Source organism: Pantoea sp. S-LA4 (assembly GCF_054482835.1).
This window is the reverse complement of sequence record NZ_JBTLRC010000002.1, coordinates 633739-747884: the sequence shown is the minus strand read 5'-3', so window position 1 is coordinate 747884 and position 114146 is coordinate 633739. Positions and strand designations below refer to the sequence as shown.

112 protein-coding genes and 1 other RNA gene (2 of these 113 only partly in view) are annotated in these 114146 nt (G+C 56.5%); 46 read left to right on the top strand and 67 right to left on the bottom strand.

Translation table 11 applies throughout. The features are described from left to right. The 3 genes from ACX3P5_RS04295 to ykgO form a co-directional block, all read left to right on the top strand. Window positions 1-2777 carry the 3' portion of an efflux RND transporter permease subunit gene (locus ACX3P5_RS04295; RefSeq protein ID WP_233985095.1) on the top strand. The gene continues 379 nt to the left of window position 1, outside the view, so only the last 2777 of its 3156 coding nucleotides appear in the window; its start codon lies beyond the left edge, outside the window; it ends in the stop codon at window positions 2775-2777. Window positions 2778-3053: 276 nt separating this feature from the next. Next, window positions 3054-3308, top strand: coding sequence for a type B 50S ribosomal protein L31 (locus ACX3P5_RS04290; protein ID WP_233985096.1), 255 nt, complete (start codon window positions 3054-3056; stop codon window positions 3306-3308). Window positions 3309-3319: 11 nt separating this feature from the next. Further along, on the top strand, window positions 3320-3460 hold the full coding sequence (gene ykgO / locus ACX3P5_RS04285; protein ID WP_233985097.1) for a type B 50S ribosomal protein L36: 141 nt from the start codon (window positions 3320-3322) through the stop codon (window positions 3458-3460). A 44-nt stretch (window positions 3461-3504) separates the two neighbouring features. Here the strand turns inward: ykgO and ACX3P5_RS04280 are convergent, their stop codons facing one another. Genes ACX3P5_RS04280 through ACX3P5_RS04270 form a run of 3 tightly spaced genes read right to left on the bottom strand, consistent with a single transcriptional unit; the run spans window position 3505 to window position 5904 of the window. After that, window positions 3505-4383: a metal ABC transporter substrate-binding protein gene (locus tag ACX3P5_RS04280; RefSeq protein WP_458968331.1), complete on the bottom strand. Its 879-nt coding sequence runs from the start codon at window positions 4381-4383 to the stop codon at window positions 3505-3507. Window positions 4384-4399: 16 nt separating this feature from the next. Then, window positions 4400-5239 (bottom strand): metal ABC transporter permease, encoded by an 840-nt coding sequence (locus tag ACX3P5_RS04275; RefSeq protein WP_233985099.1) that lies wholly within the window; start codon window positions 5237-5239, stop codon window positions 4400-4402. Beyond that, window positions 5236-5904, bottom strand: a complete 669-nt coding sequence (locus ACX3P5_RS04270; protein WP_233985100.1) for a metal ABC transporter ATP-binding protein — start codon at window positions 5902-5904, stop codon at window positions 5236-5238. Before ACX3P5_RS04270 ends, ACX3P5_RS04275 begins: the two co-directional genes overlap by 4 nt. Before the next feature lie 350 nt (window positions 5905-6254). Here ACX3P5_RS04270 and ACX3P5_RS04265 point away from each other — a divergent pair, with 350 nt between their 5' ends. The 3 genes from ACX3P5_RS04265 (at window position 6255) to ACX3P5_RS04255 (ending at window position 7374) form a co-directional block, all read left to right on the top strand. Then, complete coding sequence (locus tag ACX3P5_RS04265) at window positions 6255-6608, top strand: hypothetical protein (protein ID WP_233988214.1); 354 nt, start codon at window positions 6255-6257, stop codon at window positions 6606-6608. 147 nt (window positions 6609-6755) lie between these two features. Further along, window positions 6756-7133, top strand: coding sequence for an Hha toxicity modulator TomB (gene tomB / locus ACX3P5_RS04260; RefSeq protein WP_031374658.1), 378 nt, complete (start codon window positions 6756-6758; stop codon window positions 7131-7133). A 25-nt stretch (window positions 7134-7158) separates the two neighbouring features. Continuing rightward, window positions 7159-7374 (top strand): HHA domain-containing protein, encoded by a 216-nt coding sequence (locus ACX3P5_RS04255; RefSeq protein ID WP_031374659.1) that lies wholly within the window; start codon window positions 7159-7161, stop codon window positions 7372-7374. A 141-nt stretch (window positions 7375-7515) separates the two neighbouring features. Here ACX3P5_RS04255 and ffs read toward each other — a convergent pair. After that, window positions 7516-7612: signal recognition particle sRNA small type (ffs, locus tag ACX3P5_RS04250), an RNA gene on the bottom strand. Between the two features lie 175 nt (window positions 7613-7787). Between ffs and ACX3P5_RS04245 the strand changes: the two genes are divergently transcribed. Then, complete coding sequence (locus ACX3P5_RS04245; RefSeq protein WP_458968330.1) at window positions 7788-8099, top strand: MGMT family protein; 312 nt, start codon at window positions 7788-7790, stop codon at window positions 8097-8099. A 36-nt stretch (window positions 8100-8135) separates the two neighbouring features. Here ACX3P5_RS04245 and ACX3P5_RS04240 read toward each other — a convergent pair whose 3' ends face one another. After that, window positions 8136-8693, bottom strand: coding sequence for a YbaY family lipoprotein (locus ACX3P5_RS04240; RefSeq protein ID WP_233985102.1), 558 nt, complete (start codon window positions 8691-8693; stop codon window positions 8136-8138). Window positions 8694-8883: 190 nt separating this feature from the next. On the opposite strand from ACX3P5_RS04240, the gene tesB reads away from it, so the two are divergent. Next, window positions 8884-9747, top strand: coding sequence for an acyl-CoA thioesterase II (gene tesB, locus ACX3P5_RS04235; protein ID WP_233985103.1), 864 nt, complete (start codon window positions 8884-8886; stop codon window positions 9745-9747). A 47-nt stretch (window positions 9748-9794) separates the two neighbouring features. Here the strand turns inward: tesB and amtB are convergent, their stop codons facing one another. From amtB to ACX3P5_RS04210, 5 genes are all read right to left on the bottom strand, one after another. Beyond that, window positions 9795-11081 (bottom strand): ammonium transporter AmtB, encoded by a 1287-nt coding sequence (amtB, locus tag ACX3P5_RS04230; protein ID WP_069727946.1) that lies wholly within the window; start codon window positions 11079-11081, stop codon window positions 9795-9797. A 33-nt stretch (window positions 11082-11114) separates the two neighbouring features. After that, on the bottom strand, window positions 11115-11453 hold the full coding sequence (gene glnK, locus ACX3P5_RS04225; protein WP_003850469.1) for a P-II family nitrogen regulator: 339 nt from the start codon (window positions 11451-11453) through the stop codon (window positions 11115-11117). 257 nt (window positions 11454-11710) lie between these two features. Continuing rightward, complete coding sequence (locus ACX3P5_RS04220; RefSeq protein ID WP_458968329.1) at window positions 11711-13486, bottom strand: SmdB family multidrug efflux ABC transporter permease/ATP-binding protein; 1776 nt, start codon at window positions 13484-13486, stop codon at window positions 11711-11713. After that, a complete protein-coding gene (locus ACX3P5_RS04215; RefSeq protein ID WP_458968328.1) occupies window positions 13479-15248 on the bottom strand; it encodes a SmdA family multidrug ABC transporter permease/ATP-binding protein in 1770 nt (589 codons plus the stop codon). The genes ACX3P5_RS04220 and ACX3P5_RS04215 overlap by 8 nt, the downstream gene beginning before the upstream one ends. A gap of 24 nt (window positions 15249-15272) precedes the next feature. Continuing rightward, complete coding sequence (locus ACX3P5_RS04210) at window positions 15273-15734, bottom strand: Lrp/AsnC family transcriptional regulator (RefSeq protein WP_458968327.1); 462 nt, start codon at window positions 15732-15734, stop codon at window positions 15273-15275. A 116-nt stretch (window positions 15735-15850) separates the two neighbouring features. On the opposite strand from ACX3P5_RS04210, the gene ACX3P5_RS04205 reads away from it, so the two are divergent. Then, the gene (locus ACX3P5_RS04205) at window positions 15851-16885 is read left to right on the top strand and encodes a PLP-dependent cysteine synthase family protein (RefSeq protein ID WP_458968326.1); all 1035 of its coding nucleotides are present in this window, start codon (window positions 15851-15853) and stop codon (window positions 16883-16885) included. 34 nt (window positions 16886-16919) lie between these two features. On the opposite strand, the gene cof is transcribed toward ACX3P5_RS04205, so the two are convergent. Beyond that, on the bottom strand, window positions 16920-17741 hold the full coding sequence (gene cof, locus ACX3P5_RS04200; protein WP_233985108.1) for an HMP-PP phosphatase: 822 nt from the start codon (window positions 17739-17741) through the stop codon (window positions 16920-16922). A 93-nt stretch (window positions 17742-17834) separates the two neighbouring features. On the opposite strand from cof, the gene ACX3P5_RS04195 reads away from it, so the two are divergent. Beyond that, entirely contained in the window at window positions 17835-19553 is a 1719-nt protein-coding gene (locus ACX3P5_RS04195; protein ID WP_336754803.1) for an SgrR family transcriptional regulator, read from the top strand. A 41-nt stretch (window positions 19554-19594) separates the two neighbouring features. Continuing rightward, window positions 19595-20290 (top strand): 7-cyano-7-deazaguanine synthase QueC, encoded by a 696-nt coding sequence (queC, locus tag ACX3P5_RS04190; protein ID WP_233985109.1) that lies wholly within the window; start codon window positions 19595-19597, stop codon window positions 20288-20290. A gap of 44 nt (window positions 20291-20334) precedes the next feature. Here the strand turns inward: queC and ACX3P5_RS04185 are convergent, their stop codons facing one another. The 9 genes from ACX3P5_RS04185 to bolA all read right to left on the bottom strand — a co-directional run bounded on the left by ACX3P5_RS04185 (window position 20335) and on the right by bolA (window position 30750). Then, window positions 20335-20736 (bottom strand): acyl-CoA thioesterase, encoded by a 402-nt coding sequence (locus ACX3P5_RS04185; RefSeq protein ID WP_233985110.1) that lies wholly within the window; start codon window positions 20734-20736, stop codon window positions 20335-20337. A 100-nt stretch (window positions 20737-20836) separates the two neighbouring features. Next, window positions 20837-21190, bottom strand: a complete 354-nt coding sequence (locus ACX3P5_RS04180; RefSeq protein WP_233985111.1) for a helix-hairpin-helix domain-containing protein — start codon at window positions 21188-21190, stop codon at window positions 20837-20839. 139 nt (window positions 21191-21329) lie between these two features. Then, complete coding sequence (ppiD, locus tag ACX3P5_RS04175) at window positions 21330-23198, bottom strand: peptidylprolyl isomerase (RefSeq protein ID WP_233985112.1); 1869 nt, start codon at window positions 23196-23198, stop codon at window positions 21330-21332. Between the two features lie 247 nt (window positions 23199-23445). Beyond that, window positions 23446-23718, bottom strand: a complete 273-nt coding sequence (gene hupB / locus ACX3P5_RS04170; RefSeq protein ID WP_014606441.1) for a nucleoid-associated protein HU-beta — start codon at window positions 23716-23718, stop codon at window positions 23446-23448. Window positions 23719-23933: 215 nt separating this feature from the next. Continuing rightward, window positions 23934-26288, bottom strand: a complete 2355-nt coding sequence (gene lon, locus ACX3P5_RS04165; RefSeq protein ID WP_094120192.1) for an endopeptidase La — start codon at window positions 26286-26288, stop codon at window positions 23934-23936. 186 nt (window positions 26289-26474) lie between these two features. After that, window positions 26475-27746, bottom strand: coding sequence for an ATP-dependent protease ATP-binding subunit ClpX (gene clpX, locus ACX3P5_RS04160; RefSeq protein WP_233985113.1), 1272 nt, complete (start codon window positions 27744-27746; stop codon window positions 26475-26477). 133 nt (window positions 27747-27879) lie between these two features. Further along, complete coding sequence (gene clpP / locus ACX3P5_RS04155) at window positions 27880-28503, bottom strand: ATP-dependent Clp endopeptidase proteolytic subunit ClpP (protein ID WP_094120191.1); 624 nt, start codon at window positions 28501-28503, stop codon at window positions 27880-27882. 334 nt (window positions 28504-28837) lie between these two features. Next, complete coding sequence (gene tig / locus ACX3P5_RS04150; protein ID WP_233985114.1) at window positions 28838-30142, bottom strand: trigger factor; 1305 nt, start codon at window positions 30140-30142, stop codon at window positions 28838-28840. Window positions 30143-30435: 293 nt separating this feature from the next. Next, window positions 30436-30750, bottom strand: coding sequence for a transcriptional regulator BolA (gene bolA, locus ACX3P5_RS04145; protein WP_094120189.1), 315 nt, complete (start codon window positions 30748-30750; stop codon window positions 30436-30438). Between the two features lie 286 nt (window positions 30751-31036). Between bolA and ACX3P5_RS04140 the strand changes: the two genes are divergently transcribed. The 8 genes from ACX3P5_RS04140 to ACX3P5_RS04105 all read left to right on the top strand — a co-directional run bounded on the left by ACX3P5_RS04140 (window position 31037) and on the right by ACX3P5_RS04105 (window position 39863). Further along, window positions 31037-31615: a lipoprotein gene (locus ACX3P5_RS04140; RefSeq protein WP_233985115.1), complete on the top strand. Its 579-nt coding sequence runs from the start codon at window positions 31037-31039 to the stop codon at window positions 31613-31615. Window positions 31616-31672: 57 nt separating this feature from the next. Beyond that, complete coding sequence (gene ampG, locus ACX3P5_RS04135) at window positions 31673-33163, top strand: muropeptide MFS transporter AmpG (protein WP_233985116.1); 1491 nt, start codon at window positions 31673-31675, stop codon at window positions 33161-33163. A 442-nt stretch (window positions 33164-33605) separates the two neighbouring features. Continuing rightward, on the top strand, window positions 33606-34532 hold the full coding sequence (cyoA, locus tag ACX3P5_RS04130; RefSeq protein ID WP_233985117.1) for a cytochrome o ubiquinol oxidase subunit II: 927 nt from the start codon (window positions 33606-33608) through the stop codon (window positions 34530-34532). Between the two features lie 4 nt (window positions 34533-34536). Continuing rightward, entirely contained in the window at window positions 34537-36519 is a 1983-nt protein-coding gene (gene cyoB, locus ACX3P5_RS04125) for a cytochrome o ubiquinol oxidase subunit I (RefSeq protein WP_233985118.1), read from the top strand. Continuing rightward, on the top strand, window positions 36519-37136 hold the full coding sequence (locus tag ACX3P5_RS04120; RefSeq protein ID WP_013356987.1) for a cytochrome o ubiquinol oxidase subunit III: 618 nt from the start codon (window positions 36519-36521) through the stop codon (window positions 37134-37136). The genes cyoB and ACX3P5_RS04120 overlap by 1 nt, the downstream gene beginning before the upstream one ends. Continuing rightward, complete coding sequence (locus tag ACX3P5_RS04115) at window positions 37136-37465, top strand: cytochrome o ubiquinol oxidase subunit IV (protein ID WP_008924889.1); 330 nt, start codon at window positions 37136-37138, stop codon at window positions 37463-37465. Before ACX3P5_RS04120 ends, ACX3P5_RS04115 begins: the two co-directional genes overlap by 1 nt. Window positions 37466-37478: 13 nt before the next feature. Further along, window positions 37479-38366 carry a heme o synthase gene (gene cyoE, locus ACX3P5_RS04110; RefSeq protein WP_094120184.1) on the top strand — a complete coding sequence of 296 codons (888 nt, stop codon included), beginning with the start codon at window positions 37479-37481 and terminating at the stop codon, window positions 38364-38366. A 132-nt stretch (window positions 38367-38498) separates the two neighbouring features. Further along, window positions 38499-39863, top strand: coding sequence for an MFS transporter (locus tag ACX3P5_RS04105; RefSeq protein WP_233985119.1), 1365 nt, complete (start codon window positions 38499-38501; stop codon window positions 39861-39863). A gap of 298 nt (window positions 39864-40161) precedes the next feature. Here ACX3P5_RS04105 and ACX3P5_RS04100 read toward each other — a convergent pair whose 3' ends face one another. After that, window positions 40162-40653, bottom strand: a complete 492-nt coding sequence (locus ACX3P5_RS04100) for a YajQ family cyclic di-GMP-binding protein (protein WP_003852530.1) — start codon at window positions 40651-40653, stop codon at window positions 40162-40164. A 135-nt stretch (window positions 40654-40788) separates the two neighbouring features. Here ACX3P5_RS04100 and panE point away from each other — a divergent pair, with 135 nt between their 5' ends. Beyond that, window positions 40789-41709, top strand: a complete 921-nt coding sequence (gene panE, locus ACX3P5_RS04095) for a 2-dehydropantoate 2-reductase (protein ID WP_233985120.1) — start codon at window positions 40789-40791, stop codon at window positions 41707-41709. Beyond that, window positions 41663-42259, top strand: a complete 597-nt coding sequence (gene yajL, locus ACX3P5_RS04090; protein ID WP_458968325.1) for a protein deglycase YajL — start codon at window positions 41663-41665, stop codon at window positions 42257-42259. The genes panE and yajL overlap by 47 nt, the downstream gene beginning before the upstream one ends. Window positions 42260-42325: 66 nt before the next feature. On the opposite strand, the gene thiI is transcribed toward yajL, so the two are convergent. Further along, on the bottom strand, window positions 42326-43774 hold the full coding sequence (gene thiI / locus ACX3P5_RS04085; RefSeq protein ID WP_233985122.1) for a tRNA uracil 4-sulfurtransferase ThiI: 1449 nt from the start codon (window positions 43772-43774) through the stop codon (window positions 42326-42328). 232 nt (window positions 43775-44006) lie between these two features. On the opposite strand from thiI, the gene xseB reads away from it, so the two are divergent. From xseB to ACX3P5_RS04065, 4 genes are all read left to right on the top strand, one after another. Next, window positions 44007-44249, top strand: a complete 243-nt coding sequence (gene xseB, locus ACX3P5_RS04080; RefSeq protein WP_094120180.1) for an exodeoxyribonuclease VII small subunit — start codon at window positions 44007-44009, stop codon at window positions 44247-44249. Then, window positions 44249-45148, top strand: a complete 900-nt coding sequence (gene ispA / locus ACX3P5_RS04075) for a (2E,6E)-farnesyl diphosphate synthase (protein WP_458968324.1) — start codon at window positions 44249-44251, stop codon at window positions 45146-45148. Before xseB ends, ispA begins: the two co-directional genes overlap by 1 nt. A 19-nt stretch (window positions 45149-45167) precedes the next feature. Next, on the top strand, window positions 45168-47033 hold the full coding sequence (gene dxs / locus ACX3P5_RS04070) for a 1-deoxy-D-xylulose-5-phosphate synthase (RefSeq protein ID WP_233985124.1): 1866 nt from the start codon (window positions 45168-45170) through the stop codon (window positions 47031-47033). Between the two features lie 88 nt (window positions 47034-47121). Continuing rightward, window positions 47122-48096: an aldo/keto reductase gene (locus tag ACX3P5_RS04065; protein WP_458968323.1), complete on the top strand. Its 975-nt coding sequence runs from the start codon at window positions 47122-47124 to the stop codon at window positions 48094-48096. A gap of 79 nt (window positions 48097-48175) precedes the next feature. Here ACX3P5_RS04065 and pgpA read toward each other — a convergent pair whose 3' ends face one another. The 6 genes from pgpA to nrdR all read right to left on the bottom strand — a co-directional run bounded on the left by pgpA (window position 48176) and on the right by nrdR (window position 52250). Then, window positions 48176-48670 (bottom strand): phosphatidylglycerophosphatase A, encoded by a 495-nt coding sequence (gene pgpA, locus ACX3P5_RS04060; RefSeq protein ID WP_233985126.1) that lies wholly within the window; start codon window positions 48668-48670, stop codon window positions 48176-48178. Then, window positions 48660-49637, bottom strand: coding sequence for a thiamine-phosphate kinase (thiL, locus tag ACX3P5_RS04055; RefSeq protein WP_293001099.1), 978 nt, complete (start codon window positions 49635-49637; stop codon window positions 48660-48662). The genes pgpA and thiL overlap by 11 nt, the downstream gene beginning before the upstream one ends. A gap of 55 nt (window positions 49638-49692) precedes the next feature. Then, window positions 49693-50112 carry a transcription antitermination factor NusB gene (gene nusB / locus ACX3P5_RS04050; protein WP_094120174.1) on the bottom strand — a complete coding sequence of 140 codons (420 nt, stop codon included), beginning with the start codon at window positions 50110-50112 and terminating at the stop codon, window positions 49693-49695. Window positions 50113-50131: 19 nt separating this feature from the next. After that, window positions 50132-50602, bottom strand: a complete 471-nt coding sequence (gene ribH, locus ACX3P5_RS04045) for a 6,7-dimethyl-8-ribityllumazine synthase (protein ID WP_094120173.1) — start codon at window positions 50600-50602, stop codon at window positions 50132-50134. 91 nt (window positions 50603-50693) lie between these two features. Continuing rightward, complete coding sequence (ribD, locus tag ACX3P5_RS04040) at window positions 50694-51797, bottom strand: bifunctional diaminohydroxyphosphoribosylaminopyrimidine deaminase/5-amino-6-(5-phosphoribosylamino)uracil reductase RibD (protein WP_233985128.1); 1104 nt, start codon at window positions 51795-51797, stop codon at window positions 50694-50696. Window positions 51798-51800: 3 nt separating this feature from the next. Further along, window positions 51801-52250: a transcriptional regulator NrdR gene (nrdR, locus tag ACX3P5_RS04035; RefSeq protein WP_009091750.1), complete on the bottom strand. Its 450-nt coding sequence runs from the start codon at window positions 52248-52250 to the stop codon at window positions 51801-51803. 186 nt (window positions 52251-52436) lie between these two features. Here nrdR and lysM point away from each other — a divergent pair, with 186 nt between their 5' ends. Both lysM and ACX3P5_RS04025 read left to right on the top strand, forming a co-directional pair. Next, window positions 52437-52874 (top strand): peptidoglycan-binding protein LysM, encoded by a 438-nt coding sequence (lysM, locus tag ACX3P5_RS04030; RefSeq protein ID WP_233985129.1) that lies wholly within the window; start codon window positions 52437-52439, stop codon window positions 52872-52874. Window positions 52875-52890: 16 nt separating this feature from the next. Continuing rightward, window positions 52891-53460: a SadB/YajI family lipoprotein gene (locus tag ACX3P5_RS04025; protein WP_458968322.1), complete on the top strand. Its 570-nt coding sequence runs from the start codon at window positions 52891-52893 to the stop codon at window positions 53458-53460. Between the two features lie 61 nt (window positions 53461-53521). Here the strand turns inward: ACX3P5_RS04025 and secF are convergent, their stop codons facing one another. The 4 genes from secF to tgt are packed head-to-tail and all read right to left on the bottom strand — an operon-like array spanning window position 53522 to window position 57854. Next, complete coding sequence (gene secF / locus ACX3P5_RS04020) at window positions 53522-54490, bottom strand: protein translocase subunit SecF (protein WP_233985131.1); 969 nt, start codon at window positions 54488-54490, stop codon at window positions 53522-53524. Between the two features lie 10 nt (window positions 54491-54500). Next, window positions 54501-56348: a protein translocase subunit SecD gene (gene secD, locus ACX3P5_RS04015; protein WP_233985132.1), complete on the bottom strand. Its 1848-nt coding sequence runs from the start codon at window positions 56346-56348 to the stop codon at window positions 54501-54503. Window positions 56349-56373: 25 nt separating this feature from the next. Next, window positions 56374-56706, bottom strand: a complete 333-nt coding sequence (gene yajC, locus ACX3P5_RS04010) for a preprotein translocase subunit YajC (RefSeq protein WP_031374695.1) — start codon at window positions 56704-56706, stop codon at window positions 56374-56376. Beyond that, a complete protein-coding gene (gene tgt / locus ACX3P5_RS04005; protein WP_031374696.1) occupies window positions 56706-57854 on the bottom strand; it encodes a tRNA guanosine(34) transglycosylase Tgt in 1149 nt (382 codons plus the stop codon). The genes yajC and tgt overlap by 1 nt, the downstream gene beginning before the upstream one ends. A 283-nt stretch (window positions 57855-58137) precedes the next feature. Between tgt and ACX3P5_RS04000 the strand changes: the two genes are divergently transcribed. Genes ACX3P5_RS04000 through ACX3P5_RS03990 form a run of 3 tightly spaced genes read left to right on the top strand, consistent with a single transcriptional unit; the run spans window position 58138 to window position 60933 of the window. Beyond that, entirely contained in the window at window positions 58138-58497 is a 360-nt protein-coding gene (locus tag ACX3P5_RS04000; RefSeq protein ID WP_233985134.1) for a GtrA family protein, read from the top strand. Then, window positions 58494-59417, top strand: a complete 924-nt coding sequence (locus ACX3P5_RS03995; protein ID WP_458968321.1) for a glycosyltransferase family 2 protein — start codon at window positions 58494-58496, stop codon at window positions 59415-59417. The genes ACX3P5_RS04000 and ACX3P5_RS03995 overlap by 4 nt, the downstream gene beginning before the upstream one ends. 28 nt (window positions 59418-59445) lie before the next feature. Continuing rightward, window positions 59446-60933, top strand: coding sequence for a hypothetical protein (locus ACX3P5_RS03990; RefSeq protein WP_458968320.1), 1488 nt, complete (start codon window positions 59446-59448; stop codon window positions 60931-60933). A 579-nt stretch (window positions 60934-61512) separates the two neighbouring features. On the opposite strand, the gene queA is transcribed toward ACX3P5_RS03990, so the two are convergent. Continuing rightward, a complete protein-coding gene (gene queA, locus ACX3P5_RS03985; protein ID WP_458968319.1) occupies window positions 61513-62583 on the bottom strand; it encodes a tRNA preQ1(34) S-adenosylmethionine ribosyltransferase-isomerase QueA in 1071 nt (356 codons plus the stop codon). A gap of 103 nt (window positions 62584-62686) precedes the next feature. On the opposite strand from queA, the gene ACX3P5_RS03980 reads away from it, so the two are divergent. The 3 genes from ACX3P5_RS03980 to ACX3P5_RS03970 all read left to right on the top strand — a co-directional run bounded on the left by ACX3P5_RS03980 (window position 62687) and on the right by ACX3P5_RS03970 (window position 65553). Further along, window positions 62687-63268, top strand: coding sequence for an acyl carrier protein phosphodiesterase (locus ACX3P5_RS03980; RefSeq protein ID WP_336754788.1), 582 nt, complete (start codon window positions 62687-62689; stop codon window positions 63266-63268). A 206-nt stretch (window positions 63269-63474) separates the two neighbouring features. Beyond that, complete coding sequence (locus tag ACX3P5_RS03975) at window positions 63475-64287, top strand: inositol monophosphatase family protein (RefSeq protein ID WP_233985139.1); 813 nt, start codon at window positions 63475-63477, stop codon at window positions 64285-64287. Continuing rightward, entirely contained in the window at window positions 64288-65553 is a 1266-nt protein-coding gene (locus tag ACX3P5_RS03970) for a histidine-type phosphatase (protein ID WP_458968318.1), read from the top strand. A 482-nt stretch (window positions 65554-66035) separates the two neighbouring features. Here the strand turns inward: ACX3P5_RS03970 and proY are convergent, their stop codons facing one another. The 6 genes from proY to phoB form a co-directional block, all read right to left on the bottom strand. After that, window positions 66036-67388, bottom strand: coding sequence for a proline-specific permease ProY (gene proY, locus ACX3P5_RS03965; protein WP_233985140.1), 1353 nt, complete (start codon window positions 67386-67388; stop codon window positions 66036-66038). A gap of 70 nt (window positions 67389-67458) precedes the next feature. Next, complete coding sequence (gene brnQ / locus ACX3P5_RS03960) at window positions 67459-68778, bottom strand: branched-chain amino acid transporter carrier protein BrnQ (RefSeq protein WP_233985141.1); 1320 nt, start codon at window positions 68776-68778, stop codon at window positions 67459-67461. A gap of 391 nt (window positions 68779-69169) precedes the next feature. Further along, window positions 69170-70273, bottom strand: a complete 1104-nt coding sequence (locus ACX3P5_RS03955; RefSeq protein WP_233985142.1) for a cobalamin-independent methionine synthase II family protein — start codon at window positions 70271-70273, stop codon at window positions 69170-69172. Window positions 70274-70466: 193 nt separating this feature from the next. Next, window positions 70467-71387, bottom strand: a complete 921-nt coding sequence (locus tag ACX3P5_RS03950) for a PstS family phosphate ABC transporter substrate-binding protein (RefSeq protein WP_233985143.1) — start codon at window positions 71385-71387, stop codon at window positions 70467-70469. Window positions 71388-71406: 19 nt separating this feature from the next. Beyond that, window positions 71407-72720 (bottom strand): phosphate regulon sensor histidine kinase PhoR, encoded by a 1314-nt coding sequence (phoR, locus tag ACX3P5_RS03945; protein WP_233985144.1) that lies wholly within the window; start codon window positions 72718-72720, stop codon window positions 71407-71409. 14 nt (window positions 72721-72734) lie between these two features. Next, window positions 72735-73424 (bottom strand): phosphate response regulator transcription factor PhoB, encoded by a 690-nt coding sequence (gene phoB / locus ACX3P5_RS03940; RefSeq protein WP_003852491.1) that lies wholly within the window; start codon window positions 73422-73424, stop codon window positions 72735-72737. 195 nt (window positions 73425-73619) lie between these two features. Here phoB and sbcD point away from each other — a divergent pair, with 195 nt between their 5' ends. Next, complete coding sequence (gene sbcD / locus ACX3P5_RS03935; RefSeq protein WP_458968317.1) at window positions 73620-74819, top strand: exonuclease subunit SbcD; 1200 nt, start codon at window positions 73620-73622, stop codon at window positions 74817-74819. Then, window positions 74816-78490, top strand: coding sequence for an AAA family ATPase (locus ACX3P5_RS03930; protein ID WP_458968316.1), 3675 nt, complete (start codon window positions 74816-74818; stop codon window positions 78488-78490). Before sbcD ends, ACX3P5_RS03930 begins: the two co-directional genes overlap by 4 nt. 30 nt (window positions 78491-78520) lie before the next feature. On the opposite strand, the gene ACX3P5_RS03925 is transcribed toward ACX3P5_RS03930, so the two are convergent. Genes ACX3P5_RS03925 through ACX3P5_RS03915 form a run of 3 tightly spaced genes read right to left on the bottom strand, consistent with a single transcriptional unit; the run spans window position 78521 to window position 80222 of the window. Beyond that, window positions 78521-79177 carry a DUF799 domain-containing protein gene (locus ACX3P5_RS03925; RefSeq protein ID WP_336754783.1) on the bottom strand — a complete coding sequence of 219 codons (657 nt, stop codon included), beginning with the start codon at window positions 79175-79177 and terminating at the stop codon, window positions 78521-78523. Further along, complete coding sequence (locus ACX3P5_RS03920; RefSeq protein ID WP_458968315.1) at window positions 79174-79533, bottom strand: DUF4810 domain-containing protein; 360 nt, start codon at window positions 79531-79533, stop codon at window positions 79174-79176. Before ACX3P5_RS03920 ends, ACX3P5_RS03925 begins: the two co-directional genes overlap by 4 nt. Before the next feature lie 11 nt (window positions 79534-79544). Further along, complete coding sequence (locus ACX3P5_RS03915; protein WP_233985149.1) at window positions 79545-80222, bottom strand: CsgG/HfaB family protein; 678 nt, start codon at window positions 80220-80222, stop codon at window positions 79545-79547. 152 nt (window positions 80223-80374) lie between these two features. Between ACX3P5_RS03915 and ACX3P5_RS03910 the strand changes: the two genes are divergently transcribed. Continuing rightward, window positions 80375-80803, top strand: coding sequence for a cell envelope integrity TolA C-terminal domain-containing protein (locus ACX3P5_RS03910; RefSeq protein WP_336754781.1), 429 nt, complete (start codon window positions 80375-80377; stop codon window positions 80801-80803). Here ACX3P5_RS03910 and qhpR read toward each other — a convergent pair. Then, window positions 80763-81833: an AraC-like transcriptional regulator QhpR gene (gene qhpR / locus ACX3P5_RS03905; RefSeq protein ID WP_233985151.1), complete on the bottom strand. Its 1071-nt coding sequence runs from the start codon at window positions 81831-81833 to the stop codon at window positions 80763-80765. The genes ACX3P5_RS03910 and qhpR overlap by 41 nt on opposite strands. Before the next feature lie 147 nt (window positions 81834-81980). Continuing rightward, complete coding sequence (locus ACX3P5_RS03900; protein ID WP_233988216.1) at window positions 81981-82985, bottom strand: phosphotransferase enzyme family protein; 1005 nt, start codon at window positions 82983-82985, stop codon at window positions 81981-81983. Between the two features lie 256 nt (window positions 82986-83241). Between ACX3P5_RS03900 and eat the strand changes: the two genes are divergently transcribed. Then, entirely contained in the window at window positions 83242-84606 is a 1365-nt protein-coding gene (eat, locus tag ACX3P5_RS03895) for an ethanolamine permease (RefSeq protein WP_233985152.1), read from the top strand. Window positions 84607-84649: 43 nt separating this feature from the next. Here eat and mak read toward each other — a convergent pair whose 3' ends face one another. Beyond that, the gene (mak, locus tag ACX3P5_RS03890) at window positions 84650-85561 is read right to left on the bottom strand and encodes a fructokinase (RefSeq protein ID WP_458968314.1); all 912 of its coding nucleotides are present in this window, start codon (window positions 85559-85561) and stop codon (window positions 84650-84652) included. A gap of 146 nt (window positions 85562-85707) precedes the next feature. Here mak and rdgC point away from each other — a divergent pair, with 146 nt between their 5' ends. After that, on the top strand, window positions 85708-86619 hold the full coding sequence (gene rdgC / locus ACX3P5_RS03885) for a recombination-associated protein RdgC (RefSeq protein WP_094120152.1): 912 nt from the start codon (window positions 85708-85710) through the stop codon (window positions 86617-86619). 45 nt (window positions 86620-86664) lie between these two features. Here the strand turns inward: rdgC and ppnP are convergent, their stop codons facing one another. The 7 genes from ppnP to aroL all read right to left on the bottom strand — a co-directional run bounded on the left by ppnP (window position 86665) and on the right by aroL (window position 92344). Beyond that, complete coding sequence (ppnP, locus tag ACX3P5_RS03880) at window positions 86665-86955, bottom strand: pyrimidine/purine nucleoside phosphorylase (RefSeq protein WP_094121675.1); 291 nt, start codon at window positions 86953-86955, stop codon at window positions 86665-86667. Between the two features lie 94 nt (window positions 86956-87049). Continuing rightward, window positions 87050-87727: an AroM family protein gene (locus tag ACX3P5_RS03875; protein ID WP_458968313.1), complete on the bottom strand. Its 678-nt coding sequence runs from the start codon at window positions 87725-87727 to the stop codon at window positions 87050-87052. 1 nt (window position 87728) lies between these two features. Next, window positions 87729-88661 (bottom strand): DUF1177 domain-containing protein, encoded by a 933-nt coding sequence (locus ACX3P5_RS03870; RefSeq protein ID WP_458968312.1) that lies wholly within the window; start codon window positions 88659-88661, stop codon window positions 87729-87731. Window positions 88662-88674: 13 nt separating this feature from the next. Further along, window positions 88675-90234 carry an OPT/YSL family transporter gene (locus ACX3P5_RS03865; RefSeq protein WP_458968311.1) on the bottom strand — a complete coding sequence of 520 codons (1560 nt, stop codon included), beginning with the start codon at window positions 90232-90234 and terminating at the stop codon, window positions 88675-88677. 271 nt (window positions 90235-90505) lie between these two features. Next, the gene (locus ACX3P5_RS03860) at window positions 90506-91258 is read right to left on the bottom strand and encodes an IclR family transcriptional regulator (protein ID WP_458968310.1); all 753 of its coding nucleotides are present in this window, start codon (window positions 91256-91258) and stop codon (window positions 90506-90508) included. 258 nt (window positions 91259-91516) lie between these two features. Next, entirely contained in the window at window positions 91517-91708 is a 192-nt protein-coding gene (locus ACX3P5_RS03855; RefSeq protein ID WP_031377596.1) for a YaiA family protein, read from the bottom strand. Between the two features lie 111 nt (window positions 91709-91819). Beyond that, entirely contained in the window at window positions 91820-92344 is a 525-nt protein-coding gene (aroL, locus tag ACX3P5_RS03850) for a shikimate kinase AroL (RefSeq protein WP_336754778.1), read from the bottom strand. 282 nt (window positions 92345-92626) lie between these two features. On the opposite strand from aroL, the gene ACX3P5_RS03845 reads away from it, so the two are divergent. Next, complete coding sequence (locus tag ACX3P5_RS03845; RefSeq protein ID WP_233985159.1) at window positions 92627-93313, top strand: DUF2076 domain-containing protein; 687 nt, start codon at window positions 92627-92629, stop codon at window positions 93311-93313. Window positions 93314-93315: 2 nt separating this feature from the next. On the opposite strand, the gene ACX3P5_RS03840 is transcribed toward ACX3P5_RS03845, so the two are convergent. Next, window positions 93316-93765, bottom strand: a complete 450-nt coding sequence (locus tag ACX3P5_RS03840; RefSeq protein WP_031377593.1) for a YaiI/YqxD family protein — start codon at window positions 93763-93765, stop codon at window positions 93316-93318. A 167-nt stretch (window positions 93766-93932) separates the two neighbouring features. On the opposite strand from ACX3P5_RS03840, the gene proC reads away from it, so the two are divergent. Further along, on the top strand, window positions 93933-94745 hold the full coding sequence (proC, locus tag ACX3P5_RS03835; RefSeq protein WP_233985160.1) for a pyrroline-5-carboxylate reductase: 813 nt from the start codon (window positions 93933-93935) through the stop codon (window positions 94743-94745). 59 nt (window positions 94746-94804) lie between these two features. On the opposite strand, the gene ACX3P5_RS03830 is transcribed toward proC, so the two are convergent. From ACX3P5_RS03830 to ACX3P5_RS03815, 4 genes are all read right to left on the bottom strand, one after another. Continuing rightward, entirely contained in the window at window positions 94805-96331 is a 1527-nt protein-coding gene (locus tag ACX3P5_RS03830) for an FAD-dependent oxidoreductase (RefSeq protein WP_458968309.1), read from the bottom strand. A gap of 204 nt (window positions 96332-96535) precedes the next feature. Beyond that, the gene (locus ACX3P5_RS03825) at window positions 96536-96838 is read right to left on the bottom strand and encodes a PsiF family protein (protein ID WP_336754776.1); all 303 of its coding nucleotides are present in this window, start codon (window positions 96836-96838) and stop codon (window positions 96536-96538) included. Window positions 96839-96961: 123 nt separating this feature from the next. Beyond that, window positions 96962-97213, bottom strand: a complete 252-nt coding sequence (gene iraP / locus ACX3P5_RS03820; RefSeq protein ID WP_233985163.1) for an anti-adapter protein IraP — start codon at window positions 97211-97213, stop codon at window positions 96962-96964. Between the two features lie 206 nt (window positions 97214-97419). After that, window positions 97420-97566: a hypothetical protein gene (locus ACX3P5_RS03815; protein WP_458968308.1), complete on the bottom strand. Its 147-nt coding sequence runs from the start codon at window positions 97564-97566 to the stop codon at window positions 97420-97422. A gap of 262 nt (window positions 97567-97828) precedes the next feature. On the opposite strand from ACX3P5_RS03815, the gene ACX3P5_RS03810 reads away from it, so the two are divergent. Then, entirely contained in the window at window positions 97829-100960 is a 3132-nt protein-coding gene (locus ACX3P5_RS03810) for a beta-galactosidase (RefSeq protein ID WP_458968307.1), read from the top strand. Here the strand turns inward: ACX3P5_RS03810 and ACX3P5_RS03805 are convergent. Beyond that, a complete protein-coding gene (locus ACX3P5_RS03805; RefSeq protein WP_458968306.1) occupies window positions 100842-102116 on the bottom strand; it encodes a multidrug efflux MFS transporter in 1275 nt (424 codons plus the stop codon). The genes ACX3P5_RS03810 and ACX3P5_RS03805 overlap by 119 nt on opposite strands. Before the next feature lie 422 nt (window positions 102117-102538). Between ACX3P5_RS03805 and ACX3P5_RS03800 the strand changes: the two genes are divergently transcribed. Beyond that, window positions 102539-102790 carry a biofilm development regulator YmgB/AriR family protein gene (locus ACX3P5_RS03800; RefSeq protein ID WP_233985166.1) on the top strand — a complete coding sequence of 84 codons (252 nt, stop codon included), beginning with the start codon at window positions 102539-102541 and terminating at the stop codon, window positions 102788-102790. Between the two features lie 4 nt (window positions 102791-102794). Here the strand turns inward: ACX3P5_RS03800 and ACX3P5_RS03795 are convergent, their stop codons facing one another. The 3 genes from ACX3P5_RS03795 to ACX3P5_RS03785 form a co-directional block, all read right to left on the bottom strand. Then, the gene (locus ACX3P5_RS03795) at window positions 102795-103115 is read right to left on the bottom strand and encodes a hypothetical protein (RefSeq protein ID WP_233985167.1); all 321 of its coding nucleotides are present in this window, start codon (window positions 103113-103115) and stop codon (window positions 102795-102797) included. Window positions 103116-103279: 164 nt separating this feature from the next. Continuing rightward, entirely contained in the window at window positions 103280-103576 is a 297-nt protein-coding gene (locus tag ACX3P5_RS03790; protein WP_233985168.1) for an I78 family peptidase inhibitor, read from the bottom strand. A 279-nt stretch (window positions 103577-103855) separates the two neighbouring features. Continuing rightward, window positions 103856-106459 (bottom strand): bifunctional diguanylate cyclase/phosphodiesterase, encoded by a 2604-nt coding sequence (locus ACX3P5_RS03785; protein WP_336754773.1) that lies wholly within the window; start codon window positions 106457-106459, stop codon window positions 103856-103858. 218 nt (window positions 106460-106677) lie between these two features. On the opposite strand from ACX3P5_RS03785, the gene ACX3P5_RS03780 reads away from it, so the two are divergent. The 3 genes from ACX3P5_RS03780 to ACX3P5_RS03770 all read left to right on the top strand — a co-directional run bounded on the left by ACX3P5_RS03780 (window position 106678) and on the right by ACX3P5_RS03770 (window position 107968). Then, window positions 106678-107328: a CPBP family intramembrane glutamic endopeptidase gene (locus ACX3P5_RS03780; protein ID WP_233985170.1), complete on the top strand. Its 651-nt coding sequence runs from the start codon at window positions 106678-106680 to the stop codon at window positions 107326-107328. 140 nt (window positions 107329-107468) lie between these two features. Continuing rightward, window positions 107469-107639 carry a hypothetical protein gene (locus ACX3P5_RS03775; RefSeq protein ID WP_089562355.1) on the top strand — a complete coding sequence of 57 codons (171 nt, stop codon included), beginning with the start codon at window positions 107469-107471 and terminating at the stop codon, window positions 107637-107639. A 98-nt stretch (window positions 107640-107737) separates the two neighbouring features. Continuing rightward, window positions 107738-107968, top strand: coding sequence for a hypothetical protein (locus ACX3P5_RS03770; RefSeq protein ID WP_233985171.1), 231 nt, complete (start codon window positions 107738-107740; stop codon window positions 107966-107968). Window positions 107969-108083: 115 nt separating this feature from the next. Here the strand turns inward: ACX3P5_RS03770 and yniD are convergent, their stop codons facing one another. The 6 genes from yniD to ACX3P5_RS03740 all read right to left on the bottom strand — a co-directional run bounded on the left by yniD (window position 108084) and on the right by ACX3P5_RS03740 (window position 113798). Beyond that, window positions 108084-108191: a small membrane protein YniD gene (gene yniD, locus ACX3P5_RS03765; RefSeq protein ID WP_233985172.1), complete on the bottom strand. Its 108-nt coding sequence runs from the start codon at window positions 108189-108191 to the stop codon at window positions 108084-108086. A 122-nt stretch (window positions 108192-108313) separates the two neighbouring features. Further along, entirely contained in the window at window positions 108314-108742 is a 429-nt protein-coding gene (locus ACX3P5_RS03760; RefSeq protein WP_233985173.1) for an OsmC family protein, read from the bottom strand. Between the two features lie 57 nt (window positions 108743-108799). Then, window positions 108800-109987 carry an FMN-dependent L-lactate dehydrogenase LldD gene (lldD, locus tag ACX3P5_RS03755; protein ID WP_293001143.1) on the bottom strand — a complete coding sequence of 396 codons (1188 nt, stop codon included), beginning with the start codon at window positions 109985-109987 and terminating at the stop codon, window positions 108800-108802. After that, on the bottom strand, window positions 109987-110760 hold the full coding sequence (gene lldR, locus ACX3P5_RS03750) for a transcriptional regulator LldR (protein ID WP_458968305.1): 774 nt from the start codon (window positions 110758-110760) through the stop codon (window positions 109987-109989). The genes lldD and lldR overlap by 1 nt, the downstream gene beginning before the upstream one ends. Continuing rightward, window positions 110757-112412, bottom strand: coding sequence for an L-lactate permease (gene lldP / locus ACX3P5_RS03745; protein ID WP_458968304.1), 1656 nt, complete (start codon window positions 112410-112412; stop codon window positions 110757-110759). Before lldP ends, lldR begins: the two co-directional genes overlap by 4 nt. 216 nt (window positions 112413-112628) lie before the next feature. Further along, complete coding sequence (locus tag ACX3P5_RS03740; RefSeq protein WP_458968303.1) at window positions 112629-113798, bottom strand: cyanate transporter; 1170 nt, start codon at window positions 113796-113798, stop codon at window positions 112629-112631. A gap of 87 nt (window positions 113799-113885) precedes the next feature. On the opposite strand from ACX3P5_RS03740, the gene ACX3P5_RS03735 reads away from it, so the two are divergent. Continuing rightward, window positions 113886-114146: the start of a LysR family transcriptional regulator gene (locus ACX3P5_RS03735; RefSeq protein ID WP_233985178.1), read on the top strand. 600 nt of this gene lie beyond the right edge of the window; the window shows 261 of its 861 coding nt (coding positions 1-261); the start codon lies at window positions 113886-113888; its stop codon lies beyond the right edge, outside the window.

Sequence of the window (114146 nt, the reverse complement as noted above, 5' to 3'; positions counted from 1 at the left end):
TTCAGGTTAAAAAATCTTCCAGCAGCTTCCTGATGGTGGCCGGTTTCATCAGTGATGATGACAATATGACGCAGAATGATATTTCTGACTATATTGCCTCTACCATCAAAGATCCGCTTAGCCGTACCAAGGGCGTGGGTGACACTCAGGTGTTTGGTGCCCAGTACGCAATGCGTATCTGGATGGACCCGCACAAGCTGAACAACTACAACCTGACGCCGGTTGATGTGATCAGTGCGCTGAATACTCAGAATACCCAGGTAGCAGCCGGTCAGCTCGGTGGTACACCACCGGTGCCAGGCCAGCAGCTGAACGCCTCTATCATTGCGCAAACCCGTCTGACCTCTACCGATGAGTTCGGCAAAATTCTGCTCAAGGTGAATGAGGATGGCTCGCAGGTGCGTCTGCGTGACGTGGCGAAGATTGAACTCGGCGCTGAAAACTACGATATCGTAGCCCGTTATAACGGCAAACCGGCTTCCGGTATCGGTATCAAACTGGCGACCGGCGCCAATGCGCTCGATACCGCTAACGCGGTGAAAGCTGAACTGGCCCGGATGCAGTCTACGTTCCCGGCCGGTATGAAGGTTGTTTATCCTTACGACACCACCCCATTTGTGAAGATCTCCATCTTCGAAGTGGTGAAAACGCTGTTAGAAGCGATTGTGCTGGTGTTCCTGGTAATGTACCTGTTCCTGCAGAACTTCCGCGCCACGCTGATCCCGACGATCGCCGTGCCGGTGGTGCTGTTAGGTACCTTCGCCGTTATCAGCGCCTTTGGCTATTCAATAAACACCCTGACAATGTTCGCGATGGTGCTGGCTATCGGCCTGCTGGTGGATGACGCCATCGTGGTGGTCGAGAACGTTGAGCGCGTCATGGCGGAAGAGGGACTGCCGCCAAAAGAAGCGACCAAACGGTCAATGGAGCAGATTCAGGGCGCACTGGTCGGTATCGCCCTGGTGCTGGCAGCCGTATTTATCCCGATGGCCTTCTTTGGGGGTTCAACCGGGGTTATCTACCGCCAGTTCTCTATTACTATCGTTTCGGCGATGGCCCTGTCGGTGCTGGTTGCGTTCATTCTGACGCCAGCGCTGTGTGCCACCATGCTGAAGCCGGTTAAAAAAGGCGAACACGGCCAGACCACCGGTTTCTTCGGCTGGTTTAACCGTATGTTCGATAAGAGCACTAACCACTATGTGGATAGCGTAGGCCATATCGTTCGCAGCACCGGCCGCTATATGCTGATCTATCTGGTGATTGTGGTGGGCATGGCGTTTCTGTTCCTGCGCTTACCGACCTCATTCCTGCCGGAAGAGGACCAGGGCTTGCTGCTGGCACAGGCGCAGTTGCCTGCTGGCGCAACCCAGGAACGTACCCAGAAAGTACTGGACCAGGTGACCGATTACTTCCTGACGAAAGAGAAGGATTCGGTGAAGTCGGTGTTTACCGTTAACGGCTTTGGTTTTGCCGGCCGTGGACAGAATACCGGTATCGCCTTCGTCAGCCTGAAGCCGTGGGATGAGCGTGGCAGCAGCGATCTGAAAGTGCCGGCGATTGCGGGCCGTGCCATGCAGGCGCTGGGCGCGATCAAAGATGCGATGGTCATTCCATTCAACCTGCCCGCGATTATCGAACTGGGTAATGCTACCGGCTTCGACTTTGAGCTGATTGACCAGAATAACCTGGGTCACGAAAAGCTCACCGAAGCACGTAATCAGCTGTTCGGTATGATCGCTCAGCATCCGGATACGCTGGTCGGCGTACGTCCTAACGGCATGGAAGATACACCGCAGTACAAGCTGATTATCGATCAGGAGAAAGCGCAGGCACTGGGCGTTTCCCTGAGTGATATCAACACTACGCTGGCGGCCTCGTGGGGCGGCTCTTACGTCAATGACTTCATCGACCGCGGTCGCGTGAAGAAAGTGTACGTAATGGGACGTGCGGATTCCCGTATGCTGCCGGACGACATTGGTAAGTGGTATGTGCGCAACAGCAGCGGAACCATGGTGCCCTTCTCTGCCTTCTCGTCAGCAAAATGGCAATATGGTTCACCGCGTCTTGAGCGTTACAACGGTCTGCCAGCGATGGAGATCCTCGGACAGGCTGCGCCAGGTAAGAGCTCCGGTACGGCAATGGATCTGATGGAAGAGCTGGCCTCGAAGCTGCCTGCCGGTATCGGTTATGACTGGACCGGAATGTCCTATCAGGAACGGCTGTCAGGCAACCAGGCGCCGGCGTTGTATGCCATCTCGCTGATTGTGGTCTTCCTCTGTCTTGCGGCGTTGTACGAGAGCTGGTCGATTCCGTTCTCCGTTATGCTGGTGGTGCCACTCGGGGTCATCGGTGCACTGATCTTCACTACGCTGCGTGGATTAAGTAATGACGTCTACTTTGTGGTGGGGTTACTGACAACCATTGGCCTCTCGACGAAGAACGCCATCCTGATCGTCGAATTTGCTAAAGATCTGATGGATAAAGAGGGCAAAGGATTGGTTGAGTCGACGCTGGAAGCCTGTCGTATGCGTCTGCGTCCTATCCTGATGACCTCGCTGGCGTTTATTCTCGGCGTACTGCCACTGGCGATCAGTACCGGTGCCGGTTCAGGTTCGCAGAACGCCGTCGGTACCGGCGTGGTCGGTGGTATGGTTACCGCGACCTTACTGGTTATCTTCTTCGTTCCGGTGTTCTTCGTGGTGGTCCGTCGCCGCTTTAATAAGAACAAATCGGAAATCGAAAAAGGTCACCCGGTTGAACACAACCCGACTCACTAATGCTTACTGAGTAGTGAAAAGGTAAAAGGCCGCGCAAGCGGCCTTTTTTATTTCTGTTTGCCGGACGGCGGCTGTCTGGTTTTCCCTTTTGCTGCGCTGACGCTTTTGCCCCGACCTTTGCCTGTACCTGGCCTTTCCTGCTCCGCTCCTCTTTTTCTGCGCCAACATTACTACGCCGTTGCCTGCCCTTGCGGCTTCCGATCCTGCCGACGGTTGCAATCCCGGTAAACCCGGCGCATAATATTGTTATATTATAACATTACATAGGTGAGTATTATGAAAGCGAATATCCATCCCGACTATCGCCATGTGGTTTTCCATGACACCTCGGCGGACGTCTGGTTCAAAATCGGTTCGACCATCCGCACTGACCGCACCGTGGAATTTGAAGGCGAAACCCTGCCTTACGTCACGCTTGATGTGTCGTCAGCCTCGCATGTGTTCTATACCGGTAAGCAGAAAGATTTTGCCAAAGAGGGCAGTACCGCACGCTTTAACCAGCGTTTTGGTCGCTTTCTGGGCCGTAAGTAAGGGAGAGGATCATGCAGGTATTAAGCTCGCTGCGCTCAGCAAAAAGTCGCCACCGGGATTGCAAAGTGGTGCGCCGTAAAGGCCGTATTTACGTCATTTGTAAATCAAATCCGCGCTTCAAGGCGGTGCAGGGAAGAAAGAAAAAACGCTAGTTTATGTCGTGATGAGTGGCCGGGGATACCCGGCCTTTTTATCACTATTGCATACTCTTCAGCATCGCATTTACGTTGTGTCTGAATGCCGCTTCATAGGTTGGTGCCGGACCGGTCGCCGGTGACAACGCCTCGGGATAGAGCTCGCCGCCTGGCTGGGCACCGGTCGCGCTGGCAATCTGCTTCACCAGTCGCGGATCGGTCTGGTTCTCAATAAAGTAACGCTGGATATGCTGCTGTTTCAGCTGTGAGATCAGGCTGCCAACTTCACTGGCACTGGCCTCTGACTCGGTGGAGAAACCGACCGGCGCCAGGAAGGTGACGCCATATCGCTGACCAAAATAGCCAAACGCATCGTGGCTGGTCAGCACTTTACGTCGTCCGGCGGGCACCCGGTCAAACGCCGTTTTCGCCCAGAGGTCCAGCGCCTGCAGCTGCTGAATGTAGTTTTCACCACGCTGACGAATCTGCGCGGCATCCTCCGGGTCAGCCATGACCAGCGCATTCATCACGTTGGTGGCGTAAATTACGCCGTTCTGCATACTGTTCCAGGCGTGGGGATCGGTGATGGTTTTCCCCTCTTCCTCCATGCTGCGCGTGGTGATGCCGGTTGAGGCCACCACCGGCTGCCCGCGATAGCCCGACGCGCTGACCAGCCGGTCCATCCACCCTTCCAGCCCTAAACCGCTGACAAACACCAGATCGGCTTTCGCCAATGCCTGACTGTCCTGTGGCGTCGGTTCGAAGGTGTGCGGGTCGCCATCCGGCCCGACCAGGCTTTTAACCCTGACATGATCACCACCAACCTGTTTTACGATATCTGCCAGCACGGTAAAACTGGCTACCGCATCCACCGTTTTTGCCATGGCTAATGGCGCGGCAAAAAGCGCGGCGAGCGCCAGACTAACCGGTAATTTCTTCATAGCTACCCCTTACGTTTTAATGGCGGCGCAAAATGCCACCGCACGGCCCTGTCAGAATCGAAAGAAAAAACAGCATGGCGGCGCTCAGCACCACGGCGGGTCCGGCCGGCAGCGAAAAGTGCCAGGAGAGCATCAGCCCCGCCAGTGCCGAGATCACCGCCATCAGAATGGCAATCGCCAGCATCGCGGCGAGATGGCGGCTCCAGAACCGGGCGCTGGCGGCGGGCAGCATCATTAATCCCACCGACATCAGCGTGCCGAGCACCTGAAAACCCGCCACCAGATTCAGCACCACCAGCATCAGAAACAGACCATGCACCAGCGGCGCGCTCCATCTGCCCTGCGCGCGCAGGAAGTCACTGTCAAAAGCGTCAATCACCAGCGGGCGATAGAGTATTGCCAGCAGGATCAGGGTAAAGGCGGCGATACCGCCGACCAGCAGCAGCGCACCGTTATCCACCGCCAGCAGCGACCCGAACAGCACATGCAGCAGATCCACGCTTGAACCGCGCAGTGAGACCAGCGTGACGCCAAGCGCCAGCGAACCCAGATAAAAACCGGCGAAGCTGGCATCTTCTTTCAGCGGCGTATAACGACTGACCGCCCCGGAGAGCAGCGCCACCGCCAGCCCGGCAATCAGGCCGCCAATGCCCATCGCCACCAGCGAAAGGCCGGAGATCAGGTAACCGATAGCGGCACCCGGTAACACCGCATGGGACAGCGCATCGCCAATCAGGCTCATGCGACGTAACGAAAGGAACACACCCAGCGGAGTCGCGCTGACCGCCAGTGCGATACAGGCCACCAGCGCACGTCGCATAAAACCAAATTCGATAAAGGGCTGAATCAGCGTCACGGTGCCACCTTCTGCATTGCTGAACCGGCGACTGGCGTCTGGCTGAAGGTGCCGTCATCCATCGACAGCACCTCGCTGAAGTAGCGCGCGACCAGAGGACGGTCGTGCAGCACCACCAGCAAGGTAGTGCCCGCCTGCTGCTGTTGCTCCAGGATCGACATCAGTAATGTCACGGTCTGGCTGTCAATGCCGTTAAAGGGTTCATCCAGCAACCACAGCCGGCTACGCTGCAGCATCAGTCGGGCAAACAGCACGCGTTGCAGCTGCCCACCGGATAAGGTAACCGGCTGCGCATCGGCGTACTCTGCCATCTGCACCGCCTCCAGCGCCTGCCAGATCTCCCGACGTAATGCCCGATGAATGCCGCCAAACCAGCCGCAGCGCGGCCAGCAACCGATCGAAACCAGTTCATATACCGTCAGCGGAAAACGGGTTTCCAGTTCACTACGCTGAGGCAGCCAGCCGGTATCACGGCGGGTGACCTGCAGCTGGCACCGCCCTTTTACGGGCGGTAGCAGCCCGGCAATGGTCTTTAGCAGCGTTGACTTGCCGCTGCCGTTAGCGCCGACCAGCGCGGTCATGCTACCCGGCACGATCTGACCGTTTATTTCCGGTGTCACCTGCTGTCCCTGGTAACCCGCCTGTAGCCCGTGAAACACAATCATCCGCTGATTCCCCACCACATGGCTGCCGTCAGTAGGGCGATGAAGAGCATCGCCACGGCCAGTCGTCCACCCAGTGACATTAACAGTCCACTCTGCCGCATCTTTTCACCATTATGTTATAACATAACAAACTATACTATCTGATGTTGCTGCCCGGCAACCTGCCCAATGTGTATCAAAAAATATATTTAATCCGGCGGCGAGTCGCTCCCGATGCAGGCAGCATGGCGATGACGTCAGGTTTATCGTGGGGAAAATGCCCGAAATCGACAATTTCATTCGCGGCTGGCTTGCAAAGCGGTTGCAGAAAACCAATGATAGGTTTATCAACTGTTATTAACGGATCCGTTATGCTGTCACGAATTGAATGCGATATTGCACAGGACGAATCGGACTGCGCAAAAATAGCAGCGATTGTTCAGCGGAATATTCTCAAAATATCGGATGGGCTGGTAGGCGATTTACACTGGTATTCACAAGATGCCCGATTAGTTCCAGGCAGCCTGAAAATTATTTCTGTGGAAAAGCAGGGGCCCAATAGTTTTAAGTTACTTTACGATTTTGCCTGGAATTTATTTAGTCCCTGCCTGGATCTAAATGAAACCGTTAGCCAGTCAGAACGGGTTTCCTTTCATATTGAGCCCGGTGCGCTTGTGTTTGATGTGATCGGCAACCAGCGGCCTTCGCCCGCCGACGAATTGTAATATTTAGTAATGGAGGTGAGCAGAACTAATGGTTTTACACTATATTTGACGAATCCCGTTTAATAACTTCCTGATAAATCGCTTCCTGGCCGCTTTACCCTATATCGCCGCCGCGCGGCAACTGTGCTAGCTATGGAGGGGAAAAAGATGGACGAATACTCACCGAAACGGCATGATATTGCCCAGCTTAAATACCTGTGTGAGAGTCTGTTTGACGAGAGCATGGCAACATTAACGGATAGCCATCACGGCTGGGTTAATGATCCCACTTCTGAAAGCAATTTACAGCTCAACGATTTGATCGAGCATATCGCCTCTTTCACCATGAATTACAAAATTAAGCACGTTGAAGATGAAGCGCTGATTTCGCAAATCGATGAATATCTTGATGATACCTTTATGTTGTTCAGCAACTATGGTGTCAATACTCAGGATCTGCAACGGTGGCAACGTTCAGCTAAACGCTTATTTAACCTGTTCACTGAAGAGTGCGCTTTTCTCCAGCAACCGAGCCATTCATTATAAGTACTGACGTGAGAACGGTTTATTTATGAACAAAAACCTGACTAAAACGGATTATTTGATGCGACTGCGTCGTTGTCGCTCAATCGATACCCTTGAAAGGGTCATTGAAAAAAACAAGTATGAATTACCTGAAGATGAGTTAGCGGTATTTTACTCAGCGGCCGATCATCGCCTGGCTGAACTGACGATGAACAAGCTTTACGATAAAGTACCAGGTTCGGTGTGGAAATTTGTGCGTTAATTTGCACAACCCTTTCGTTCGATTGCCTCATCCTAAGCATTTAATACTCTCGCCTGCCGGCAATGGATCGGCCTCAGGCGAGTTTCGCCTGTCTGGAATCTGATAAGGGATAGGTTGTGCGGGAGATAAAAATGGTGGGGGCCCTGCCAGCTACATCCCGGCACACGCGTCACCTGCTGCGGCTGCTTCCTTCCGGACCTGACCGAGTTCACAAGCTAGCATTGCGGGAGAACCAACAGGGCCCCCATTGACAAGCCCTCATTTCGAGAGCGCAGGCATTATCGGGGAAGGCCCTGGCAATTGCAAGCGCAGTCGGGACGACCGTTGGTTTCTTGAACAACCCACAGTTTGCCGCGTATCACATGGGTTTGACGTGGTAAAGTTGACGCCCTTTTTCCAGACGGGATAAGCAGATGGATCAGCCTGACAGTTTTCAGCAACACATCTGGCAAATTGTTGCCGCGATTCCTGCGGGCCGGGTCGCGACCTACGGCGATGTCGCGCTGCTGGCGGGCTCTCCACGCGCCGCCCGTCAGGTCGGCGGTGTACTGAGTCGCCTGCCGCAGGGCAGCACCCTGCCCTGGCATCGGGTGGTTAACCGGCATGGGGCGATCTCGCTTCAGGGGGACGGACTGTTTCGTCAGCGCGATGCGCTGGAGGCGGAAGGTGTAGTGGTGAGTGATGATGGCCGCATCGACCTTGAGGCCTACCGCTGGCGCTTTTAAGCCCGAAAAGGGGCGACAGAGTCGCCCCACAGTAAGTTACATGCTGGTCGGGGCTGGCACAGAAGCGGACGGCGTCACCTGAGTCGGTGATGTCGACGGCACGGTGGTCGCGGCACCCGGCTGGGTTGGCATCGCCATTGACGGTACCGGCACCAGCAGCAGCTCAGCTTTGGTGCCACCCTGGTTAATCACTGGCTTCACGCCTTCGGTAATAAAGGCCAGTTTGCCATCAATCGAGATAGCGGCGCTCAGCAGAATACGCGCGTTCGGCTGAATGTCGGCTGGGTTAAACGGCAGCACGAACTGGAACGGTGCCTGTTTACCTTCGGTGCGTACCACGCGCTGTGACAACACTTTCGATGGCGCATCGGCCACAGAGGCGTCAGAGAGCGTCACGGTGAGCACCGCATCCGGCGGCAGCGCAATACGCTGTCGGATATAGACCGAACCGCTGACGTTAGGCTGCGCAATCGCCGCCTGCTGTCCCGCCACGGCCGAGCCCAACGTTGGAGTTGGTACCGGTTTACCTTTGTCGGCGCATCCTGCAACAGCCACCGCCATAACTACCCCACTGAACACATGCCAGAGTTTCATTGATGTCGTCTCCTTTTGATCAAAATGATTTTCGGCAGCGAATCCTGCGTACAGCGCTTCACTCGCCGTATGTGCTTAATTCTGGCACAAAATCGGGAGTTTGCCTGGCGACGGCAAAGAGGAAAGTCTGATTGACGTGAACTGGTCGGATCTTTCACACTGAGCGGGTCACTATATTGAGGAATGCGCCATGAGCCAGGCACTGCAAAATCTGCTGAATTTATTAAATCTGGAAAAGCTGGAAGAAGGTTTGTATCGCGGTCAGAGTGAAGATCTGGGACTGCGTCAGGTGTTTGGCGGTCAGGTAGTCGGACAGGCGCTGTATGCAGCCAAGCAGACGGTCGCGGAAGATCGCATCATCCACTCCTTTCACAGCTATTTCCTGCGGCCCGGCGATAGCCAGAAAGCGATTATTTATGATGTTGAAACCCTGCGTGACGGCAAGAGCTTCAGCGCCCGACGCGTCAGTGCGATACAGAATGGCCAGCCGATTTTTTATATGACCGCCTCATTCCAGGCACCGGAAAGCGGCTTTGAACATCAGAATGCGATGCCCGAGGTGGCCGGTCCTGAGAATCTGCTCTCCGAGCAGGTGATGGCGCAGAAAATGGCGCATATGCTGCCGGAAAAACTGCGAGAGAAATTTATCGCAGAACGGCCACTGGAGATTCGCCCGGTGCAGCTGCACAATCCACTCAAGGGCCACGTTGATAAACCTGAACGTCAGGTCTGGATCCGTGCCAACGGCGTGTTACCGGACGATCTGCGTATCCATCAATATCTGCTGGGCTATGCCTCTGACCTCAATTTTCTGCCGGTCGCGCTGCAGCCGCACGGCAAGGGCTTTCTGGAAGCCGATATGCAGGTGGCGACCATCGATCACTCGATGTGGTTTCACCGTCCGTTCGACTTCAGCGAATGGCTGCTCTATAGCGTAGTCAGCACCTCGGCCTCGGGGGCGCGCGGTTTTGTGCGAGGCGAGTTTTATAATCAGCAAGGCGTGCTGGTAGCCTCGACGGTGCAGGAAGGGGTGATGCGCCAGCGCAGCGAATAAAAAAAGGGGCGATTGCTCGCCCCTGATTTGCTATTTAATAGTGAAGGTTACTGGTTATAGGCATTTTCGCCGTGGCTGTTGACGTCCAGACCTTCACGCTCATGCTCTTCCGGCACGCGCAGTCCCACAATCATATCCGCCAGCTTGAAGCCAATGAAGGCGACGACGCCAGACCAGACGATGGTCAGGCCGACGCTGAACAGCTGCACCCATACCTGATGGCCCATGGTCACGCCTTCTGCATAGCCGACACCGCCCAGCGAAGAAGAAGCAAAGACGCCAGTCAGGATACAGCCCACGATGCCGCAGACGCCATGCACGCCAAACACATCGCAAGGATCGTCGACCCGCAGCCATTTTTTCAGGGTGGTGACGCCCCACAGACCGGCCAGTCCACCGACCAGGCCAATGATTAACGCCCCGCCGACACCCACGTAACCACAGGCTGGGGTGATGGCGACCAGGCCCGCGATGAAGCCGGAACAGGCACCCAGCAGTGAAGGTTTACCGCGTACGGCCCACTCACCAAAGGTCCATGACAGTACCGCGCCCGCCGTGGCGACCACGGTGTTCAGGAAGGCCAGTGCTGCAATTTCGTTAGCCGCCGAGGCAGAACCGGCGTTAAAACCAAACCAGCCGACATAGAGGATGGCCGTACCGGTGAAGACCATTGGCAGGTTATGCGGTTTAAACGCTTCTTTGCCGAAGCCAGCACGTTTACCCACCAGGTAAGCGCCGACCAGTCCCGCCACGGCGGCATTGATATGCACCACGGTGCCGCCAGCAAAGTCCAGTGCGCCATCCTGCGCCAGGAAGCCGCCCGCCCACACCATGTGTGCGATAGGCAGGTAGGCCAGGGTCAGCCAGACGCCGACAAAAATCAGCACCGCAGAGAAACGGATACGTTCAGCGATAGCACCGACAATCAGGCCGACGGTAATACAGGCAAATGATGCCTGGAAGGCAACGTGGATATACTGGTAGAAGCTTCCCATCACCGCGGTCAGCTGAATATTTTTCAGCATCGCCCAGCCAAAGCCACCAAAGAAGGCGTTACCTTCGCTGAAGGCCAGTGAATAGCCATAAACCATCCATAATACGCACACCAGCGAGAAGGTCACCGCCACCTGAGTCAGCATCGACAGGACGTTCTTGCCGCGAATCAAACCGCCGTAAAACAGCGCAATCCCTGGAATCGACATAAACAGCACCAGCGCGGTGCAAATCATCATAAATGCGTTATCAGCCTTGTCCGCAACGGCAGGTGCAGCCATCGCGAGCGATGGTAACAGTGCCAGGCTGGTGAGGCCCAACTTAGCGAAAACTTTATTCATTTTTATCCATCCCATCACAGTACTGAGTCTTAATTACAGAGCGGCTTCGTCGGTCTCGCCGGTACGAATACGGATGACGCGCTGCAGTTCAGCCACGAAAATTTTACCGTCGCCAATTTTGCCGGTGTAAGCCGCTTTACTGATGACATCCACCACTTCGTCTAACTGGTCGTCGGCAATCGCGATATCGATTTTGACCTTAGGCAGGAAGTTCACGCTGTACTCTGCGCCACGGTAAAGCTCCGCATGGCCTTTCTGGCGACCAAATCCTTTTACTTCGGAGACGGTCAGCCCCTGAATGCCGATAGAGGATAAGGCTTCACGCACATCCTCCAGCTTGAATGGCTTAATTACGACGGTAACCAGCTTCATTGGATCCCCTCCAGCGATTAAATGAGTGAGTCTCACAGACACGCAGAGAGTTAAGCAAAGCCTGTGCCACAAATAAAAAAACAGCGGAATCAATCTCTGAGGCGAGACGGGGCAAGGCGTGTTTTAGCCGGGATCGGTGAGGAGAGGAAGGAATAGCCGCGCGTCAGCACAGCCAATGCACTCCTTTGGTGCGCCAGGCGTCAAAGGAGTGCATTTAACCAGATTATTCTGATAAAACCGCGCAAAAAAGGTGCAACTTACGCTTCAGTTGTTAAGGGGATGCCCGTCGCCAGATCATCGCCTACCTGCTGCAATTGGTACATCTGCCAGTAACGCCCCTGCAGCGCCAGTAATTGCGCGTGATTACCCTGTTCGACCACCCGTCCACGATGCAGCACCAGAATGTTATCGGCTTCGGTAATGGTTGAAAGCCGGTGCGCAATCACCACCAGCGTGCTGTGCTGGCGCAGAGTTCGCAGCGTCTGCTGAATCGCCTGCTCGGTACCCGAGTCGATATTGGCGGTCGCTTCATCAAGGATCATCACCTGCGGCAGGTCGACCAGCACCCGCGCCAGCGCCAGCAACTGCTTCTGCCCGACCGACAGATTATTGCCCTGCTCACCCAGCCGGGTGTGGATGCCGTCAGGCAATGCGCGCGCCAGAGGAGCCAGCTGTACCTGCTCCAGTACCGTCCAGACCACCTCTTCGCTGATATCACGGCCGAGCCGGACGTTGGCCAGCAACGTATCCGCCAGCACCACCGGGTCCTGCTGAACCATCGCGATACCCCGCCGCAGCACTGCATGACTGAGTTCACCAATCGGACGGTCATCAATGCGAATCTCGCCGCGGGTAATCGGGTAGTAGCCCATCAGCAGGTTCGCCAGCGTGCTTTTGCCGCTGCCGGTATGTCCGACCAGCGCCACAAAACTGCGTGACGGCACCTCAAGATTGATATCGCTGAGCACGTCACGATCTTCACGGTAGCCAAAACTCAGATTCTTCAGAGTCAGACGACCTGACGCCAGCGGCTGAGAATCGGGTCCATAGTGCTGCTGCGCTGCATCCATCAGTTCGAAGATACGCTCACCGGAGACCACCGCCTGCTGCAGCATCGACTGCTGCGTGGTGAGCTCAATCAGAGGCTCATTCAGCCGGCCCAGATAGGTAATAAAGGCGTACAGCACCCCGACTTCAAACACGCCAGGAACGGAGAAACTGAACAGCATCAGCAATCCGCACAGCACCATCGCCGAAAACAGGCTTAACAGCGGGCGCAGCAGAAAACCATCCAGCCGCAGCGTTTCCATCCGCGCCAGATAGTGAGAACGACTCGCCTCCCCCATCCGCTCGCCAAAGCGCGCCTGCTGACGAAACTGCTGGATGACGCTCATGCCGCTGATCACTTCGTTAAAGCCATTATTGATGTCAGCCAGATAGCTGCGGACCCGACGGGCAATCGGCGTGCTGTAACGCTGATATATCAGCATGACCACCAGCACCAGCGGAAAGATCATCATCGCCACCAGCGCCATGCGCCAGTCAAGGCTGAACATCGCCACCATCATGGCACCCACCAGCGCCGCGCTGCGCAGTACCGTCGCCACCACCGTGACATAGAGATCGCGGATCACCTCGGTGTCATTGGTCACGCGTGAAATAATCTGTCCGACCGGCTGGGTATCAAAGGCGCTGAGCGGCTGACACAGCGCAGCATTCATCACGTCGCAGCGCAACTGCTGCACCACGCCGATGGCGGCGCGATTAAACAGCAGTGCCTGCCAGTAATGCAGCGCTGCTGCCAGCAGTTGCAGCAAGATAAAGCTTACCGTCAGCCCGGCGACCAGCCCCCAGGGCATCTGATGTTTCGCCACCAGATTGTCGATAAAGTAGCTGACCAGCACCGGTCCGGTCACCTCGGCAGCGGCGGCAATCCATAACATCCCCACCGCCAGCGACAGGGATTTCCGCCACGGCTTGCCGTAACTGAGTAAACGTTTCAGGGTCGGCCACAAGCGTGCAGACTTAGCCATGCGGCACTCCTTTCTCATTCTCATCGTCATCCAGCGCGGCTTCCAGCTGCTGATAACGGTACATGTCGCGATACCAGCCGGGACGATCTGCCAGCGCATCATGATCGCCACGCTGGGCGATAGTGCCGTGCTGGAGCACCAGAATTTCACTGGCTTCCGTCAGCGCCGATAAGCGGTGCGCACTGATGATCAACGTCCGGCCCCGTCCCCACTGACGCAGGTTATGCAGAATTTCATGCTCGGTACGGCCATCCACCGCCGACAGCGCATCATCCAGCACCAGGATCTCGGCGTTCAGCAGCAGCGCGCGCGCTATAGAAATGCGCTGCTTCTGCCCGCCCGACAGCATGACGCCACGTTCCCCGACTTCGGTTTCATAGCCCTGCGGCAGCCGCAGAATATCGTCGTGGACGCAGGCCAGCGTGGCAGCCTGCTCAATCTCCTGCTGAGTTGCGCCCGGTTTCCCCAGCGCGATGTTGCTGGCGACGCTGTCGGAAAAGAGAAACGGCGTCTGACTCACCACCGCCAGCCGGCTACGCCAGCTATCCAGCCGCAACTGCGGCAGCGGAATCTGGTGATAGCGGATATCGCCCTGCTGAATGTCAAAATGGCGCTGGATCAGGCTGAGCAGCGTGCTCTTGCCGCTGCCGGTCGGGCCGCACAGCCCCAGCATCTCGCCGGGCTTCAGTTCAAAGCTGACATTACTCAGCACCGGCTCGGCACTGGCCGGATAGTGAAACGCCCGGATCGCCACCTGAAGGGGACCGGCTTCCGGCGGCAGGATTTTATCCCCATCTTCCACTGCCGGTGCTTCCGCCAGCAGCGCGCGGATGCGGCTCCAGGCGGCGCTGCCGCGCTCGACGATGTTGAACATCCACGCCAGCGCCAGCATCGGCCAGATCATCAAACCGAGGTACATCACAAAACTGGTAAGCTGACCCAGCGTCATCTGATCGTGCCAGACCATCCAGCTACCACCGCCGATCGCCAGCAGATTTGAGAAGCCGATGGCGATATAGATGGTGGGATCGAAACGGGCATCGACCCGTGCCACCCGCAGGTTTTTTTCGCCGGTATCGCGGGCGATGTCAGAGAACTGCTGCGACTGATGCTGTTCCAGACCAAAGGATTTGATCATCCGAATACTGGTCAGGCTCTCCTGTGTCTGGTCGTTGAGGCTGGAGAACGCGGCCTGCGCCACCTTAAAGCGGTGATGCAACTGATTGCCGTAACGATGAATCACGATCGCCATGATCGGCATCGGCACCAGCGAAAGCAGCGTCAGCTGCCAGCTGATCTGGGTGCTCATCACCAGCAGCACGACGCAGCCCATCACCAGCGAATCGACCAGCGTCAGTACCCCTTCCCCGGCGGCAAACACCACCCGATCGACATCATTGGTGGCACGCGCAATCAGGTCGCCGGTACGGTGCCGCAGATAGAAGGCCGGTTGCTGGCGGCTGAGCTGGCGATAGAAATCTTCGCGCAGCTCAACCGCCAGCTGGTAAGAGGCACCAAACAGCAGCACGCGCCAGACGTAGCGCAGCAGATACACCACCACCGCGGTCGCCAGCATCACGCCGATCCACAGCATGATTTGACGCAGGCTCATGCTGTTTTGCGTCACGCCATCCACAATGACCCCGACCACATGCGGCGGCAGGAGTTGCAGAATGGCAATAATGATCAGTAAGGTGACCGCGCCCAGATAGCGCCGCCACTCACGCAGAAAATACCAACTTAGTTGACTGAATAATCGCACAACGCTGTTCTCAATCTCATGCCTTTATGGGGCGACGGGTAAAGCCGTGGTGTATTTAATCTCTTCCATGGCAAAGCTGGAGGTCACATCAATCAGGCCAGGGACGCCATTGACTAACCGCTTGTAAAAAGCATCATAACTTTTCATATCAGAGACCTGAATACGCAGCAGATAGTCATACTCACCGGCCATCCGGTAAAAGGCCATCACTTCCGGCATGCTGTTGACCACCGAGACAAACGCCTGATACCAGTCGCTGCTGTGCTGCTGGGTTTTCACAAACATAAACGCCGTCAGTGACAATCCGATTTTTTCACCATCCAGTAACGCCACCCGCGCGCGAATAATGCCATCATCTTCGAGCTTTTTCAGGCGCTTCCAGCAGGGTGTGGTGGTGAGGTTGACCGCCTCGGCTAAAGCCTGCAGCGACAGGGTGCAATCGTGCTGCAGTAACGACAGCAGTTTCAGGTCAGTTTTATCTAACATTCGCCACTCCGAGAGAATGATTTTCTCCATTAGCGCTATTTTAGCGTCAATATTGCAATCTCTTTTTCCTGCCCGTGCCTTAAAATAGCCGCAACTCTCACTGCCGGACGCTCAGAATGCACACCTGCTGGATTCGCCACGCTATCAACGAAATTAACGCCGATTTTCACCGATCGGCTGAGACCCATTTGATCCGTTTCGATCTGGCGGACTTTCCTGGCATCTGGTTTTACCTGAAAGATGAGAGTACCCATCCGAGTGGCAGCCTCAAGCACCGGCTGGCGCGCTCACTGTTTCTGTATGGCCTGGCGAATGGCTGGATTAAACAGGATACGCCAATAATTGAAGCCTCGTCAGGCAGCACTGCGGTTTCTGAGGCGTACTTCGCACGGCTGCTGGGCCTGCCGTTTATCGCGGTGATGCCCGCCAGCACGGCGAAACGTAAAATTGAGCAGATCACCTTTTATGGTGGGCAGTGCCATTTCGTTGAAGATCCCTGCCAGCTCTACGTGGAGTCGGAACGGCTGGCGCGCGAGCTGAACGGCCACTTTATGGATCAGTTTACCTATGCTGAGCGGGCAACCGACTGGCGCGGTAATAACAACATTGCCGAAAGCATTTTTCGCCAGATGCAGCACGAGCCTTACCCGGTTCCGCATACGCTGATCATGAGCGCCGGCACCGGCGGCACCTCCGCCACGCTGGGACGTTATATTCGCTATCAGGGCTTCGCTACCCAACTGCTGGTGGTCGATCCGCAGCACTCGGTGTTTTTTGATTACTGGCATCAGCGCGATGCCAGCCTGACCAGCACACGTGGCAGCCTGATTGAAGGCATTGGTCGTCCACGGGTAGAACCTTCATTTATGCCAGACGTGATTGATGAAATGATGAAAGTGCCCGATGGGGCGACGCTGGCCGCCATGCTGAAACTGGAAAAGATTCTGGGACGTAAACCCGGTGCCTCTACCGGCACCAACTTCTGGGGCATGATGCAGGTCGCGAAACGCTTACGGGCCGCCAATCAGCAAGGCGCACTGGTGACGCTGCTGTGTGACAGCGGCGAGCGCTATCCGGATAGCTATTACCAGCCGGAATGGGTGGCGAAGCACATTGGCGATATCACGCCGTGGCAGCGCGAGCTGGAATAAAAAACCGGACATCCTGTCCGGTACACGGCAATCCTCAGCATTCGGGGGAATACGCGAGGCAGGGTGTGGCCAGCCAGTGATTTAAATAGTGAGACACCGCCTGTGTCTCGCAATGCCCCAATACCGGTAAATGCGGTAACGCCGCCTTTAACTGCGCCATCGCATTTCCCATGATGAAACCGTGGCCCGCCTGCGCCAGCATCTCCCGATCGTTCATCGCATCGCCGAACGCCATGCACTCCGCCAGCGTCAGTGAAAGATGATCGCATAACCGCGCCAGTGCGCTGCCTTTGTTGCAGTTTTTCGGCAACACCTCCAGGCAATCCAGCGCAGAGAAGCAGATATTGGCCTGCTCGCCCAGCGCGGCATCCAGCTGGGTTTTCAGCTGGCAGAGCGACGAGTGATGATCAACAAAACAGATTTTGGTGACCTGATGAGCCGGCATTGTTTTCAGATCACGCAGCTGATAGTGGAATCCGCTCATCTGATGGGCGGCCAGCAGCGCTGGCTGCGGACGATCGGTGAACCAGCCGCTATCGTTAAAGACATGCAGGCTGGCGTGGGTTTCCCAGTGGCTGTGGATCACCTCTTCCGCCACCTGAGGCGGCAGGTCGTGCGCATACAGCAGGTTACCCTGTTGATCGTGTATCCGGGTGCCATTACCGGTGATTAGCCAGGCCGGCAGGGTCATCTTTTGCCGCAGGATCTGCATCTCCAGAAGATGACGGCCGGTAGCCAGCGTCAGATGGATATCGCGCTGATGCAGCGCGTGCAGGCTCGCCAGCGTTTGCTGGCCCAACTGATGGTCAGGCAGTAATAACGTGCCATCCATATCAAAGGCGGCTAAGCGCACCATAATCATTCCTCTGCTGTCACAATGAGCACTACTATTGCCTGTTAATTACGGAACTAATAGTGAATACTTTGAAAAAACTGTTCCGGGTTTATGATGCGCCAGCTCAACCGTCTTAATCAGTTTCAGCGCCTGTGGCAGCAAAGCCAGGGCGCGGCTCAGCAAACCTGCGTCGCCGACATGGCGCGGCACTGCATCTGTAGTGAACGTCATCTGCGTACTCTGCTTTCTCAGTGGCAACATGCGGGCTGGTTGCAGTGGCACGGTGAGCCGGGGCGTGGCAAACAGGGCCAGCTCCGGTTTCTGCGCTCGCCTGAAGAGCTGCGTCAGCAGTTACTGCAACGCCAGCTCGATGCCGGAGATACCGCCGATGCGTTGCAGTTGCTGGATGTGCCGCCGGAACGGCTGATTAACATGCTGCGGCCACTGATGGGCGGACAGTGGCAGAACGATTCACCGGTGCTGCGCATTCCCTACTATCGTCCGCTGGAGAGTACCGAGCCGCGGCAGATCACGGGCCGCGCCGAGCAGCATCTGGTGCGGCAGCTCTATTCGGGGCTGACCCGCTTTGAACAGGATGAGCCGGTCGGGGATCTGGCCCATCACTGGCAACAGGATGCGTCAGCCTGTAGCTGGTTATTCTGGTTACGACCGCAGCTGGTGTGGCATAACGAGGAGCCGATACGGGCCGCTCAGCTGGTCGCGCAGTTCCGACAGCTGTTGCAGGAGCCGCGCGTCAGCACGCTGCTGGCTGATGTGGTCAGCGTTGATGCGCCTCATCCGCTGGCCGTGCGGTTTACCCTGAGACGCAGCGACTTCTGGCTGCCCCATCGACTCGCTCATCTGCTGTGCCTGCTACCGCATCCCGACGATAACCGCATCGGCAGCGGTCCGTGGAAGCTCATGCACTTCACCCCTGAACTGGTGAGAATCGAAAGCCATGCCCGCTGGCATCTGCGTCTGCCGTTGCTGCAGGCGGTGGAGTACTGGATCACCCCACAGCTGTTTGATCCGATGCTGGGCAGTAGCTGTCGTCATCCGGTACAGATTGCGATAGGCGATGCCGGTGATCTGAAATCCCTGCAACCGGTGAGCAGCAGTATCAGCCTGGGTTTTTGCTATCTGGCCTGTCGGCCCCGCGCGGGCTTCTCCCCGGATCAGGCGCGACGGCTGTTTCAGCTGATCCAGCAAAGCGGCATTATTGGTCGCTTACCGCTTGATGAGGGATTGATTACCCCCAGCCAGGAGTTGCTGCCAGGCTGGCCGGTGCCAGCTATTGATGCCGATCCGCTGCCGCTGCCCGCCAGCCTGACGCTGCATTATCAGCTGCCGGTGGAACTGCACCAGACGGCAGAGGCGCTGCGCCAGCTGTTGCAACAGCACGGTTGCCGGCTCAGCGTGGTGTTTCATCCGGTAAAGAGCTGGCACGGTATCCGGCAGCTGGATGAGGCCGATATCGTCATGGGTGACCGACTGATTGGCGATGCCCCGGTTTTCACCCTGGCGAACTGGTTACAGATCGATCGGCTGTGGCATCCCTTCTGGCCGACGCCGCAGGGCATCGCAGTTCAAACCCGTCTGCTGGCGATTCAGCAGGTTGCAGAGAGTGAGGCCCGCCGCCAGGCGCTGCACCAGCTCTATCAACAGCTGATGGCAACGGGCATCCTGCTGCCGCTGTTTAACTATCGCTATCAGATTTACGCCCCGCCCGGCGTTGAAGGAATCGAACTGAACACCCTGGGCTGGTTCGATTTTAGTCGCGCCTGGATCCCGCCACCGATTGAGCCGCCAAGCAGCTGTTCAGCGGCGGAATGAGGCATTACCATAAGCAGATAATTAACGATCAGGAAAAAAGCATGAAACGCGCCGTTGTAGTTTTTAGTGGTGGACAAGATTCCACTACCTGCCTTATTCAGGCTTTGCAGCAATATGATGAAGTTCATTGTGTCACTTTCGATTACGGTCAGCGCCATCGCGAAGAGATCGATGTCGCACGCGATCTGGCCATCCGGTTAGGCGCTCGCGCCCATAAAGTGCTGGATGTCACGATGCTGAACGATCTCGCCGTCAGCAGCCTGACGCGGGATAATATTCCGGTGCCGACCTGGGACCCCAACGCCAGCGGTTTGCCGAGCACCTTCGTGCCGGGCCGCAATATCCTGTTTCTGACGCTGGCATCGGTTTATGCTTATCAGGTCGAAGCGGAAGCGGTGATCACCGGCGTGTGCGAAACGGATTTTTCCGGCTATCCCGACTGCCGCGACGAGTTTGTTAAAGCGCTGAATCATGCGGTCAGCCTGGGGATGGCGCGCGAAGTCCGTTTTGAAACACCGCTGATGTGGCTGAACAAAGCGGAAACCTGGGCGCTGGCTGATTACTGGCAGCAGTTGCCGCTGGTACGCGAGCAGACCCTGACCTGCTATAACGGCATCAAGGGAGACGGCTGCGGTGAGTGTGCCGCCTGCCACTTACGCGCCAACGGTCTGCAGGGCTACCTTAACGATCGTAGCGGCGTGATGGCGGCGCTCAAGGCCAAAAGCGGCCTGAAATAACCGGCTTCGGGCGGCAATCAATCCCGGTTGCCGCTTCTGCTCTGTCAGGATGCAATCAGGCGTGTCAGCCGCTCACGTAACTCGCCCTCCAGCGGCACCGCTTTCTGACTGCGCAGATCGATGCAGACAAAGGTCAGCGCGGCATCGGCGACAACCGTTTCTCCTCCCGCCAGCAACACCCGCTGCGCAATAATGCCGCTTTTACCGTTCAGTTGAGTTATCTCGCTGTCGATAGCCAGCACGTCGCCCAGCACTGCCGGGCGACGATAGTTGATGTTGATGTTTACCACCACAAACGCCAGTTTTTGCTCAAGCAACCAGTGAAACGCCTCAACCTCTTCCAGCCATTGCCAGCGCGCCTCCTCAAGAAATTCCAGATAGCGCGCGTTGTTAACGTGCTGATAGACATCGAGATGGTAGCCGCGCACTTTAATTGTGGTCTGCATGTTTATGCTCTCCTGCTGCTGCGAGTTAACTGGTTGGACCTGTTCACTTTAGCAGAGTGGTTTCCCTACAGCAGAGAAAGCATCAGAGATGCGCGGCGCTTCACAATTTCAGTCGGGCCGCATTTCGCTCCACCAGGGCGTTACCGATACCCGGCACCTCATTTAATTGCTGAATCGCGCTGAACGGACCGTACTGTTCGCGATAGCTGACAATCGCTTGCGCTTTCTTCAGCCCGACCCCGTTCATCGCCGCCGAGAGCTGTTCTGCGGTCGCCTCATTGATGCTGACCTGCTCCTGCTGCGGTACGGCTGCAGATGGCGTTGAGGATAGGTCAGTTTTCGCGGCTGCGCGGCTGTCCGAAGCGGGCGCGGGTGCGGCAGAAAGTGAGGTCTGATAAAGCGCGCCGCCCAGCGCAAGTGAAAGGTAAAGGGCGAATAAAGTAGATTTAGCCATGCTGTATTTCTCCTTGTGGTTAACAGCCATCACAGAGTGTCACCAAAGAAGAGAGGCTTCAAAACAGCGATCTCAGATATGGAAAAGGCCGCGAATGCGGCCTTTGATTATTTCAGTTGTTACGCAGTTTTTGCGAGGCTTACTGCATTTGTGCGGCAGCGCCGTACTTAATTTTGGCCTCTTTACGCAGATTCTGCAGCAGCGCTTCGAAGGTCAGCTGGGCATTATTCTGCGTCACGCCTTTGACCATTTCATCAATCTGCGCCTGCGGCATGCTGCCGGTCGTCACTTTATCTACCGCCACCAGCACCACATTGCCCTGCATATCTTCGCTCACGCCCCAGGATGGCTTATTCTCTGCCGGCTGTGGCAGATTAAAGGCCGCCTGTGCTACCGGGTCCTGCGCGTTGCGATCAACCGTTTTGCTGGCGCTCAGAGTCAGGCCCGCAGCGGTTAACGCATCCTGTTTACCGGCTTTCAGATCGGCCAGCAGCTTGTCCGCCTGTGATTTCGCCTGCTGTGTGGCTTTATCGTGTTTCAGGGTGTCCGCAATCTGGGTTTTAACCTGATCCAGCGGCTTGACCGCTTCCGGCTTGTGCTCGCTGATACGCAGTACAAAGGCCCGGTCGCCGTCAACGCTGATGATGTCAGAGTTATTGCCAGGCGCACCGTTCTGACCAACCAGACCTCCGTTAAAGATCGCCTGTTTCACCGCGTCGAAGTCGAGCTCTTTCGGCAGCGCATCCTGACTGAACCAGCCGGTTTCTTTGGCTTTCAGACCGGAAGCCTGCTCGGCACCCGCCAGCGATTCATTATCGTTGCTGGCCGCTTCGCTGACTTTCTGCTGCAGTTTATAGAAGGCATCCACGCCCTTCTCCTGCTTCACTTTCGCGGCGATGGCATCACGCACTTCATCCAGCGGCTTAACCTGCTCTGGCTGAATATCGTCGAGACGCACAATCAGGAAACCTACAGAGGATTTAATCACCCCGGACATCTGGCCTTTTTCAGTCAGACCCGCATTTTTCAGCTCATCTGGCGTGGTCGCAGGTTCCAGCCAGCCCATATCACCGCCTTTACGTGCGGAAATCGGGTCGATGGATTTGGTTTTTGCCAGATCAGCAAAGCTGGCACCGTCTTTCAGCTGGGCCAGCAACGCCGTGGCATCCGCTTCGGTTTTGGTCTGAATCACGCTGTAGCGATTACGCTGCGGCTGGGTATAGTCTGCTTTATGCTGGTCGTACCAGGCCTGAATGTCGGCCTCGCTGGCAGCCTGCTGCATGCTGGCCGCATCCATCAGAATGTAGCTGACACGGAACTGTTCCGGCGCCATGAAATTCGCTTTATGCTGCTGATAATACTGATTGATTTCATCATCAGTCACGGTCTGCTTTGCCGCCAGCGCGTTAACATCCAGCGTCGCCTGACGAATAGCGCGCTGCTGTGAAACCAGCTCCACCAGTTTGCTGGTTTCGCCCTTGAGCATAAAGTCCGTGTTCGCGACCGCGTTAATCAGCTGCTGATTAGAAAGTTGCTTACGCAGCGCTTCAGCATACTGGTCAGCACTGAAGCCCATGCTGCCGATCATGCCCAGATACTTCGCGTTATCAAATTTGCCGTTGGTCTGGAAAGCCTGCTGATTAAAAATCGCCTGCTTGACCTGATCGTCACTGATGCTGAGATGCAGATCTTTGATGTAGCTGGCGAGCAGGGCCTGATCGACTAACTGCGACAGCGCCTGCTGGCGGATCTGCTGCATGTAACCGTCATTACTGGCCAGCTGAGAGAACTGATCGCCCAGCATCTGCTGCTGACGGCTGCGCTCACTGTTGAACGCCTGCTCCAGCTGCGCCCGGCTGATTTCCTGACCGTTAACTTTGGCTGCATAGTCATTGTTGCCGCCAATCAGATAGTTGCCAACGCCCGTCAGCACAAAGGAGAGGATAATCAACCCCAAAATAATCTTGAGCACGACATGGTTCGACGCCGCGCGTAAATTGTCCATCATGGTATGACAACACTCCGCTGTAGTGTGAATGTAAAGCTCGGGCGCAATACGCCGTTTCCTGACGCATTACGCAGCTGCAGACTACGCTGTCAGCCTCAGTCCGGTTCAGGTCCCTGTTACGGTCTGATTATCGCCGGTTAAAACAAAAAAGGCACATCTGATTGATGTGCCCGTATGTTACATGAGAACGCGTTAACCGTCCTCTGATCCACTGAAGAAAATACGTCAATGAACGTTTTCGTTGTTATTAATTGACTGCGTCTTTCAATGCTTTACCAGCACGAAAACCCGGTACTTTACCGGCCGGAATAGTGATCTCTTTACCGGTTTGTGGGTTACGACCAGTACGTGCAGCACGCTCGCGCACAGAGAAAGTACCGAAACCAACCAGCGCCACTTCATCGCCGCCTTTCAGCGCGTCAGAAACAGAACCCATAAATGCATCTAAAACACGTCCCGCTGCTGCTTTAGAAATATCAGCATCCGCAGCAATTTTGTCGATCAACTGTGACTTATTCACTCTATTCATCCCCTCTTTTATTATTTCACATCGTCCCCGCGCTTCCCGCCGGATCCGAACGCGCAGCAAGTTATATCAAGCCTGTGGAGCCGAAACAACGTAATTTCTCCGAGAACACCGCTTCGGCAGCCACCTAAATTAGCGGCACAAAAAAAAGCTGGCAAGCACCATTTGCCCTGCCAGCTTCGCTTTTTAACGGTTTATGCCGTTAATCACTATTTTGCTGTCGCGACCTGCATACCGTAAGGCGCATTTTCCAGTGCCAGATTCAGCACTTCTTCAATGCGTTTCACCGGATGGATGTCGAGATCGGCAATCACGTTCTGTGGAATTTCTTCCAGATCGCGTTTGTTGTCATCCGGGATCAGGACCGTTTTAATCCCACCACGGTGGGCTGCCAGCAGCTTCTCTTTCAATCCGCCAATCGGCAGTACCTGACCACGCAGGGTGATTTCACCGGTCATCGCCACGTCGGCGCGAACCGGATTCCCGGTCAGACAGGACACCAGTGCGGTACACATGGCAATACCGGCACTTGGACCATCTTTTGGCGTCGCGCCTTCCGGAACGTGAACGTGGATATCACGTTTTTCGTAGAAGTCGCCATTGATGCCCAGTTTCTCTGCGCGGGCGCGGACCACGGTTAAGGCGGCCTGAATTGACTCCTGCATCACCTCACCCAGGGAACCGGTATAGGTCAGCTTGCCTTTACCCGGCACGCAGGCGGTTTCGATGGTCAGCAGATCGCCGCCCACTTCAGTCCACGCCAGACCGGTAACCTGACCCACGCGGTTTTCACTGTCAGCACGACCGTAGTCAAAGCGCTGCACCCCAAGGAAATCCTTCAGGTTTTCACCGTTGATGGTGATGTGCTTTTGCGTTTTGTCCATCAGCAGCGACTTCACGGCTTTACGGCACAGTTTCGACAGCTCACGCTCAAGGCTACGCACACCGGCTTCACGGGTGTAGTAGCGGATGATGCCGACGATTGCACTGTCTTCAACCGTGATCTCATGGGCTTTCAGTGCGTTACGCTCAATCTGCTTCGGCAGCAGATGCTGTTTGGCGATGTTAAGTTTTTCATCTTCGGTGTAACCCGACAGACGAATCACTTCCATACGGTCAAGCAGCGGTGCCGGAATGTTCATTGAGTTCGAGGTCGCCACGAACATCACATCCGACAGGTCATAATCGACTTCCAGATAGTGGTCGTTGAACGCAATGTTCTGCTCAGGATCAAGCACTTCCAGCAGGGCCGAAGCCGGATCGCCACGCATATCAGACGACATCTTGTCGATCTCATCCAGCAGGAACAGCGGGTTTTTGACCCCAACTTTTGCCATTTTCTGGATCAGTTTGCCCGGCATCGAACCGATATAGGTGCGGCGGTGACCGCGGATTTCAGCTTCGTCACGCACGCCGCCCAGCGCCATACGCACATACTTACGTCCGGTCGCTTTAGCGATTGACTGACCCAGCGAGGTTTTACCTACCCCTGGCGGTCCGACCAGGCAGAGGATCGGGCCTTTGATTTTGCTGACGCGACTCTGGACCGCAAGATACTCAAGGATACGATCCTTCACGCGCTCAAGGCCGTAATGATCGGTATCCAGCGTCTCCTGGGCTTTACGCAGGTCTTTTTTGACTTTACTGCGCGCATTCCACGGAACCTGCACCATCCAGTCAATGTAGCCGCGTACCACTGTCGCTTCAGCCGACATCGGTGACATCATTTTCAGCTTCTGCAGTTCAGCTTCCGCTTTTTCACGCGCCTCTTCCGGCATTTTTGCCGCGTCGATTTTGCGTTTTAACGCTTCGTACTCGTCAGGCGCATCGTCCATCTCGCCCAGCTCTTTCTGAATCGCCTTCATCTGCTCATTCAGATAGTACTCACGCTGGCTCTTTTCCATCTGCTTTTTAACGCGGTTGCGAATACGCTTCTCAACCTGCAGCAGATCGATTTCCGATTCCATCATCGCCATCAGATATTCCAGACGTTCGTTAACGTCGGACATCTCCAGCACAGACTGTTTATCAGCCAGTTTCAGCGGCATATGGGCAGCGACGGTGTCGGCAAGGCGCGCCGCATCGTCAATGTTGTTCAGCGAGGTTAATACCTCAGGCGGGATCTTTTTATTGAGTTTGATGTAGCCTTCAAACTGATTGATTGCGGTGCGCACCAGCACTTCCTGCTCGCGCTCTTCAATCTCTGGTGAAACCAGATATTCAGCTTGTGCCACAAAATGATCGCCGTTATCGGCCAGCGTCGTAATGTGGGCGCGCTGCAAACCTTCGACCAGCACTTTAACCGTGCCATCCGGCAGTTTCAGCATTTGCAATACAGACGCAACGGTCCCTACTGAGAAGAGATCGTTAATGCCAGGTTCATCCGTTGAAGCCTCTTTCTGTGCGACCAGCATGATCTTCTTATCATGATCCATTGCGGCTTCGAGGCACCGAATTGATTTTTCCCGGCCAACAAACAACGGAATTACCATGTGCGGATAAACCACCACGTCGCGCAGCGGCAACACGGGGATTTCAATGCGTTCAGAACGCTCAGGATTCATAGAGCTCTCTCTTAGTTTAATGTCCGCCAGGTGATGGGAACCGCATCAGGCAGGTATGCAGTTAAACCCACAGGTATCTGAGTATATGGGGATGATCGTCCGACATTCAACGTCACAGAGGTGAGAAAAGCAAAAGGGGAAACATTTTCCCCTTTTTTAAGATGACAACCTGGATGATCTGTTTATTTATTCGCCAGAAGCCTGCGCTTCGTGCTTACCGTAAATCAGCATCGGCTCAGACTGACCATCAATAACTGATTCATCAATCACCACTTTTTCGACATCTTCCATCGACGGCAGGTCGTACATGGTTTCCAGCAACGCCCCTTCGACGATTGAACGCAAACCACGCGCACCGGTTTTACGTGACATCGCTTTTTTCGCGATAGCGGTTAACGCCTCGTCACGGAACTCCAGCTCAACGCCTTCCAGGTTAAACAGCGCCTGGTACTGTTTTGTCAGGGCGTTTTTCGGTTCACGCAGAATCTGAATCAGCGCTTCTTCACTCAGTTCGCTGAGGGTGGCAACCACCGGCAGACGACCAATGAATTCCGGGATCAGACCAAACTTGATCAAATCTTCCGGTTCGCACTGTGAAAGCAGTTCGCCTTCGCTGGCTTTCTGCGATTTGCCTTTTACGGTGGCACCGAAACCAATACCCGATCCGGTTTCCACACGCTGGGCAATCACTTTATCCAGTCCGGCAAAGGCGCCGCCGCAGATAAACAGAATTTTTGAGGTATCAACCTGCAAAAATTCCTGCTGCGGATGCTTACGTCCACCCTGCGGCGGAACGGCAGCCACGGTGCCTTCAATCAGTTTCAGCAACGCCTGCTGCACGCCTTCGCCCGACACGTCACGGGTGATGGACGGGTTGTCAGACTTACGTGAAATCTTGTCGATCTCATCGATGTAGACGATGCCGCGCTGTGCTTTCTGAACGTCGTAATCACACTTCTGCAGCAGCTTCTGAATGATGTTCTCGACATCTTCACCCACGTAACCCGCTTCGGTCAGCGTGGTGGCGTCCGCCATGGTGAACGGGACGTCCAGCAGGCGAGCCAGGGTTTCTGCCAGCAGCGTTTTACCGCTACCGGTTGGGCCAATCAGCAGAATGTTACTTTTGCCCAGTTCGATGCCATTGCTGGTATCACCATTGCGCAGGCGTTTGTAGTGGTTATACACCGCTACAGCCAGCACTTTCTTCGCCTTTTCCTGACCGATTACATAATCATCGAGGTGATGGCGAATTTCATGCGGTGTAGGCAGCGCGCTACGTTCGCGATGCGGGGCAACTTCTTTAATCTCTTCGCGAATGATGTCGTTACACAGATCAACACACTCATCGCAGATATACACTGACGGCCCGGCAATCAGCTTTCGCACTTCATGCTGGCTTTTGCCGCAAAAAGAGCAGTACAGCAACTTTCCTGAACCGTCTTTGCGCTTATCTGTCATCAGTTAACCTCTTCTTGTTCTCAGGCCATACCGGCGTACGGCGCTGGCCGTGCGGAGACGGCCGAAATTCATTCAACCCAAACTATACCCTTATCCCGTTAACTATAGCGTAAGGACAAGGGTAAAGCGGGTCTTATTCTCGATGCGTCAGAATTGAATCGACTAATCCATACTCTACCGCTTCATTCGCCGAGAGGAAACGGTCACGCTCGGTATCACGCTCAATTTCTTCCAGAGTTTTACCGGTATGTTCAGCCATCAGCTCATTCATACGCTGCTTAACTTTCAGGATTTCACGCGCATGGATTTCAATATCTGATGCCTGACCCTGATAGCCGCCCAGCGGCTGGTGGATCATCACGCGTGAGTTTGGCAGGCAGAAACGCTTGCCTTTAGTGCCCGCCGTCAGCAGGAAGGCGCCCATTGAGCAGGCCTGTCCCATACAGATGGTGCTGACATCCGGTTTGATAAATTTCATGGTGTCGTAGATCGACATCCCGGCGGTAATCACCCCGCCTGGTGAGTTGATGTAGAGATAGATATCTTTTTCCGGGTTCTCTGCTTCCAGAAACAGCATCTGCGCCACGATCAGATTCGCCATGTGATCTTCAACCTGGCCGGTCAGAAAGATGACGCGCTCTTTGAGCAGACGGGAGTAGATGTCGTAAGAACGCTCACCGCGCGAAGTTTGTTCGACCACCATTGGCACCAGCGCATTGTGCGGTGCTGTATATTCACGATCGCCACTGTATGACATTACCGTCTCCTGGATAAATTTCATTGGCAACATTCTGTACCGATTCTACGTAAGACGAGCGGGAAAAACCACGCTGCGCCTCTTTCCGACACCTCAGGACGGTTAATCAGTCAGCATAACTGTTTTCTTGCATACTCCCTGTATCTGGGGATGCTGCCCAGTTGTTTCAAGCATAACAACCTTTTCCTCAATCGCTAACCCGGAAAAAGCGATGCGTGAATAATTTGCCGATTAATTAGGCAAATAGCGGTCAGGAGTGTGCGCTCAAACGCGAAACACAAAAAAGCCCGCGACTTTTCAGTCACGGGCTTAGCACAGACGGTTAACTGCGTGATCAGGCCTGAGCGGTCTGATTCATCAGATCCTGGAAGTTGGTCTCTTTCTCGGTCACTTTAGCTTTCGCCAGTACCGCTTCAACCGCTTGCTCTTCCAGCGCGACGTTGCGCATGTTGTTCATCAGCTCGTTATTCTTGCTGTAGAACTCGATGACTTCCTGCGGATCTTCATACGCAGACGCCATCTCTTCGATCAGCGCCTTAACGCGATCTTCATCAGCTTTCAGCTCGTGGGTACGAATCACTTCGCCCAGCAGCAGGCCCACAACTACACGGCGTTTCGCCTGCTCTTCAAACAGTTCGCGTGGCAGTTCCAGCGCTTGCTGCTCGTTGCCACCGAAACGCTGTGCAGCCTGGCGACGCAGAACGTCGATTTCGCTGTCGATCAGGGCAGCTGGCACGTCGATTTCGTTAGCGGCAACCAGGCCATCAATCGCCTGAGTTTTCACGCGGTTACGGATTGCGCCTTTCAGCTCACGATCCATGTTCTTACGCACTTCTGCACGCAGACCGGCAACTGAACCATCTTCAACGCCGAAACGTTTGATGAATTCCTCAGTCAGTTCTGGCAGTTCGCGCGTCTCAACTTTCTTCAGCACGATCTCGAACTTCGCATCTTTCCCTTTCAGGTTTTCTGCGTGGTAGTCGTCCGGGAATTTCACGTCGATAGTGAAAGTCTCGCCCGCTTTGTGGCCCACAACGCCTTCTTCGAAGCCTGGGATCATGCGGCCCTGGCCCATCGCCAGGACGAAATCAGAGGCTTTGCCGCCTTCGAATTCTTCACCGTCTACTGAACCGTTGAAATCGATAGTGGCACGATCTTCCGGACCCGCTGCTGCATCGCTTTCGATCCAGTTAGCCTGCTGCTTGCGCAGAGTGTCCAGCATGGTGTCCACATCAGCATCGGTCACTTCAACCAGTGGTTTTTCGACTTCGATGTTTTCCAGGCCTTTCAGCTCAACTTCCGGATAGACTTCGAACTCAACCGCGTAGGTGAAATCCTGACCTTCTTTGTATTCGCCCGGCACATAGTTTGGTGCGCCAGCCGGATTGATCTTCTCTTTGATGATGGCGTCAACGAAGTTACGCGTCATCAGATCGCCCAGCACGTCCTGACGGACAGAAGCGCCGTAACGCTGCGCCACGATGTTCATCGGCACTTTGCCTTTACGGAAACCATCGATGCGGACTTTCCTGGCAACGTCAACCAGTTCTTTTTTTACTGCGCTTTCGATGCTGTCAGCAGCGACAGTAATCGTAATGCGACGGCCCAGGCCCTGAGTGGTCTCTACAGAAACTTGCATCTTGTTACCTCAAAAAATCACGTGCTCGGTCAACTTCAGACACCACACATAGTGAAATGCGCCGTATCCAACAACCGGGACGGCTTCCGTGAAGAGAACCTGATCCCTGTTACCAGAAGCGTCCCGAAGACATTCCGGAAAAATAGACGCAGCATTATAGCGGCATCGCTGGAATGAGTCGAGGATGCTAACTCACCACTTTTCAGCAGCTTTGCTGCTTTTTTGAGCCGGAGATCGCGTTTCTGGCGAAATAACAGAAAAAAACGGCCCGCAGGCCGTTTCAGAGGAGAGCGTCAGGCGAGCGTTCCGGCACCGCGACAGTTTGGCGAAGCCAGCACTGTATCCTGCAGTCCTTCCCACTCTTTCAGGGTATAGGTATGAAGGGCTAAAGCATGCACGCTGCCGGCTAATTCGGCCGCGAGTTCACCGTAGATGGCACGATGTCGCGCCAGGAAACGTTGACCAGCAAAGCAATCACTGACAATAACCACTTTGAAATGGCTCTCAGACCCGGCAGGAACGTTGTGGCGATAACTTTCGTCATGCACTTCCAGATGAGCCGGCTCAAAAGCCAGGCGCAGCTTTTCTTCTATTTGTTCGCGAATCATGGGTATTACTCCTCAATGGCGAGCGCTGTGCCCCATCTCTTTCAATCTTAGTCGCTTTTCCCGCGCTTTCCCGCAGCCCGACGGTAAATATTACATTTGCGGGCCGGGCCACAACGGCGCGCATGATAACGCAGAGGAAAGCGGCAGCAAACCCTGACCTGAACGATCCCGTTTAAAATCTGCCTGAGACGTATTTTCCCCTTTAACGGGGCTTTTTTCACTGCCGGGCAATGCTATGATGGCGGCAGTTTTTGCAAACCAACCCCCGACACCCACGAGAAAAAGTATGTTGAAAAAACTGTTATTCCCGCTGCTGGCTGCCTTCATTTTGGCCGGCTGTGCAACCAGCAATAATACCCTTACTATCCAGCCCAAAATTCAGCTGCCTCAGCAGGACCCTGGCCTGATGGGCGTAACTGTCAGCATCAACGGCGCCGATCAACGCAGCGATCAGGCGCTGGCAAAAGTGAACCGTGATGGTCAGCTAGTGACGCTGACGCCTTCGCGCGATCTGCGTTTCCTGCTGCAGGAAGTGCTGGAGAAGCAGATGACCGCACGCGGTTATATGGTGGGCCCGAATGGCGCGGTCGATCTGCAGATTGTGGTGAACAACCTCTATGCCGACGTGACCCAGGGCAATGTGCGCTACAGCATTACCACCAAAGCGGATATCTCCATCATCGCTACCGCGAAAAATGGCAACAAGCAGGTTAAAAACTACCGCCAGACCTACAGCGTAGAAGGTGCGTTCAGCGCCAGTAACCAGAAGATCACCGACGCCGTCAACTCCACCATGAGCGATGTCATCGCTGATATGGCGCAGGACACCAGCGTCAACGACTTCATCAAGCAAAACGCCCGTTAATTCCGCTTCACGCCTGCCCGGCGCTGCGCCGGGCACATCGTTACCATCAGGGTCAGCATGAACCACTATCTTCGCCTCTTCAGTCAGAAAAACGCCGCCGTCTTATTGCTGCTTGGCTTTGCTTCCGGGCTACCGCTGGCCCTGACCGCCGGTACGTTGCAGGCGTGGATGACGGTGGAAAATGTTGACCTGAAAACCATCGGCTTCTTTTCGCTGGTGGGGCAGGCGTACGTGTTTAAGTTTCTCTGGTCGCCGATGATGGACCGCTACACGCCGCCGTTTCTTGGGCGACGTCGCGGCTGGTTACTGCTGAGTCAGCTGGCGCTGGTCGGCGGCATTGTGGCGATGGGTTTTCTGCAACCCAGCCGGGATCTGACTCTGATGGCCGCGCTGGCCGTGCTGATCGCTTTCTGTTCTGCGTCGCAGGACATCGTATTCGACGCCTGGAAAACGGACATCCTGCCGCCTGAAGAACGCGGCAGCGGCGCGGCAATTACCGTACTGGGCTACCGGCTGGCGATGCTGATTTCGGGTGGACTGGCGCTGTGGCTGGCTGACCGCTATCTGGGCTGGCAGGCGACCTACTGGCTGATGGCGCTGATGATGGTGCCGGGCATCATTGCCACGCTGATGGCCAGTGAGCCGGATACACGCATCTCCACGCCGCATTCACTGCGGCAGGCGGTGGTCGACCCGCTTAAAGACTTTTTCCAGCGCAACAACGCCTGGCTGCTGATCACGCTGATCATCCTTTATAAGCTGGGCGATGCCTTTGCCGCCTCGCTGACGACCACCTTCCTGATCCGGGGTGTGGGCTTCAACGCCGGGGATGTCGGGCTGGTGAATAAAACGCTGGGGCTGCTGGCCACCATTATCGGCGCGCTGTATGGCGGCGTGCTGATGCAGCGTCTGAGCCTGTTCCGGGCACTGATGATTTTTGGCGTACTGCAGGCGGTGTCGAATTTTGGCTACTGGCTGCTGGCGGTGACCGACAAGCATCTGTGGAGCATGGCGAGCGCAGTCTTTGTTGAAAACCTGTGCGGCGGTATGGGAACTGCCGCGTTTGTGGCGCTGTTAATGACGCTGTGCAACAAGTCCTTTTCCGCGACGCAGTTTGCTCTGCTGTCGGCGCTCTCCGCCGTTGGCCGGGTTTATGTCGGTCCGGCTGCCGGCTGGCTGGTGGAACTCTGGGGCTGGCCGACGTTTTATGCCTTTACCGTGGTCGCTGGCTTACCGGGATTAGTGCTGCTGGCATTCTGCCGCCAGACGCTGGATCAGGTACAGCAAAGCGGCACCTTCCTGGTGCGCTGCTGCTACCCGCAAGGCTATCGCTGGACCAACCGTCTGTTCGCCACAGGGTGCGGCGTACTGGCGCTGTGGTTGCTGACGCTGGCGCTTAACGCGCTCGGCGTAACAGCCCTGGCACCGTGGCTTTCAACACTGTTTGAAATCGGAATGGCGCTGACCTTGCTGGCGGTGCTGGCGGGCGTGCTGCTCGACTATCGGGCGCTGAAAAACACGCCATCCTCTGCCGCCACCAGTCATTAGCGGAATCAATGTTTCACCGGTGACCGCTTATTGTTTGCCTTCAGCCAGAGGTCGCTGAGTTTTATCATCGCGTGTTATTTTTAAAAAAAACATTCTTGCTAAAATAGGAACCTCTGAAATACTAAAAACCGGTGAGCAATTAGTTTGGTTAAATTTCATCGATCAAATGATGCGAATTTGTTAAATAATCTGGAGATAAAAGTAAGGGTTATTCCTTTCCCTGATTTTTTAGCGGTTACTTCCATTGGTTTTTGTTATATTGGCCCCAACTGCTTGTCTGCGTTAATAATTTGTCACCTGAAGCAACATCTGTGACACCCTTAGCAAAAGGTGTCAACACGCCTCTGACACATCCTTAAGCTGGTTTACACTGCATAAACCTTCCCGTAAAATGCGCGCACACTTAAACGACAATAGAGCCCTTTGTCATTGAGGTCGTTAAATGAGACTCAGTAAATACAATAAAAGTTTGGGGATTTTGTCATTAATTGCAGGCACTTTATTAATGAGTGGCTGCGATAGTGCATTGTTAAATCCCAAAGGACAGATTGCACTGGAGCAACGTTCGCTGATACTGACTGCCTTTGGCCTGATGTTGATCGTCGTCATCCCCGCAGTCTTGATGGCCGTGGTGTTTGCCTGGAAATATCGGGCGTCCAACACGAATGCGAAGTACAGCCCGAACTGGTCACACTCTAACAAAGTGGAAGCCGTGGTCTGGACCATTCCGATCCTGATCATTCTCTTCCTCAGCGTGCTGACCTGGAAATCAACCCACGCACTGGAGCCCAGCAAACCGCTGCAATCTGATGTGAAACCGGTTGAGATCGATGTGGTTGCGCTGGACTGGAAATGGTTGTTCATTTACCCGGAACAGGGTATTGCGACCGTGAACCAGATTGCCTTCCCGGCAAATACGCCCGTGAACTTCAAAATCACGTCCAACTCCGTCATGAACTCTTTCTTCATCCCGACGCTCGGCAGCCAGATTTATGCGATGGCTGGTATGCAGACCAAGCTGCATCTGATTGCGAATGAGCCAGGGATTTTCGACGGTATCTCTGCGAACTTCAGTGGTCGCGGTTTCTCTGGCATGAAGTTTAAAGCCATTGCAACCAAAGACGATGCGGAATTCCAGCAGTGGGTGGCTAAAGTTAAAGCAGCCCCTAACACGCTGAACACTATGGAAGATTTCGAGAAAGTGGCTGTGCCAAGCGAAAATCATCCGGTGGAATATTTCTCTTCAGCTGATCCGAAACTGTTCTTGCAAGTCATTAACAAGTTCAAGATGAGCCACGGGAAAATGGACATGCCAGAGCACGAAGGTATGGACATGAGTCACGCCGCTTCCGCGGGAGCCGAGGAATAATACGATGTTCGGAAAATTAACACTGGATGCAGTGCCGTACCATGAGCCGATTATCATGGTTACGGTCGCCGGTATCATCTTAGGTGGTCTGGCGGTCATTGCTGCCATCACCTATTTTGGTAAATGGCAATATCTGTGGTCAGAATGGCTAACGTCTGTTGACCACAAAAAACTGGGTATCATGTATATCATCATGGCCTTCGTCATGCTGCTGCGTGGCTTTGCCGATGCGATCATGATGCGTACCCAACAGGTTCTGGCTTCGGCCGGGGAAGCAGGCATATTGCCACCGCATCACTACGACCAGATCTTTACCGCGCACGGCGTGATTATGATCTTCTTCGTGGCGATGCCGTTCGTGGTTGGCCTGATGAACATCGCCGTTCCGCTGCAGATTGGCGCACGCGACGTTGCGTTCCCGTTCCTGAACAACCTGAGCTTCTGGTTTACTGCGGTCGGTGTGATCCTGGTTAACCTGTCGCTGGGTGTGGGCGAGTTCGCACAGACCGGCTGGCTGGCCTATCCGCCGCTCTCCGGCGCGGAGTACAGTCCCGGCGTCGGGGTCGATTACTGGATCTGGAGTCTCCAGCTCTCCGGTATTGGTACGACCTTAACCGGTATTAACTTCTTCGTGACCATTCTGAAGATGCGCGCACCGGGCATGAGCCTGTTCAAAATGCCGGTCTTTACCTGGACTGCGCTGTGCACCAACGTCCTGATCATCGCTGCGTTCCCGGTTCTGACCGTTACGCTGGCGCTGCTGACGCTTGATCGTTATCTCGGCTTCCATTTCTTCACCAATGAAATGGGCGGGAACATGATGATGTACGTCAACCTGATCTGGGTCTGGGGTCATCCGGAAGTGTACATTCTGGTCCTGCCGGTGTTTGGTGTGTTCGCAGAAATTACCGCGACCTTCTCCAAAAAACGTCTGTTTGGTTACACCTCGCTGGTGTGGGCGACCATTGCCATTACCGTTCTGTCGTTCATCGTCTGGCTGCACCACTTCTTCACCATGGGTGCGGGTGCCAACGTTAACGCCTTCTTCGGTATCATGACGATGATCATCGCGATTCCGACCGGGGTTAAAATCTTTAACTGGCTGTTCACCATGTATCAGGGCCGCATTCAGATGCACTCTGCCATGCTGTGGACCGTTGGCTTCCTGGTAACCTTCTCCGTAGGGGGTATGACCGGCGTACTGCTGGCCGTTCCGGGTGCTGACTTCATTCTGCACAACAGCCTGTTCCTGATTGCACACTTCCATAACGTGATTATCGGTGGTGTGGTGTTCGGTTGTATGGCGGGCGTGACCTACTGGTTCCCGAAAGCCTTTGGCTTCACCCTGAACGAAACCTGGGGCAAGCGCGCATTCTGGTTCTGGATTATTGGCTTCTTCGTTGCCTTTATGCCGCTGTACGCACTGGGCTTCATGGGTATGACCCGTCGTCTGAGCCAGGATATCGATCCACAGTTCCACTCCTTGCTGGTGGTTGCTGCGGTCGGTGCCGGTCTGATTGCAATGGGTATCCTGTGTCAGCTGACCATGTTCTACGTTTCGGTCCGTGACCGTGACCAGAACCGCGATCTGACCGGTGACCCGTGGGGCGGCCGTACGCTGGAGTGGGCAACCTCTTCACCACCACCGTTCTACAACTTTGCCGTGATCCCGCATGTGCATGAGCGTGACGCTTTCTGGGAAATGAAAGAGAAAGGCGAAGCGTACAAACAGCCGGAAAAATATGAAGAAATTCATATGCCGAAAAACAGTGGTGCCGCGTTGATCATCTGTGCATTCGCCACGGTTATGGGCTTCGCGCTGATCTGGCACATCTGGTGGCTGGCAGGTCTCTCTTTCCTCGGCATGATCGTTACCTGGATCGTGAAGAGCTTCGACGAGGACGTGGATTACTACGTACCGGTTGCCGAAGTTCAGAAGATTGAGAAGCAGCACTTTGACGATATCAGCAAAGCAGGTCTGAAATAATGTCAACTGAAACTCTGATTAAGCATCACCACGACGCCCATGCGGAGCATGGGCATCACGATGCAGGAGCCAATAAAGTCTTTGGCTTCTGGATCTACCTGATGAGTGACTGCATTATCTTCGCAACCCTGTTTGCGACCTATGCAGTTATGGTCAACAACACTGCCGGTGGCCCGGCAGGTAAAGATATCTTTGAACTGCCGTTTGTTCTGGTAGAAACCGCCCTGCTGCTGTTGAGTTCGATCACTTACGGCATGGCTGTTATCTCCATGAACAAGGAGCAAAAAGGTGCCGTTATCGGCTGGCTGGCGCTGACCTTCCTGTTCGGTCTGGGCTTCATCGGCATGGAAATCTATGAATTCCATCACCTGATTGCAGAAGGCTTTGGTCCGGATCGCAGTGGCTTCCTGTCTGGCTTCTTTACGCTGGTCGGTACCCACGGTCTGCACGTGACCTCAGGTCTGATTTGGATGCTGGTGCTGATGTTCCAGGTCTCTAAACGCGGCCTGAATGCCACTAACCGTACCCGTATCATGTGTCTGAGCCTGTTCTGGCACTTCCTGGACGTGGTCTGGATTTGCGTCTTCACCGTTGTATATCTGATGGGAGCCATGTAATGAGTCATTCTGTTAACGAACATGGCGCTTCTCACGGTAGCGTGAAGTCTTACATGATCGGCTTCATCCTCTCTATCATCCTGACGGCGATCCCGTTCTGGATGGTAATGGATGGCAGTGCCTCTCACGGTACCATTCTCGGTGTTGTGCTGGTCTGTGCAGTGATTCAGGTGCTGGTGCACCTGGTTTACTTCCTGCACTTAGACAGCAAATCTGAGGGTGGCTGGAACATGGTGGCCATTGTCTTCTCGGCAATCATCATCCTGATTGTCGTTGTAGGCTCACTGTGGATCATGTGGAACCTCAACTACAACATGATGCCTCACTAAAGAGTCGCGCGTAATGTTTAAGCAATACCTGCAAGTTACAAAACCAGGAATTATTTTCGGGAATTTAATTTCTGTGATCGGCGGATTTTTGCTGGCTTCTAAAGGCAGCATTGATTACGCCCTGTTTCTCACCGCACTGGTTGGCGTGTCACTGGTGGTCGCATCAGGTTGTGTTTTCAACAACGTGATTGACCGCGACATCGACATCAAAATGGAGAGAACCAGGAATCGGGTGCTGGTAAAAGGCCTCATCTCCGCGAAAGTAAGCCTGGTTTATGCCACTGTATTGGGTATTGCTGGCTTTGCGTTGCTCTATTTCGGCGCTAACCCGCTGGCCATGTGGCTGGCGGTGATGGGCTTCGTGGTGTACGTGGGCGTTTACAGCCTCTATATGAAGCGTAACTCCGTCTACGGTACGCTGATCGGCAGCCTGTCTGGCGCCGCGCCGCCGGTGATCGGTTACTGCGCGGTCTCCAACGAGTTTGATGCGGGCGCGTTAATCCTGCTGGCGATCTTTAGCCTGTGGCAGATGCCGCATTCGTATGCGATTGCTATCTTCCGCTTTAAAGATTACCAGGCCGCCAACATCCCGGTTCTGCCGGTGGTGAAAGGTATCTCGGTGGCGAAGAATCATATTACGCTCTACATTCTGGCGTTTATGATTGCCACGCTGATGCTGACGCTGGGGGGTTACGCTGGCTACAAATATCTGGTGGTCGCTGCGGCCGTCAGCGTCTGGTGGCTGGGCATGGCGTTATCGGGTTACAAGACCTCTAACGATCGTGTCTGGGCGCGGAAGCTGTTCGTTTTCTCTATCGTCGCTATCACCGCGCTGAGCGTGATGATGTCGGTAGATTCGATGGCACCCGCCTCAAAAGACCTGCTGACTTACATCGGGTAACCGATACCGCAACAGCATGAAAAGGGCGCGATTTTCGCGCCCTTTCTTTTTGTTACCACTGCTTAAAAACTATTATTTTACCCGCCCTGCCCCGCCCCCTAGAATGAACGCAGCACATTAACAGAGGTTGGAATGAACGATAATAAAATGACTCCGGTGGAGCTGCGCGCCACATGGGGCCTCGGTACGGTCTTTTCCCTGCGCATGTTGGGAATGTTCATGGTCCTGCCGGTCTTGACCACTTATGGCATGGCGTTACAGGGTGCGAGCGAAACCTTAATCGGCCTGGCGATTGGCATTTATGGCCTGGCTCAGGCGATATTTCAGATTCCTTTTGGTCTGCTCTCAGACCGTATCGGTCGTAAGCCGCTGATCGTTGGCGGGCTGCTGCTGTTTGTGCTCGGCAGCGTCATCGCGGCCTGCACCGAATCGATCTGGGGGATTATCCTGGGGCGCGCTCTGCAGGGCTCCGGGGCGATTGCCGCCGCGGTGATGGCGTTACTGTCCGATCTGACCCGTGAACAGAACCGCACCAAGGCGATGGCCTTTATCGGCATCAGTTTCGGTATCACTTTCGCGATTGCGATGGTGGTCGGCCCGATCGTCACTCATGCGCTGGGTCTGCATGCGCTGTTCTGGATGATCGCGATCCTGGCCTCGCTCGGCATTGTGATTACCCTGCTGGTGGTGCCATCTGCCTCTCACCATGTGCTGAACCGTGAATCCGGCATGGTTAAAGGCAGCTTCCGCAAAGTGCTGGCCAATTCCCGACTGGTTAAACTCAATATCGGTATTTTCTGCCTGCATGTGCTGTTGATGTCGAGCTTTGTCGCCCTGCCCGGCCAGTTTGAGCAGGCGGGCTTACCGGCTCCGGAGCACTGGAAAGTCTATCTCGCGACGATGCTGATTGCCTTTGCCGGCGTGGTGCCGTTCATCATCTACGCCGAAGTGAAACGCCGCATGAAGCGAGTGTTTGTGGGCTGCGTCGGGACGATCGTGGTGGCTGAGATCGTGCTGTGGGGCGCGGCGGGTCACTTCTGGACGCTGGTGATCGGCGTTCAGCTGTTCTTCTTTGCCTTTAACCTGATGGAAGCGATTCTGCCGTCGCTGGTGAGTAAAGAGTCGCCCGCTGGCTATAAAGGCACGGCGATGGGTCTTTACTCCACCAGCCAGTTCCTCGGCGTGGCGGTAGGCGGCAGCATGGGCGGCTGGGTATTCGGTCACTTCGATGCGCAGACCGTATTCCTGGTCGGTGCCATCGTTGCCGCCGCCTGGCTGTTTGTCAGCATGACAATGCAGGAGCCGCCATACGTCAGCAGCCTGCGTCTGGTGCTGAGCGATGCGGCACTGGCGGCCCCCAATCTGGAGCAGCGCCTGAAAGCCCAGCCTGGCGTCAACTCGGTGTTCATCGTGCCGGAAGAGAAAAGCGCTTACATCAAAATTGATAGCAAGATTACCAGCCGCCCTGAGCTGGAAGCTCTGCTGGGTAGTTGCTAGCTTAAAAAAGTTTAGTGATAACGTCAGCTCGTTTCGCTTCAGGATCGAGCTGGCTCAGGGAACACGGTCAGATCGGAAAGTCGCAAAAGCCGCCATCCATGGCGCTTTCGCGTCTTTGCGAAAGGCACATGCTCCCTGAACAAGCGCGCGATCGCACAAACGCCTTACAGCTCCCAACTCCCTCCAGAATTTCGACTTTTTTAAAGCAACAGAAGCCCACCCAAACTCAACAACAAAAAACCCGGCCTTAGCCGGGTTTTTATCACTGCATTCATGCTGAAACTCAGCCTGCTGCCGCTTAATCGCGGAAGTTTTTAAACTGGAATGGCTGTCCCAGATTGCTGCCGCGCACGATTGCCATCGCACCCTGCAAATCATCACGCGCTTTGCCGGTCACGCGCAGGGCTTCACCCTGAATCTGCGTCTGCACTTTCAGCTTGCTGTCTTTAATCAGCTTCACCAGCTTCTTCGCGACATCGCTTTCAATGCCTTTTTTAAGTTTGGCATCCACCGCCCAGCTTTTACCGCTGTGCTCAATCTCTTCCGGCACCTCTAAAGCACCGCCTTCAATTCCGCGCTTCAGCAGTTTCTCACGTAAAATATCGACCAGCTGTTTGACCTGAAAATCGGACTCGCTGGTGATTTTGATGGTTTCATTCTTTTCGTTGAGCTCAAATTCGGCGCTCACGTTGCGGAAATCAAAGCGGGTAGACACTTCACGGTTGGCATTTTCCACCGCATTGCGAATTTCCTGCAGATCGACTTCTGAAACGATATCGAAAGATGGCATCTCTTCTTCTCCTGACGCTAAAGTGACATGCATAATACGCGTCTTAAGGCGCTAAATAAAATCAGGCTGCGTACAACGCTATACTTGTACAGTGACAGTAAATAATAAATGGATAGCCCGCCAGCGGGAGGCAGTATGAAAATTACCGTGTTAGGTTGCGGTGCTCTGGGGCAGGTCTGGCTCACGGCGCTGGCTCGCCAGGGACATGAGGTTCAGGGATGGTTACGGGTCCCTCAGCCTTATTGCTCAGCCAATGTCGTCGATCCGCAAGGCAACATTTCAAACCGTACGTTTATCGCTAACGATCCGCTGTTTCTGGCTGAAAGCCAGCTGCTGCTGGTGACCCTGAAAGCCCCGCAGGTCTCCCCGGCGGTTAAAAATCTTGAAAGCGTGCTGGCAGAAAACTGCCCGGTGCTGCTGTTGCACAATGGCATGGGGACGCTGGAGGAGCTGAAAGGGCTGACTCAGCCGCTGCTGCGCGGCGTCACCACTCATGCCGCGATGCGCGACGGCACGGTGATTAAACACATCGCCAGCGGCATCACTCATATCGGTCCCGGCAACCGCAAAAGCGCCGCTTACAGCGACCTGGCTGAGATTCTGCATCATGCGCTACCCGACGTCGCCTGGCACGACAATATCCGCGCCGCCTGCTGGCGCAAGCTGGCGGTCAACTGCGTGATTAATCCGATGACGGTAGAGTATGAGTGTCAGAACGGTGCGTTACGCGCCTATGCCGACCCGATCGCACGCTTGTGCGAGGAGATCAGCTGGGTCATGGAGCGCGAAGGTCAGGCCGTCGCCAGCGAAAGCCTGCAGGATATGATTTTCGACGTGATTGAAAGCACCGCCGCCAATACCTCGTCGATGCTGCAGGATATCCGCGCTCAGCGGCTGACTGAAATCGACTATATCAGCGGCTTTCTGCTGCGCCGCGCCCGCGCCCACGGCCTGGTGCTGACTGAAAACAGCCGTCTGTATGACATTGTTAAACGTAAGGAGTCTTATTATGTCCGCGAACGCATCGGTACTGGTTTGCCTGGCACATGGCAGTGAAGAGACCGAAGCCGTTACCACTATCGACCTGCTGGTGCGGGCCGGACTGAAAGTGGTGACCGCCAGCGTTGAGAGTGATGGCAGCCTTGAAATCCGCTGCTCACGTGGCGTTCGCCTGCTGGCCGATGCGCCCCTGGTCGAGGTGGCAGATAACGATTATGCGGCGATAGTGCTGCCCGGCGGGCTGAAAGGCGCAGAGACATTCCGCGACAGCCCGCTGCTGGTCGAAACGGTGCGGCAGTATCATCTTAACGATAAAATTGTTGCGGCCATCTGTGCCGCGGCCGGTACGGTACTGGTGCCGCACGATCTGTTCCCGGTAGGCAACATGACGGGCTTTCCCGGCCTGAAACAGACGATTCCTGAAGAGAAATGGATGGAGCGTCGGGTGGTCTGGGACCCGCGGGTGAAGCTGCTGACCAGTCAGGGACCCGGTACTGCGATGGATTTTGCCCTGAAGCTGATTGATCTGCTGGTGGGTAAAGAGATGGCGCGCGAAGTAGCGGCACAACTGGTGCTGGCTCCGGGCATTTACGACTATCAGGCCTGATGATAACAGCGGCGGCCAGTCAGGACGGTGATCGTCCCGACTGGCGATGTTACCGGCGGAGAAGCCCTACGGGCGGTAAACTTTAACGTTTTTAAAGCCCTGCTCATGCAGATAAAGCGCCTGCAGACGACTCATCACGCCGCGATCGCAATAGAGCAACCAGGTACGGTTCTGATCGAGATCGCCAAACTGGCTGCTGAGCTTATAAAACGGCAGCGATTTAACCTCAGTCGCACTGAGCTTGAGCGGATTCTCTTCCTGCTCATCAATCGCCCGAATATCCAGCACGATATCGTTATCGCCCAGCGAGGCCACAGTTTCAACTTCCACCACCTCTTCTTCGGTCTGCTCAGCGATGGTACGGATATCGACGTTGGTCGCCTCTTCCACTACCCGATTGAGAATAGCGAAGTCGAAATTCTGCTCCTCTGCCTCAATCTTCGCCTTAACCGCTTTCACCGTCGGGCTTTTTGAGATCACGCCGCAATACTCCGGCATGGTGCTGGCAAAATCTTCAGTACCGATCTCACGCGCCACCTTGATGATGTGCTCTTTATCATGCGAGATCAGCGGACGCAGAATCAGGGTGTCCGAGGCGTTATCGATCAGGCGCAGGTTAGTCAGCGTCTGGCTGGAGACCTGGCCGACTGCTTCACCGGTCACCAGCGCCTGCACGCCGTAGCGCTCAGCAATGATGGAGGCGGCACGCACCATCATGCGTTTCAGCACCACGCCCATCTGGCCATCATCCACTTTTTCCAGGATTTCACCCACCACCGGCTCGAAATTGATCGCCACAAAGCGAACCCGATGCGAACGGCCAAAGCGATTCCACAGGTAGTGCGCGACCTGACGAACGCCGATTTCATGCGCTGCGCCGCCCAGATTAAAGAAGCAGTAGTGCACGCGGCTGCCGCGACGCAGCAGCATATAGCTGGAGACGCCGGAGTCGAAGCCGCCAGAAATCAGCGACAGCACATCTTCCTGAGTGCCGATCGGGAATCCGCCCAGCCCTTCGTAGCGCGCCGTCACCAGCGTCAGCCGGTTCTCTTCCACTTCAAGATTGACCGTCACGTCCGGGTTTTTAAGCTGAACGCGCGCGCTTTCGATGTGCTGATTCAGTCCGCCACCGACATAACGTTCCACATCCTGTGAACTGAAGCTGTGCTTACCGCGACGCTTAACGCGGACACAGAAGCTTTTTCCTTCCAGGCTGTCGCGGTACTGGGCTAAGGTCTGCTCAAAGATATGATGAATATCGGTATATTCGCGATCTTCTACCGCTAAAACGTGGTGGATCCCTGGAATGCGCGTCAGCTCATCAGGAATAATCTCCCCGAGCGCCGGATTTTTAGAACGCACTTCAATATGATCCCAATAGCGCACGACCGCGATATCCTCACTGACAGTCTTAAGGACATTGCGGATATTGCTGGCAAGAATCTTAATAAAGCGCAAACGCACCGACGGACTCTTGATGGTGATTTCAGGAAATAACTTGATGATAAACTTCATGGCGACACAGCTTCGTTGGGCAAATAAGTGCTAAAACAGGCAGCACTTAGCTGGTAAAATCACAAAATTGCGGGCTGCATGGCGCAACCGCATCCGAGGCGCAGGAGTATATCACCTTTGTCAGGTGACTGCTTCTTCAACAGCCGCCGCATTGATTATTTTGCTAATCATTTGGTCTCAGCTACCATGACCGATTGCAGGATAATGTCCCAACCGTGAGTCGACCCAAAATATGCCGAAAAAAGCCGAACAGCCAGCCAGCTTTGAAACGTCATTGCAGCAGCTGGAACAGATTGTCAGCCGTCTGGAAAGTGGTGAACTGCCGTTGGAAGAGGCACTGAATGAGTTTGAGCGGGGCGTGCAACTGGCGCGTACCGGTCAGCAAACGTTGCAACAGGCTGAACAGCGTGTGCGCATTTTGCTGAGCGACGATAAAGATGCCGAACTCACCTCTTTTACCCCGGAAAACGACTAATGGATTTTGCCCAGATGCTGAATGGGTATCACCAGCAGGTGAATGCCGCATTGACGCGCTTTATAGAGCCACTCCCTTTTCAGAGTTCTCCTCTGGTTAATGCCATGCATTATGGGGCATTATTAGGCGGTAAACGCCTGCGCCCTTTTCTGGTTTATGCCACCGGCGAAATGCTTCATGCCGACCCGGCGAGTCTGGATGCGCCCGCTGCGGCGGTTGAATGCATTCACGCGTACTCTCTGATTCATGACGATCTCCCTGCGATGGACGACGACGCACTGCGTCGCGGGCAGCCGACCTGCCACATTAAGTATGGCGAAGATACCGCGATACTGGCCGGCGATGCCTTACAGACGCTGGCCTTCTCGATTCTGACCGATACGCCAATGCCGGGCGTCAGCGCAGAGTATCGGCTTATGATGCTGTCGGAACTGGCGCAGGCCAGCGGCGTGGCGGGGATGTGTGGCGGTCAGGCGCTGGATCTGGCGGCAGAGGGTCAGTCGGTAGATCTGGTTCAGCTGGAGCAGATTCATCGCCATAAGACCGGCGCGCTGATTCGCTCCGCAGTGCGGCTGGGTGCGCTGGCGGCAGGCGAAACCGGTCGGGCAGCATTACCGGCACTCGACCGCTATGCTGAGGCTATCGGCCTCGCCTTTCAGGTACAGGACGACATTCTGGATGTGGTGGGCGATACCGCGGTTATCGGAAAACGTCAGGGAGCCGATCAACATCTCGGCAAAAGCACCTATCCTTCACTGTTAGGGTTAGAACAGGCCCGTGCTAAAGCGCGGGATTTGTATCAGGAAGCCCTTGATGCATTAGAAATTCTCGCAGCGCAATCCTATAACACCACAGCATTGCAGGCGCTGGCGAGCTTCATAATTGAACGCGACAAATAACTTCCATAATGAGTCTCTGATGAGTTTTGATATTGCAAAATACCCGACACTGGCGCTGGCAAATACGGTTCAGGAGCTGCGCGCCCTGCCGAAAGAGAAGTTGCCCGCGCTCTGTGATGAACTGCGTCAGTATCTGCTAGACAGCGTGAGCCGCTCAAGCGGCCACTTTGCGTCGGGTTTAGGCGTGGTCGAACTGACGGTTGCGCTTCATTATGTCTACAACACCCCGTTCGACCATCTGGTCTGGGATGTGGGTCATCAGGCTTATCCGCATAAAATCCTGACCGGTCGTCGCGATCGCATTGGCACTATTCGCCAGAAAAATGGCGTGCATCCGTTTCCCTGGCGCGGCGAAAGTGAATATGACGTGCTGAGCGTCGGCCACTCGTCGACCTCAATCAGCGCGGGTCTCGGCATGGCGGCGGCGGCAGAGCGCGAAGGCCTGGGTCGTCGCACCGCCTGTATTATCGGCGACGGTGCCATCACCGCGGGCATGGCATTTGAAGCGATGAACCACGCGGGCGATATCAAACCAGACATGCTGGTGATCCTGAACGATAACGAGATGTCGATCTCGGAGAACGTCGGCGCGCTGAACAATCGCCTGGCGCAGATCCTGTCGGGCAAAACCTATGCACGACTGCGCGAAGGCGGAAAGCGCGTGCTGACCGGCCTGCCGCCGATTAAAGAGCTGGTGCGCCGCACCGAAGAGCATCTGAAAGGCATGGTGGTGCCGGGTACGCTATTCGAAGAGCTGGGCTTTAACTATATCGGCCCGGTCGACGGTCACGATGTGCTGACGCTGGTCAATACCCTGAGCAACATGCGCAGCCTGAAAGGGCCGCAGTTCCTGCATATCATGACCCGAAAAGGCAAAGGCTACGCGCCGGCAGAAGAAGATCCGATCGCCTGGCATGCGGTACCGAAATTTGATCCCGCCAGCGGCGAACTGCCCAAAAGCGCAGAAGGCTTGCCGAGCTACTCGAAGATTTTCGGTAACTGGCTGTGCGAAATGGCAGCCGACGATCCGAAACTGATGGCGATCACCCCTGCGATGCGTGAAGGCTCCGGTATGGTCGGCTTCTCACGCGAATATCCTAACCAGTATTTTGACGTGGCGATTGCTGAGCAGCACGCAGTGACCTTCGCGGCCGGGATGGCGATTGGTGGCTACAAACCGATCGTTGCCATCTACTCCACTTTCCTGCAGCGCGCCTACGATCAGCTGATCCACGACGTGGCTATCCAGAAACTGCCGGTCCTGTTTGCTATCGATCGCGGCGGCATTGTTGGTGCCGATGGTCAGACCCATCAGGGCGCGTTTGATCTGGCCTATCTGCGCTGCGTGCCGGATATGGTGATCATGACGCCGAGCGATGAGAACGAATGCCGGCAGATGCTCTACACCGGTTATCACTATCAGGATGGTCCAAGCGCGGTACGTTATCCGCGCGGCACCGGCATCGGCACGCCGCTGGCACCGTTGCAAAGCCTGCCGCTGGGTAAAGGCGTGGTGAAGCGTCAGGGCGAAAAACTGGCGATCCTCAACTTCGGTACGCTGTTACCGGAAGCGGCTGCCGCGGCAGAAGCGCTTAATGCCACGCTGGTGGATATGCGCTTCGTTAAGCCGCTGGATGAGGCGCTGATCGCTGAGCTGTCAGCCAGTCACGAAGCGTTGATTACGCTGGAAGAAGGCGCCATCAAAGGCGGCGCGGGCAGTGGCGTCAACGAACTAGTGATGGCGAAGCGTCTGCGCATTCCGGTTCTGAATATCGGCCTGCCTGATGAGTTCATCCCGCAGGGTACGCAGGACGAAATCCGTCATGACTATCTGCTGGACGCAGAAGGTATTCAGCAACAGATCGCCAGCTGGCTGGCACAGTAATCCCCTCCTCTGCGCTCCCCTCGGGGAGCGCAACCCTTGCTATGCTTATTCTCTGCTAAAAATCATGCGCTATGCCGCTGGAGCCATTATGAAAACCATTCAACTGGGTAATACCGATCTGCAGGTTTCACGTCTCTGTCTCGGCTGTATGACCTTTGGAGAGCCGACCCGCGGCAATCACGCCTGGACGCTGCCGGAAGCGAGCAGTCGTCCGCTGACCCAGCAGGCGCTGAATGCCGGCATCAACTTTTTTGACACCGCCAACAGCTACTCCGATGGCAGCAGTGAAGAGATCCTCGGCCGGGCGCTGAAAGACTTTGCCCGCCGCGACGAGGTAGTGGTCGCTACCAAAGTCTACTTTCCGCTGAGTAACCTGTCGCAGGGCCTGTCGCGCCAGAATATCCTGCAATCGATTGATGACAGTCTGCAACGCCTGGGAATGGAGCATGTCGATCTGCTGCAAATCCACCGCTGGGATTACGACACGCCGCTGGAGGAGACGCTGGAAGCGCTGCACGATGTGGTGCAATCCGGCAAAGCGCGCTATATCGGTGCCTCATCGATGCATGCCAGCCAGTTTGCTCAGGCACTTACGATGCAGAAGGATCGGGGCTGGCATCGCTTCGTCAGCATGCAGGATCAGTACAACCTGATTCAGCGTGAGGAGGAGCGTGAAATGCACCCGCTCTGCCTGCAGGAACAGATCGCCGTGCTGCCGTGGAGTCCGCTGGCGCGCGGCAAGCTGACCCGTCCGTGGGGCGAAACCACCGCTCGTTCCAGCTCAGATAAGGTGATGGAATCACTGTATGCCAACACTGAAGAGAACGATGCGGCGATCGCGCAGCGGCTGGCGCAGGTCGCTGAGGATAAAGGGGTTAGCCGAGCGCAGGTAGCGCTGGCATGGCTGTTGAGTAAGCCAGCCGTCACCGCACCCATTATTGGTGCTTCGCGAGCTGAGCAGTTTGATGATTTGGTGAAGGCGGTAGAGGTGACGCTGAGTGAGGCTGAGATTGCCGCGCTGGAAGAGGTCTATCAACCGCATCAGGCGGTCGGATACGAGTAAACGCTGACGCGCGCACCTTAACCGCGGAGTTAAGGTGCGCGGCAATAACGGCATTCCATGCGGGATGCTAACAACCGTCTTAACCGGCCAGCCAGACCCCAAAGCCATACAGCATCGCCGCGGCAATCACGCCGGCAATAATATCGTCAACCATGATGCCCATACCGCCATGCACGTTGCGATCGAACCAGCGTATCGGCCAGGGTTTCCACATATCCAGAATGCGGAACAGCACAAAGCCGCCCAGCACCCACTGCCAGCTGTTAACCGGGATCGCCATCAGCGTGATCCACATGCCGATAAACTCGTCCCAGACAATGCTGCCGTGATCGTGTACGCCCATATCTTTGGCGGTACGATGACAGAGGTAAACGCCGACGCAGATCCCCACCAGCACCACCAGCGAGTAAAGATCCTGCGGCAGAGATGTCATCAGCCACCAGAAGGGGATCGCCGCCAGCGATCCCATGGTACCAGGCACCACCGGGCTGAGTCCGCTGCCAAAACCGGTCGCCAGCAGATGCCAGGGATTGCTCATCCGCAGCCGGCCTTTTGCCACGTCGTTATTTAGCATCAAAGTGATCAAACCCTTTATGGCGGAACGTCGCTGGCTTGCCGTTTTCCAGCAGCAGCAGCCCTTCCGACTCCGGTGCCATCTGACCAATGCAGGTATAAGGCACGCCAAGATGACCCAGCGCCACGTCCAGCGCGCCGCGGTTCACCTCAGGCACGGTAAAGCAGAGCTCATAATCTTCGCCGCCGCTCAGCGCCCAGCGTAACACCTGATCGGGCTCGAAGTGATCGCGTAGCGCGGCAGAGAGCGGTAACGCGTCGAGGTTTAGCCGCGCGCCACAACCGCTGGCTTTCAGCACATGACCGAGGTCAGAGATCAACCCGTCAGAGAGATCCACCGCCGAGGAAGCCAGAGAGCGCAGCGCCTGCCCCTGCAGAATGCGCGGCATCGGCCGCAGATGGCGTTTAATCAGCGCTTCATGTACCGCCGGATCGCTGATACGGCAGTGATGTTGCAGCAGCGCCAGACCGGCCGCACTGTCACCCAGCGTGCCGGTGACGTAGATCCAGTCACCCGGTTTTGCGCCCGAACGTTTCAGGGCGCGGCCCTGCGGCACCAGGCCATGAATCGCCAGCGTCAGGCTCAGCGGGCCGCGCGTGGTATCGCCGCCCACCAGCTGCATATCATAATATTCCAGCAGCTCGAACAGGCTTTCGCTGAACGCAGAGAGCCAGCTCTCATCGACCTGCGGCAGGGTTAAGGCCAGCGTCAGCCACGCCGGATCGGCGCCCATCGCGGCGAGATCGCTGAGGTTAACCGCCAGCGCTTTGTAGCCTAAATCGGCAGGATGGATATCCCGTAAGAAATGCACGCCCGCGACCAGGGTATCGGTGCTGATCGCCAGCGTCTGTTTTTCCGGCACGCTAAGTAACGCACAATCGTCGCCGATGCCGAGTTCGACGTCACGACGGCTGCGCGTTCTGCGGTTGAAGTAGCGTGCGATGAGTTCAAATTCACCACAAGACATAATTGCGTTCCGCTTAACCCTTTATGAAAAAAGGCCGGCAAGCCGGCCTTTTTGTTTATTTGCGATGGGGTCGAATCTGTGGACCGGCTTTATCCAGTACGCCGTTAACAAATTTGTGGCTGTCTTCAGCGCCGAACACTTTCGCCAGCTCAATCCCTTCGTTGATGGCCACTTTATAGGGCACATCATCGCGTTTGCTCAGCTCATACAGCGAGATACGCAGGATAGCTTTTTCGACCTGGCCCAGCTCTTCGAGCTGACGCGACAGGTAAGGCTTCATCAGTCCATCCAGATACGCACTGTTGGTCGCCACACCGGACAGCAGTTCGCGGAAATAGCTAATGTCGACGTCTTTGACGTCTTGTTCCGCCAGAAACTGGTATTCCACATCGGCAATGTCGTTGTTAGACAACTGCCAGGAGTAAAGCGCCTGAACAGCGCACTCACGGGCGCGACGACGAGCAGCAGGTTTCACAAAATTCCCCTTACAAAAATCAGGCTTTAATGGCTTTCAATACGTTGATCATTTCGAGCGCAGTCAGGGCCGCTTCGGCACCTTTATTACCGGCTTTGGTGCCAGCACGCTCAATGGCCTGCTCGATATTTTCGGTGGTCAGCACGCCGAACGCGACTGGAATCTCGCTGTTCATGGCGACGCTGGCGATACCGGAGCTGGCTTCACCGGCCACATATTCGAAGTGAGCGGTGCCACCACGAATCACGGTACCCAGTGCAATAACGGCGTCATACTTGCTGGTTTTTGCCAGCGCGCGCGCTGCCAGAGGCAGTTCATACGCGCCAGGAACCCAGACTACGGTGATATTGTCATCTTTGACCTGGCCAATACGTTTCAGGGCATCAACTGCACCATCCAGCAGGCTGTCATTAATGAAGTTGTTAAAACGCGCAATAACGATGGCAACATTGGCCTCAGGCGTTGCAACAGCAGCTTCGATAACGTTCATACTTATCCTTTCAGGGGGTTTGTTTGGCCCCGCGCAGGGGGGCGGATTCTATCATACTCTTCGGCGGCGTGCTCTCGCTTTTCCGTCCGTGTTATTGCGGCGTCAGGGTCAGGCGTAAATCCTCGCCGACCTGACGAACGTCGCGGAAAACAAAGTTCGGCGCATCGGCCAGCCGATCAAGGCCCGGCAGCTGGCACAGGCCGCGACCCTGGTCGCCAAGTAACTTCGGTGCCAGATAAACAATCAGTTCATCCGCCAGTCCGGCCTGCAGCAGTGCGCCCGCCAGGCTGGCACCCGCTTCGACCCAGACGCTGTTCACCTGACGCTGACCCAGCAGCATCATCATCGCTACCAGGTCCAGCTGCTGTTCGCGCAGCGGTACCGCGATTTGCGTGACGCTGGCAGGCCACGACTGCTGATCGGGTTGATGGCGCATCAGCCAGGTTTCGCCCGGCTGGTCAATCAGGCGATGCTGCGGTGTCACCCGGTTCTGGCTGTCGATGATCACCCGCAGCGGCTGCCGCAGTTGCTGCTCATCCAGTAACGCTTGGGTGTCGGCGTTGAGTTCGGACCAGCGCACCGTCAGTGAGGGATCGTCAGCCAGCACCGTGGCGCTGCTGCTGAGGATCGCGGCGCTTTGCGCCCGTAACCGCTGAACATCACGACGCGCGGCCGCTGAGGTGATCCACTGGCTTTCGCCATTCGCCATCGCAGTGCGACCATCCAGCGAGGCACCCAGTTTGAGCTGGATCCACGGGAAACCGGTACGCATCCGCTTCAGGAAACCGCGGTTCAGGGCTTCCGCTTCGTCCATCATCAGCCCATGACTGACCGCAATCCCGGCCTGATGCAGACGGTGCAGACCGCGACCGGCAACCTGCGGATTGGGGTCCTGCATCGCCGCGACTACCCGGCTGACACCGGCGGCGATCAGCGCATCGCTGCAGGGCGGCGTGCGGCCATGATGGCTGCACGGCTCCAGCGTGACATAAGCGGTCGCGCCACGCGCTTTTTCACCGGCCATCCGCAGAGCATGGACTTCAGCATGGGGTTCACCGGCACGCTGATGCCAGCCCTCGCCCACCACCTGACCGTCGCGTACGATCACACAGCCGACGTTCGGATTCGGCATGGTGGTAAAACGGCCGCGCCGCGCCAGTTCCAGCGCGCGCGCCATATAGATTTCATCGGTCATCGCTTAATCCTGTAACCGGGCGATCTCTTCGCCAAAATCACGTATATCTTCGAAACTGCGGTAAACCGAGGCAAAACGAATATAGGCGACTTTATCGAGCTTTTTCAGCTCATCCATCACCAGATTGCCAATCAGTTTGCTGGGAATTTCGCGTTCGCCGGTGGCGCGCAGCTGGGTTTTAATGTGGTTTACCGCGCTCTCAACCGCGTCGGCACTAACCGGACGCTTCTCAAGCGCCTTCATCATCCCGCTGGCCATTTTGTCTTCATTGAAAGGTTCGCGTACGTCATTACTCTTCACCACGCGCGGCATCACCAGTTCTGCCACCTCAAAAGTGGTAAAACGCTCATGACACATCAGACACTGGCGGCGGCGTCGCACCGACGATCCTTCACTAACCAGACGAGAATCAATCACTTTGGTGTCCACAGCGGAGCAGAATGGGCAATGCATGACGTTTCCTGACGCGAGAGAAATGGGCCTGACAGTGTAGCGCGAACTGCCGATCAACAAAATCTCTTCCGTGCGTTTGCAGGATTCACCTCGCAGCATAAACAGTGGTAAATTTCACCTGCGGCAAAAGGGACTACGCTTAATGAGCTGCAAGTAAAATATTTTACCTGACACATTGGAGGTTTTATGGGTTTGTTCAATTTCGTGAAAGAAGCGGGTGAAAAGCTGTGGGATGCCGTGAATGGCGGCGATGACCAGAGTAAAAAATTGCAGGATCACATCAATAAGCTCGGCCTGCCGGACAGTGACAAAGTGAATGTGAAAGTGGATGGCGACACCGTTACAGTCAGCGGTGATGGCCTGTCACAGGAGCTGAAAGAGAAGATTCTGGTTGCCGCCGGCAACGTAGCGGGCATCACCAAAGTGGAAGACAAGGTGACCGTGAACGACAGCGCAGCCGAATCGGAACTCTACACGGTGAAAAAAGGCGACACGCTGAGCGCTATTTCAAAACAGGTTTATGGAAATCCTAACGAATACAACAAGATTTTCGAAGCCAACAAGCCAATGCTGTCGCATCCTGATAAGATCTATCCCGGCCAGGTTTTACGCATTCCAAAATAACCGACAAGGATAACTTATGATCAGGACGGTTTGGGCGCCAGCAGCACTTTCACTGGCGTTACTGAGCGGTTGTAGTACCCCGGTGACGAACCCGCAGGTTAAACAGTTGCATCAGGAAGTGAGCCAGCTTAATCAGCAGATGCAGCACTTAACCACCCAGGCGAGTGCGCTGGAGATTCAGGGGCAGCTTAACAGCCACTCAACCAACGGCGCATGGCTGGTGCCGCAGGCGAATACCCCGGTGGCGTTGCAAACTCAGCTCGGCACGCTGCGGCTGACGCTGTCGCCGGTGGTGGCAGAAGCCAGTGGATCGCGGGCTACGCTGTCGATCCGCTCGATGGGCGATCAACCGTTGCCTGCGCTGCACGCGACGGTAATCTGGGGCGTACTGGACCCGGCAACCGGCAAGCCGCTTAACAGCGACAGCCTGAGCCAGGCCATTGCCGTTCCCGCCTCGCTGTTACCGCAACACTCAGCGGATGTCCCGCTGCGGCTGAGTGGCCTGACGCCGGATCAGCTGGGATATCTCCGAGTGCACGATGTGACCGCTGATTCACCGACTCAAACCCCTCCTGCTGCGCCTTAACCGGCGCAAATAAAAACGGGCGACCCTCACAGGCCGCCCGTTTTTCATCACTCTGCCACGCTTACGGCAGAATAGAAGGCTGATCCGCGCCCTCTTTTTCGACTTTCTGCACCAGCATATGTTCACGCTTCATGCCCAGCTTCAGCGCCAGCGCCGACGAGACATAAATCGATGAAATCGTACCGATGGTCACACCGATCAACATGGTCAGTGAGAAGCCTTTCAGCAACGCGCCACCAAAGATGAACAGGATGAGGATCATCGCCAGCGTGGTCAGTGAAGTAATCAGGGTACGGCTTAACGTCTGGGTCAGCGACACGTTGGTAATGTCGTAAGAGCTGCCGCGGCGAATCTTGCGGAAGTTCTCACGAATACGGTCGGAAACCACGATTTTATCGTTAAGCGAGTAGCCAATCACCGACATCAGCGAGGCGACAATCGTCAGGTCGATCTCAATCCGGAACAGCGCCAGCAGGCCGCAGGTGATGATCACGTCATGCGCCAGCGCCAGTACGGTGCCCAGCGCCAGACGCCACTCAAAGCGAAAACCGATATAGATCAGAATCGCAACCAGTGCCGACAGCAGCGCCATCGCACCCGCCTGCGCCAGATCGCTACCCACGCTCGGGCCAACAAACTCGATACGCTTCACGGTGGCGTTCTGCTGGGTGGTCTGGTTAATCACCGAAACCACTTTGTTGCCTAACTCGGTGCCTGCCGGTCCGCTGACCGGTGCCATGCGCACCATCACGTCACGGCTGCTGCCAAAGTTCTGCACCAGCGGCTCGTCAAAGCCCGCTTTCACCAAATCACCACGCAGCGTATCGAGATCGGCCGGTTTTTCCAGCGCGATCTCAATCACCGTACCGCCGGTGAAATCGAGTCCCCAGTTGAAGCCACGGATGCCGACAATGGCAATCGCGGCGATAATCAGCAGACCTGAGATGATGAAGGCCAGCTTATCCCAGCGCATAAAGTCGACGACTTTACGCCCGTGGTTCAACTGCTCAATGTTATATTCCTGTGCCACAACGCACTCCTCAGATAGACAGCTTGTTGATGCGTTTGCCACCGTAAACCAGGTTAACAATGGCACGGGTACCGACGATCGCGGTGAACATTGAAGTCGCGATACCAATTGCGGTGGTAATCGCAAAGCCTTTGATCGAACCGGTGCCGACCGCGTAAAGAATAATGACTTTGATCAGGGTGGTCACGTTCGCATCGACAATACTGGAGAAGGCGCCTTTATAGCCCTCATGAATCGCCTGCTGAACCGAGCGCCCGTTACGCAGCTCTTCTTTAATACGTTCGTTAATCAGTACGTTAGCATCGACTGCCACCGCCAGAGTTAACACAATACCGGCAATACCCGGCATAGTCAGGGTCGCGCCAGGCAGCAGTGACATAACGCCGACAATCAGCACCAGGTTCACCAACAGCGCACTGGTCGCAATCAGACCAAACTTCTTGTAGAACACCACCATAAACAGGATCGAGGCGAGCAGGCCCCACAGGCAGGCTTCCAGACCCTGAGTAATGTTTTGCTGACCCATGGTCGGGCCGATGGTGCGCTCTTCCACAATCTGGATTGGCGCAATCAACGCACCGGCACGCAGCAGCAGCGACAGTTGACGCGCTTCGTTCGGATTGTTGATGCCGGTGATGCGGAAGCTGTTCCCGAGGCGAGACTGGATGTTAGCGACGTTAATCACCTCTTCCTGTTTCACCAGAATCGAACGGCCATTGGCATCTTTTTTACCGCTGTCTTTGTACTCCACAAACAGGGTCGCCATCGGCTTGCCGATGTTGTCCTTGGTGAAGTTAGACATGATGTTACCGCCTGCGCCATCCAGTGAAATGTTCACCTGTGGCTGGTTGTACTCATCCATGCTGGAGGTCGAGTCGGTGATGTGGTCACCGGTCAGGATCACCCGCTTGTAGAGCACCACCGGCTGGCCGTCACGCATATCTTTGACTTCAGAGTCACCCGGCACCCGGCCACTGGCCGCCGCGGTAGGATCAACGCTGGTGTTAACCAGACGGAATTCCAGCGTCGCGGTCGCACCCAGAATCTCTTTCGCGCGGGCCGTGTCCTGAATCCCTGGCAGCTCAACCACAATGCGATCGGAACCCTGACGCTGCACCAGCGGTTCGGCTACGCCCAGCTGGTTCACACGGTTACGCAGGATAGTAATGTTCTGCTGAACCGCATATTCACGCGCTTCGCTCAGGCGCGCATCGCTCATGGTAGCGCGCAGCGCATCGTTGCCGCTGCTGTTGATCACCAGGTCCTGATGACGGGAGGTCAGCCAGGAGACAGCAGCATCACGGCTGGCGGCGTCACGGAAACGAATTTCCACGCCGTAGTTCGCGATTTTGTTGACGTTGGTATAAGGAATATTTTTGGTGCGCAGATCGCTACGCAGCGTATCGGCATTCTGCTCCTGCAGCTTGCCTAAGGCGGTATCCATGTCCACTTCCATCAGGAAGTGCACACCACCACGCAGATCGAGACCGAGTTTCATCGGTTCCGCTGACAGCATCGTCAGCCAGCGCGGCGTGGCCGGTGCCAGGTTCAGCGCCACGACGTAGTCTTCACCCAGCGCTTTCATGATCGCTTCACGGGCGCGCAACTGCACGTCGGTGTTAGCAAAGCGCGCAGTAATCGCCCCGTTTTCCAGCGCAACGGATTTGCTCTGGATATTGTCTTGTTTTAATGCGGACTGAATGTGATCCAACGTCTGCTCACTGGCGGCGCTTCCGCGCGCGCCAGTGATTTGAACGGCCGGATCCTCACCATAGAGGTTGGGAAGCGCATACAGCAGGCCGACGAGAATCACGACGACCAGCATCACATACTTCCACAAAGGATAACGATTTAACACGGCAGTTCCCTTAGGGAAGATAGAATTACAGCGCCTTCATAGTACCTTTCGGCAGAACGGCAGCGACGAAATCACGTTTAATGACCACTTCATTGGTCTCATTCAGCGCGATAGAGACGTAGCCAGTGTCAGACACTTTTGTTACGCGACCTACCAGGCCACCGCTGGTCAGCACTTCATCGCCCTTAGAGATGGAATCCATCAGCTTCTTGTGCTCTTTCGCACGTTTCTGCTGCGGACGCAGGATCATGAAGTAAAAAATCAGACCAAACACCACCAGCATGATCACCAGAGAATACGGACTTCCCTGCGACGGTGCGCCTGCTGCGGCCACGGCGTCAGAAATGAAAAAGCTCATTAAATTTCCCTCATAGATGAATTATCAGACGTTAAAGGCGGAACTTCTTTGCCCGTCCGTTGGTAGAACTCGTTTACAAAGCGCTCTAATTTACCCTCTTCGATGGCCTGGCGTAAACCTGCCATCAGGCGCTGGTAATAGCGCAGATTGTGAATCGTATTGAGACGCGCGCCCAGTATTTCGTTACAACGGTCCAGATGATACAAGTAGGCGCGGCTGTAATTGCGACAGGTGTAACAATCACATTCCGCATCCAGTGGTGCGGTGTCATCTTTGTATTTCGCGTTGCGGATTTTCACCACACCGTCAGTGACAAAAAGATGGCCGTTACGCGCGTTGCGGGTTGGCATCACACAGTCGAACATATCGACGCCGCGACGGACCCCTTCCACCAGATCTTCAGGCTTACCGACACCCATCAGATAGCGCGGTTTATCCTGCGGCAGCTGCGGGCAGACGTGCTCTAGAATACGGTGCATGTCCTGTTTAGGCTCACCCACCGCCAGGCCGCCCACAGCGTACCCATCAAAGCCAATCTCTACCAGACCTTTCACCGACACATCTCGTAAATCTTCGTAAACCGAGCCCTGGATGATACCGAACAGCGCATTTTTGTTACCCAGGCTGTCAAAACGGTCACGGCTGCGTTTTGCCCAGCGCAGCGACATCTCCATTGAACGTTTGGCATAGTCCCAGTCCGCCGGGTACGGCGTACATTCGTCGAAGATCATGACGATGTCGGAGCCGAGGTCATACTGAATCTCCATCGACTTTTCAGGATCGAGGAAAATGGCGTCGCCGTTGATGGGGTTACGGAAGTGCACGCCCGCTTCGGTGATCTTGCGGATGTCGCCCAGGCTGAAGACCTGGAAACCGCCCGAATCCGTCAGGATCGGCCCTTTCCACTGCATAAAGTCATGCAGGTCGCCATGCAGTTTCATGATCTCCTGGCCGGGACGCAGCCAGAGATGGAAGGTATTGCCCAGAATGATCTGTGCGCCGGTCTCCTGCACTTCTTCCGGCGTCATGCCTTTTACCGTACCGTAGGTACCGACCGGCATAAACGCCGGGGTTTCCACCACGCCGCGATCAAAAATCAGACGGCCACGGCGCGCGCGCCCGTCTGTGGTATCAAGTTCAAATTTCACAAAGCCTCCACCGGAGAAACAGTCCGATGTCTAATTAAACGTGGCGCATGATAACAACCACAGAAGCTGCTATACAAGCCAGCCAGTCACCCGATCGGGGACGCCGTCATTGTATTACAGGATTTATCGATTTCTGCGCAATTGTGTCAATTTTTTGTCACAAATTTGTCACACTTAAAACATAAGGGAGCGGGTTTTCAGAAGATGCACCATCTTTCCAGGAGTTCTTGATCATGGCCTCATCCAGTGACAAAATCCTCCGACTTTAACTATGGACACAAGAATGTTTAATCTGTTCGCGCGGTATACAACCGTAGGCATAATCAACACGCTAATTCACTGGCTGACTTTTGCAATTTTCTACAAGTCTGGTCAGCCTCAGGCACTTGCTAATTTCATCGCATTCTGTGCAGCTGTAACATTCTCCTTCTTTGCAAATGCAAGATGGACGTTCAGCACTGAAGCGACGACGATCAGATACATCATGTATGTTTTCTTCATGGGGATAGTTGCCATCATGATTGGATCATACTCTGACAGATTACACGTCCCTCCTGTCATGACATTGTTTGTATTCTCATGCGTAAGCCTGGTGTGTGGTTTTTTTTATTCTAAGTTCATAATATTCAGGAAGAAAAAATGAAAATATCTCTTATTGTCCCTGTTCTCAATGAAGAGGAAGCGATACCTATTTTCTATTCAGCAGTGAGGGAGTTAGACCAGTTCAAAGGGAAAGATGTTGAGATAGTATTTATTAATGACGGCAGTTCAGATGGCACCGAAAGCATTATTAATCGCCTTTCATCTGAAGATAACCTTGTTAAGGCCATATCTTTCACAAGGAATTTCGGCAAAGAGCCAGCGCTTTATGCGGGACTGGAATTTGCCACCGGTGACGCCATCATACCTATAGATGTTGATCTACAGGACCCTATCGAAGTCATTCCTGAGCTTATCGCTAAGTGGCAAGAAGGTTATGATGTCGTTCTTGCAAAGAGAGCAGACAGAAGCTGTGACAGCTACCTGAAGCGTAGAACTGCATCAGCTTTCTACAGGATGCACAATAAAATAAGCAATCCAAAAATAGAAGAGAATGTCGGCGACTTCCGCCTTATGTCGAAAGACATTGTGAAAAGCATTTTGCGCCTTAAAGAAAGAAATATTTTCATGAAGGGTTTACTTAGCTGGGTCGGAGGAAAGACTGCTGTCGTTGAGTATCGCCGGGAAGACCGGGTGGCTGGAAAGAGTAAATTCAATGGCTGGAAGTTGTGGAACCTGGCGCTAGAGGGGTTTACATCTTTTTCAACTTTCCCACTTCGTATATGGTCATACATAGGATTGACTGTGGCCGGTCTTTCTTTCTTTTATGGATTATTCATGATTTTTGAAAAGTTAGTATATGGAAATGCGGTGCATGGATATACGTCCATTATGGTTTCAATACTTTTCCTCGGCGGTGTTCAGTTGATCGGCATCGGCGTTCTGGGTGAATATATCGGAAGGATATATATCGAATCAAAAAGGAGACCAAAGTTTATTTTAAAAAACAACACAGATAAATAAATCATTTAAATTATCGGACTCCCTTATAATGACAAACACAGAACAGAATAAATCATACCTATTTTTTTTAATTTCAACATTTTCACTTATTTTATCAATATATACCTCTGGCAAGTACTTTACGCTTGATGCAGATACAATAAACTCTGCATTAGTCTGGGGAGAAATAGAAAGAAGCGGATTTCATGCAATAAAAGAATGGATCCCAACTGATGACAATTGGTATCTCTCAGTATACCCTATTCATTTTATTATTTATAAAATATTCGGATATGAGTCAATAAACACTCTTATTGCAATATCGTCTCTACAGGTCTTCACTTGCGCCATTATATCATTCCTGATATCAAGCAAAATAACATCAAATAAAAACTCTATCTTTATAGTTCCTTTTTTATGTTTCCTCCCTTATTTTTGTTACAAGGTTGGATTTATCTCCCATCCATTTTCTCATAACACATCGAATCTTTATGGTCTTTTGTTAATTTACGTAAACCTGCGAATAAATCGTAAGATTTTAGCATCCATAATCTCCTCACTAATAATATTGATTGCTGGCGTCTCTGATCCCTGGTATATTGCATCATTTGGTATTCCTTTTTTATTGTACCAACTTTTAAGTGACAGCACGGATAAAAAAAATAAATTCATCCCTTCTACAATAGCACTCATTTCCTTATTGATTTATTTCAGCCATATAATCCAGAACTGGCTCGCAGTGCCTTTATCCCATTTTCATCTGGCCAGCATTGAAGTAATAAAATCCAATATATATTGGTATGCGTATGGGATAGGTTCTATGTTAAACTTATTCTACGCTGACAATGAAATTTCAAGGATTGCATCATTTGTCGTTATCATGACCCTTGGCGTTTATGGTTTATACAAATTATATTTCGCTGAAAAAAACGCAATATCTTTCTTACTTGTTATGAGTGTGGCAGGGATATCTGGAGCTTATATATTGGGCTCCCCAGAAAAACAATACTATTCCGCCAGGTTCTTAGTAAACATAGTTTATGTATTTTATATAATATCTTTTTTTATGATATTATCAAAGCATGGTTCAAAACATCTTTACATTATTGCAATTTCATTTATTTCCATCTCTTCCTTAGTTGTTCATTTGAAAAAAAATAGTGACAATCTTGTCTCCTCTGCCGAATCTCAAGTTAAATTCATGGAACAAAACGGCCTGAATTATGGCTTTGGTCCATATTGGTCGGGTAATCCAAACGTCGTAAACTGGCTTTCGAAAGGGGAAATTGATTTCAGCCCTGTTATATTTAGAAATGACAATGGCTTTATTGATTGGAATACCCCCCATGCTCAATCTTTCAGAAACAAAATTAAACCTGGAAATAAGAAAACATTCATAATGTTATCTTCTGATGGCGAGTCATGCTCAAATATAGATCTATGCATTGATGGCATCAATAAACAATATGGAAAGCCCGATACAATCATAAAGTACCAAAGTTCTCTTTTCTACGTTTATGATAAAGGGTTAAATTAACATCTTATCCTGTCATTTATTAAAGGGGCTTAACGCCCCTTTTTTATGCATCATGATATGCTTTTTTTAATATTTCTGTCGAGATAGGCAGGAAACCTCTGCACCATAAATATATCAGGTTAGTTGCTGATACCTACTCTTTTACTGACGAAAAACCAGTTAGAGGATATGATATAGAAAAGGTCCTGAAGAGAATCCCTGATAGCCTTAACGCCTCCCCGCTTCCAAAAAAGTTAGCCATCCCCATCAACACCTTTTCAGAATGCTAACCTAAATTCGATGCAGATAAAGTACACTTCACCACAGCAGCGGCTGTTCAGATTCAGTGTGGCCGCGAAGCAGGCCGGATAATACCTGTGGTTGATAAGGGAATAAGAGAATTGGGTTTATGCAAAGGTAATTTGCATTGACCCTGTAACGGAACCGACATAGCAGTTTTTTTCTGTCATAACCTTCCCACCCGGCGAGCATTCCGTCTTGCGCGCCATTGAGCAGCAACTGGTCTGGTGCGCGCGACGCGGCAAGTAACACATGTACTGCCTGAATACCACGCGGCGCAACAGGTCATGGGTTAATAAATCAGTCGCCAACTTTTTCCAGCGGCGCCTGCGGATTTTTGCTGATAAACATCGCGTCACCATAACTGAAGAAACGATATTGCTCAGCCACGGCAGCGCGGTAGGCTGCCATGGTGTGCTGGTAACCGGCGAACGCCGAGACCAGCATAATCAGGGTAGATTCGGGCAGGTGGAAATTGGTGATCAGCGCATCGATCACCTGATAGTGGTAGCCCGGATAGATAAAAATCTGGGTATCGTCGAAGAACGGCGCAATCAGTGCATCCTGACTCGCTTTGGCCGCGCTCTCCAGCGAACGTACCGAAGTGGTGCCGACCGCGACCACCTTATTGCCGCGCGCCTTACAGGCCAGCACCGCATCCACCACCTCCTGCGGCACTTCCGCATATTCGGCGTGCATATGATGCTCTTCAATGTTGTCGACGCGCACCGGCTGGAAGGTTCCGGCCCCGACATGCAGCGTAACAAAGGCCATCTCAACGCCCTTCTCTTTCAGCGCCTGAAGCAGCGGTTCATCGAAGTGCAGACCGGCGGTCGGGGCCGCGACGGCACCCGGACGGGCGCTGTAAACGGTCTGATAAAGCTCGCGGTCAGCCTCTTCATCCGGGCGATCGATGTAAGGAGGCAGCGGCATATGACCGACGCTGTTCAGGATATCGAGCACCGCACGCTCATCGTCAAACACGATCTCGAACAGCGCATCGTGGCGCGCCACCATGGTCGCTTTAACGCTCTCATCTTCACCCAGCAACAGGGCGGCGCCCGGCTTAGGCGCTTTTGAGGCGCGCACATGGGCCAGCACGCGCTTGTCGTCAAGCATCCGCTCCACCAGCATTTCGATTTTGCCGCCGCTGGCTTTACGACCAAAGACGCGCGCCGGGATCACGCGGGTGTTGTTGAACACCAGCAGATCGCCTGGATTGAGCTTATCCAGCACGTCGGTGAAGACACCGTGCGTCAGTGCGCCGCTGGGACCATCGAGCGACAGCAGACGACAGCCGCTGCGCTGCGCCTGCGGATAGTGGGCAATCAGGGATTCGGGCAATTCAAAAGCAAAATCGGCGACACGCATGAAAGAGTTCTTTCTCAGGCAAAAACAGGCGGCACAGTTTAGCGGAAAATCGACCAATTCTGAACAACTGGCTGCGCAAAGGCAGTTCAGCCTATAATGCAGCATGAACTTTCTTGCACATCTCCATCTGGCCCAACTGGCTGACAGCTCGTTGCTCGGCAATTTAATGGCTGATTTTGTCCGGGGTAACCCGCACCAGCACTGGCCCACGCCGGTGGCGGACGGTATTCTGATGCATCGCCGGCTCGACGTGATGACCGATGCGCTGCCAGAAGTCCGCCGTGCCCGTCAGCTGTTCCGCCCGGAAACCTACCGCGTCGCCCCGATCACCCTCGATGTCATCTGGGACCATTTTCTCGCCCGTCACTGGCCGCAATTCACTCCCGACCTGACCCTGACGCAATTTTCGGCCGCCGCCGAGCGCGAAATCATGCCGCAGCTGGCGGCGACGCCCGAACCCTTTCAGCAACTGAACGCGGTGATGTGGCGCGAGCGCTGGTTTGAGCACTATGCCGAGCCTGCACGTCTGGAGCGAGTGCTGCAGGGTATGGCCAGTCGCCGCCCGCGCCTGGCGGCGCTGCGCGACTCTTATCAGGATTTCACGGAAAATTACGATCAGCTCGAAGAGCTGTTTTTCATTTTTTATCCGCGTTTAATGGCGCTGGCGACGGCCAGAACGCTGTAAAACCTGATTCTCTTCTGTCAGCCGGCGGCTGCCGGCCATTAACGCACAAAAAAGCGGGCTGACCGCCCCTTCCCCATCTTGCCATCGCGTCTCATCTGCGGCTTAATGAAGCCTTTCTTAACAATAGTTAAGCAAACCACACAGCCAGAACGCCTGTTCAGGCGCGACTTCCGTTCGCTATGGCAAAAAAATCATAAGAGGGAAAGATGTCATCCGCTTCGCATTCTGAAATTGACGCGCGTTATCGTTACGCCTGCGACATCGCCCGTGCGGCGGCCAGCCGGGCTTATTCCTGGTATCAGCAGCGTCAAAACCTGGTGGTGGAACACAAGAGGGATCTGCAGGACGTGGTCAGCGAAGCCGATCGCAACGTCGAAGCCTTAATCAAAACGCTGATTGAGGAGCGCTTCCCGGAGGATGCCGTTTACGGTGAAGAGAGCGGCGGCGAAATGGGTCATGCCCGGTTTATCTGGGTCGTCGATCCGATTGACGGCACCGCCTGTTTCGTTAACGGCCTGCCTAACTGGTGCGTTTCACTGGCAGTGGTGTGTGACGGTGAACCGGTGATTGGCGTGGTATGCGATCCCAATCATCAGGAGCTGTTCCATGCCCGACAGGGCCAGGGCGCATGGGTCAATGAGACCCGGCTGCAGGTTCACGCCGCGCAGCAGCTCAACGAAGGCTTGCTCGGCATCAGCAACTCCAGCCGCACCGGCGCGGAAAGCGTCACCCGACTGATCGGCGGGCTGATTCAACAGGGCGGGATGTTTATCCGCATCGGTTCCGGCGCGCTGACCAGTGCCTGGACGGCGGCGGGCCGGCTGATTGGCTACTACGAAGCGCATATGCATCCTTGGGATAGCCTGCCGGGTATCGTGCTGATGCGCGAGGCGGGCGGCATGACCAACGATTACCTCGCTAACGACGGCCTGAAAAACGGCAATCCGGTATTGCTGGCGAACGCTGCACTCTATCCACAGATCAAAGCGCTGACCGGCAATCGCGCGCTGGATGAATAAATGATGCGTAACCGGTGGCGCGGCTGGGTGTTAACGCTAAGTTCACTCTGGCTGCTGAGTCTGCCGCTGCAGGCGGCACCGCAGCCCCACTACCAGCTGGAAAAAGTGGTTGAGCTGAGCCGCCACGGCGTGCGGCCACCGACGCCCGGCAACCGGAAAGAGATCGAAGCCGCCAGCCAGCAATCCTGGCCGGTGTGGTCAACGGCGGATGGCGAGCTGACCGGTCACGGTTACAGCGCCGTAGTCAACAAGGGGCGCTGGCAGGGCGAGCACTATCGCCAGCTCGGTTTGCTGCCGGCTGGCTGTCCCTCCTCAGCCGAGGTCTATCTGCGCGCCAGCCCGCTCCAGCGCACCCGTGCCACCGCTCAGGCGATCGCTGACAGCGCGTTTCCGGGCTGCGGCGTGCCAATCCATTACGTGGCGGGTGAGATTGATCCGCTGTTCCAGAGCGATAAGCTGGCAATCGCAAAAACCGATCCCGATCGGGAGTTAGCGGCAAAGCAGCAGAAAGCGGGCGATCTGGCAGAGCTACAGCAGCAACTGCAGCCGGCGATTCAGCAGCTGAAAGCGGCGGTCTGCCCACCCACCGATCGCTGTGATTTTTTTGATCGGCCGTGGCAATTTAAACAAACCCGCAGCGGCAACACCTATGTTCAGGGGCTGAGCGTGATGGCCAGCATGGTGGAGACGCTGCGGCTGGGTTACAGCGAAAATCTGCCGTTCGATCAGCTGGCGTGGGGACATATCACCCGTGCGGCGCAGATCACCTCGCTGCTGCCGCTGCTGACCGCTAATTATGATCTCAGCAACGACCTGCTCTATCAGGCGCAGCGTCGCGGCTCAATTCTGCTTAACGCGATGCTGACTGAAATGACCAGCACAACCTCTTCTACCCGCTGGCTGATTCTGGTGGCGCATGACACCAATATTGCGATGGTGCGTACGCTACTGGGATTTGACTGGCAGTTGCCCGGCTACGCCCGTGGCAATATCCCGCCCGGCAGCAGCCTGGTGCTGGAGCGCTGGCGCGACAGCCAGAGCGGTGAGCGTTTTCTGCGGCTTTACTTCCAGGCGCAGAGCCTGGATGGCCTGCGGCAGTTACAGCCGATTGATGATACACAGGGTTTATTACGTCAGGAGTGGCATCAGCCAGACTGCAGGATCACCGATGTCGGCCTGCTTTGCCCTTATCAATCGACGCTGACGCAATGGCAAAAACGGCTGGACAACAGCGCCACGCTGCCGGTTTCGGTCAGATTACCCTGATCCTGCGGCTAATCAAATTTACGCCGCTGTGGCTGTGCAGCGCTGCCACGATTAATTAATTGAATCAGCGCGGGCGGGGAGTTTTCTTATTTAAAATAGCCTGGCTACCAGCGGCGTTAATTTTGTTTTACGATAACCCCGTCAATCATCCCTTTTTATTTCTCTGATTCTCTTGAATATTTCGGCGACTGGTTTCGCCGTTTTTTTATTTGTTCTCCGCTCCCTGCCATGCACTCATCCTCCAGCCTGACCTCCTCACCGCCGGGTTTTACCTGACGGCCAGCTCAATCCCTGTCAATCATCCGTTGCCCACGCTAAAGGATATTCCACCCTCTGTAACCTGCCGCCGTCACGCCTGTTCTGGCGCAGAGAGGTTGCTAAGAAGATGATGCCGGGAAGGTCAAAGGTTGGGATCAGGGAAGAGAATGGCAGAGGCGGCATGACGCCTGCGGCTCCCCGGATGCCGGGGAGCCGCAAAGGGATTAGTGTGGCTTACGCACCAGCTTATAGCCCAGCAGCAGCACCACTATCCACACCACGCCGACATAGAGCGACACCCGGGTATCCGGGAAATAGCCAATCAGCGCAATGATGAAGCAGAGGAAGGCGACACCGACACCGGCGGTCCAGCTGCCGCCTGGTAGCGCGAACTTCAGCTGGCTGGCGGCCTGTTTGCCGATTTTGCGGCGGAAGGCGATCTGCGACAGCAGAATCATGATCCACACCCAGACCGTGGCAAAGGTCGCCAGCGAGGCGATCACCAGGAACACCTTCTCCGGCATCAGGTAGTTGAGATAGACCGCAATCAGCATCGCGAACATCATCACCACCACCGTCACCCACGGAATGCCGCGGGAAGAGACTTTCATAAACATCTTCGGTGCATGTCCCTGCTGGGCCATACCGTGCAGCATACGGCCCACGCCAAACACGTCGCTGTTAATGGCGGAGAGTGAGGCGGTCAGCACCACAAAATTCAGAATCGAGGCCGCCGCCGCAATTCCCAGGTGCTGGAAGGTCAGCACAAACGGACTGCCAGAGGTGCCTACCTGGTTCCACGGATAGATCGACATAATCACAAACAGGGTGCCGACATAAAACACCAGGATGCGCCACGGCACCGAGTTAATGGCACGGGGAATCGACTTCTCCGGGTCCTTCGCTTCCCCGGCGGTGATACCGATAATTTCGATCCCGCCGTAAGCAAACATCACCATCTGCAGCGACAGCAGCATCCCGACCACGCCGTGGGCAAAGAAGCCGCCGTTGGTCCACAGATTGTGGATGCCGGTCGGCTGGCCACCGTTGCCGATGCCCCAGATAATCATGCCGAAACCGGCGAGGATCATCACGATAATGGTGGCGACCTTAAAGAAGGAGAACCAGAACTCCACTTCGCCGAACACCTTCACGCTCATCAGGTTGACCGCGCCGATAATCAGCACCACGCTCAGTACCCAAATCCAGTGCGGCACCTCAGGAAACCAGACGCCCATATAGATGCCGAACGCCGTCACATCGGCGATCGCCACAATCAGGATTTCAAAGCAGTAAGTCCAGCCGGTGATGTAACCGGCCATCGGGCCGAGATAGTCCTGGGCGTAGCGTGAGAAGGAGCTGGCCTGGGGATTGTTGACGGACATCTCGCCCAGCGCGCGCATGATGATGTAGGCCACTGCCCCGCCGATAATATAGGCGAGCAGCACGCTGGGTCCGGCCATTTTGATCGCATCGGCGGAACCGTAAAACAGCCCGGTGCCAATCGCCGATCCCAGCGCCATAAAGCGGATGTGGCGCGTGCTCAGTCCGCGTTTGAGCTTGTTGGTTTCTTGCATAACAACCTGTACCTGTGAAATGAAAAAACCACGGGCAAGCCCGTGGTTAAAGAAAAATCAGTGCCGTCTGTTACGAGTGAACGGTGACCTGTTCGCGTCCCTTAACCCGATCGACCACGGCGGCAATCAGCAGCATCACCAGCGATGGCGGCAACCAGGCAAGACCCTGATCGGCCAGCGGCAGATGCTGACTGAATGCAGGCAGCAAATCTTTAAACCCGGTAGTTTTAATCGCATCCACAATACCGAACAGCAGGCTGATCAGCATAGCAGGCGCGATAATCCGGCTGCTCTTGTTCCACCAGTTCAGGGTGAAGCTCAGCACCACCAGCACGATACAGGGCGGATAAATTGCCGTCAGTACCGGGATGGAAATCTGAATCAGGTGGCTCAGGCCGAGGTTCGACACCACCATCGAGAACAGACCAAGGATAAACACCAGCGTTTTATACGACAACGGCAGGTATTGCGCAAAAAATTCCGCACAGGCGCAGGTCAGACCCACGGCAGTGACCATACAGGCGATGAAGATCAGCGTGGCCAGGAAGAAGCTGCCCATGTTACCAAAGGTGTGCTGAACATAGGCATGCAGAATCGCTGCACCGTTGGCGTTTTGATCCACCAGCGCCCCGCTGCCCGCGCCCAGTTTAAACAGGCAGAGATAAACCAGCGTCAGGCCAACACCGGCAATCAGGCCGGCCAGCACGGTATAGCGCGTCAGCAGCGCGGCATTATCTACGCCGCGTGAACGGGCAGCATTGACGATGACGATGCCAAACACCAGCGCGCCCAGCGTATCCATGGTCAGATAACCATTAACAAAGCCGCTGGAGAAGGCCGCACGCTGATAATCGGCCGTGGCCGGAATGGTGCCGCCTGCTGGCCACACCAGCGCGGCAACGCCCAGCACGGTCAGCGCCACAATTTTCAGCGGTGCCAGGAAGTGGCCCACGGTATCGAGCAGTTTGCCTGGATAAAGCGACACGCCAATCACCAGCGTAAAGTAGACCAGACTGTAGATAAACAGCGGCATCGCGCCTTCACCGGTCAGCGGGGCAATCCCCATCTCAAACGAGACGGTCGCGGTGCGCGGCGTGGCGAACAGCGGCCCGACCGCCAGATAGCAGACGGTAGCCAGCACCAGACCGGCAACCTTACCGATAGGCGTACTGAGCGCATCGACGCCGCCGCCGACGCGCGCCAGCGCGACCACGGTCATTACCGGCAGACCCACAGCGGTGATCAGAAAGCCAATAGCGGCGGTCCAGACGTGTTCACCAGACTGGATGCCCACCATCGGCGGGAAAATGATGTTGCCCGCGCCAACAAACAGGGCAAATGTCATGAAGCCCAGCGCGAGAATGTCTTTCGAAGTTAAACGATGTGTCATACGGCCTGTCACTGATGTTGCGGTGGAAGTTGAGTGAGTGTTGTCCCCTTGCTGCGTTAAAACCCCGACCAGCCAGCCAATGTCAGCGCATTATGCTCGTCGTGAGGTGAAGCGCAGGTGATTTAAACTGCTTTTTTTCTGTTCACGGAGGGATGGATCGACAACGGGGCTAAGTAAAACGTTTATAGCGGGGAAAGGCAATACGGGATCGGAAAACCAGAAGGATATCCCGCTATTTAGAACGGAGCCAGTGGATAGCGTTGATTTTTAGCGCAGGCACCCAAGATGATGTGCCTAAATAATAAACAGACCGCGAGAATTACCCGCATCAGGCCGCTGATAAATGCACAAAAGGCGCGTTTTAAGCGCCTGTTTGCACAGCTTTACAGCATTACCACACCTGTTTTGCGATATCGACCACCAGCCGAATCTTCTGCCACTGCTGATCTTCGCTCAGGCTGTTGCCCTCTTCGGTGGAAGCAAAGCCGCACTGCGGGCTAAGGCAGATCTGGCTGAGGCTCACATATTGTGCGGCTTCGGCCAGCCGCGCTTTCACCTGCGCCGGATCTTCCAGTTCACCCGATTTGGTGGTGATCAGACCCAGTACCACCTGCTGATGTCCCGGCTTAATGAAGCGCAGCGGCTCGAAACCGCCGGAGCGGGCATTATCATATTCCAGGAAGAAGGCGTCGACGTTGACGCTGCCAAACAGGATCTCCGCCACCGGCTCGTAGCCGCCTTCTGAGATCCAGGTTGAACGGAAATTGCCGCGACAGACATGCAGGCCCACGGTCAGGTCGGCCGGTTTATCTTCCAGCGCCTTGTTCAGCACCTGCGCATAGGTCCGCGCCAGCGCTTCCGGATCGTCGCCACGCGCCCGGATCTCACGCTTCTGATCTTCTGAGCAGAGGTAGGCCCAGACGGTGTCATCCAGCTGCAGATAACGGCAGCCCGCATCGTAAAACGCTTTGATCGCATCTTTGTAAGTCTGGGCCAGATCGTCAAAGTAATCCGCCAGATCCGGGTAAACCTGCGCGTCGATCACTTTGCGCCCGCCGCGGAAGTGCAGCACGCTGGGGCTGGGAATGGTCATTTTCGGCACGGCGTCACCGGCAACGCTTTGCAGGAAACGGAAGTGATCCAGCATCGGATGGCTGGAAAAGCCGAGCTTGCTTACCACTTTCACGCCATGGGCTTTGGTCTGCACACCGTTGAACTGAATCCCCTGCTCGGCTTCATATGCTTCTACCCCATCCAGGCCGTAGAAAAAGTCGAAGTGCCACCAGCCGCGACGAAACTCGCCATCGGTCACCACCTGCAGACCATTTTCACGCTGCTTCGCGACCACATCACGAATGGCGTCATCTTCAACCTGGCGCAGGGCGGCGGCATCAATCTCTCCGGCAGCAAACTGCTCACGCGCCTGCTTAATGGCGGCGGGACGGAGGAAACTGCCAACGGTATCGGCACGAAAGGGGGCGGTTTGTCTTTGCATGATCACTCCTGACTCGCCTGCCGATGGTTACGGCAGGAAATAATTGCATTCTGATATAAATAGCCATCTGGATGGCTAAACGTCTAAGCGGAGAGTGACATGGGTTGCGTTCCGTTGCAACAGAAGAAAATTCAACAGACGTGAAGAAAATTCATGTTGATGGCAGCAAGGCGGCAGCGCATCGCCGTTACCATCAGTGCAGCGCTGCGCGTGCCTCTGCCATCTGACGATCAGAGAGCGGCAGGTAACCCGCTTCGCTGACGCGACGCTGTCCCTGCACCGAGAGCACCTGTTGCAGAAAGGCGGCGACCAGCGGCGGTAACGGCTTACCCGGTGCCTTGTTGACGTAGAGATAGAGCGGACGCGCCCACGGATAGCGGCCGCTGCGGATCGCTTCCGCATCGGGTGGCACAGCTTCGCCCTGCGGGTTAACCACCGACAGCATCTTTACGCCGCTGAGATGGAAGCCAAAACTGGCGTAGCCAATGCTGCGGGGATTGCCGGCCACCGCCTGCACCACCGCCGCCGATCCGGGAAATTCCGCGACGTCGTTGCGAAAATCGCCCTGACAGAGCACCTGCTGCTTGAAGAAACCCCAGGTGCCCGAGGCGGAGTTGCGGCCGTAGCGCTGGATGGGTCGTCGGGCCCACCCGGCGCCCTGGGCTCCGAGATCGCCCCAGCGCTGAGGCACTGACGTTGCGCCGCACAGTCGGGTAATGGAGAAGATGGCGTCGAGCTGACGCGGCGTGATCTGCTGTAGCGGGTTGCGCTGATTCACCACCACCACCAGCGCATCCATGGCCACCGGCACCGCCAGCGGCGGATAACCATAGCGCGCTTCAAACGCCTGACGCTCATCTGCCTGCATCGGCCGGCTCATCGGGCCGAGCTGCGCGGCGCCAGCCGCCAGCGCCGTGGGTGCGGTCGAGGAGCCGGATGCCTGCACCTGCACATTGACCCCCGGTGCCTGTCGGCTGAAATCCTCACCCCACAGCGTCATCAGATAACCGAGAGTATCGGAGCCAACGCTGCTGAGGTTGCCCGACAGCGCGCCGGACTGTGCCAGCGCCATGCCCGGCAGCAGCGTAACGATCAATAAAAGAAAGAGGCGCATCAGGGAGATCCGGCAGCGATTAATGAACGGCATTCTCCTGCATCCCACCGCTGACAATCAACCTTGCTGGCAGGGTAAAGGTAAAACAGGTCTCCTGATGCGGCACGCTGGTGATATCCAGCCGCGCATTATGGTGGCTCAGGGCATGTTTCACGATCGCCAGCCCCAGCCCGCTGCCGCCGGTGGCGCGCGATCGCGCTTTATCGACCCGGTAGAAGCGCTCGGTGAGACGGGGAATATGTTCCGCGGCGATGCCCGGTCCATTGTCGCAGACCCGGAAGGTGGCGCCCTGCTTGCTGCGCAGCCAGCTGATATCGATGCGGGTACCGTCTGGCGTGTGGTTCACCGCGTTGTAGACCAGATTGGAGATAGCACTGCGCAGCTGCTCATCGTTGCCGAACACTTTCAGATGCGGGTCGGTATGGAAATGGAGGTCGTGCCGCCCGTTGCTCAGGGTCGCGGCCTCATGCTGCAGCAGCTTCAGCATCACCGGCACGTCAACCTTCTCTTTCAGGTCGATCGCCGGTGCGGCTTCAATTCGCGACAGCGTCAGCAGCTGTTTGACCAGGCTGTCCATGCGGCGCGTCTGCTCCGACATGGTGTGCAGCGCTTTGCCGCGCGAACGCTCGTTCATCACCGAGTCGTTCATCATCTCCAGATAGCCCTGCAGCACCGTCAGCGGAGTCCGCAGCTCATGGCTGACGTTGGCAAAGAAATTACGCCGCGCGCCTTCCAGCTGATGCATCTGCGTCACGTCGCGCGCCACCAGCAGCCACTGCCCTTCGCTGTAGGGCATGACGCGAAACTCCATGTGATACTGGTTATTCAGCACCAGCGTTAACGGCTTATCGAAATCACGCTGGCGGATATAGCGCGAGAACTCCGGGTAACGCAGCAGGTTAAGGATGTTCTGGCCATTATCTTCCGGCCAGCGTAGCCCGAGATGCTGTTGCGCCAGCCCGTTGCACCAGAAGATGGTGCCCTCTTCGGTGGTGAGGATCACCGCATCCGGCAGCGACTCGGCGCCGCTGCGAAAGCGTTTAATCAGGTTGCCGAGCTCACGCCGCCGCCGCCGGTTGCGTAACTGCATCTGATAAAGCCCGTAAAACAGCGGTTCCCAGCTGGCGCGTCCGGCAGGCGGCGTCATGGTACGATCGAGCCACAACCAGTGCGACAGCCGCATCAGGTTGTGAAAATGCCACAGCAGCACCGCCAGCACGCTCAGCAGCAGCCACCACGGCAGATAGCCGAACAGCAGACCGAGCAGCAACGCAGGCAAACAGGCCAGCAGCAGTTCTGACAGTAATCTCTTCCAGGAGAGGCGTTCCAGCACGGTGAAAACTCCGTTTAGTAGCGGGCAGAGAAACGATACCCTGTTCCACGGACGGTTTGTACCATGCGATCGTGGCCGGAGACTTCCAGCGCTTTACGTAAACGGCGAATGTGAACATCGACGGTACGATCTTCAACATACACATTGGTGCCCCAGACGTGGTTCAGCAACTGTTCGCGGCTGTAGACCCGCTCCGGGTGCGTCATAAAGAAGTGCAGCAGTTTGTATTCGGTCGGTCCCATTTCCAGCGGCGTGGTTTCCGACATCACCCGATGCGATGAAGGATCCAGACTCAGCCCCTGCATCTCAATCACCTCTTCCACCGCCATCGGAGAGATACGGCGCATGACCGCTTTGATGCGCGCCATCAGCTCTTTCGGCGAAAAAGGCTTGGTGATGTAATCGTCAGCACCGACTTCCAGCCCGCGCACCCGGTCTTCCTCTTCACCGCGGGCGGTCAGCATCATCACCGGGATATCACGGGTCATCGCTTCGCGTTTCAGGTGTTTGATAAACTGAATGCCGCTGCCGCCAGGTAACATCCAGTCCAGCAGGATCAGATCGGGCCAGGGTTCAATCAGCTTACCCACTGCGCTGTCATAATCTTCCGCCTCGATTGGCTGATAGTCGTTCTGCTCCAGAACAAAACACAACATTTCACGGATTGGGGCTTCATCTTCCACAACCAAAATGCGCTTAGCCATTATTACTCCTGCTGATATGACGGCTGTCACTGAGATTCGCGGCGCCATTATGCGTCAGATTTGTGACACTTTTATGAAAAACATAACCCGCCTGTAACCCCGTTGGTAATCATTTATGACAGCGCAGCGACAATTTTTTGCTTTGGCCGCAGAGCCAGTATAATCGCCGGGCGAATCACAACGGCAGGGACTCTTATGCGCATCATTCATACTGCGGACTGGCATCTGGGGCAGTTCTTTTACAACAAAAGTCGGGCGGCGGAACATCAGGCGTTTCTCGACTGGCTGTTGATCCAGATTGAACAGCATCAGGTGGATGCGTTAATCGTCGCCGGCGATCTGTTCGATACCGGCACCCCGCCCAGCTACGCGCGCGAAATGTTCAACCGCTTTGTGGTGGCGCTGCAACCCAGCGGCTGCCAGCTGATTGTGCTGGCGGGTAATCACGACTCGGTGGCGACGCTCAATGAGTCGCGCGAGCTGCTCGCCTGTCTGAATACCCGGGTGATCGCCACGCCGCAGGCGGAGAGTGACGTGATGGTGCTCACTACCCGTCAGGGCGAACCGGGCGTGCGGCTGTGCGCCATTCCTTACCTGCGACCGCGCGACATCCTGCGCAGCCGCGCCGGTCAGTCCGGACGTGACAAGCAGACGTCGCTGCTGGAGGCGATTGCTCACCACTATCAGCAGCGCGTTGCCGCCGCACGGGCGCTGGAGCCGGCACTGCCGATCGTGGCGACCGGCCATCTCACCACCGTCGGCGTCAGCCAGAGCGACTCGGTGCGTGACATCTATATCGGCACGCTGGACGCCTTTCCGGCCTCCGCCTTTCCGGACGCTGATTACATCGCGCTGGGCCACATTCATCGTGCTCAGCGGGTAGCGGGCAGTGAGCATATCCGCTACAGCGGCTCGCCGATTCCGCTCAGTTTTGATGAGCTGGGCAGTGAAAAAAGCGTCTTCCTGCTGGAATTTACCGCCAGCGGTCTGCAATCAGTGAGCCCGCTGGTGGTGCCGCAGGTGCAGCCGATGCAGGTGCTGAAAGGCTCGCTGGCGCAGATTGCGCAGCAGCTCAGCGCATTCAGCGACGTGCCGCAGGAAAAGCCGACCTGGCTGGATATCGAAGTCACGACCCAGGAGTACCTCAGCGATCTGCAGCGACAGGTGGAAACCCTCACCGCAGAACTGCCGGTGGAAGTCTTACTGTTACGCCGCAGCCGTGAGCAGCGTCAGCACAGCCTGGCGCGGCTGGATAACGAAACCCTGAGCGAGCTGAAAGTGGAAGAGGTGTTTGCCCGTCGGCTGGCGCTGGATAGCGAACTGCAGCCGCAGCAGATCGACCAGATGACCACGCTATTCCGCCAGACGCTGGCCGATATCAGGGAGCCACAATGAAGATCCTCACGCTACGCTTTAAAAACCTCAACGCACTGCGCGGCGAATGGTTTATCGATTTCCGTGCCGAACCCTTTGCCAGCAACGGCCTGTTCGCGATTACCGGCGCAACCGGCGCAGGCAAAACCACCCTGCTGGATGCTATTTGTCTGGCGCTCTATCACCAGACGCCGCGCCTCGGTGCCATTTCCCAGAGTCAGAATGCGCTGATGACCCGCGACTGCGCCGAGTGTCTGGCCGAAGTCGAATTTGAGATCAAAGGCGAAGCCTGGCGCGCCTTCTGGAGCCAGAACCGCGCCCGCGGCACCGCCGACGGCAAATTGCAGGCACCACGGGTTGAGCTGGCGCGCTGTGCCGATGACACCATCGTCGCCGACAAGGTCGGCGACAAGCTCAGGCTGATCGAGACCCTCTCCGGTCTCGACTTTGAACGCTTTACCCGCTCTATGATGCTGTCACAGGGCCAGTTCGCCGCTTTCCTCAACGCCAAAGCCAGCGAACGTGCCGAACTGCTGGAGGAGCTGACCGGCACCGAAATTTACGGCCTGATCTCCACGGCGATCTATGAACGTCATAAAGAGGCCAGGACCGCGCTGGATCTGTTGCGCAGCCGGGCGGGAGCGATGGCGCTGCTGGATGATGAAACACGCACCGCGCTGCAACAGCAGATCGCCCGGCTGAGCGAGGCGGAACAGACGCTGAGCCGCGACTATCAGCAGGCTCAGCAGCAGCAGCAGTGGCAGCAACAGGCGCTGCAATTAGAGCAGGAGATCGCCACGGCGAACACGGCTCTGCAGCAGGCTGAAGCAGCAGCACAGGCCGCCGAAGCGGATCGGCAGCGACTGGCGCGCAGCGAACCGGCTGAAAAACTGCGGCCAGCTCTGCAACAGCGCGACCAGCTGGCGCAGGAGCAGCATGAAGTGCGCGGCCGCCAGCAGCAGCTCACCGAGGCCCATCAGCGGGCGCAGACTGAACAACAGCGCCAGCAGCAGCTTACCGCCGCGGCGCAGGCCACCGCTGAACAGGCGCACCAGCAACAGCAGCAGCAGGAGAGCCTGCTCAACGAACAGGTCATCCCGCTTGATCAGTCACTGCGCGTGCTGCAACAACAGCTGACCCGGCAGCAGCAGGAAAAAGATCGCCAGCAGCAGCAGTACGATCAGACCCAAAGCGCGTTAACGGAACAGACCCGCCAGCTAACCGCGTTACAACAGGCGATCGCCGGGCAACAAACCCTGCGACAGCAGTTAGCCGATATGGCGCAATGGGGCGCTTTGCTGCCGCTGTGGCAGGAACGCTTCGCCCAGCTGGCGCAGCGTGAAGCGACGCTGGCCGGACTGGCCCAACAGCAGCAGCAACAGCAGCAGAAGATCGCGGCGCAGCAGGCCGAACGGGAGCAGCAGGCGCAGCAAGCATTACCGCGCCAGCAAGCCGAACAGGCCGCTGCGCAGGCGCTGCTGCAAGCGGAGCAAGCACTAACTTCGCTCCAGGAGCAGCACCCGCCAGCGGCGCTGCGTGAAGCGCTGAGCCAGCTGCACGCCAGCCGCGCGGCGCGCCAGCAGCTGCTGCTGCTCTCGACTCAGTGGCAACCGCTGCATCGGCAACAGAGTCAGCGCCAGCAGCAGCTGGCCGGGCTGGAAAAGGCCCACCAGCAGGCGGAGGTGGAATTACAGAGCCTGCGCGATCAGTGGAAACGCGAAAAACAGCAGCTGGACGATGTGGAGAAAATTTGCGCGCTGGAGCAGCAGATTGCCGATCTGTCGCACTATCGCGCCCAGCTGACGCCTGACCAGCCCTGCCCGCTGTGCGGCTCCTGCAGCCATCCGGCGATTGAGGCTTACAGCACGCTGGAAATCAGTGCCAGTCAGCAGCGGCGTGCGGCTCTGCAACAGCAGGTCGACGCGCTTCGCGAAGCGGGCACCGCCAAAAAAGAGCAACTGAAACAGTCGGCGATCCAGCAGCAGTCGCTGCGCGACGATATTGCAGAAACCCAGCGGCACATCACCGCGCTGGAGCAGCAATGGCAGGCGCTCAGCGGTGAGCTGGCACTTACCTTCACCTTGTCAGACGCTGACGCATTAGCCCAGTGGCAGCAGCAGCAAAGTGAACGGGAACAGCAGCTTGAGCAGCAACGGCTGGCGCTGGAAACCGCTGAACAGGCGCGCCAGGCGGCTAAAGACCATCATCTTCAGCAGGCGCAGATCTGGCAGCAGCATCTGCAGGCTGAGCAGCTGGCACAGCAGTCGCTGGATAACCTGCAGCAGGCACTCATCGCGCTACAACAGCACCAGCAGCAGGAACAGCATGACTGGCAGCAGGTGCAGGATGGGCTGCAACAGCAGTTCAGCCAGCATAACCTGACCTTGCCTGCCGCCGCTGAACGCGCGTCATGGCTGGAGACTCAGCAGGCCCGCTGGCAGCGCTGGCAGGAAAGTGAGCAGTTACTCGCTAACCTGCAGCCGCAGTTGCTGCGCGGCGAAACCCAGCTGGCTGCCCTGCAACAGCAGGCAGAACGGGAACAGCAGCAGCTGACCGCCCAGCAGCAGCAGTTGCACCACGAGCAGACCCGGCTCGATGAGATGCGCCAGCAGCGCCAGGCGCTGTTTGGCGATCGCGAGGTGGCTGACGCCCGTCAGCAGATGCAGCAGAGCCTCCGCCAGCACGAGGCGCAGCTCGCGCAGCTGCGGGATGGCTTACAGCAGACGCAAAGCGAGGTCAGCAGCCTGCAGGGTCAGCTGGCGATAGTGGCGAATCAGCAGCAGACGCTTACCGCGCGCCTGGCCGAGGCGGAACAGCGGTTGCAGCAGGCGCTGGCCGCCGCCGGTTTCAGTGATGAAGCCCGACTGCGCGCCGCGCTACTCGATGAACAGACGGTGCAGCAACTGCGCCAGCAGCTACAGCAGATCGATCAGCAACGGCAGCAGCAGCAGGCGCGGCTGGCGGATCTGCATCAGCGGCTGGCGACCCACCAGCAGGCACAGCCTGCCGCGATGCCCGCTTCGGCCGAGATCCTGGCGCAGCAGCTGGAACAGCTCCGGCTGGCGCTGCGTGACAATGCCAGCCAGCAGGGCCAGATCCAGCAGCAGTTGCAGAGCGATGCCCGCCTGCGTGACCAGCAGCAGAGCCTGATGACGCAGATTGCCGGGGATGAAGCAGTGCTGGCGCAGTGGGGACTGCTTAACGATCTGATTGGCTCGGCCAGCGGCGATAAGTTCCGCCGCTTTGCTCAGGGCTTAACGCTGGATCATCTGGTAGCGCTGGCGAATCGCCAGCTCGATCGGCTGCATGGCCGCTATCTGTTGCAGCGTCGCGCGCAGGATCTGCTGGAGCTGGACGTGGTGGATACCTGGCAGGCTGACACGGCGCGCGATACCCGGACGCTGTCGGGTGGCGAGAGCTTCCTCGTCAGCCTGGCGCTGGCGCTGGCGTTATCTGACCTGGTCAGCCACAAGACCCGCATTGAATCGCTGTTTCTGGATGAAGGGTTTGGCACGCTGGATGCGCAAACGCTCGATACCGCGCTCGACGCGCTGGATGCGCTCAACGCCAGCGGCAAAACCATCGGCGTGATCAGCCACGTTGAAGCGATGAAAGAGCGGATACCGGTGCAGATTAAAGTGCGGAAAATGAACGGGCTGGGCTACAGCCAGCTGGAGCTGCCGCAGGGATAGCGGGCGCCGCAGCGCCCGCTCTGCCACCGATCAGCGGGCGCTGATCAGCGTATAGCGCGGGCCGGTCAGCAAACCGCCCTGCTCGTTCTGCGCCAGCAGGCGATTGCTGGTGAGACCGGCAATCGAATGGGCTTTGTCGCTGACGTTGCTGGCGATCTGGTTGATTGCCGCACTGACCAGCATGCCGACCAGACCACCGCTATTGTTGTTACCATCTTCATTGTCACTGGCGGAAGCGGAGCCCTGCCAGAGTTCTTTGCCACTGCGCAGATCCACCAGGCGCGCGGTCGCCGACACGGTGGTGACGCTGTCGATCACCCGGTAGCTGCTGCCGTACTCGCTGATGGAGATATAGAGCGCGCTATCGGCGTGAAAGATTTTATTCAGACGCGCCGGGCTGACCGCCTGGATTTCGCTGCCGCTGGTCAGGCCATTCTGCTGGAAAGTCTCTTCCACCACCGCCACCGGAAAAACGTAATAACCCGCTTCAGCCAGTGGCCGGGTAACCAGCGACGTCAGGCTGTGAGCGGCATTGATATCCGGCGCTTTGTTCTCGGCGGGTAACACCAGAATCGACGCCGGTTTACTGGCACGGAACGCGCTATAGTCATAGGGCTTTTTATGCTGCGCACAGCCGGTCAGCAGCAGCGCGGCCAGGGCGCCACACAGAACAATCAGTTTTTTCACCGGGTCACTCCTTGTTTGTTACTCATCAGAAAATCCATGTATGGGCCCGCTTCCTGAAACAGCTGCTTTTCGGTCGCAAACTGGCCGAAGGCTTTATGGGTATCGCCGGTTTTGGCGTAGAGCAGGCCGAGTTGCGCGTGCAGCCCTGGCGCAACCGGCTGGTTTGCCGCACGGGCTTTTTCAACGTCGAGATTCAGCGCGTCGATCTGCTTCAGTGGATCGCTATCCTTCTGATAGTAGCTATACAGCTGCTGCTGATAGTCGCCCCAGTAGTAAATCGTTTTCGGCGCTTTTGGCGCGCAGCCAGCCAGCAGTACAGCCGCCATCAGCAGGCCGCCCAGTGTGATCGCTTTCATTTATAACTTCCTTATTTAGCCGGACGCCAGGCGCCGTTGTTGATTCCATCCACTAAATGATCGACTGCTTCGCGAATCGCCAGATCCATCACTTTGCCATTCAGCGTCGAGTCATAACTGCTGGTGCCGCCAAAACCGATGATCTCACGGGCTGAAAGCTGGTATTCGCCAGCGCCCTGCGCGCTGAACACCACTTCAGAGGTGGTGACATCCACCACGTTGAGATTGACTTTGGCATAGGCGATCTGACTCTTACCGCGGCCCAGAATGCCCCACAGCTGCTGGTCACCCACTTCTTTGCGACCAAACTCGGTGATATCACCGGTGATGATATAGTTCGCGCCTTTGATATTTTGCTGACTGCGTTTGAAGTCGGCTTCCTGCTCCAGCTCTTTCAGGTTGCTGCGATCCAGTACGCTGAAACGGTTAGTCTGCTGCAGATGGGTGATCAGAATGGTTTTTGACTGATTACCCAGCCGATCAACGCCATCCGAGAAAATCCCGTTCATATAAGCGGAGCGGTTATCAAACTGACCAACCGCAATCGGGCTGCGCACGCCCTGGTAAGCGGGCTGGCTGGCTGCACGAACCTGGGGTGCTTCAATCGCACGGGAGGATTCAGTCGCGCAGCCGCTGAGCAGCGAAGCACTGAGTAAGGTGAGTGCCGCAACGGCATATTTTTTCTGCATTTCTGTTCCATGAATAAATAATAAGAAACCGCGCTCGGGGCGGTAAATTCTGGTTCTGCCGACAGTCGGAGTAATGCCATAGCATTCGCCAGTCCGGTCTGTAGACTGTCGGCAGCAGAAGAAGAGAACTTTAATCAGAATTGGTCAGTTCAATGAATTTAATTAATATAAAGATGAAAGTGTTGCCGGGCGTAATTATTGCCATCGTCCTGAGCGGCTGCCAGCATTCTGAACCAAAGCAACGGGATAGTGTGGTCAACCTCTGTCAGCCCGCGAAGGACCCCAACAGCGCATCCTGTCAGTGGACTAATCAAATGCAGCACCGGCTGAATCAGCAGTTCAGCGATGCGGCGCGCTATGCGGGCCAGCAATGTCTGGTCCGGCTGGAGTGGCAACAGAGTGGACGCTATGCGGTGACGCAGACGCAGGGCGATGAGGCGTTGTGCTTACGGGCCTGGCAGCTGGCTGCGCAGACCAAAGGTTTGCCGCCGCCGCCGGTGCGTACTCAGCCGGCGTGGTTTGGCTTTGCGCCGCGCAAGGCTAGCTTGCCAGCCCATGCTGGCGCCACTGACGCGGACTGATGCCGAACCAGCGCCGAAACGCGCGTGAGAAGGCGCTGACTTCCGAGTAGCCCAGCAGCAGTGCCATTTCGGAGATCGGCAGCTGCTTCTGCTGCAGATAGTGCGTCGCCATTTCGCAGCGTACCTGATCCACCAGCGCGCTGAAGCTGCAGCCCTCTTCACGCAGCCGCCGCTGCAGTGACCAGCTCGATAACCCCAGCTTATCAGCCACCTCCTCCAGCACCGGTTCGCCCTGCATCAGCGACAGGTTTACCTGTGAGCGCGCCTGCTCCACCATGCTCTGCTGTGAAGCGGCCCGATTGAGCCGCCGGATGGCATCCTGCATCACCATCAGCAACATGGGATCGCTTTCCGGCATGCTGCGCAGCAGATCGCGCTTTGGGATCACCAGCGAGTTAAAGGGCTGATCGAACCAGACCGGCGCATCAAACACTTTCCCGTGATCGTGCCACTGTTCCGGGCGCGGATGTTCAAAATGCACCTCGCGCGGTGCCCAGTTTTTACCCGCCACATGACGAATCAGATTCATGAACATCCCCAGCGTCAGCTCCGCATCCTGACGGCGCGTCAGAATCGCCCCGTGGCGAACCTGATAGTCGAGCCGCCAGCACTCTCCTTTGTCCACCAGCCGGGTTAAGGTGTCGTGCTGATGCCACGGAAAGGCGTTGACCACATTGTGTAGCGCCTGTTCCAGCGTGGCGGAACAGAGGCCGATGTAGCCAATCAGGCCTAATGACTGCGGTTTAAACTGCCTGCCGTAGTGCAAACCGAAGTTATCAAAACCGGAGTGTCGTGCCGCTTCCTCCAGCACCCGACAGTAGTTAACCAGCCCAAGGCTCAGCGTCGGGCTGGTGAGCCGCTCCGGATCGATACCGCTGATGCCGAAGATACGGTCCACGTCACCGCCACGGGTATGAATAAAATCGCTCAGGCCGGTGGCCGCAGCGGCCAGCACGCCGTGATTACCGGCCTCCGCCGCAGCGGAGCAGGCAGCAAATGCATCGGGCTGTTTTATCATCATCGGATTCATGGTCGCCTCAGTCAGATTCAGGGGAAAACCCATTAACAGACTGAGCAATTTCCGTACCAGCTTAATCCTTCAGGATTTCAGCGGGTTAGACCGCGGCGGTTGGACGCACAGCACTGCGGCGGCGCACCTGCGCCCGCCGCTGGTGCATCAGACCCCGACCGGCAACTGCTCGCTCTCCAGATAACGCCGGCAGAGCCGCACTGAATGGCGGGCCCATTCCGGGCCCAGGCTCTGCGCCATCTCCGTTTCGGCGTGCGATCCTACCCACGCGGTGAGCTGGATACGGCGCTGGATCAGCAGCGTTGGCAGCATCGCCATCTCCCGATCGCTGATGTGCGACACCTGCTCGTAGCCGCGAATCCAGTGATCGATCCACTCTGCCGCCCGCGGATGATGCTCGACAAAACTGATCGCTGCCGCCAGATCGTGCAGATACCAGCCCAGCCCGCAGTCATCGAAATCGATCACCCGGGTTTCACCCTGGTGCAGCAGCAGATTAGTCAGTCGCAGATCGGCGTGGATCAGGCCAAAACGATCCGATCCTTTGCCAAACGCCGTCAGCGCCTCGCCCGCCTGAGCGATCGCCTGTTCGATGATCCCATGATCGGCGGAAGGCAGATTGGGCGCATCCTGCCAGCGTCCCCAGTGGCTCTGCGCGCTGGTCATGGTGTGGTGATCCCAGAGGATGCGCTGGAAACCAGCCGGCGGCTGCCACTGTTTACTGTGCTGATGCAGCCGGGCCGTAATCTGCCCCAGTTGCTGAAAGGCGCGCGGGTCCACCTCGGTGGTCGGCATCTCGCCGTCAATCCAGTGAAACAGCACCACATACCGCTCGCCACCGTCCGGCAAACGCAGCGTCAGTACCCTTTCGCCCTGGCTGTCCGGCACAGCCTCGGGTACTACGATGCCGGTTTCGCGCAGCGCGTCCAGCCACAGCAGCTCGCTGAGGATATCCGCTTTTTGATGGTAGTCGCCGCGATGCAGCCGCAGCGCATAACGCCGGCTGCCCGCCTGCAGCAGAAACGTGGCGTTCTCCGAACGACACAGCAGCCGCAGCGTGCCCTGCAGCGCGGCGGGATAACAGCCCAGCGCCTGCTGCGCCAGTGCGGTAAGTTGAGAATCAGTCAGGTTGTCATATTGTTTCGCGCTCATCATTCCGGCTCCTGTCACTTGCGTAACCTCAGCATGCGTTGCCAGAACCTGAGCTGCTTGACCGCAGAGGAGTCAAAGTTGACCGCAGCGTGCATCTGGCCCGGTGTTGCCTGTGAGTTGACCGTGGAGGACAGCATTGACCGCGCCGGCGTCAAGTCGCGGCCCGCCAGGCAACGGCATTATCCCTTCACTGTAGCGTAAACCATGAAGTGCGGTATCACTGCCGCGCGGCACCAACAACGACGGGGATAACAGTATGACAAACAGACTCAAGCCCACGCTGGGCACCCTGCATCTGTGGGGAATTGCGGTTGGCCTGGTTATCTCAGGCGAATATTTTGGCTGGAGTTACGGCTGGGCGGTGGCGGGCACGCTGGGCTTCCTGGTCACCACCGCGCTGATCGCCACGCTCTATACCTGCTTTATTTTCAGCTTTACCGAGCTGACCACCGCAATTCCTCACGCCGGCGGGCCGTTTGCCTACAGCCGCCGCGCCTTTGGCGAAACCGGCGGGCTGATTGCCGGTCTCGCCACGCTGATTGAGTTCGTCTTTGCGCCACCGGCGATTGCGATGGCAATTGGTGCCTACCTCAACGTGCAGTATCCGGCACTCAACCCGAAAACCGCCGCGGTCGGCGCTTATCTGCTGTTTATGACGCTGAATATTCTTGGCGTAAAACTGGCAGCGATGTTCGAGCTGGTGGTGACCATTCTGGCGGTGATTGAGCTGCTGGTGTTTATGGGCGTAGTCTCGCCCGGTTTCAGCCTGGCGAACTTTGCCGCGCACGGCTGGGCCGGCAGCGACAGCTTCGGTATGCCGGCGTTTTCCGGTATTTTTGCCGCAATCCCATTCGCCATCTGGTTTTTCCTTGCCATTGAAGGTGCTGCGATGGCGGCAGAAGAGGCGAAAGATCCGACCCGTACCATCCCGCGGGCCTATATCAGCGGCATTCTGACGCTGGTGGTGCTGGCAATTGGCGTGATGCTGATGGCGGGCGGCGCGGGTGACTGGCGTAAACTGTCCGACATCAACGATCCCCTGCCGCAGGCGATGAAAATGATCGTCGGCGAACACTCTAACTGGATGCACATGCTGGTGTGGATCGGCCTGTTTGGCCTGATCGCCAGCTTCCACGGCATCATCCTCGGTTATTCACGCCAGTTCTTTGCGCTGGCCCGCGCCGGCTATCTGCCGCCCGGGCTGGCGAAACTGTCGCGCTTTCAGACGCCGCATCGCGCCATTATTACCGGCGGGATACTGGGGATCGCCGCCATTTACAGCGACGGAATTATTAATCTGCAGGGGATGACGCTGACGGCGGCGATGATCACTATGGCGGTGTTCGGCGCCATTGTGATGTATATCATGAGTATGCTGAGCCTGTTCCGGCTGCGCCGTTCGGCACCGGATCTGGCGCGCAGCTTCCGTGCGCCAGGTTATCCGATCGTGCCGGGCATCGCCCTGCTGTTATCGGTGATCTGCCTGCTGGCGATGCTGTGGTTTAACCCGGTAATCGGCGCGCTGTTCGTCGCCTTTATGCTGGTGGGCTATCTCTACTTCCTGGCGACTAAGGCACAGCGCGATCGCGCGCCGCAGGACAGTATGCTGGTGGGTGAATAGCAGGGCGCGGCCTGAGGTCGCGCCCCGGACAGGCTAGCTAAAATCAGTCGTTGAGCGGCCAGAGCCAGGCTGCTCCACGCACGCCACTCGAATCGCCGTGTTGCGCCTTCAGCACCGGCGTTTCGCATTCGCCACCGAATACCCATTTTTTCATCAGCGTCGGCACCGTCTGATAGAGACGATCCACATTGCTCATGCCGCCGCCCAGCACGATCACGTCCGGATCGATCAGATTCACCACCTGCGCCAGCGATTTTGCCAGCCGCAGTTCATATCGGCTCATCGCCAGTTCAGCGATCGGATCCTGCTGTTCCAGCAGCGCCACGATCTCCGCCCCTTTACGAGACACGCCGCTCAGCCGCTGATAATCAATACCGAAACCGGTGCCTGAGACGAAGGTCTCAATGCAGCCCTGCTGCCCGCAATAACAGGGCACTTCCTGCCGATAGCGCAGCTCATCTTCATCCATCCACGGCAGCGGATTGTGGCCCCACTCGCCAGCATTGCCGTTACCGCCGATACGAGACTGGCCGTTGATTGCGATCCCGGCACCCGATCCGGTGCCGATGATCACCGCAAACACCAGCGGCTGTCCGGCACCCGCTCCGTCAACCGCCTCGGAAACGGCGAGACAATTCGCGTCGTTGGCGATGCGCACGTCACGATTCAGCGCCTGCGCCAGATCTTTATCCAGCGGCTGACCGTTAAGCCAGGTGGAGTTGGCATTTTTGACCCGTTTGCTGTAGGGCGAAATCGTGCCGGGAATACCGAGGCCAACGGTGCCGGTCTGACCGGTTTTCTGCTCTGCCAGCCTGACCAGATCGACAATCGCCTGGACCGTTGCCTGATAGTCATCACGCGGGGTATTGACCCGGTGACGAAACAGCTCCTGTCCGGCGTTGGATAACGCAATCACTTCTGTCTTGGTGCCACCCAAATCAATGCCTATGCGCACGGTTTATTCCTCGTTATTCGTTCAGGTGGAACATACAGTAGAAGGCGTCAGCCGGAAAGGCAATGAAACCACTCCGATGTTTCGCTATCATGCGCGCTGACTCTGTTAGACTTGTGCGCCCGATCGCGCCACGGTAAGGAATCCCGATGTTGTGGTTTAAAAATATGATGGTTTATCGTCTGAATCGTGACATTCCGTTGTCCGCAGATGAGATGGAAAAACAGCTCGACGCCTTCACTTTTTCGCCGTGTGGCAGTCAGGATATGAGCAAAACCGGCTGGGTGCCGCCGATGGGCAACCGCAGCGATGCGCTGACCCATGAAAACAACGGTCAGATCGTGATTTGCGCCCGCAAAGAAGAGAAAATGCTGCCGTCACCGGTCGTGAAACAGGCGCTGGAAGCGAAAATCGACAAGTTGGAAGCGGAGCAGAGCCGCAAGCTGAAGAAGACCGAAAAAGATTCGCTGAAAGATGAAGTGCTGCACAGCCTGCTGCCGCGTGCCTTCAGCCGCTTTAGCCAGACATGGCTGTGGATCGACACGGTGAACAACCTGATTATGGTTGACTGCGCCAGCGCCAAAAAAGCGGAAGATACGCTGGCGCTGCTGCGCAAAAGCCTCGGCTCATTGCCGGTGGTGCCGCTGACGCTGGAAAGCCCGATTGAACTGACCCTGACCGAATGGGTACGTTCTGGCGAGGTGCCCGCCGGTTTCGCCCTGATGGATGAAGCCGAGCTGAAAGCGCTGCTGGAAGATGGCGGCGTGATCCGCTGCAAGAAACAGGATCTGGTCTGTGATGAGATCGCGAATCACATCGAAGCGGGTAAACTGGTGACCAAACTGGCGCTGGACTGGCAGGAGCGCATTCAGTTTATGCTGGCCGACGACGGTTCAATCAAACGCCTGAAGTTCAGCGACACGCTGCGCGACCAGAATGATGATATTGATCGGGAAGATTTTGCCCAGCGTTTTGACGCCGACTTTATTCTGATGACCAGCGAACTGGCTGCGCTGACCAGCAACCTGGTGGAAGCGTTAGGCGGCGAAGCACAGCGTTAAGCTGGCGTCGCTCTGAAAGAAAATGGCCGCATTGCGGCCATTTTTTTATCCTTTCAGGTAGCGACAGAGATAAGAACTGGGTTCGCCAACCTGTAAGTGAAATTCGCTGTGGCCCGGCACGTTAAACACCGAACCCGCCTCAAACCATTGCCACTCGGTTTCACCCGGCAGCAGTACCTTCAGCGAGCCGCTCACCACGGTCATCTCTTCCGGCTGACCGGTACCAAAGGTATATTCGCCTTCAGCCATCACGCCCACGCTGGCACGGCCGGTGCTCGCACTGTCAAAACCGATGGATTTAACTTTTCCGTCAAAATACTCACTAATGTTGAGCATAATACTTCCTCACAGCACATTAAGGTGTCTGGCAGTGTAGAAGGGAACTCGCTGATCTGTCACGCGAAATGATGGTCGTTTGTGATCTCTCCCGTCAGCCCAGCAGTTCCGCCGCCAGCCTGGCCACCAGCTGATTCGAAAGCAATACCGGTACGCCGAGCCGCGACTGCAGCGCAGCCCGATGCTGCTGGTGATAGCCAAAACAGTCCAGCACCACCAGACCGACATCGGCAGCCTGTAGCGTGCGGGCCGCCGCCGCGAAGGTGGCCTCATCGGCCTGATAGGGGCTGGCGACGGCGTAATGGGCTGGCGTGGGCAGCAACTGCCACTTCGCCGCCTGTTCCACCACCTGCTCTTCAACCGGCACCACAATCCCGACCCGCTGCTGCTGAACCATCGCGCAGATCAGCGGCGGGATAATGCGATCCGGCTCCAGCAGCAGCGCGCGCCGGGTGCGTAAGGTGCCAAATTCGCCGGTACAGAGCAGCAGAATGGTGTCGTAACCCGCCTGCTCCAGGGCGTTGATTTTGCGCTGCAATCCCTGCTCCACTCTGGATGCCGCCAGCCGTACCTGCTCACCACTCTGCAGCCGGGAAACCAGGATCTTCTCGCCCGCCGCCGGACCATACTGCGCCGCGATATCGGCCGCGCTTAATCCATCAAGCAAGCCGGCATGATCGGTCACGGCGTCCGGCAGATGCAGACGCAGCAGCGGCAGAATGTCGCTGCGCGGTGACTGACCGATGGTCAGAGTGACCAGGGATTTAGCCATCTCAGTGATTCCGCTGACGCAAATGTCCCAGGCTGCCGTAGAGCGCCAGCAGCCGCGCGTATTCCTCTGCGTCATAAAAGTGGCAGGTCTCGCGACCAAACTCTTTCGCCACTTCCACCGCAAATTTCGCCGCAGCGGCGATATCCACCTCATGACTGGCACCGGTACCGCAGCCCGGCACCACCGATTCTGCGGTGATCGCCACCCCCACCACCGGAACATCGGTGGCGGTCGACGGTTGCAGAATGCTGTTCAGATGGTAGATGCCATTTCCGTAAGGGGTGATGTCCTGAGTAGTGATGGGAAAAGTGACGGCAGGACGACCGGTGGTCATCTCCATAATGCGCAACAGATCCTCAGAGACCCGCAGAATGTAACCCTCTTTCACCGTGGGCGAGAGCGCAAAGCCCTTGTGGTTGATGATGCGGTTCCCTTTGGTGGTGTCGATGGAGAGAATCGCCTCCACGCCCTCGACCACTTCGTTATCATTCATGGTGACATCGTCAATCGGCGAATCCATAAAGTCGACCGGTTGATGCGGCCGGGTGGGCGCATCCGGGCAGATATGAGTGGTGACAATTACGTCACCCGCCAGCCGGTCGCCTTTGCTCTGCATCTGCGCCAGCTTGAGCGCACTGGCGATCGCCGCCACGGCTCCGTCAGCATCGGATACCATGCCGATGCGCCCAGGCCTGGCACCGATGCCCCCAAGACGACCAATAATGCCCAGCGTCGGTGCCGTCCCGCCGCTGGCTTTGCCCTGCGTGCCAGCAATCGCGATGCGCACAAAATCGGTCCGGCCTTTGGGACCGGAAACCCGCTTCACGCTGGCCTGCACTTCCGGGTACGCGGCGAACAGATCCACTACCTGCTGCCCGTCAATCAGGGCGCTATCCAGTAACTCAAAGACCTGCAAGGTCTGCTGTAAACTCATGGTTAATCCTTAGCTATTTTTTACTGCTGCTGGCAAACAGTGAATTAAAGAAGCTGAAGAGCGCATCACCGGCAATAAAGCCCGCGGCCATCACTTCCATTGGCGAACGGCCACGCTCGCCCCAGACGCGAATGATCACGATACGCAGCGCGATCCCCACCACCACCGCCCAGCCGGCCATGGCGTTATTGATCAGTAAACCGGTGGCTAACAGCACGCCTAACTGGCGCTTTGGCCCGCCGATCAGCTGAATTATCGCGCCAGGGATCGCCCAGGTCAGCAGGTTGCCGGCAATTCCTGGCTCTGCGCCAGCCTGAATGGTTTTGGCATAGACCCGCGCCACTGGCGGCAGCAGGTTGTCGGTGAAGAACAGCGTGTGGGCATACCAGACCAGCGGAATCGACACCACGAAGGCGATCATCGCGGCGATCAGCTGGATGCGGCGGCCCCACAGCTCCTGCTGCATATCTGCGCCGTTACCGCGCAGGATAAAGCCCGCCTTGAGGTCGTAACCCATATCGGCAAAGGCTGGTCCGGTGGCGGCGGTAAAGCCGCACAGCAGGCAGAGTGCCAGCGGTGGAAAGCCAATCAGGATGCCAATAATAAGGGTGATCAGCGCCACCGCAAACGCCGGGAACCAGCCGGAGTGCATGGCGGCAATGCCGACAATCAGTTCGTGAACGAAGGCGGCAAAGGCGGCGTACAGAATAAACAGCAGCAGCATCGCCAGCCCCATTTCACTCCATAATCCGCCGGCCAGCGCCAGCAGCGCCGAGATGAGGATGTAGCCAACGCTGCCCAGTCCCAGCGCCCGCTGCACCTCATTACCATTACGGCTGACCACCAGCGCATCGTTTTTGCGGCTGCGGATCACCATCACCACCTGAATCAGCGCCACCAGACCGGCACCGACCATCACGCCATGCGGAATGTAGAGGGCGTTAATATCAATACCGGCCACCGGCTGAGCATAAGCGCGCAGCAGGAAGCCGATGCCGAGCATCGACAGCGCCCAGATGTTGCCGATAAAAGCCGTGCCGAAAGCGGACATCGGAATCTTCAGCATCGCGCCGACGATGCCACCCACAATGCCCATCACCAGCAGCCACGCCTGACGTCCGCCTTTATCGCCAGCCTTAATCGCTTCTGCCGCCGCAACGCCCGGCGGCCAGGCATTGCTGGCCGGGAAGACGCGGGTATCAAACAGTCGATAGAGCAGCCAGGCATCCAGCAGCATGGCCGCACTGACGCCACAGAACAGCGGCAGTACCAGTTGCGGTTCACCCAGCGCCCAGGGCACGGCAATCGGCATCAGCAGGCTATTTGCCGCACCAAAGGTGGCCGAGGAGATGGCGGTCTGCGCCAGGTTCTGGATTTCAATTGAGCGATAACGGCGAAAAGCCTGTAGCGGAATGCGCGCCAGCAGCATGGCAAACAGCGCGCCAATAATGGAGGTATTGGGTGTCACCCCAATGGTGGTGATCAGCTGAATACCAATAATGGCACCCGCAATTGAAAGAAAAATTAAAACCAGCGCAACGCCAGCGTGCTTAATCGGATTGACCCGTTCCATATATTCCCACCCCTCCCTACCCAGACGAAATGAAATAACGTATTGCCAGCCAGCTGGCTTACGTCGTTTTTATATTTCACCGATCGGACACGCCGCAGCAGCCAGCTACAGGCGCGCGCAGCCCAGGCTTTAAGCCGTAAAAAGACGTGGGGAGGCGCGCACAGCAACCGATGCTGCGCAAAGAGTGACGATCAGACTGAAAGAAAAAGGCCCGAAGGCCTTTGTTTTCCCTGGTGTGGCGAAATATTACGCCGATAAAATCGTTGTGAAGTTACGCGCCATATTTTTCGGCTATCTCTGAAGCCGTTGCGCGTAATGCTTCGAGCAGGTCTGACGGGTAGCCCGGCTCACTCTCCTGCGACAGAAACGAGAGGCAGAGCGCCACCGTTTCGCCATGATGTTTGTTATGCACGCAGACCGACAGCGAGCTGATGCCGGGCAGTGACTCATTGCGCGCCAGTGACCAGCCGTGCTGACGCACTTCAGCTAATCGTGCACAGAGCGCGTCAGGCGTTTGAGGTGAATTTGCGGAAACCACCTGCCAGTTATCGAGATAACGCGCCTGAACCTCTTCATCACTCAGCTGGGCTAACAGCGCCCGGCCGGTTGAGGTTGCCGCCGCCGGCATACGACTGCCTGGCGGCGTCACCATCTGGGTAAAATGGCGACCATGAAACATACGCATGACTAATATTTCGCGTCCGGCCAGCTTAGAGACATAGCCCATACAGCCGGTGCTCTCTGCCAGCCTGACCATGGCCGCGGAGACGCTATCAACCAGCGGCGCCGAGAGATAATGTCCGGCTGCAGCCAACAGGACGCGACCAATATGAAAGCAACGCGTTTCGGCATCCCGCTCCAGCAGCCCCTGACTCTCCATCGTGGCCAGCAGACGTGAAACGGTGCTTTTCGGCAGCGTCAGCGCATCAACCACTTCACTAAATGTCAGCCCGACATGTCCCTGAGTCACGCCTTTGCGCTGGAACAGTCTGAGTACGGCGGCGGCATTTTCGAGTGTGGTCATGCAGCGAGTTTCACTATATGGAACTGAGTTCCTGATTCGGTAAATCGAAAATAAAACGTTGCGCTGAATCGGTCAAGAGACAATTTTTAGCTGAACCGATCGACAGGCGGACAAAATCAGGGCGGAAGAATGATTAGCGGGGCTTTATCTGGCGGGAGTCCGGTGAGGCAGAACAGAAGGGAAGGCTAAATGGATTCAGCCAAAAAATTGCGTCATTCTAGCATGATGTCGGCTGGCATCCCTGCCAGCGGCAACGTTTTACTCTTTTTCGACGTCTTCGTAACGCAGCTTGGCGTCACGCGCTTCCTCTTCCGTTTCGTGCTCACTGATTAATGAATTTGGTTTGGGATGGTCAGCACGTAATTCATACGATGTGACTTTATTAGCTTCGGTGCCCTTTTCAACCGGCACAATTCGCGCTTCGCGTGGGTACGGTGGTCTTGTCGGCATACTGTGTCCCTCTTAGCTGAATCACATTCCACAAGACAGGCCGATGCCTGTCAGAAGCTAAGTATAGACAACCGCACTGTAAGCGGGATCAAAGCGGGAAAAATCTGAGGGTTAGCTGGCGCGCGCCAGCGATAACGAGTGCAGGATCTCATCGACGACGCCATCAGGCGACTGCATGGCATTGACCTGATGATGAGCCGCCGCGCGGTATAAATGGGCGCGCTCACGCAGCACCTCTTCCATCTCATCGGCAATCGGGCGTCCGGTTAGCGTTGGGCGCTGTGCCGTTTCGGGCTGGCTCTCCAGCCGCTCCGCCAGCACCTCCGGCGAGGCGCTAAGCCAGATGACACGGCCCTGCTCCTGCATAAAGCGGCAGTTCTCTTCGGCCAGCACCATGCCACCGCCGGTCGCAATCACCGTCAACGGCGCGGTCACCGCCCTGAGCGACTCGGTTTCCCGTGCACGGAACCCTTCCCAGCCTTCAGCTGCCACAATCTCCGCCACGCTGCGCTGCGTGGTGAGCTGCAGATGATGATCGGTATCGCAAAAGGCGTAGCCCAACGCCTGCGACAACGCTTTGCCGACAGTGGTTTTGCCGCAACCGCGTGCGCCAATCAAAAAGATGGGTAGAGACATCAGGGCCATTCCTCCGCCTTGCCGCATGCTGCGGCTGGATATTTCGCTCAATAATGCGACGCATGATAACTGGATTTCTTTTTTGCCTCTACCCATCAAGCATGAAATGCGCAGCCAGACCCGACAACTTCAGACAATTCCTTTATTTTCAAAGCGAAAAGCATGCACGTTTTGTGCATGGAGGGTGCGTGGTGACGTCCGCAACATTTGCTTACCGCCACAATTTTACTTTGCAGCCTGGCAGCCCCATATACTGAATAGAATCGCAACAGGAGAGTCATCATGCAACGCGAAGAACAACAACTGATCGAAGGGCTGTTCAGCCGTCTGAAACAGGCAGAAAGCCAGACCGTGGCACGCGATGCCGCTGCCGAACAACTGATTAACCAGCATCTGCAGGCGCAGCCGGGCGCGCCCTATTACATGGCGCAGGCGATTCTGATTCAGGAAGCCGCGCTGAAAAAACTCAATGATCGGGTAACTGAGCTGGAGAGCCGACTGGCGCAACAGCAACAGCAGCAACAGCAGGCACAGAGCAGCGGAGGGTTTCTGTCGGGTTTATTTGGCAGCGGATCACGCCAGCAGCCGCCTGCGCAACAGCAGCCTCCGGCGTGGAACAGTGCGCCGCAGCAGCAGGCGGCACAGCCACCGCAATATGCCAGTGCGCCAGCCGCACGCGGTACCGGTTTCCTGGGCGGTGCGCTGCAAACCGCGGTGGGCGTTGCGGGCGGCGTGGTGATGGCGGATATGCTGACCAGCATGTTTCATCACTCCCAGCCGGAAGAAATTGTGAACATCATTAACGAGCCGCCGCTGCCGGATGTTAATGACAACCTCAACACCTTTAATGGTGGCGGTGAGGACAGCGCATTCCTCGATCAGAATGCGGGCTGGGATAATGGCTTCGCCGATAACAGCGATCTCAACGATTTTGGCGGTAACGATTTCGACGACGATAACTTCGTCTAAGCTCAGCGTTTTTGCTGTCTGAGCCAGCTGTCCAGTTCGTTAGCAAACTGCTGGCGGTCACGCGGATTCATCGCCGCGGGGCCGCCGGTCTGCACGCCACTTGCCCGCAGGGTATCCATAAAATCACGCATCGTCAGCCGTTCACGAATGGTGGCCGGTGAGTAGCGTTCACCGCGCGGATTCAGCGCCGCCGCCCCCTTTTCAATCACTTCAGCCGCCAGCGGAATATCCGCCGTGATCACCAGATCGCCCGGCTGCGCCCGCCGGACAATTTCGTTATCCGCCACATCAAATCCCGCCGGTACCTGCAAAGTACGCAGATAAGGCGAAGAGGGTACGCGCAAAAACTGGTTGGCGACAAAGGTCACGGTGGTTGCGGTGCGGTCCGCAGCACGGTAGAGCACCTCTTTGATCACATTCGGACAGGCGTCAGCATCGACCCAGATAGCCATCATGATTCCTTCTTATCAGAGAATGCGTCGATCTTGCCGGACTCATCCGCAATGGCAAATTTTATTTGCAGCGCGGTGTCTGGCCTGGGCGCGGCTGACTTGTTATTCAGGCTGGCTGCAGTAAGCTAGCCCGTTAAGAACAGCGAATAATGACTAAGGAGATGGCGATGCTGGCAAAGAAAATCGGGTTTATTGGCGGTGGCAACATGGCAAAAGCGATTATTGGCGGACTGGTAGACAGTGGCAAAATCGCGCCGTCTGATATCTTTATTTACGATCGTAAAGCCGAGACTAACCAGGCGATGGCGCAGCAGTACGGCATTAACGCCGCCGAGAGCGCCGAGGCGATGGCGCGTGACGTCGATATCCTGTTTGGCGCGGTCAAACCCAACGTCATCCTTAAAGTGCTGAAAGATCTGGCGGGCAACCTGAAGAAAGAGGCGCTGGTGGTGTCGATTGCCGCTGGCGTAACGCTGGATTCGCTCTCTTCGGTGCTGGGTTACGATCGCAAAATTATCCGGGCGATGCCAAATACCCCGTCACTGGTGGGCGAAGGCATGACCTCCGTTACCCCTAACGCGCTGGTTGATCAGAGTGAAACGGATGAGGTGGTGGCGATTTTTGAGAGCTTCGGCAAAGCCGCTGTGGTGGATGAGTATCTGATTCATTCGGTGGTTGGCGTCAGCGGTTCTGCGCCAGCCTACGTGTTTATGTTTATTGAAGCGATGGCCGATGCGGCCGTGGCGGGCGGGATGCCGCGCGCCCAGGCCTATCAGTTTGCGGCGCAGGCGGTAAAAGGCGCGGCGCAGATGGTATTAGCCACCGGTAAGCATCCGGCCGAGCTGAAAGATATGGTCTGTTCGCCTGGCGGAACCACCATTGAAGCAGTAAAGGTACTGGAAGAGAAAGGACTGCGTTCGGCGGTTATCGAAGCAATGCAGCAGTGCATGGCGAAATCGGAAAAACTGAGCCGCAGTTAACGCCGCATTTCATGGCGCAGAAACAGAGCAGGCCCGCGCCTGCTCTTTTCCGCGACGAATTAGCCCTGCTGCGCCTGATAAAGCGCGACTGCCTGCGCCAGCGTCATCGGTTGCTGCATCCGCTCAATCAGTTCAGCGGTCAGGGTGTAGAGCCCACATGAGCAGACCGCAGCCAGCTGCCCGTGCTGACCATACAACGCAATAAAGGTCTTATCTTCCAGCGATCCCAGCAGCTGGTATTCATCCCATTCGGCAGCATGGCCCAGATATTCATAACGCGTGCCATATTGAGTGGTCCAGAAGAACGGCACCCGATCGTAAGCGACCGCCTGATCCAGCATATTGCGCGCTGCCGTCTGACCCTGCTGGTGCGCCACGCGGTAGTGCTCAATGCGCAGCGGCCCCTGTGCCGACGGCCAGGTGGCAATATCGCCCGCTACCCAGATGTTTTCTGCCACCCGGAGCTGTTCATCCGTCTGCAGGCTGCCATCCTCCGCCAGCGGTAGATCGTGGATAAAGGGCGTTGCCGGTTTTACCCCGGTGGCAAACAGCACCACATCCGCCGCCAGCTGCTGCCCGGTTTTTAGCCGCACGCCGGTGACATGTTTGTCGCCCTGTAACGCCTCGATCTCCCCCTCAACCCATTTGACGCCATTTTCCTGATGTAGTTGATAAAAATAGCGGCCAATCTGTTCGCCGAACTGTTTTACAAACGGCAGCGGCTGACGGGCAATCACCGTGACGTCGATATTGCGATTACGCAGCGCCGAAGCCATTTCGGTGCCGATAAAACTGTTGCCGATAATCACAATTTGCTGGCTGGCATCTACCGCCTGCAGCAGCGCCTCGGTCTGGTCTTTACTGCGCAGCAGATGCACGCCGGTCAGATCGTTGCCCGGCAGCTCAGGAAGAACCGGCGTGGCACCACTGGCGATCAACAGTTTGTCGAACGGCAGCGACTCCCCCGAGTCGAAAATCAACCGTTGCTGCTGACTGTCGAGGCGGGTGACGGTGGCGCTGATGCGCTCTACGTGATCCATCACATCCTCTTTCAGCAACTGCGGAACCTCGCTGATATCCATTTTGCCGGAGGGAACAAATTTGGTTAGCGTCGTGCGATCGTAAGGGGCATCCTGCTCACGTTCGACCAGCACCACGCGGCCCTTAAAGCCGTCATGACGCAGACGCCACAGCGCGGCGCTGCCCGCCGCGCCGCCGCCCAGCACCACGAAGACCGGCGCGCTCGCCCCACTGCCGATCGGCGCGGCAGGCGACATCGCCTTAGGGTTAACCAGCACGTTGCCGTTTTCAATTCGCAGCGGATACTGCTTCAGATCGGCTAACGCCAGCGGCTCGCGCATTTTGCCATCCGCCAGGTTAAACGCTGCCTTATGCCACGGACAGACCAGACGGTCGCCGCAGATAGCGCCCTGTTCAAGCGGTGCGCCAGCGTGAGGACACTTCGCCTGGAAGGCACGTACGCTCTCACCTTCACGGATCAGCAACACTTCTGTCTCACCCAGCTTTTTTTTAACCGGCTGACGCTGCGGCAACTCATTCAGGGCTACGGTAAATTGATAGTTCACGACATGGCTCCTTTTGCGTTCTGGTTTTCGGATGCGCAGCAAAAAACGACCTGCCGCGCAAACCCCTACAAACAGTAAGTGTGGCAAAGGAATCGAGATGCTCATGTCGGAATGTTAACGAGGCGGTTAGTCGCCTGTTTTATCGGATGTTTTAATCGGCAGGAACGGAGAGGAAAAGGCGGCCACCCAGGTGGCCGGCAGGCATCAGCTTTTTTTCAGGCACTGGCTCATAAAGGTCTTACGGGCATCGCCCGCCAGCTTCTTATTCCCGGCTTCGCTGTTACAGGTTTTCATTTTCATCTGCTGAGGCGACATGCCCGCCATTTTGCTGTCTTTCTTCAGGCAGTCGCTCATAAAACTTTTACGGGCGTCGCCTTTAAGATCTTGTGAGGTGGCATGTTGATTACACATGGTCATTTTTTGCTGCTGCGGCGTTTTTTCCGCCGCATGGGTCATTCCGCTGACCAGCAGGCCCGCCATGACCATTGCCATTAAACCGATCTTCATTGCATCTTCTCCACAGTGAGTTACCCATCTTAATTCTGGCAGTGAATAAGCAAAGCGGGGGAATTTCAGGCTGAAGTGCCGCCAGGATCGCAAATGATGCCACCCCACCTTGCGCCGCCGCCATTATACGCGGGGATGTTTGAGCAGTTTATTGATGTAGTTACGCAGCAACAGAGCATTTTCATCGCTGGCGTCGGCAGCGTTGTCCATCGCCGTTTCAATTCCGGTGGTTATCGCCTGATGCTGTTGCGGGTCCAGCTTACGCACCAGCGCAGTCACGACGATCTCCAGCGCCTCAATCTGAGCGACCTGTTCTTTTGACGCTTCCTCTTTTTCAGCCAGTTTAACCAATAGTTCAGCAATCAGGTTTTTCATGCTGTCATCTCTGCAGAGAAGAAAAGCAGAAATTAGCACTGGTACAACAAAAAAAACAGAGGGTAATACCGCTTTTGTCACGCCACTAACCCTCTGATTACGCCTCGCTATTAACCGGCTTCCGGCTGTGGATGCAGGCGAAACGTTTTGTCGGCAAAAAGTGACGCTGCGTAACGTTTCGCGCGCCTGAAATTGGCCGCTACGCCTTAACGCGGATCGACAAACCCGCGACCCGGTCCACCACCATGTCCACCGCCGTGTCCGCTCCAGCCGCCGCCCGGTGGAGGAAAAATACATCCGCTCAGCGCGGTAACCACTGCCACAACGGCCGCCAGCTTAATCATTCGAACCATATCAACCTCAGGATAAAGAAATCGCGCTGAGTGTAGGGAGCCGCCTGCAGGCCGACAAGTGAGAATCCTCCGTATCGGGCCGCTATTCATCTTTGCTGACCAGGCTTAACGTTTTACGGGCAGTACGACGTCACAATCTCAACATCCGCTGGCTTTTCGCCCTACCCTGATCCGCTTATTTTGTTCAAAACGTTAAGGCGGACTCTTTACAGCCTGGCTTTTTTTGCGCATTGTGAGCGCATTACATTTTTAGGATACCCTTATGACTCAGGCTGCTTTTCATGACATTCTTTCCCGCCGCGACTGGGAAAACCCGGTGATCACCGCACTGCATCGGCTCGATACGCATCCGCCGTTCGCCAGCTGGCGCGACGAAATCGCGGCGCGCGACGATCGCCCTTCACCTTCGCAAAAGAGCCTCAACGGGCAGTGGAAATTCAGTTATTTTTCGCAGCCTGAAGCGGTTCCGGCCAGCTGGCTATTGCAGGATCTGCCGGAGGCGGCCACGCTGCCGGTGCCGTCGAACTGGCAGATGCACGGCTATGACGCGCCGATCTATACCAATGTGCAATACCCGATCCCGGTCAATCCACCCTACGTGCCGCAGGAGAATCCAACCGGTTGTTACTCGCTCACATTCACCACCGACGCACAGTGGCAGGCCAGCGGCCAGACCCGCATTATCTTTGACGGGGTTAACTCGGCCTTTCATCTGTGGTGCAACGGCCACTGGATCGGCTATTCGCAGGATAGCCGTTTACCGGCGGAGTTCGACTTAACGCCGCATCTGCTGCCCGGCAATAACCGTCTGGCGGTGATGGTGCTGCGCTGGAGCGATGGCAGCTATCTGGAAGATCAGGACATGTGGCGAATGAGCGGTATTTTCCGCGACGTCACCCTGCTGCATAAACCCGCAGTACAACTGGCTGACGTGCTGCTGGAAACCCGACTGAGTCCGGAGTTCTCCAGTGCCGAGCTGCGGGCGGAAGTGAAGGTCACGCTGCCCGCCGTCACGCCGGCTGAATATCAGCTGCGCCTGACGCTGTGGCAGGGTGAACAGCAGATAGGCCAGTGCCAGCAGCCGCTCGGCAGCGCGATTATTGATGAACGCGGCCACTACCCGGAACGCGCGCTGTTGCATCTGCGGGTGGAGCAGCCCAGCTTGTGGAGTGCTGAAACGCCTCATCTCTACCGCGCCACGCTGGCGCTGCTGGATGAACACCAGCAGCTAATTGAGGTGGAAGCCTGGGACGTCGGCTTCCGTCAGGTCACTATCGATAATGGCCTGCTGTGCCTGAACGGCAAACCACTGTTAATCCGCGGCGTTAACCGTCATGAGCACCATCCTGAGCGAGGTCAGGTGATGGATGAGGCGACGATGCGGCGCGACATCATGCTGATGAAGCAGCACAATTTTAATGCGGTGCGCTGTTCACACTACCCAAACCATCCGCTGTGGTACCGGTTATGCGATCGCTACGGCCTCTATGTGGTGGATGAAGCCAATATCGAAACTCACGGTATGCAGCCGATGAACCGGCTTGCGGACGATCCCCGCTGGTTTGCCGCCTTTAGCGAACGCGTCACCCGGATGGTGCAGCGCGATCGCAATCATTGCAGCATCATCATCTGGTCGCTGGGTAACGAGTCTGGGCACGGCAGCACCCATGATGCGCTCTATCGCTGGATCAAAAGTGTCGATCCGACCCGCCCGGTGCAGTATGAAGGCGGCGGTGCCGATAGCGCCGCGACCGACATTATCTGTCCGATGTATGCCAGGGTGGATCAGGATCAACCCTTCCCTGCCGTGCCGAAATGGTCACTGAAAAAGTGGATTGGTCTGCCGGGCGAAACCCGCCCGCTGATCCTGTGCGAATATGCCCATGCGATGGGCAACAGTTTTGGTGGTTTCGCGAAATACTGGCAGGCCTTTCGTCAGTTTCCCCGCTTGCAGGGCGGCTTTGTCTGGGACTGGGTCGATCAGAGCCTGACCCGCTATGACCCGCAGGGCGAGCCGTGGCAGGCTTACGGCGGTGACTTTGGCGATAAACCCAACGACCGCCAGTTCTGCATGAACGGGCTGGTGTTTGCCGATCGCACACCGCATCCGGCGCTGTCTGAAGCACAGTGCGCTCAGCAGTTTTATCAGTTTGAAGCCGATGCAAACGATCCGTTTAGCTTTACCGTCAGCAGCGATTATCTGTTCCGGCGCAGCGACAATGAAGTGCTGCGCTGGCGCATCGAGCAGGCAGGCGAGGCCGTGGCAGAAGGTGAAGTGCGGCTGGACCTCGCTGCGCAGGGCCAGCAGCGCATCAGCCTGACCCCGCCCGCTGCGCTTCAGGGCGAGTGCTGGCTCAATCTGGCGGTACATCAGATTGAAGCCACCGACTGGAGTCCGGCAGACTGGCGCGTCGCCTGGCAGCAATGGCCACTGCCGTCAGCGCTGCTTCTGCCGACGCAGCCCGCCGCGGCAGCGACGCCTGTGATGAATGAGAATGACGATGAGATTATCGTGACCCATCAACAACAGCGCTGGTGCTTCTCACGCCAGAGCGGTGAACTGGTGCAGTGGTACACAGAAGATCAGCCGACGCTGCTGTCACCGCTGCGTGACTGCTTTATCCGGGCACCGCTGGATAATGATATCGGTACCAGCGAAGCCGAACGCATCGATCCCAATGCCTGGGCTGAGCGCTGGAAGGCCGCGGGTTATGATCAGATGCGCAGCAGCCTGATCGCCCTGGAAACCAGTGAACTGCCGCAGGCGGTAGAGATCGGGACGCTGCATGGCTGGTATGCCAATGACCAGCTGGCCTTTATCAGCCGCAAGCGCTATCGGTTTACGCCGCAGGGCGAGCTGCAGATCACGCTGTCGGTTGAACAGTCACGCGGCTTACCGCCGCCAGCGCGTATCGGTTTACGCTGTCAGCTGGCAACGGTACCGCAGCAGGTCAGCTGGCTGGGGCTGGGGCCACACGAAAACTACCCCGATCGTCAGCTCGCCGCGCAGTTCTCGCGCTGGCAACTGCCGCTGGCGCAGCTCTTTACGCCGTATGTCTTTCCGGGTGAAAACGGATTGCGTGGCGGTACCCGCCAGCTCGACAGCGGCAGCTGGCAGGTGAAGGGGGATTTCGCCTTCTCCCTCAGCCGCTTCAGCCTGGAGCAGTTGCGTGAGACCTCGCATCGTCACCTGCTGCAGCCCGAAGCGGGCTGCTGGCTGCATCTGGACCTGCATCATATGGGCGTGGGCGGTGATGATTCCTGGAGTCCGAGCGTCAGTCCTGAGTTTTTACTGACTCAGCAGCGCTGGCAGGCGGAGCTGACGCTTTGCCTACCGACGCCGGCAGCGGCGTTTTCGGACGCCGGTAAAAGCGCTTCAGAAATACCACGTTAATCAGCACCACCACGGCGGTGGCGAAGAAGACCCAGCGGAAGCCCGCCACCGCCGACACCGCTGCGCCAAGCAGCGGACCGGCAACGTTGCCCAGGTACATAAACGACTGGTTATAACCAAAGATACGGCCGGTGATGTTGTCGCGTGAGTGGCGCACCAGCAGCGTCTGCACCGCCGGCATCATCGCCCCATCGGCGAATCCCAGCAGAAAACGCAACACCCCAAGCTGGGTGGCGCTGGTAACAAACGACATGGCAACAAACAGCAGCAGCGAGATCACCATCGTGGTCAGCAGGATACGCTGGGTACCGATGCGATCGCCTAACCGCCCCAGCCGGGGTGCGGCCAGCAGCGCTGACACTCCAGGCAATGCGGCGATCACCCCGCTAAGGAAAGCGATATTTTCTGCGGTCGGTGCCAGTTCGCGCACAAACAGCGTCAGGATCGGGTTCACCGATCCGTTGCACATCTGAATCACCATGGTGGTGAAAAACAGACAGATCATCAGCTTCGGGTTGTCCAGCGAACGGAACACCTCGCGCCCGCTGAGCTTATCTTTCTTGCTGACCGGGGTATAACCGGTCTCTTTAATCAGAAACAGCGTGACCAGGAAACTGACCATCAGCAGTACGGCAGTAACGATAAAAACCGTGCGTAACCCGACCCAGTCCGCCAGCAGTCCGCCCAGCATCGGACCGAGGATCACCCCGCCAATCTGTCCGGTCGAGACGCAGCTCAGCGCCCAGCCGCTGCGTTCACGCGGCACCTGCGCCGCCACCAGCGCCATCGCATTGGGAATGTAGCCGGAGGTCAGCCCCATCAGCGCGCGCAGCAGCAGCAGTTGCCACGCTTCGGTGACAAACGCCTGCAGCAGGATCACCACACCCATGCCAAAAGCGGCACGCAGCAGCATCAGTTTACGGCCTTTACGATCCGCCAGGCTGCCCCACAGCGGTGCGACTGCCGCCGAGATCACGAAGGTAATACTGAAGGTCAGACCCGACCAGAGGCTGAGCGACTCACCGCCGCTGACGCCAAGCTGTTCAAGGTAGAGCGGCAGAAACGGAATGATCTGGCTGATCGCCAGGCCAGTAAAAAAACAGCCAAACCAGACCGAAATCAGGTTAATTTTCCAGGGTTCTATTACGCGTGGCATGAGCGGATGGCTTGCAGGAGACAGAGGCTAAAGTCTACCGCGTGGTTGCTGTGGCTGACCGGCAAAACATGTTACAGCCGGTAAAACGCGGTTTTACGCTGCGATTCCGGCTGTAACCCGGCACAAATTTTCCCTGAACAGGCGTTCGCAGCAGCTTGCTGCGGCTGAACCAGCTGCGAAGCGAAGCGGTAAATCTCAGTATGAAAAAATATTTCAGCCTGTTACTGACAATCATCGCGCCCGGTTCTATGTTTAAAAAATCGCCAGTTGCGTGCGGTGCGCCGAGGCTTCTGCCAGCCGCAATAGCCTCACAATGAGGGTGCCCACCCTTTGTGAGATGTGAGGTGACCCGACTCAATCGATAAACCGAGCCCTTATGCCTGTGCGTAAGGGATGTGTTGTTGTTTTAGCGGAGGTAGTGAATGAGAGTGCAACCTAACAGCGCCAGCCGAGCTATCACCGACTATTTCAATAGCCCGGACTGGCGGGTGCCGCCCGAGTCTGACCTGCTGGCGGTGATCCTGCGTGAACTGATGGAGACGGGTCAGCCCGCCACCACGAAAGCGATTGTCGCGCGGGTGATTGATAAACTGGAAGTCGAAGGCGATGAGACGCGACTACAGAACTACCGCACCCTGCTGGCGCAGCTGATCGAAACCCAGCCTGAGGAGTAGCGCGTTACCTGACCCAGCGCAGTCGATCCGCCTCGCTGACGCTGGCGCGTCCGCTGCTGCGCTGAAACAGGCAGAGCTCCCGTCCACGCTTATTTTTCATCTGCGGCTGCGGATAGCGGCCTTCCAGCAGCAGTGCGCTGTAGCCGACGCTGTCGTCATACGCTATCGGTTCACCCAGTACCCTGACTTTGCTCAGGGTACTGGCGTTAATGCAGGCCTGCGTCATGACCTGACGGCTCTGTTGCCAGGCCTCATCACTGGCGGCCTGCGCCAGCGTGGTGCTGAGTAATAAAGCGGGCAGCAATGCCCTTATCGTCCGTTTCATCTCTGCTCCTCTGCCGATTCTGAACAACGCAAAAAAAATTCCCGCCGCAGCGGGAATAAATAAGACGAGCATTGTCTATCGGGAGTGACGAGGAAGTCTCTTAAACGCCGCACTATCCTCGCCTGCCGTTGTGACAACGCTATGACAACACGCCTGATTTTCCGCTATCCGCAATAAACCTGACTGATATTGCCGCTCTTGTCGGCCAGGAAGTTAAGCCGGCTGAGGTTGAAATCCATCGTGACGGCCGAGTTATACGGAATAGCCCGCACCTTCTGATCGAAATGCTGACCCTGAAGTGACGTTAACGGTTTGCCGACATAATTCTGATACTGAGAGGCGCCACAGCGGTCCGCTTCCGGGTCCTTCGGCGCGCTGGCGGTGTCAGGTTTGCTGGCAGACTGACAGGCCGTGAGGGTCAACAGACCCAGCATAAGTAGCGCTTTTCCATAATGTTTCACGTTTGATCTCCTGTTGAACGGGGTAAACCCTGCTCCAAGAGTAGCAAAGCGGGCGCACTGAACTGAACCCAAAAAAAGTAAAGTTATCTTCGATGACCGGAAACTCACGCCGGAACGCCTGCCGTTTTTTAAGATTAATCGCACGTAGTGCGCAAAATTAACCCATTCAGACGCTACAATATTTTAAGAGCATTCCTAGCTACTGAGAGAGGTAACCATGGAACTTATTATCTTTATCGTCTGTGCCATGCTGATGACCGCCGTGGCTGTCAAAGTTCGTTAAGTCTGATCGGGCGGACTTTGCGTGGTTCTTTCCAGAAGCGTGCTGAATGCGGCCAGCGGCATCGGTTTACCGAGGAAGTAGCCTTGCCCTTCTTCACACGATAGCAGCTTGAGCTGATTCAGTTGCGCTTCTGTCTCAATGCCCTCGGCGGTAATGGTCAGCGCAAAGGCGCGCGCCAGGGCGATAATCCCGGCGACCACCGATTGTGCCTGTTGCGACTCCGGGAAATCTTTCATCCATGAGCGATCGATCTTCAGGCCGTTGAACGGGAATGTTTTGAGATAACCGAGCGCGGCATAGCCAGTACCAAAGTCATCTACCGTCAGCCTCACCCCCAGCGAACGCAAGCCCTGCATCACTTCCAGCGCATGCTGCGGATGTTCAAAGGTCACGTTTTCGGTAATTTCCAGCTCCAGCCGCGTGGCGGGCAAGCCACTTTTTGCCAGCGTATCCGCCACCCGCTTCACCAGGTCACTGGTGCGAAACTCCATCGGGGAAATATTAACCGAGACGTAGCGGTCGCCGCCCCACGCCAGCGCATCTTCACAGGCGCGCATCAATACCCAGTCGCTGATGGTGGCAATCAGTCCGCTCTCTTCCGCCAGCGGAATAAAACGATCCGGCGTGATCCACTGATCGGGCGCGATCTGCCAGCGGATCAGCGCTTCAGCACCGGCCAGCTGACCGCTCAGCAGCTGATAACGCGGCTGATAGTGCAGACGAAACTCATTGTTCTTCAGCGCCTTCTCAATGCGTTGTGCCATATCACGTTTGCTGTTGCGCTGGCTGGCCATCTCATTGGCGTACCACACCCACTGATTGCGCCCGGCTTCCCGCGCCTCATTCAGCGCGATGTCTGACATGCGCAGCAGCGCTTCCGGATGGCAGGCATCCTGCGGCGCACAGGCGATACCGAGGCTGGCCGTCAGATAGTGAACGTGCTGGCCGGTAGTAACGGGCTGCTGAACGTCGTGCACCAGCTGGGCGCAGCGCTCATCGACCTTGTCACGGTTGCCTTCACGCAGCACCAGCACGAACTCATCGCCGCCCAGCCGGGCCGCCAGCTCATGCGGCCCGATGCAGCGTTTCAGCCGCTGCGCCATCTGATTCAGCACCCCATCGCCCGCCGCATGGCCCCAGGTTTCGTTGATTGGCCGGAACTGATCGAGGTCGAGGCTGATAATGGTCAGCGGGTGACTGTCGTCGGCCAGCTCAAGATGATGGGTAAGGAACTCCTGTAGCTGAACGCGGTTGGGTAACCCGGTTAATACGTCGTGACGTGACAGGAACTGAATACGCGCTTCCGCTTCCATGCCCTGGGTGATGTCGGAGACCGTGCCGCGAAAACCGATACAGCGCCGATCGTGCCAGACGGTTTTCGCCACCAGCTGGCCAATGCGCCGGTCACCGTGCGCCGACATAAACTGGCAGCGCAGCGGCATCTGTTGCGGCTCCTGCTCCTGGCGCAGCAGCCAGGTGACCAGCGAATGGCTGGGATGCGTCAGTAAGTGATCGATGTGACGTCCGAGCCACTGTGAGATTTCATGGCCGGTCACGGTGTGAAAACGCGCCGACAAATAGATCAGCCGGCCCTCTTCATCGGTCTCCCAGATCCAGTCCGACGCGGCTTCAGCCAGATCGCGGAAGCGGGCCTCGCTGTTTGCCAGCTCCTGCTGACTGATCGCCAGCATGGCAAAGCGTCGGTCGGAGAGAATGGCGTTATAGAGCGCATGGCGGCTGACGCGACGGGTAATTAAGGCGATGATAATCGCCATGATCACCAGCAGCGGCAGCAGAAACCAGATCAGCCCCATGCCCGGCATTTTGGGGGTCCAGCGCAGCACCAGCGGCGCGCTGCCGCTGATCGGCTGCAACATGCGCGGTTCACGTTCGGCATCCAGCGCGCTGTTGGCCATTCGCGGCCCGCGCACATCCAGCGCCGCACCCAACTCTTCCAGCTTGGCAGGAGTAAACAGGTTCACAAACACCATGATCGACGGCGGGCCCGCTTTCAGCGGCAGCGTAGCCACTTTACCCCGACTGATCGGCGCAGCCACCACAATCGCGGGCTGCCGATTAATGATGGCGTTACGGGTCAGAGCGGCGTTATTGAGCTGACGTGCTGCCGCGATCATCCCGTGGGTCTGGCTGCCCAGCCAGGCTTCCAGCGGCGTATCGGTCAGCTGACCGTTAATCACCGCATAGCTGGTGCGTCCCTGACCGTCGACGACGAAGACACCTTCGTAGTGATACTCCTCATACAGCCCCGGCCCGAAGTTCTCTTCGTCATAGGCCCAGACTTTATTCACTGTCAGATGCAGATTACGCCAGGCTTCGCCCCAGAACGCGTAGTCCCGGATATCAGTCACCATCGCGTCCTGACGGGTTTTCCACGTCTGTTGCATCAGCAACTGATCGTGCTCAATCGACGCGCTGTTCTGACGTTGCGCGATGGTCAGTACCATCAGCATCGACAGAAACAGCACGCCGAACAGCAGCAGCGAAAGCGTGCGCAGGCTGCGCCGCGTAAAGCGGACAGTGCGGTCTTCGGCGGCGTGCGCAAAAGAAGGTGACGGCGGTGCCGGAGGGTCAAAAGTCATTAAGCCTACTCACTACACGACATAAAGTCCGTTAGGAACAGCCGGTCCGTGACATAAAGCGTCGGGCCAGCCAGATTAGTTTCCTCAGTTATCGGCCCGTGACGTCGGGTGTTTAGCCTGCGGTTAAAATTTAGCGCTTAAATATTGTGTTATTGGCTGACTCGACAGCGATCAGGCGCATTGCTACTATGCGCTAACCTTCGCTGGCTGGGTCGTCTATGAATACCAATTCCGACAGAGTGACACTGACGCTGTTCTACGTCGGCAGCTTTGTGGTCTATTACCTTGTCACCATGCTGATCACCCTGTTCCCGAATTACGGCGTGCTGCGTAATGACGGCCTGCTGGTGCCGGTGCTCTGTCTGTTTGAATTTGCCGTGATCTATCCACTTTATCGCTTCTACTGTCAGCGCCGGACCGATTTGCCGCTGGGTGAACTGCGTCCGCTACAGACCCTGCTGTACACCGGCGGGCTGTTTGTGCTGATGGCGGCACAGATGCAGTTTATGCAGCCGGAAGGCTGGCTGGTGATGCAGGCGCAGCAGGGACGTAATTCGTTGCTGATTTTGCTGCTGACGGCGGTGCTGCTGGCACCGGTGTTTGAAGAAGTCCTGTTTCGCGGCTTTCTGCTACAGGCTTTTTTGCTGTGGGCGCCACGCAGCCGCTTCGCCTGTATGCTGCTGACCTCGCTGCTGTTCGCGGTGATGCATACCCAATATGTTCACTGGCAGACCATCATCGCCCTGACGCTGTTTTCGCTGCTGCTCTGCTACGCGCGCCTACGCAGCAATAGCCTGGCGCTGCCGATCTTTCTGCACACTCTCAACAACCTGATCGCCCTGCTGCCTGCCTGGTATTTCGCGGGCTGATCGGCCCCTGTTGCCTGCCCGGCTCAGGGCGATAGCTCGGGCGGGTAATGCCGCCCCGACGCGTTTGACTATACTGGATCAAAAAAAGGGATAAAAAGCACTGCCGTCCGGACCACCAGACCGTGCAAAGGAGTCGATCTATGTTGATAGGATTTGTGTTATTAGTGAGCGCGTGCGGCTACGATGCCTGTGAGGCATTGCCGGTTTCTGAGCACATTTTTCCGACCAAAAGCGCCTGTGAAACCATGGCAAACCGTATTCATAAAGTCAGGCCCAACGTGGTCCTGCTGTGTGGTGAAGTGCATCGTTAAATCAGGGCCAGCAGCAATAAACCCGGCTGTAACGTTGCAAGCTGACGCATTAGCGTACAAAATATGAGCTGTTGTTGACCAATACCGTTGTGAATCCCATGAAAACATCACGTCCCCGTCGTCCAAACGGACGCTGGGTTTATTACATTTTGTATGATGGCATTCTGTGGCCCTGCCCCGTTCGCTGGGAATGGGAAAGCGGCTACGGCGGCTGGCTGCCATTTTACTATACGCCTACCTTTGAGTTCGTGGTCGGCGACCCACGCAAGGCGTATCGCATTGCGCGCAGCGACGTGCGTGCCCGGCGGCGTGAAGATGTCTGTGTCTGAAGGACATTACTGCCACGGCAGCCATGAAGCCGTCAGTAAGAAGTGAATCGCTTCCAGTACCAGTATCACCATTAATAAAATGCCCAGCGTATGGCGACCAATTCTGTTCATCCGGTCAGGCCCAAATCATTGCAGCCCAGCGTATCAGCAGCAGTGCGCCACAAATGCAAAACAGAACCAGCACCATTTTCCAGTGCTTTTTGGCCGCCCGATACCTCGTCACATCGAATCCCTCCCCGCCAGAATGCGAAGATGCGCCACAAGGCGCATCTGTTCCGGTCAACTGCAGGACCGGTACTGCGTAGCATAACGCCCAGGCCGCGAAAAGGCGACCTGTCGTCGGCCTCAGTTATTCAGGGTGTAATCCAGCGTGATTTCCGCATTCAGCACCTGAGAAACCGGGCAGCCCGCTTTCGCTTTATTGATGATCTCATCAAAGGTGGACGCATCAATGCCAGGCAGAGAGATGGTGCTGGTCAGCGCCACTTTCGTAATGGCAAAGCCATCGCCTTTCTTATCCAGCGAGACGTCTGCCGTGGTGTCGATGCTTTCTGGCGGATGGCCCGCCTGACCCAGCATCAGCGACAACGCCATGGAGAAACAGGCCGCATGCGCCGCACCAATCAGCTCTTCCGGGTTGGTGCCCTTCTCGCCTTCAAAGCGGGTGTTGAAACCGTAAGGCTGCTGGCTCAGCACGCCGCTCTCGGTGCTGACGGTGCCTTTGCCCTTGATATCGCCTTCCCAGTGCGCCGAACCTTTCTTATGAATGGTCATGTTATTCCTCCTGTTGGTAAAGAAGCTAAGTATAGACAACGCCTCCGTTTTCGCCGGTTAACTTACCGCGCGCGGCCGTGACGGGTTGCTCTGCGGACTCAGCACCGCCTCGGCTTGTACCAGCGAATCGCGGGTGATCTCGCTGATAGACTTCGCCCCGGTCAGAGTCATCGCAACCCGCATCTCTTTCTCGATCAGGGTCAGCAGGTTTTCTACGCCTCGCTGACCGTGGGTCGCCAGCGCATAGATAAAGGCCCGTCCCAGCAACACGCTGTCAGCGCCAAGTGCAATCATCCGCACCACATCCAGCCCGTTGCGAATGCCGCTGTCAGCCAGAATGGTGATGTCGCCTTTCACCGCATCGGCAATCGCTGGCAGCGCGCGCGCCGACGACAGCACGCCATCCAGCTGGCGTCCGCCATGATTGGAAACCACGATGCCGTCAGCACCAAAACGCACCGCGTCCCGTGCATCCTCAGGATCGAGAATCCCTTTGATCACCATCGGGCCGTCCCAGAATTCACGTATCCACTCCAGATCTTTCCAGCTGATAGAGGGATCGAAGTTGTTCGCCAGCCAGCCGATGTAATCTTCCAGGCCGGTCGGTTTACCCAGATAGGTCGAGATATTGCCCAGATCGTGTGGCCGTCCCTGCAACCCGACATCCAGCGCCCATTGCGGATGGGTGACCGCCTGCCAGTAGCGGCGCAGCGCCGCATGATTGCCGCTCATGCCGGAATGCGCATCGCGGTAGCGCGCCCCAGGCGTCGGCATATCCACGGTAAACACCAGCGTGGAGCAGCCCGCCGCTTTGGCGCGCTCCAGCGCATTGCGCATAAAACCGCGGTCGCGCAGCACGTAGAGCTGGAACCACATCGGGCGATTGATCTGCGGCGCGACCTCTTCTATCGGGCAGACTGACACCGTCGACAGCGTAAACGGAATGCCTTTCAGCGCCGCCGCGCGCGCCGCCTGCACTTCGCCACGGCGGGCATACATGCCGCACAAACCAACCGGTGCCAGCGCCACCGGCATCGACAGCGTCTCATTGAATAATGTCGTTTCCAGGCTCAGCTCAGACATGTTTTTCAGAATGCGCTGGCGCAGCGCCACATCAGAGAGATCCTCGACGTTGCGGCGCAGCGTGTGCTCGGCATAGGCCCCGCCATCGAGATAGTGGAACAGGAAAGGTGGCAGGATGCGTTGCGCGGCGGCGCGATAGTCACTGGCAGCAGAGATAATCATCAATCAAATTCCTTACGGTTACGTGATTCAGTGTCCGGTAAGCGGGTGATACGCGCCTGACGCGCCTCATCCTCATGCAGATTTTTCATCGTGGTGTGAACAAAGCCGAGGTGCTGCATCGCGGCCTGGCGTGCGCCTTCGGCATCCCCGGCCAGAATGGCGTCCAGCAGCGCCCGGTGCTGTTCGGTCAGCCGGGCGAAAATCGCGGGCTGGGTGTACATCCGCTGACGGCTCTGCATCACCGAGGATTGCAGCAGTTCGAAAAAACCGCGCATGGTTTGCAGCAGCACCAGATTGTGAGATGCCTCGGCAATTGCCAGGTGAAAGCGCACGTCAGCCTGTGCGGCAAGGTCAGGATCGTCACTCTCTTTCAGCTTCAGCGTGGCGTCAAAGGCGTACTGCAGCCGCTCGCGATCCGCCTCGGTGGCGCGCAGCGCAGCGTGCCAGGCGGTGCTGGCTTCAATCGCATGTCGCGCCTCCAGAATGTCGTAGCGGTAGTCCGGATCGTCGCGCAGTAACTGTCGAATCGGTTCAACGATGCGCTGTTCCGACCAGGGACCCAGCTGCTGCCGGACCCAGGTGCCGCCGCCGCGACGGCTGATCAGCATACCGCCGCTGATCAGTTGCTGTAACGCTTCACGCAGCGACGAGCGCGATACGCCGAGTTCAGCCGCGAGTGTTCGCTCGGCAGGCAGGCGCATACCCGGCGTCAGTTGGTGTTCGGTGATATACGCCCTAAGGCGCGTCACCAGCGGATCGGAAACGGTGTTCATGGGATCATCCAGGGGAAGACGTACGCCTGCAGCGTGGTAATCACGCCGACCATACAGGTGAAAATCAGGCTGTGTTTAACGGTAAAGCGGAACAGGTCAGACTCTTTGCCAACCAGGCCGACCGCCGCACAGGCGATGGCGATCGACTGCGGCGAGATCATCTTGCCGGTAACGCCGCCGGTGGTGTTGGCCGCCACCAGCAGCACGTCCGACACGCCAATCTGTTGCGCGGTGGTAGCCTGCAGCGCGGCAAACAGGGCATTCGAGGAGGTGTCCGAGCCGGTCAGGAACACCCCGAGCCAGCCGAGGAACGGCGAGAAAAAGGTGAAGGCGTGACCGGTGTGCGCCAGCGCTAACGCCAGCGTCGCTGACAGGCCGGAATAGTTAGAGATAAAGGCGAAGGCCAGCACCATGCCAATCGAGTAGATCGGCAGCGCCAGCTCTTTCAGCGTTTCACCAAAGGTCTGCAGCGCCGCCCTGGGCTTCATCTTCAGGTAAAGAACGGCGACGATCGCCGCAATCAAAATCGCGGTGCCGGTGGCGGAGAAGAGATCGAACTTAAAGATGGCCGGATAAGGCGTGGCGCTACCGACCACCGGCGGCATACGCGCCACCCCTTCGTTCAGCAACGGCACCGGCAGGTTAAGCACCCACTCCGCCAGCGCGCCGCCTTTAGCGAACAGCGCTTTAAACGGCGGGATGCTCCACAGCGTTACGGTGGCGGTGAGAAACAGGAACGGCATCCAGGCGCGCACCACCTGTCCCAGCCGATATTTTTGCCGGGGTACGGAGGGATCGACCGGCGCGGCATCGCCATTCTCAAAGCGGAAAATGCGCACCGGCTTCCAGACGCGCAGAAACAGCGTCAGCGAAATCAGCGAGGCGAGTGACGAGATGATATCCGGCAGTTCCGGGCCGAGAAAGTTGGAGCTGAGGAACTGGGCGATGGCAAATGACCCGCCCGCCACCAGCACCGCCGGCCAGGTCTCTTTGACGCCGCGCCAGCCATCCATGATCGCCATAATCCAGAACAGCACAATCAGGGTCAGCAAGGGTAACTGTCGTCCGGCCATCTGCCCGATAGCGAAACTGTCGAGCCCGGTCACCTGCCCGGCGACAATAATCGGAATGCCCATTGCGCCAAAGGCGACCGGCGCAGTATTAACAATCAGGCAGAGTCCGGCGGCATACAGCGGGTTAAAACCCAGACCGACCAGCAGCGCGGCGGTGATCGCCACCGGTGCGCCAAAGCCAGCCGCTCCCTCAAGAAATGCGCCAAATGAGAAGCCGACGATCAGCATCTGCAGTCGCTGATCGGGGGTGATCGACAGAATCGAGGCGCGGATAATGTCGAACTGACCGGTTTTGACTGAAATTTTATAGACGAAAACGGCCGCGACAATGATCCAGGCGATGGGCCACAGGCCATAGAGAAAGCCGTAAACCACCGACGCTACTGCCTGCGCCACCGGCATCTGATAGAGAAACAGCGCCACCAGCAGCGCCAGCACCACGGTGACGCTGGCGGCCAGATACCCTTTCATCCTGAGCTTAATCAGCGCAAAGAAGAAAAACAGAATCGGGATCAGCGCCACCAGGCTTGAAAGCCAGATATTGCCTAACGGATCGTAATTTTGTTGCCACACCTGCATGCCGCTATCTCCAGAGGAAGAGGAAACGTGGTGCGCGTCCAGCCGTGTGCCGCGCACCATCAACCCGGCCGATGATTGGTCTGACCAAAAATCGAATTATCGGGCTTTATGGCAACAGATAGTTAATTCTTTGTTAATCAGAGGCAACAAAAGCGGCGTAAATTTTCCCGATGTGTGAACTACAGAAAAATTTTGCCGCAATTGGTAGGACCAGATTCAGCCCTGCTGCTGCGGAAATGCCCGCGGATAGCTGCGTGGATGAAACCGCAGGTTCAGCACGATCAACACCAGAGTCACCGTGGTCTGTAACAGCCAGACGCTGGTGAAATGATGAGTCAGCGCGTGAAGCTGTCCGGCGATAAACGGCATACTGCCGGCAATGATAAAACCGATACCCTGCATAAACGCCACCAGCCGCGCGCCCGCCTGCGGCTGCGCCAGATGATCCAGCGCCAGCACCAGGGCCAGCGGAAACGCGCCGCCGAGCCCTACACCGGCGATGCCCGCCCAGAGCCACGGCGCCGCCTGGGGTGCCAGCAGGAAACCGAGCATCCCGCACAGCTGCAGCGCCAGCGTCAGCAACAGCAGCGGCCGGCGATCGCTGCCGCGTGCCAGCAGCGGCAGCAGCAGTGCGCCCGCCACCTGACAACCGATCATCATGCCCAGCAGCGAGCCACCCGCCTGCGCGCTCCAGCCCAGCTGGTGATAGAAATCGGGCAGCCAGGCGACACAGATCGCATAGCCGCCGTTCACCAGCCCGAAGCTCAGCGCCAGCGTCCAGGCGCGGGTTTTACGCCATAACGCAGGCTGCGCCACCGCCGCCGCTTTTGCCGGCGCAGCGGTCGGAATAAACAGCCACAGCAGCAGTGCCAGCACCACCGGCAGCGTCCAGCTGCTCAGCGCGCCCTGCCAGCCGAAATGCGCATTCAGCCACGGCGTCAGCGCCGCGCCGATCCCGCCACCGCCCATCAGCGCGCCAGCCCACAGGCCGGTCACCGGCGCGCTGCGACGGCTGAAGCGCTGACGGATCAGACCCGGCATCGCCATCTGCACCACGCCAATCCCCGCTCCGCCCGGTATCATGCTGAGCACCAGCCAGCGACCGTCGCTGATAAACAGCCGGCTCACCAGCGCCAGCAGCAGCAGAAACAATCCGCCCAGCAAAAGGTTACGCACCGAAAAGTGCTGCATCAGCCGGGCGCTGGTCAGCGCAATCGCGCCCATCATCATCATCGGCAGCGCGGGCAGCAGCGATGCCGCCAGCGGTGACAGGCCAATACTCTGTCGCAGCTGCTCCAGCAGCGGGCTGACCGAGGTCATCAGCGGGCGCATGTTCAGCCCGGCCAGCACCAGCGCCGCCAGCAGCAGCTTATTTTCTCTGTTCATCTGAAATCCGCAGAATTAAAAGTTGCCAGCCTGACACTCATCGCTACTATCTGGAAATGAAATATTACTCTGTCAGGTAGTGGGAAAATGAATCGTCAGCCGATGTTTACGCCGCAGCAACTGCTGAGCTTTGTGGCTGTGTGTGAAACGGCCAGCTTTACCCGCGCCGCTGAGCGGGTGCATCTGTCGCAATCCACCGTCAGTCAGCAGGTGCGACGGCTGGAAGAGATGGTGGGTAAAGATTTGCTGGTGCGCTCGTCACATCAGGTTCAGATCACCGAAGAGGGTGAAAAATTGCTGGGCTATGCCCGCCGGATTATCGCCCTGAACGCTGAAGCGCACGACGTG

Excerpts from the sequence above, each read along its gene's own strand:
- ACX3P5_RS04290 (WP_233985096.1), top strand. The coding sequence starts at position 3,054 with ATGAAAGCGAATATCCATCCCGACTATCGCCATGTGGTTTTCCATGAC.
- ykgO (WP_233985097.1), top strand. The coding sequence starts at position 3,320 with ATGCAGGTATTAAGCTCGCTGCGCTCAGCAAAAAGTCGCCACCGGGAT.
- ACX3P5_RS04280 (WP_458968331.1), bottom strand. The coding sequence starts at position 4,383 with ATGAAGAAATTACCGGTTAGTCTGGCGCTCGCCGCGCTTTTTGCCGCG.
- ACX3P5_RS04270 (WP_233985100.1), bottom strand. The coding sequence starts at position 5,904 with ATGATTGTGTTTCACGGGCTACAGGCGGGTTACCAGGGACAGCAGGTG.
- ACX3P5_RS04265 (WP_233988214.1), top strand. The coding sequence starts at position 6,255 with ATGCTGTCACGAATTGAATGCGATATTGCACAGGACGAATCGGACTGC.
- tomB (WP_031374658.1), top strand. The coding sequence starts at position 6,756 with ATGGACGAATACTCACCGAAACGGCATGATATTGCCCAGCTTAAATAC.
- ACX3P5_RS04255 (WP_031374659.1), top strand. The coding sequence starts at position 7,159 with ATGAACAAAAACCTGACTAAAACGGATTATTTGATGCGACTGCGTCGT.
- ACX3P5_RS04245 (WP_458968330.1), top strand. The coding sequence starts at position 7,788 with ATGGATCAGCCTGACAGTTTTCAGCAACACATCTGGCAAATTGTTGCC.
- ACX3P5_RS04240 (WP_233985102.1), bottom strand. The coding sequence starts at position 8,693 with ATGAAACTCTGGCATGTGTTCAGTGGGGTAGTTATGGCGGTGGCTGTT.
- tesB (WP_233985103.1), top strand. The coding sequence starts at position 8,884 with ATGAGCCAGGCACTGCAAAATCTGCTGAATTTATTAAATCTGGAAAAG.
- amtB (WP_069727946.1), bottom strand. The coding sequence starts at position 11,081 with ATGAATAAAGTTTTCGCTAAGTTGGGCCTCACCAGCCTGGCACTGTTA.
- glnK (WP_003850469.1), bottom strand. The coding sequence starts at position 11,453 with ATGAAGCTGGTTACCGTCGTAATTAAGCCATTCAAGCTGGAGGATGTG.
- ACX3P5_RS04220 (WP_458968329.1), bottom strand. The coding sequence starts at position 13,486 with ATGGCTAAGTCTGCACGCTTGTGGCCGACCCTGAAACGTTTACTCAGT.
- ACX3P5_RS04210 (WP_458968327.1), bottom strand. The coding sequence starts at position 15,734 with ATGTTAGATAAAACTGACCTGAAACTGCTGTCGTTACTGCAGCACGAT.
- ACX3P5_RS04205 (WP_458968326.1), top strand. The coding sequence starts at position 15,851 with ATGCACACCTGCTGGATTCGCCACGCTATCAACGAAATTAACGCCGAT.
- cof (WP_233985108.1), bottom strand. The coding sequence starts at position 17,741 with ATGGTGCGCTTAGCCGCCTTTGATATGGATGGCACGTTATTACTGCCT.
- ACX3P5_RS04195 (WP_336754803.1), top strand. The coding sequence starts at position 17,835 with ATGCGCCAGCTCAACCGTCTTAATCAGTTTCAGCGCCTGTGGCAGCAA.
- queC (WP_233985109.1), top strand. The coding sequence starts at position 19,595 with ATGAAACGCGCCGTTGTAGTTTTTAGTGGTGGACAAGATTCCACTACC.
- ACX3P5_RS04185 (WP_233985110.1), bottom strand. The coding sequence starts at position 20,736 with ATGCAGACCACAATTAAAGTGCGCGGCTACCATCTCGATGTCTATCAG.
- ACX3P5_RS04180 (WP_233985111.1), bottom strand. The coding sequence starts at position 21,190 with ATGGCTAAATCTACTTTATTCGCCCTTTACCTTTCACTTGCGCTGGGC.
- ppiD (WP_233985112.1), bottom strand. The coding sequence starts at position 23,198 with ATGATGGACAATTTACGCGCGGCGTCGAACCATGTCGTGCTCAAGATT.
- lon (WP_094120192.1), bottom strand. The coding sequence starts at position 26,288 with ATGAATCCTGAGCGTTCTGAACGCATTGAAATCCCCGTGTTGCCGCTG.
- clpX (WP_233985113.1), bottom strand. The coding sequence starts at position 27,746 with ATGACAGATAAGCGCAAAGACGGTTCAGGAAAGTTGCTGTACTGCTCT.
- clpP (WP_094120191.1), bottom strand. The coding sequence starts at position 28,503 with ATGTCATACAGTGGCGATCGTGAATATACAGCACCGCACAATGCGCTG.
- tig (WP_233985114.1), bottom strand. The coding sequence starts at position 30,142 with ATGCAAGTTTCTGTAGAGACCACTCAGGGCCTGGGCCGTCGCATTACG.
- bolA (WP_094120189.1), bottom strand. The coding sequence starts at position 30,750 with ATGATTCGCGAACAAATAGAAGAAAAGCTGCGCCTGGCTTTTGAGCCG.
- ACX3P5_RS04140 (WP_233985115.1), top strand. The coding sequence starts at position 31,037 with ATGTTGAAAAAACTGTTATTCCCGCTGCTGGCTGCCTTCATTTTGGCC.
- ampG (WP_233985116.1), top strand. The coding sequence starts at position 31,673 with ATGAACCACTATCTTCGCCTCTTCAGTCAGAAAAACGCCGCCGTCTTA.
- cyoA (WP_233985117.1), top strand. The coding sequence starts at position 33,606 with ATGAGACTCAGTAAATACAATAAAAGTTTGGGGATTTTGTCATTAATT.
- cyoB (WP_233985118.1), top strand. The coding sequence starts at position 34,537 with ATGTTCGGAAAATTAACACTGGATGCAGTGCCGTACCATGAGCCGATT.
- ACX3P5_RS04120 (WP_013356987.1), top strand. The coding sequence starts at position 36,519 with ATGTCAACTGAAACTCTGATTAAGCATCACCACGACGCCCATGCGGAG.
- ACX3P5_RS04115 (WP_008924889.1), top strand. The coding sequence starts at position 37,136 with ATGAGTCATTCTGTTAACGAACATGGCGCTTCTCACGGTAGCGTGAAG.
- cyoE (WP_094120184.1), top strand. The coding sequence starts at position 37,479 with ATGTTTAAGCAATACCTGCAAGTTACAAAACCAGGAATTATTTTCGGG.
- ACX3P5_RS04105 (WP_233985119.1), top strand. The coding sequence starts at position 38,499 with ATGAACGATAATAAAATGACTCCGGTGGAGCTGCGCGCCACATGGGGC.
- ACX3P5_RS04100 (WP_003852530.1), bottom strand. The coding sequence starts at position 40,653 with ATGCCATCTTTCGATATCGTTTCAGAAGTCGATCTGCAGGAAATTCGC.
- panE (WP_233985120.1), top strand. The coding sequence starts at position 40,789 with ATGAAAATTACCGTGTTAGGTTGCGGTGCTCTGGGGCAGGTCTGGCTC.
- yajL (WP_458968325.1), top strand. The coding sequence starts at position 41,663 with ATGTCCGCGAACGCATCGGTACTGGTTTGCCTGGCACATGGCAGTGAA.
- thiI (WP_233985122.1), bottom strand. The coding sequence starts at position 43,774 with ATGAAGTTTATCATCAAGTTATTTCCTGAAATCACCATCAAGAGTCCG.
- xseB (WP_094120180.1), top strand. The coding sequence starts at position 44,007 with ATGCCGAAAAAAGCCGAACAGCCAGCCAGCTTTGAAACGTCATTGCAG.
- ispA (WP_458968324.1), top strand. The coding sequence starts at position 44,249 with ATGGATTTTGCCCAGATGCTGAATGGGTATCACCAGCAGGTGAATGCC.
- dxs (WP_233985124.1), top strand. The coding sequence starts at position 45,168 with ATGAGTTTTGATATTGCAAAATACCCGACACTGGCGCTGGCAAATACG.
- ACX3P5_RS04065 (WP_458968323.1), top strand. The coding sequence starts at position 47,122 with ATGAAAACCATTCAACTGGGTAATACCGATCTGCAGGTTTCACGTCTC.
- pgpA (WP_233985126.1), bottom strand. The coding sequence starts at position 48,670 with ATGCTAAATAACGACGTGGCAAAAGGCCGGCTGCGGATGAGCAATCCC.
- thiL (WP_293001099.1), bottom strand. The coding sequence starts at position 49,637 with ATGTCTTGTGGTGAATTTGAACTCATCGCACGCTACTTCAACCGCAGA.
- ribH (WP_094120173.1), bottom strand. The coding sequence starts at position 50,602 with ATGAACGTTATCGAAGCTGCTGTTGCAACGCCTGAGGCCAATGTTGCC.
- ribD (WP_233985128.1), bottom strand. The coding sequence starts at position 51,797 with ATGACCGATGAAATCTATATGGCGCGCGCGCTGGAACTGGCGCGGCGC.
- nrdR (WP_009091750.1), bottom strand. The coding sequence starts at position 52,250 with ATGCATTGCCCATTCTGCTCCGCTGTGGACACCAAAGTGATTGATTCT.
- lysM (WP_233985129.1), top strand. The coding sequence starts at position 52,437 with ATGGGTTTGTTCAATTTCGTGAAAGAAGCGGGTGAAAAGCTGTGGGAT.
- ACX3P5_RS04025 (WP_458968322.1), top strand. The coding sequence starts at position 52,891 with ATGATCAGGACGGTTTGGGCGCCAGCAGCACTTTCACTGGCGTTACTG.
- yajC (WP_031374695.1), bottom strand. The coding sequence starts at position 56,706 with ATGAGCTTTTTCATTTCTGACGCCGTGGCCGCAGCAGGCGCACCGTCG.
- ACX3P5_RS04000 (WP_233985134.1), top strand. The coding sequence starts at position 58,138 with ATGTTTAATCTGTTCGCGCGGTATACAACCGTAGGCATAATCAACACG.
- ACX3P5_RS03995 (WP_458968321.1), top strand. The coding sequence starts at position 58,494 with ATGAAAATATCTCTTATTGTCCCTGTTCTCAATGAAGAGGAAGCGATA.
- ACX3P5_RS03990 (WP_458968320.1), top strand. The coding sequence starts at position 59,446 with ATGACAAACACAGAACAGAATAAATCATACCTATTTTTTTTAATTTCA.
- queA (WP_458968319.1), bottom strand. The coding sequence starts at position 62,583 with ATGCGTGTCGCCGATTTTGCTTTTGAATTGCCCGAATCCCTGATTGCC.
- ACX3P5_RS03980 (WP_336754788.1), top strand. The coding sequence starts at position 62,687 with ATGAACTTTCTTGCACATCTCCATCTGGCCCAACTGGCTGACAGCTCG.
- ACX3P5_RS03975 (WP_233985139.1), top strand. The coding sequence starts at position 63,475 with ATGTCATCCGCTTCGCATTCTGAAATTGACGCGCGTTATCGTTACGCC.
- ACX3P5_RS03970 (WP_458968318.1), top strand. The coding sequence starts at position 64,288 with ATGATGCGTAACCGGTGGCGCGGCTGGGTGTTAACGCTAAGTTCACTC.
- proY (WP_233985140.1), bottom strand. The coding sequence starts at position 67,388 with ATGCAAGAAACCAACAAGCTCAAACGCGGACTGAGCACGCGCCACATC.
- brnQ (WP_233985141.1), bottom strand. The coding sequence starts at position 68,778 with ATGACACATCGTTTAACTTCGAAAGACATTCTCGCGCTGGGCTTCATG.
- ACX3P5_RS03955 (WP_233985142.1), bottom strand. The coding sequence starts at position 70,273 with ATGCAAAGACAAACCGCCCCCTTTCGTGCCGATACCGTTGGCAGTTTC.
- ACX3P5_RS03950 (WP_233985143.1), bottom strand. The coding sequence starts at position 71,387 with ATGCGCCTCTTTCTTTTATTGATCGTTACGCTGCTGCCGGGCATGGCG.
- phoB (WP_003852491.1), bottom strand. The coding sequence starts at position 73,424 with ATGGCTAAGCGCATTTTGGTTGTGGAAGATGAAGCCCCAATCCGTGAA.
- sbcD (WP_458968317.1), top strand. The coding sequence starts at position 73,620 with ATGCGCATCATTCATACTGCGGACTGGCATCTGGGGCAGTTCTTTTAC.
- ACX3P5_RS03930 (WP_458968316.1), top strand. The coding sequence starts at position 74,816 with ATGAAGATCCTCACGCTACGCTTTAAAAACCTCAACGCACTGCGCGGC.
- ACX3P5_RS03920 (WP_458968315.1), bottom strand. The coding sequence starts at position 79,533 with ATGAAAGCGATCACACTGGGCGGCCTGCTGATGGCGGCTGTACTGCTG.
- ACX3P5_RS03915 (WP_233985149.1), bottom strand. The coding sequence starts at position 80,222 with ATGCAGAAAAAATATGCCGTTGCGGCACTCACCTTACTCAGTGCTTCG.
- ACX3P5_RS03910 (WP_336754781.1), top strand. The coding sequence starts at position 80,375 with ATGAATTTAATTAATATAAAGATGAAAGTGTTGCCGGGCGTAATTATT.
- qhpR (WP_233985151.1), bottom strand. The coding sequence starts at position 81,833 with ATGAATCCGATGATGATAAAACAGCCCGATGCATTTGCTGCCTGCTCC.
- ACX3P5_RS03900 (WP_233988216.1), bottom strand. The coding sequence starts at position 82,985 with ATGAGCGCGAAACAATATGACAACCTGACTGATTCTCAACTTACCGCA.
- eat (WP_233985152.1), top strand. The coding sequence starts at position 83,242 with ATGACAAACAGACTCAAGCCCACGCTGGGCACCCTGCATCTGTGGGGA.
- rdgC (WP_094120152.1), top strand. The coding sequence starts at position 85,708 with ATGTTGTGGTTTAAAAATATGATGGTTTATCGTCTGAATCGTGACATT.
- ppnP (WP_094121675.1), bottom strand. The coding sequence starts at position 86,955 with ATGCTCAACATTAGTGAGTATTTTGACGGAAAAGTTAAATCCATCGGT.
- ACX3P5_RS03875 (WP_458968313.1), bottom strand. The coding sequence starts at position 87,727 with ATGGCTAAATCCCTGGTCACTCTGACCATCGGTCAGTCACCGCGCAGC.
- ACX3P5_RS03870 (WP_458968312.1), bottom strand. The coding sequence starts at position 88,661 with ATGAGTTTACAGCAGACCTTGCAGGTCTTTGAGTTACTGGATAGCGCC.
- ACX3P5_RS03865 (WP_458968311.1), bottom strand. The coding sequence starts at position 90,234 with ATGGAACGGGTCAATCCGATTAAGCACGCTGGCGTTGCGCTGGTTTTA.
- ACX3P5_RS03860 (WP_458968310.1), bottom strand. The coding sequence starts at position 91,258 with ATGACCACACTCGAAAATGCCGCCGCCGTACTCAGACTGTTCCAGCGC.
- ACX3P5_RS03855 (WP_031377596.1), bottom strand. The coding sequence starts at position 91,708 with ATGCCGACAAGACCACCGTACCCACGCGAAGCGCGAATTGTGCCGGTT.
- aroL (WP_336754778.1), bottom strand. The coding sequence starts at position 92,344 with ATGTCTCTACCCATCTTTTTGATTGGCGCACGCGGTTGCGGCAAAACC.
- ACX3P5_RS03845 (WP_233985159.1), top strand. The coding sequence starts at position 92,627 with ATGCAACGCGAAGAACAACAACTGATCGAAGGGCTGTTCAGCCGTCTG.
- ACX3P5_RS03840 (WP_031377593.1), bottom strand. The coding sequence starts at position 93,765 with ATGGCTATCTGGGTCGATGCTGACGCCTGTCCGAATGTGATCAAAGAG.
- proC (WP_233985160.1), top strand. The coding sequence starts at position 93,933 with ATGCTGGCAAAGAAAATCGGGTTTATTGGCGGTGGCAACATGGCAAAA.
- ACX3P5_RS03825 (WP_336754776.1), bottom strand. The coding sequence starts at position 96,838 with ATGAAGATCGGTTTAATGGCAATGGTCATGGCGGGCCTGCTGGTCAGC.
- iraP (WP_233985163.1), bottom strand. The coding sequence starts at position 97,213 with ATGAAAAACCTGATTGCTGAACTATTGGTTAAACTGGCTGAAAAAGAG.
- ACX3P5_RS03815 (WP_458968308.1), bottom strand. The coding sequence starts at position 97,566 with ATGGTTCGAATGATTAAGCTGGCGGCCGTTGTGGCAGTGGTTACCGCG.
- ACX3P5_RS03810 (WP_458968307.1), top strand. The coding sequence starts at position 97,829 with ATGACTCAGGCTGCTTTTCATGACATTCTTTCCCGCCGCGACTGGGAA.
- ACX3P5_RS03805 (WP_458968306.1), bottom strand. The coding sequence starts at position 102,116 with ATGCCACGCGTAATAGAACCCTGGAAAATTAACCTGATTTCGGTCTGG.
- ACX3P5_RS03800 (WP_233985166.1), top strand. The coding sequence starts at position 102,539 with ATGAGAGTGCAACCTAACAGCGCCAGCCGAGCTATCACCGACTATTTC.
- ACX3P5_RS03795 (WP_233985167.1), bottom strand. The coding sequence starts at position 103,115 with ATGAAACGGACGATAAGGGCATTGCTGCCCGCTTTATTACTCAGCACC.
- ACX3P5_RS03785 (WP_336754773.1), bottom strand. The coding sequence starts at position 106,459 with ATGACTTTTGACCCTCCGGCACCGCCGTCACCTTCTTTTGCGCACGCC.
- ACX3P5_RS03780 (WP_233985170.1), top strand. The coding sequence starts at position 106,678 with ATGAATACCAATTCCGACAGAGTGACACTGACGCTGTTCTACGTCGGC.
- ACX3P5_RS03775 (WP_089562355.1), top strand. The coding sequence starts at position 107,469 with ATGTTGATAGGATTTGTGTTATTAGTGAGCGCGTGCGGCTACGATGCC.
- ACX3P5_RS03770 (WP_233985171.1), top strand. The coding sequence starts at position 107,738 with ATGAAAACATCACGTCCCCGTCGTCCAAACGGACGCTGGGTTTATTAC.
- ACX3P5_RS03760 (WP_233985173.1), bottom strand. The coding sequence starts at position 108,742 with ATGACCATTCATAAGAAAGGTTCGGCGCACTGGGAAGGCGATATCAAG.
- lldD (WP_293001143.1), bottom strand. The coding sequence starts at position 109,987 with ATGATTATCTCTGCTGCCAGTGACTATCGCGCCGCCGCGCAACGCATC.
- lldR (WP_458968305.1), bottom strand. The coding sequence starts at position 110,760 with ATGAACACCGTTTCCGATCCGCTGGTGACGCGCCTTAGGGCGTATATC.
- lldP (WP_458968304.1), bottom strand. The coding sequence starts at position 112,412 with ATGCAGGTGTGGCAACAAAATTACGATCCGTTAGGCAATATCTGGCTT.
- ACX3P5_RS03740 (WP_458968303.1), bottom strand. The coding sequence starts at position 113,798 with ATGAACAGAGAAAATAAGCTGCTGCTGGCGGCGCTGGTGCTGGCCGGG.